This window comes from Hippea sp. KM1 (assembly GCF_000526195.1).
Lineage (GTDB): Bacteria > Campylobacterota_A > Desulfurellia > Desulfurellales > Hippeaceae > Hippea.
In genome coordinates this window covers 1,560,001-1,673,719 of sequence record NZ_JAFP01000001.1, presented here as the reverse complement: position 1 = coordinate 1,673,719, position 113,719 = coordinate 1,560,001, and the positions used below count along the sequence as shown (strand labels likewise).

Below are 113,719 nucleotides of genomic sequence, written 5' to 3'. Positions count from 1 at the left end.
TTAGACTGAAATAAAAAAGGGGGGCTTAGCCCCCTATCTATTCAATTGAATTTTCCCCCTAACAGAGCTATAATTAAGTATATTTTAGAAATCTAAGAAGGCGGTTATGGCTAAGGTTGATCCTGATAGGTTAGAATTTGATTTAGAATATGGCTTGAGCCAGCAGGAGGCCGAAAAGAGACTAAAACAATACGGCCCAAACGAGATAGAGGAGAAAGAAGAGTCTGCCATAAAGAGGATAACAAAGCGGTTTGTTGGCCCTATACCGTTTATGATAGAGGCTGCGGCTGCCCTGTCTTTGTCTGTTGGCAGGATGAGCGATTTTTTTATCATCATGACCATGCTGCTTGTTAATGCCTTTGTTGACTTCTATCAGGAATCCAAGGCCTTAAATGCCATAAAGGTGCTAAAACAGAAGCTTGCAAAGAAGGCGTTGGTTTTAAGGAATGGTGAGTGGATGAGCCTGGATGCCAAATATATAGTGATAGGCGATGTTGTGAAGCTAAAGATAGGCGATATTGTGCCTGCCGATGTAAAGCTTACAGGCGGTGGCGATTTTGTTGTTGTGGATCAATCGGCTTTGACGGGTGAGTCGTTGCCCGTTGAAAAGTCGGCAGGTGATGTTGTCTATTCTAATTCCATTATAAAACAGGGCGAGATGGTGGGAGTCGTTATAGCCACGGCCAAGGATACCTATTTTGGTAATACGGTCAGATTGGTTGCAAAGGCGCAGAAGGAGGAGAAGAGCCATTTCCAGAGGATGGTTATAAGGGTTGGCGATTTCTTGATAGCCCTTACCGTGGTTATGATAATTTTCATTCTGGCCGTTGGTGTTTTGAGGCATGAGTCGTTTGTGGATCTTTTGACCTTCTCTTTGATTCTGACCATATCGGCCATACCGGTTGCCATGCCGGCTGTGCTTACCGTAACGATGGCCATAGGGGCTGTCAGCCTGGCAAAAAGACAGGCCGTTGTAAGCAGGCTTGCGGCCATTGAGGAACTTGCCGGTATGGATGTTCTATGCGTGGACAAGACGGGGACGCTTACCAAAAACAGGATGACCATAGCCGATCCGTTTGTCGTTGATGGTTATTCTGTTGACGATTTGATGGTTTATGCCGCACTTGCAAGCAAGAAGGAGAATAACGACCCGATAGAGATCCCCATATTTGAGTACATAGAAAGCCATGGTTTGACGGATAGACTTAAAGGGTTTGCTTGTGTTGGCTTTAAGCCGTTTGACCCGGTGAGTAAGCGCACAGAGGCCGTGCTTAAGACCAAAAGGGGTGTTGTTGTGGTATCCAAGGGTGCCCCGCAGGTTATTGTATCACTCTCCAATCTCTCAAAGAGCGAGTTGGCAAGGATAGAGGGGGTTGTGGCGGATTTTGCATCCAAGGGCTTCAGAAGCTTGGGTGTTGCATACAAAAACGAGAATGATGATAGATTTAGGCTTGTTGGTATTATACCGTTGTATGATCCACCCAAAGAGGATGCAAAGCAGGCTATAGAGGAGGCCAAATCAAGGGGTGTTGATGTCAAGATGATAACCGGTGATAATAGGGCTATAGCCAAATACATAGCTTCTATTTTGGGTATAGGCGATAGGATTGAGGATATAAGGGAGCTTAAGGGTGAGGGTATTGAGGAGTATCTGCTGCTTGCCGAAATCATAACAAAGACACTTACAAAGAAACTCAAGCCGGATATTGATGAGTCTAAGATAAACGCTATAGCTGAGGATATAGTTTCAAAGGTCAAGGAGGAGCTTCTAAATAGCGAGCTTGCCAGGGGTGTGGTCAAAAGGCATGAGTCTGAGATTATAAGGATAATCGAGCAGGCAAACGGCTTTGCCGAGGTGTATCCTGAGGATAAATACTTTGTGATAGACGAGCTTCAGAAGGCCGACCATATTGTAGGTATGACAGGGGATGGTGTGAACGACGCCCCGGCGCTTAAAAAGGCCGATGTGGGCATCGCAGTTAGCAGGGCCACCGATGCGGCAAGGGCTGCTGCCGATATAGTGCTTTTGACAAGCGGCATAAGGGTTATTGTGGATGCAATCAACCAGGCAAGGGTGATCTTTGAGCGTATGAAGAGCTATGCCACATTCAGGATTGCAGAGACCATAAGGATTATCATCTTTATGACCCTCTCTATCGTGGTTTTTAACTTCTATCCGATTACGGCCATAATGATAGTTGTCCTGGCCCTGCTTAACGACATACCTATACTGACGATAGCTTACGATAATACAAAGATAAGCCAGACGCCGGTTAGGTGGGATATGAGGGAGGTTTTGGTTTTATCAAGCTGGCTCGGCCTTGCGGGCGTCCTTTCCTCCTTTGCCTTGTTTGTTTTTCTGATGAAGTATATGCACATGTCGATAGGATTTGTGCAATCCTTGTTTTTTGCCAAGCTTGTCATAGCGGGCCACGGCACGATCTATAATACACGCATAAACGATTGGTTTTTCAAGAAACCCTATCCCTCTTTGACCCTGTTTTTGGCAACATTCTCAAGCAGGGTTGCAGGCACGATTATAGCCGTTTACGGGTTTGGTCTTATGGAGCCTATAGGGTGGAGGTGGGCCATAGCCATGTGGGTTTATGCCCTTGTGTGGTTTGTTTTTAACGACGCTGTCAAGATGGCCGTTCTTAACTATTACAAAAGGCATCTGAAAAGCAGCTATGCTTGAGCTTGTAAATGTTTCCAATTTTATCCTTAACGGTATAAACCTGACCGTCAAAAGGGGTGAGTTGTTTGTTTTAATGGGGGCAAATGGGGCGGGTAAGACCACTCTCTTAAACGCCATTGCGGGTATTGTCCCCTATAGCGGCAGGATCCTTTTAGATGGATGTGATATAACAAAACACCCTCCAGAGATGCGCAATATCGGGTATGTGTTTCAGGATCTTCTGCTTTTTCCGCACATGAGTTGTTATGAGAATATCGTTTTTGGAGCCAAACTAAAGGGGGTTTTTGATAGGCAGAGGCTTGATGAGATAATAGAGGTGCTCAAGATAGGCCATCTATTGAAAAAAAAGCCAGGACAGCTAAGCGGTGGGGAGGCCCAAAGAATTGCCCTTGCGAGGGTGTTGCTCATTCGGCCACGACTGCTTTTGATGGATGAGCCGTTTAGTAAGCTGGATAGAAAGACCGCAGAGGATATGAGGCTTGAGCTTAAGAGGTTGCAGAAAGAGATCGGTATAACCACCGTCTTTGTTAGCCACAACCGCAGTGAGGCGGCGCTTTTGGCAGATAGGATCGGTTTTTTAGACAGGGGCGTCTTAAAATGGGTTAAGGATAGCGACAGGATTGAGTTGTCGGGCAATATCCAAAGGCAGGGGGGCGATGTTTTTCTCAATATCTGGGGCCTAAACCTTAGGCTTGACGGTTATAACAATTCAGGCAGTGTAAGGGTTGTTGTTGATGTATCTAAGCTTATACTTTCGCCAAAGTCGAACAGGAATTGCTTTGAGTGCACAATACGGAGGCTTGAATTTGTCGATGGCGGTGCTATGGTGTTGTTGGATTTTAAAAAGGGGGATAAGAGTATTGAGTTGAACCTAAGAAATGTCAATCTGAACTCAATAGCGTCGGGAAGAGCTTTTTTGTGTTTTCCTGAAGATTCTTTAAATGTAATTTTTCTAAATTAACTATCCAAGTTTATATAAAGATTTAATATTGACACTTAGATATGTTTGAGTATACAATTAGACGGCTGAAATTGAACCAAGAAACAAATTAACTTTTAGGAGGTAGAGTTATGTTAGCTAACGCCAAGATTAGTATTATAGGTGCAGGCCAGGTTGGTGGTACCACGATGCTGAGGATTGCTGAGAAGGAGCTTGCAAAAACAGTTGTATTGTTGGACATCGTTGAGGGTTTGCCCCAGGGTAAGGCATTGGATGAGATGGAAGCAGCACCAATTGAGGGTTTCGATACAGAGATCATAGGAACAAATGATTACAAGGATACAGAGAACTCAGACATCGTTATCATTACATCCGGTATGCCAAGAAAGCCCGGCATGAGCAGGGATGACCTTCTTACGACAAATGTTAAGATAATGAAAGAGGTTGCAGCTAATGTTGCAAAGTACTCTCCAGATGCCATCGTTATCGTTGTTGCCAATCCTCTTGATGCTATGGTTTATGCTGCTAAGAAGGTCGGCGGATTTGCAGACGATAAGTTGATGGGTCAGGCAGGTTGTCTGGATTCAACAAGGTTTGCAAGGTTCATCGCTTGGGAGGCCAAATGCTCCGTGAAGGCTGTTCAGGCTATGACATTGGGCGGACATGGCGACGATATGGTTCCTCTGACAAGGTACTCCACAGTAAGGGGTGTGCCTATAACTGAGATCTTTGATAAGGAGACAATCGACAGGCTTGTTGAGAGAACAAGAAAGGGTGGTGGCGAGATCGTATCACTCCTAAAGACCGGTTCTGCATTCTATGCAACGGCTTCTGCAGTTGTTCAGATGGTTGAGGCCATCGTAAAGGATACAAAGGATGTATTGCCATGCGCTGTAAAGACCCAGGGTAAATACGGTCTTGATCCTGATCTGTTTGTTGGCTTGCCAGCAAGATTGGGTCAGAACGGTGTTGAGGAGATCGTTGAGCTTAAACTCAACGATGAGGAGCTTGCAGCACTCAAGGCATCGGCTGACCATGTAAAAGAGCTCTGCAACAGGATCGAAGAGCTCAAACTCTTATAAAATAAAACCGAAAGGGAGCCAAAATGGCTGAAGTAAGAAATGTAAGCGTAAAGGATGTTGAAGAGGCCGTCTATAAGCTCGCCTTAGAGGCGGCCTATCATATACCTGAGGATGTTTTGGAGGCTGAGAAGAAGGCTTACGAGAAGGAAAAGTCCCCTGTGGCAAAACAGGTGCTTGAGACGATCTTTCAGAACATAGAGGTCTCCTCGAAGGAGGAGTTTCCGCTCTGTCAGGATACAGGCTTGGCTGTTATATTCTTAGAGGTTGGTCAGGATGTCCATTTTACAGACGGCTATGTTGTTGATGCCATAAACAAGGGTGTTGAAAGGGCTTATAAGGATGGATATTTGAGGAAGTCCACCTGCCATCCGCTCACCAGGGAGAATTACGGCAATAACCTGCCGGCTGTTATCCACACATTTGTTGTGCCTGGCAACAAGGTGAAGATCATCTTCGATGCCAAGGGTGGCGGCAGTGAGTCTATGAGTAAGGTTCAGATGCTAAAACCGGCCGACGGAAGGGATGGAATAATCCAGACCGTTGTCGATTGGGTTATACAGGCAGGGCCCAATCCATGCCCACCGGTTATAGTGGGTGTGGGTATAGGCGGTGATTTTGAAAGGGCTGCAGTAATGGCTAAGCATGCCACATTGAGAAAGGTGGGCAAGCCCAGCGATGATCCTGTATTGGCCGAGATGGAGCAGGAGATCTTGGAGAAGGTCAACAACTCCGGTATAGGTCCTGCCGGTCTTGGCGGTTTGACCACCTGTTTAGGTGTTCATATCGAAATGGAGCCTTGCCACATAGCCACGCTGCCTTTGGGTATCAACATAGCTTGCCATGTTAACAGGCACAAAGAAATAGAGCTTTAAAGGAGTCAGGTATGGCAGAGTATAGATTAAAGACACCTTTAACCGATGAGGATATAATCCAGTTAAAGGCCGGTGATAAGGTATACCTATCTGGTGTTTTGTATACGGCAAGGGATGCCGCCCACATGAGGATGGTTAAGGCTTTGGATGAGGGTAAAGAGCTGCCTTTTGATATAAAGGGCCAGGTGATTTACTATGTTGGGCCTTCTCCTGCAAGACCGGGTAAACCCATAGGTTCTGCCGGCCCAACGACCAGCTATAGGATGAATCCATTTGCACCAAGGCTCATCTCCTTGGGTCAGAAGGGCATGATCGGCAAGGGTAAGATGAGCGATGAGGTTAAGCAGGCCTGCATCCAGTATAAGGCTTGTTATTTTGTCTCTATAGGTGGTGCGGCAGCTGTTGTTGGAAGCGCTGTTAAGGAGGCAGAGATTATCGCATATCCTGAGCTTGGACCTGAGGCTGTAAGGAAGCTCGTTGTCGAGGATATGCCGCTGTTTGTCTGCTATGATGCACACGGCAACGACCTGTATGAGATGGCCAAGAAGGAGTGGGCAAATAAATATAGTGTGGGTTAATTAATTAAGCCATAAAGGGGCAGCTGGTGTTAATTTTTAGCAGCTGTCCCTTAATTTTACTAAGTCTTGACAAATAGTTAGGCTTGTGATATTTAGAGAAAAAATTTTTGGAAAGGAGGTCAGAGGTTGCACTAAGAGTGCAGCCGAGGAGGGCTATGGATTGGTATAGAGGTCGTCCACATCATATTTCTTATAAGTGGCATGAGGGTTTTGTGGCCTGGATTTTCCACAGGATTACCGGTCTTTTGTTGATCCTTTATCTGTTCTTGCATGAATGGGTAATCTCAACGCTTCAGAATCCTCAGGGTTTCACTAAGGCTATGGCAGCTTTGGAGAATCCTGTATTCAAACTGTTAGAGGTTGGTTTGTGGCTTGTTGCTTCGTATCATGCTATTAACGGTTTAAGGGTTGTGTTGGTTAACTTTGCTGGAGCTGCCGAGAGGGAGAATTACCAGGGTAATGTATGGATTTTCTGGGTAATCTTTGCCATCGTGTTTGTAGCTGGCGCTATTCCTATGCTTATGAAGCTGTAATTAAGGAGGTTTGATAAATGGAGTACATGAGAGGTTTCATAGATAGGTATCAAGGAAGCGGTAAGGGTGGCGATCTAAGCTGGTTGCTTCAGAGGGTATCTGGTGTCGCTTTGTTGGTTCTTTTGTTGGGACACTTCTTCATAGAGCACTTTGTTGGCGGTCCCATAGATTATCAGCATGTTGCTGCAAGACTTGCCTCTCCTTTGTGGAAGGTGTTTGATTTGACATTCGTTGTATTTGCCCTTTATCACGGAATCAACGGAATCTTCATGAATATTGAGGATTATGTTCACTCCGGTTGGAGGGTATTCTGGAAGGGCTTCTTCTGGGTAGTTGGCATACTCTATTTAGTTTTAGCTGCCATAACGATTTTGCCGTTTAAAGGATAAAAATAAGGAGGTTTTGGGTAATGGCTGATATTAAGTATAGATACGAAGTCTTTGATGTTGTCGTTGTTGGTGCTGGTGGTGCCGGTTTGGCTGCAGCTGTTCAGACAGGTCTGGCTAAACTTAAAACCGCTGTAATATCCGAGGTCTTCCCAACAAGGTCGCACACGGTTTCAGCCCAGGGTGGAATTGCTGCCGCTATTGCCAACATGGATGAGGATTACTGGATCTGGCACATGTATGATACGGTTAAGGGTTCTGACTATTTGGGCGATCAGGACGCTATAGAGGAGTTCGTTAAGAACGCTCCTTTGGCAATATACGAGCTTGAGCATTGGGGTGTTCCCTTCTCAAGGAACGAAGACGGAACGATTTACCAGAGGGCCTTTGGTGGTCAGACAAGGAACTTCGGTGAGTCGATAGCCCACAGAAGCTGCGCCATTGCAGATAGGTCCGGACATGCTATGTTGCATGCCCTCTTTGAGAGGACATTGAGGCCCGATATCGCTCCGTATGTGAGCTATTACTCTGAGTATCTTGCACTTGAGCTGTTTAGAAACCCAGAGACGGGTAAGGTTTTTGGTGTTCTGGCATGGGATATGGTTAACGGCCATCTCTATGCGTTCTTCGCAAAGGCCGTTATATTTGCCACAGGCGGAAGCTTGAGGAACTTCAGGACCAACACAAACGCTCACATCAATACCGGTGATGGTCTATATATGGCGCTTAAGGCCGGTATTCCGCTTGAGGATCCTGAGTTTATACAGTTCCACCCAACAGGCATCTATGGCGTTGGAAACCTGATTACAGAAGGTGTTAGGGGTGAGGGTGGATACCTGCTCAACTCAAACGGTGAAAGGTTCATGAAGAAATACGCCCCACATGTTCTGGATCTGGCATCCCGCGATGTCGTTTCCAGGGCTATGGCTATGGAGGTTAGAGAAGGCAGGGGCGTAGGTCCGAAGAAGGATCACATACTGCTTAAGCTTGACCATCTGGGTAAAGACTTTATTATGCAGAAATTGCCGGGAATCTGGGAGCTTGCATATAAATTCGTCGGTGTTGATTGTACAAAAGAGCCCATCCCTGTTGAGCCTACTGCTCACTATCAGATGGCAGGAATACCAACGAATATCAACGGTGAGGTTGTTATCTGGGATGGTGAGAAGGATGTTCCTGTACCTGGCTTCTATGCAGCTGGTGAGTGCGCTTGCCAGTCGTTGCACGGTGCAAACAGGCTTGGAACAAACTCGTTGATTGACCTTGTTGTTACAGGAAAACAGGCAGGTCAGTCAGCTGCAAGGTATATAATTGAGGAGAATGCACCTGCTCCATTGCCAGCAGAGGACTTCTGGGCAGAGAAGTTCGGTAAAGAGACGGTCGAGAAGATAAAAGAGCTCTTCGATAAAGACGGTGGCGATCTGAAGTATAAGGATATATTATATCCATTGAGGGATTCGATGCAGCACAACATGTCGGTCTTCAGGATTGAAGAGGGCATGAAGGAAGAGTTGAAGATACTTGATGAGCTGCAGGAGAAGTTCCAGAGGATGGGTGTAAAGGATAAGAGCCTCCACTTCAACAGTGAGCTGATCGAATACTTCGAGTTGCGCTCCCTGTTGACACTCTCTAAGATCGAGACAATGGCAGCATTGAACAGGACAGAGAGTAGGGGCGGACATTACAGAGAGGATTATCCTGAGAGGGATGATAAGAACTGGTTGAAACATACACTTGCCTACCTGGATGAGAACGGCGAAGTCAGATTCGATTATAAACCGGTTAGATTGAAGGGAAGGACAGCACCGACATTCGAACCCAAGAAGAGGGTTTACTAAAGGTAAGGAGGGTAAATAATGGCATTAAATGTTGGAGATAAAGTAATTTTCAAGATTTTTAGATATGACCCCGAGAAGGATAAAGCTCCTTACTATCAGGATTTCGAGGTTACCATCACCAGAAAGGGTATGATGGTGCTGGATGGCTTGAACCAGATCAAGTGGGAGCAGGATCCTACCTTGAGCTATAGAAGGAGCTGCCGTGAGGGTGTCTGCGGATCCGACGGTATGAACATAAACGGTATGAACACCGTATCCTGTATGGCCCATATAGAGGATTATAATTCCGATGTTTTGGTTATAAAACCGTTGCCCGGTTTTCCTGTTGTTAAGGATCTTGTTTGCGACTTCGATGACTTCTTCAATAAGTATTACGCTGTGAAGCCTTACCTGATTGAGAAGGTTCCACCTCCAGGAAGGGAGAGGCTGCAGAGCCCCGAGGATAGGGCTAAGCTGGATGGGCTCTATGAGTGTATTTTGTGCGGTTGTTGTTCAAGCTCCTGTCCGTCCTACTGGGCAGATCCAGACTATTTAGGACCTTCTGCATTGCTTAATGCTGCAAGGTTCGTTTTGGACAGCAGGGATGACGGCTCCGACGAGAGATTGGATATCGTAAACAACATCCACGGCGTTTGGAGATGTCATACAATCTTGAACTGTATCCACGCCTGTCCGAAGGAGCTCAACCCAACAAAGGCCATTGCAGCATTGCAGAAAGAGATCCTCAAGAGGAAATACTAATAGCTTTAATCGGGAGGGGTTGTCCCCTCCTTTTTTATTCAAAAAGCCTATCGATAGTTGATACTATCCTTCCCTTGCCAAGCAGGGTTGTAATCTGCTGCCCCTTTTTTATATCCTTGATTGATACTATGGGTTTGTTGTTTTGATCAAGCGTTGTAGAATACCCCCTTTTCAATATATTCAGGGGGCTTAGGTTTTTTAATTTTGATTCATAGAACTCAACGGAGTTTCTTTTGCGGTTTAGCAGCTGTTTATAGTGGTTGTTGGTTATCTGATAAAGGAAATTGACCCTTTGGTTTAAGAGGTTAACCCTTTCTTGTGGGTTGCGCTGGGCTATGAGTTTTGAATAGCTATTTAAGAGGTTTGTCTTTTTTTGAATCAATGCGCTTAGCCTTTGTGGAAGAACCGCCTTTAGGTGTTTTAGGTTCTGTTTTGCAAGCTTTACCTTTTCAGAGGGGCTGTTTTCTTTGATTGTTTCTTTAAAGAGCAAAAGCCTTTTTTCTTTGGTTTTTAAAAGACGGGTTAGATCCGAGGATATCCTCTCTGCAATCCTGTCTATGTGCATGGTGTGGTTGGCGATGAGTCCGTTAACCCTTAGATAGAAGCCCCTCGTGGAGAAGGTCTTTAGCTTTTCCCTCTTTGTCTTGATGGTATGGTGAATTGATGCATTGAGCATCTGTGTTAGGTTGCGGAGGTTTTCTTTGGCCTTAAACTGCCAGTTTGTTAAGACCTCGGCTGCAGCCGAGGGGGTTTCGACCCTCAAGTCTGCGACCATATCGCATAGGGTTATGTCTATCTGATGTCCTATGGCGCTTATTGTTGGAAACTTCGTATGAAACAGGTTTTCTGCTATCTCTTTATCGTTGAATACCCACAGGTCTTCTGAGGAGCCACCGCCCCTTGAGATAACAACGACATCAATGTTTTCTTCTATGGCGTTTATCTGCTTTATTGCCGAGAGAATGCTACTTTTTGCAGACTCACCCTGAACGGTTATGGGGTATATTAGAAGCTCTATATCAAAGCCCCTCCGCTTTATGATGTTTATGATGTCTCTTACCGCAGCACCCGTTGTGCTTGTCAGAAGAACCACCCTTTTGGGGTTGTATGGTATGGGTCTTTTCCTTGAGAAATAACCCTTGGCCTTTAGCTCTTCTTTTGCCTTCTGAAATTCTGCGTATTTATCGCCAATGCCGGCATCCTGGAAGTATTCCACGATTAGTCTGTACTCACCGCTTGGGGGATATATGCTCAGTGAGCCGAAGGCCTGAATCTTTGTGCCGTCTTTGGGTATGGTGTTGAGCTTTCTTAGTGTGCCTTTAAATAGAAGGCATTTTATGGAGGCCTTATCCCCTTCCTTGAGGTTGAAATATAGATGTCCGGTGCTGGAAAGCCGCGCCGAGTCAACCTCGCCTATCACCCATATATTGTAAAAGTTACCCTCAACGATCTCCTTTATGAGATTGGTGATTTGGCTTACCGTGTATTTTTTAGCCGACATGCTTTATGTGCTTTAGCGACTCCTTTATGAGTTCTTCTATGGTCATGTTTGCATTGCTTTTGTATATCTCGTTTACGGTTTTTGATGCCTCGGAGTAAGAAAAACCCAGACCCTGCAGGGTTGCTATGGCATCCTCAACAATGGGCGGGTTTTGTGTTTGGGGTATCTTTGATGATAGCTCAACGATGATGGATAGAGCCGTTTTCTTACCAACACCTGGTATCTTTGTAAGGAGTTCCTTGTTTTGTTCCTCGATGGCCTTGTAGAATTGGTCAATGGAGATGTTGGATAGGATGGATATGGCCGTTTGAGCACCTATCTTTGAGATTTTGCGGAGGCTGTTGAACAGTTCCTTCTCCTCTTTTGTTGCAAAACCGTATAGCTTGATGTTCTTTTCTCCTATTACAACTTCACAGAACAGCATGCATTCCCTGCCAACCTCGGGCAATTTATTGAAGGTGGAAAGCGGTATGGATATATCCAGCATCAGCCCGCCTACATCGACCACGGCCTTTAGGTTGGCCTTGTCGATTAAGGTTCCTCTAACCGCCTCAAGCATCAGACAATGTCCACCCTGATCTTATCCCAGCTTTTGCACTTTGGACACCTGAAAAACAACTTGCCGGCAGAATGCCCGCAGTTTGTGCAGGTGTATCTGATGGGGTATGTTATGTTTTGGGTTGTAAATATCTTTAAAAAACCGGGTGTTTTTTCTGTTTCTATCTCCGAAAGCCTCTTTAGTATGAACGGGCTTTTTATTCCCTTCTTGAGAAGCGCTTTATACAAAGACGACGCCTTCTTCTTTTGCTGAAGCTTTAGGAAGGATTCTGCTGCAAAGAAGAGTATGTAGGGATTGTCGGGGTAGTGCATCAAAAGATTTATCAGCTTTTCTGTTAAAACGGAATCGTCCTGTATCCTGTTTAGGGCCAGATTGCAGAACTGCGGTTGTATTAGACAGACCCTTTCCCATAACTGATAGGCCTTCTCGATCTTGCCGTATTGGAAGTATATATCGCCTAAATGCAACAGGGCATCTATGCAGTTTTTATACTCCTTCAACGCCCTTTCAAAGTTCTTCTTTGCTTCCTCGGTCTTGCCCTCCTTCAGGTTGTCCTTGCCCAATTCGGTGTATAAGTGGGCGACGGTGTGTTTGTCAACGCCATCAAACCTCTTGTGCCATATCAGGGCGTTTTCCCAGTCCTTTGAATCCTCGTATACCTCATAGAGCAGCCTCTTGGCCTGGTTGTTTTTGGGATCTATGGAGAGTGCGTCCTTGAAGTATTTTTTAGCCCTATCATACAGGCCGGCCTTTTTGTAATCTATGCCTATGTTCAGGTATATATCCATCTTCTTGTCCTTCTCTAAGTTGGCCCTGGCAAGGAGGCTTTTGTGTATTATCAAAGCCCTGTTTATCTCGCCCTTTTTCCTAAATAGGTTTCCTATGCTGAGATAGATGTCTATCATATCGGGGTCTAACTTGGCCGTGTCTGTAAGCTCCTTTATGGCCTTGTCTGTTTCGTCTTCTATGATGTAATTGATTCCCTTCATATAGCTTTCCAACTTCTTCTTGTCTATGTTTTCCTTTTTCTGTTTGCCTAACATCCATAGATAGGAAACCAATATGCCAAGCAGAAATACTATAAACAGTATGGCTATATCCTGACCCGTTATATTGGAAAGCAGGTTGCTTGCATTCATGGTTTTACTCTTTTGTTATGGTTAGCTGTCTTAGTTGGGCTATCTCTTCCTTGAGCGATTTTATCTCCTTCTCCCTTCTTTTGAGCTCCCTTTTTATGGATAGCTCATCGACAAACATAAAAAACCACCCTATGAGTATGCCTGTAAATACAGAGATAAACACAACCAGCCAGAGTGGCATGTTCTCGAATTTTATACCTAAATAGCTGACATTCACGCTTTGTGTATTGTAAACCACAAATAGACCTAAAACAACGAGAATCAGCACCGTCAGGATTATGCGCAGTATATTCATCTTATAACCTCTTTCAGTTTCTTGTATGTTTCCCTCAATGCCTCGGAAATTACCTTTGTGTCCGATACGGTTGACATGAAGTTTGTGTCGCCGTTCCATCTTGGGACTATGTGTATGTGTATATGATCATCTATTCCTGCACCGGCTGATTTGCCCAGGTTCATGCCCAGGTTGAATCCATCGGGGTTCATTATCCTGTTTATAGCCTCGATGCCCTTGTTTACAAGCTCAAACATCTCAGCCTGTTCCTGTTTTGTTAGCTTGAGTGGACTGTCTATGTGCCTGTTTGGCACAACCATTAGATGGCCTGCGTTGTATGGATAGAGGTTCATAATGATGAAGGAGAACTCTGCCCTGTAAAGAACCAGCCTCTCCTCATCGTTATTGGCCTTTAAGGCGTTGCAGAATACACACCCATCTTCCTTCTTATCGGAGAGGATATACCCAATCCTCCACGGAGCCCACAATCTTTCCATCGCATTACACCCTAAAATGTCCTTTTGTCTATGACCCTTTTGGCCTTACCCTCACTCCTTTGGATGGAGTTTGGCTCAACTAATTTTACCTCAACATCGAGGCCGAGCGTGGTTTTTAATTCCGCATTTATCCTATCCAATAGCTGTTTCTGCTTCTTCATCTCATCGAAGAACAGGTTTGCATTGGCCTCGACCATGACGGTTACCCTATCCAGAGCCCCAACCCTATCCACTATGATTTGATAGTGCGGTGATATGCCGTCTATGTTGAACAATACCTCTTCTATCTGGCTGGGGAAGACATTGACGCCCCTTATTATGAGCATGTCGTCCGTTCTGCCTATGGGTTTTTCCATTCTTGCAAAGCTCCTGCCGCAGGAGCAGGTGTCGGTTTTTACCTTTGTTATGTCCCTTGTCCTGTATCTAAAAACCGGGAGGGCTTCTTTTGTTAGTGTTGTTATGACAAGCTCACCGTATTCCCCCTCCTTTGCCGGTTCATTGGTTTCTGGATTGATGATCTCAACGATAAAATGGTCTTCTGCTATGTGCATACCGTCCTGAGCCTCGCACTCACCCGCCACACCTGGGCCTATTATCTCACTGAGTCCGTAATTATCATAGGCCTTTAGGTTTAGGGATTCCTCTATCTTGCTGCGCATCTTTTCACTCCACGGCTCTGCACCGAACATGCCGATTCTTAGCTTTAGATCCTCCTTTGGGTCAAGCCCCAGTTTTCTTGCTACCTCTCCTATGTATAGTGCATAACTCGGTGTGCAGACAAGCACCGTGGCCTCAAAATCCTTCATTATCATTACCTGGCGCTTGGTGTTTCCGCTTGAGGCAGGTATTATTGCAGCGCCCACCTTCTCAAGTCCATAATGAAGCCCGAATCCACCGGTAAAAAGACCGTAACCAAAGGCTATTTGAACCACATCCTCATCGTTTACGCCCGCTGCGGTTGCTATCCTTGCAACCAGATTGCTCCAGGTCTCTAAGTCCTTTTTTGTATATGCCACGACGGTGGGTTTGCCTGTTGTGCCGCTTGATGAGTGGATTCTTATGATCTCCTTCATGGGCCTTGCCAGCAGGCCAAAGGGATAGTTGTCTCTAAAGTCCGTTTTTGTTGTAAATGGCAGTTTCTGGATATCTTCAATGCTCTGTATAGATTCCTTTGTTATGCCGAATTCGTCGAATTTCTTGCGATAGAACGGCGAGTTTTTGTATGCATAGTCTATTTTTTCCCTTAATAGCTCTATTTGGAGTTGTTTTAGCTTGTCTCTATCCAGGGTTTCCCTATCCTTTTCCCAGAACATCACTCCCCCTAAATCTCCTTAAAGAATTGCTCGCTTAAGAGTTCAGCGCCCGCCTTGTGCAGGCTTTCTATGGCCTCATCTATATCCTCGAATCTAAACAGCATTACAGCCTTGTTCTCCAAAGCGTTTACGAATGTGTACATGTATTCAACATTTAGGTCTAAATCGCTTATGGTTTTTAACAATTCGCTTAACCCTCCGCATTCGTCCTTTATGGCTATGGCCATAACATCGTTTTTCTTTACTATAAAGTTTGCATCAACCAGAGCATCATAGGCTTTATCGGGTTTGTCAACAACAAACCTCAAGATACCAAAATCCATTGTATCGGCCAAGCTCATGGCCCTTATGTTTACACCTGCCTCCTTTAGGACTCGTGTTACGCTATAAAACCTGCCTTTTTTGTTTTCTATAAAGACGCTTATCTGAGGAATCTTGTATTTGGCTGTGTCCATCTCATCCCCCTCATAGTTAACTTCAATTAAGTATAACCATTAACCTTTATCTATTCAACGAAAAAAGCTTGTATAAAATGTAATTTTTGGTATCCTTCTGCCGTGAGCAGCGCTTTTGAGAGTTTCGATGATTACAAACACTACTTCCTATCCCTCATAGAGAGAGAAAGAAAGGCCGAAAAGGAGTTTCACCTAAACGAGATAAGGCATCTTACGGGCAAACAGAGACAGTCAAGGGGCAGGGCACTGCTTAACTGCAAGGGTAAGCTCTTGGGCAGGTTTTTGGATTTTCTTGTTTACAGGTTCTCTTTTGCCGAGGCCAAGGATCACCAGATAAAGGTGGGCGATATAGTGTTGGTGTCAAAGGGTGAACCGCTTAAGGCAGCTTTGGAGGCCACGGTTAGTGCAACAAGCAGGCACTATATCGAGGTTATGACAAAGGAGAGGTTGTTTAAGTCCAAACTCTACAGGATAGACCTGTTTGTTAGCGATATAACTTTCAAGCGTATGAAGCAGGCGATAGAGAACATAGAGAATTCGGAGTTTGACCCTGAGATTATTTTGGGCAAAAGGCAACCCGAGGTTGTCCACAGCAATGAGGAATCTGATAAACTCAATGAGAGCCAGAATGAGGCCTTGAGGTTTGCCCTAAATTCTGAGCTTTTCTTGATCCATGGGCCGCCCGGCACGGGAAAGACAACGACGCTTGCTGAAGTTGTAAGGAAGAACATAGGTAAGGGCAGGATTCTGGTTAGTGCAGACAGCAATGTTGCCATAGACAATATGCTTGAGAAGTTGAAGGATAGAAGGGTTGTAAGAATAGGCCACCCTGCAAAGATAGATGATGAATTATTGGGCTTTTCTATAGATACGCTGATTCGTGAGGACCCCCGATACTTAGAGGTTCAACGCATGATAGATAGGATTGATGAATTCAAGAGGGTCAGGGATAAGAACTATCAAAAACCGACACCGTCGCAGAGAAGGGGGCTTACCAACGATGAGATATTGACGCTTGCAGCCCAGGATAGGGGTAAACGGGGGCTTAAAAGCTCCAAAATCAAAAAGATGGCCGGCTGGATTGAGCTAAACAACAAGATAGTTATGCTCCATGAGCAGAAAGAGGCCATATTGAAAAAAATCGTCTATGAGAAACTTAAGGATGCCGAGGTTATCTTTACAACAAACTCCGGTGCCGGCAGCGAGTTTTTAGAGGATTTTAAGTTTGATATGTTGTTTTTGGATGAGGCGGCTCAATGTATTGAGCCCTCTGCCTTGATACCGATGGTTAAATCAAGGCGTGTTGTTATGGCCGGGGATCACAAACAGCTTCCCCCAACCATACTATCCGATGCAAAAAGGCTCTCTTACACGCTTTTTGAGAGATTTGAAAACCTGTTTAATGCAAGCTACACCCTGCGCATTCAATATCGCATGAACGATAAGATATGTAAGTTCTCAAGCTGTGAATTCTACGACTGCCTTGTCAGGTCCCACGAAAGCGTAAAGGATATAAAGCTATCCGATATAGCCGATATAAACGGGTTTGTGGGTTATGATACGCCTATAGTTTTCTTCGATACGCGGGGCAGGTTTTTAGAGGCCAATAAGAAGGGGAGCTATTCCAAATACAACCCGCTGGAGGCTGAGTTTGTAAAGAGGCTTGTTGATGAGCTTTTATCTTTGGGTGTCAAACATGAGGATATAGGCGTTATTACGCCGTATAAGGATCATGAGGAATACATGAAAAGGATGATCGACTCTATAGAGATAAAATCTATAGACGGCTTTCAGGGCAGGGAGAAAGAGGTGATTATTTTAAGCCTGGTTAGGGCAAATGACAACGAGGAGATAGGTTTTTTGAGGGATAAAAGAAGGCTCAATGTGGCCATAACCAGAGCAAAGAGGAAGCTTATAATAGTCGGCGATGCAAGAACGCTCACATCCCAGCGGATCTATGCTAAACTAATTGACTATATTGCACAAGAAGGCGATTTTAGAGAGATTACCCCGGATCTTATTTAGCCTGTATCAGGCATACGCACAATGGATACCCATAAGACTTGGATGATTTTTTTAAAAGCCCCAATGTTGCATCAAAAAACTCCTTGGATATAGAGCCTTTTTCTCCATAATAAATGAGCTTACACGATAGCGTACAATATCTTGTGCAATCCAACACCCAATCCTTAAGGATGAGGTTTTAAATGATAAAACTGAAAAGTATCCTGCCAGACCTCATAAAAGAGCTGATAACACAGACCCTATCGTCTATTATGTTAGCCGAAAGAGATGTGTTTGTTAAAGAACATGGCGGATAAGAATAGCAAAAGATTACACTCTGCTATTGGGTATAAGGCGCTTTTTGAGGTATACGGGTATATATCAGAAACAAAGAAAAACATAGTTACCTCAGAAGTATGTGTGGTAATCCTATTAACTGAGGGTTAAGGAGATAGGGAGAAGGGAAATGAGAAGAATTGACTTGACAAGCGGGGCGGTATAGCCTTAGTAAGTTATACCTTAATATCAATGTCAGGATTCAATGAAATTTCATTCTCCCTTGAATCATAATCCAAGATCTCGGCATACATACAAAAGTTCAAAATAGTCCTCAAAACCGTCAACGCTTTCTCTTCGGGTAAAAGCCCTTTCAAAAATGCCCTTGCTTCACCAAAACTAACCACACTATCGTTATCTTGTGTAAACCTCACGAACTCTTTTACAATAGGCAATTTCAGTAACTGAGCTCTAAATATCTCTTTTCTCAAATTGACATCAGCATCTAAGAATTTCCTCCCCATCTTTGTGAGTACAACCCACTTAAGAGGGGTCTCGACAAATCCCAAAAACTCTGCCGCTGTAGATATGAGCATTACGGAGGTAAATCTCCTATGGATCCTTTCTGAAAGTTCAAACATATCCATTCTACCATCATTATCATCCAATATTTCAAGCAAACCTATAACCTCGCTAACAGTGGTTGGTGGTAAGGGCAAAATCTGTTTGAATATTTTCTTCTGCGGTTCATCGGGAACTATGTGCCTTGTCAAATAACCCCTTATGGTCTCAACCACCTTTAAAAACTGTGGACTATTTTGAATTCTCGGATGGGGTAGGTTGTTATCGTAAACAAGCTCTATTTTGCCCGGTTTGGTTGACATTATAACGATTTTGTCGGCCATATAAACAGCTTCCGTAACATTATGTGTAATGATGATGATATTTTTCAAGGTGGTGTCGCCAGAGAACCAAAGATCCATTACCTCTTCCCTTAGGTTCTCTGCAGTCAAAACATCCAACGCACTAAAGGGTTCATCCATACACAATACCTCTGGGTCAGAAACCAACGCCCTCGCAATACCAACTCTCTGTTTCATCCCGCCCGACAGATTCTTAGGATAAACCTCTTCAAAACCTTCCAAGCCTACCATATCAATTACATGCTTTATTCTCTCTTCAATATTTGAGTCTGGATTTTTTACACCTATTTCAATATTTTCCCATACTGTTTTCCAAGGGAACAAAGCAAAATTTTGGAAAACCATAGCCATGTTATCGTTTACACCCACTTGCTTTTTGCCCTTATAGTAAATCTCTCCTTCAGTAGGCTTCAACAGCCCCGCAATAATTCTTAAAAGGGTTGATTTACCACATCCCGATGGGCCCAAAATTGACACTATCTCGCCCTCATCGACAGATAAATTTATATCCTCCAAGACCTTCAGTTCCTCAGCTTTTGACATAGAGAAAACCATACTGACATTCTTAACATCAATCAAAGCCATAACATCTACTCCAAAGAAAATCTTTCTGCCGCAAACCTTTGAAGGGGTCTCCACACAAGTCTATTTATCAATACAACGCTCAAGGACATAATAATAACGCTCACAGATAAAAGGTGCAACTTGCCCAAATCTGCAAAATTGTTAATCATAGCACCTAAACCAAAAGCCTCTATAATTCTACCCTTTATATTCATATACTCAGCCACAATACTCGCATTCCATGCTCCGCCTGCAGCCGTTATAATACCTGTTATCAAGTAAGGAAAAATAACGGGAACATAAAGAGTGAATAGCTTCTTCAGTCCTCTGACACCAAAAACTCTCGTAGCCTCTTCCAACTGCCTTGGAACAGTAGATGCACCAGCTATTACATTGAACAAGATATACCACTGTGTCCCAAGCATCATTAAAAGAACAGACGAATAATTTAAATTTGGAAAAAGCATAACAAACCAAGGGTACACTAAAGGGGCTGGAAACGAAGCCAGAACTTGAACAACAGGCTGAAGTTTTGATGAAAGCTTGGAACTTTTGCCTATCAGAATGCCAACAGGAACCGCCCAAGCAATAGACAACGCAACACTTAAATAAACCCTTAGACCAGTAACAGCATCGCCCAATAGTATTTTGTAAAAGTCTTCCAACCTCACATGCCTAACAAACACATAAACCTCATAAACAACAAGCACTAAAAGTGCGTAGATAAAAACAGTAAAGATGGTATCCTGAAAACCCCTCTTTTTTGTATCATGCAAACTTTGGGATTTCTTCGCTCTGGTTAAAATAATGCCTCTCATCCTATACAGCAAATATTCCCTAAAAAATCTCGTTACATGTGAATTTACAAGGATGTCTAAAACAATAGAGCCCTTTGTTGTATCATCTTCTTTTTCTGAAAATTTCCTCGCCCAAACATTTATTGGCCTCCAGAAAAATACATCTATTGCTACAATCATTACAACCATTGCCGCTATACCCAGAATTTCCCCTGGAAGATAACCTTTATCTATAGCTAAAGCCATATAAGACCCTATACCAGGAACTGAGTAAGATTTGTTGCCCAATGTAAAGGCCTCACAGACCGTTAGGAAAAACCAGCCGCCAGCCATTGACATCATACTATTCCAAACAAGACCAGGCATTGCATACGGTACTTCAACATTCCAAAAAACAGCCCATTTGGACAGTTTATAAACGCGAGCCGCTTCGATAAGTTCCCTTGGAATTGACTTTAGGGATTGATAGAAGCTAAAGGTCATATTCCACACCTGCCCCGTAAAAATCATAATTATAGAAACAAATTCAAGCCCGATCTCGGAGTGGGGAAAAAGGGATATCAATGCTAACATTAAACCAGGGAGAAAACCCAAAACAGGAACCGATTGAAGTATATCAAGTGTAGGTATGATGAGCTTCTCCAAATACCTGTTCTTTGCTGCAGCATAACCCACAACAAGGGTAAAAATTAGTGATAAAAAGTAAGCCATAAAACCCCTTGTCGCTGAATAAAGCGTATATTTAACAAGATTTATGGGGTTGAGGGAAATGTGGGCGTTAGGAACAAAAGGAGCTTCCCATCTTTTGGCCATCATTTCAATGGACAAAACAACAAAAATTAATAACCCAACAACAATTACATCGTATATAGTTAATTTTCCCTTGTTAACCTCATTCACATTTGAATATTACTACTCCAAAAGATCAAAGTCAATTTTGAAAATAATTTCATGACTTCAGAAACGCCCAACCCTTAGGTAATTGACCCATGCATGTTTACCGCCCACTTCACTTAATTCAAAACATATGTGATTTTTGTTAAAGCCTGCATCTTTTAAGATTTTTTTGGTGTTTCCGTAGCTGAAGTCGGGCATATCGAGTATTCTGTAATCGAGGTTGTAGAACAATTGAACGCCGTTGAGGTTTAGCTTTTTGAATTTAGAAAGGGCTTTTCTCCTTAAAAGAAGGTCCAGCTTATACAGCACGCCTTCCTTGTAAGCTTCGTCGAATACACTGGGTATAGAACAAAATCCAGCTTTTTGATAATTCCTGAGGAGCGCCTCTAAAGCCAGGAGTTCACCATTTTCTATACTGACAATGGGTTGGAACGCAAAATCAAGTATTTCAACGATGTTTTTCCATAAACCTATACTGTTTGAGTGCTTCGATGTTGGGGCGTTTGTTGTAAGCCTGTTTATATCGGCAGAAGCAGTTTGCATGCATTCACCTCCATAGTTTTTTTATGTTTGTATGGCTGGAGTGTTAAGCTTCTTTAAAGCTGCTGTTAAAAAGAGATTAATAGCGTCGTTAGCGGCGGAAAGAAGGCTATAATAAGCAGATTTAGTATCATTACTGCAAGGAACGGTAAAACCGCTTTGGAGACGCTGAGTATCCTGCTCTGGGCTATGGATGATGAGACAATTAGACAGATACCCAAAGGGGGTGTGAGCATGCCTATGGCTAAGTTTGTAACGATCATGACACCGGCCGTTATGGGGTGGAGGCCTGCCTGGTTTAATATGGGCGCAACCACAGGCACAAACAGTATTAGCGAGGCCGTTGTTTCAACAAATGTTCCCATGATGAGCAAAAACAGGTTGACAACCAATATCAATACAACCCTATCATGAGAGAAAGAGCTTAATAGGGCTTTTAATGCCTCCTGCACATTGTTCATAGAGAGATACCAGGAGAATACGCTGGCAACGGCAATAATGAACAGTATTACGGAGCTTGTTATTATGCTGTTTAAGGCCGCCTTGTATAGCTTTTTTATGTTCATCTCCCTATAGATAAAAAATCCCACAATCAGAGAGTATATAACGGCGCAGGCTGCCGACTCAGTGGCTGTGAATATGCCCCCCAATATGCCGCCTATGACTATAATCGGGGTGCCTAAGGCCCATATGGAGCCTCGAAGGGCCTCTATAAACTCTTTTTTATCGAATCTTTCCCTTGTTCTATAGCTATCCTTTGAGAATATATATGCTAAGACAGAAAGCGAGATGCCTATAAGTATGCCGGGCAGTATGCCCGCAATAAAGAGTTTTCCGATAGAGACGCTCGTTATGAATCCGTAAATAATCATGGGTATCGATGGTGGTATGATAACGCCAATGGAGCCGCCACTTGCCACAATACTTGCCGCAAAGTCTTCATCATACCCCTGCCTTTTCATCGATGGTATAAGGATGGAGCCTATGGCCGCTGTATCTGCCGCAGCAGAGCCGCTGACACCGGCAAACAGCATGCTCGATAGTATGGCCGATATGGCTAGGCCTCCCCGTAGGTGCCCCACCATGGATTCTGCAAGCCTGACTATCCTTCTGGATAGGCCCCCGCTGTCCATAAGGGCTCCAGCAAACATAAATAGCGGCACAGCAAGGAGCATGTATGAGTTGACTCCTGAAAACATCCTCTGGGCTATCATATAAAGCGGCAGGTGTGAGCTAATAAAGGCTATAACGGTGGACAGACCAATGGCTAAAGATATGGGAAACGACAGGGCTATCAATATAAATAGTATTACTATCAGCCAGACCATTGGGCTATTATTTCCATTATGCGGTTTATAATGTGGATGCTAAAGATAGAGCTGCTTATGGGTATGACTAAAAACACATAGGCATAGGGTATCTGCAGGGTTGCTGTTTTTTGAAGCCACATCATAGGCATAAACTTTAGGCTTACAGCAAATAGAAGGACTATAAACAAAAGAAAAGATAGCTCTATAAATAGCTCAACGGACTTTTTGGCCTTATGCGGCAGGTGTTCAACAAAAACATCCACTCCTATGTGGGCTTTGTGTTTATAGGCCACCGTTGAACCGAAGAATGTGATATAGACAAGCAAAAACCTGCAAAGCTCCGAAGAGTAATAGATGGAGTTGTTCAATACATACCTGTAAAATACGGAAAGCACCATGAAGAACGATAAAACGACAAGGAGCAGCACCACCAACGCCTCTGTTAATCTGTTGATGGTGTTGCTTATAAGATTACTGATTTTGGCTATCTTTCTCATAGTTTAAGATTTGCTCCAAATACCTTCTTGCCTTCCCGTGAAATTGCTCTTTGAGGGGCTCAACCCTCACCTTGAATGATTCTATATCCGGGTGTTCGTCAATTACCATCCCGTGTTTTTTTAGCTCTTTCAAAAAGAACGCCACCTTTTGCCTGTTGAGGTTTCTCTCGTATATCGAGGCCTCTTTGGTTGCTTTGAAGAGGAGTTTTTTGTAGTTTTCAGGCAGGCTGTCGTAAAACTTCTTGCTTCCCACAAACACCAAGGCGGAATAGACATGTCTTGTGAGCGTTAGATACTTCTGAACCTCATAGAGCTTGTATTGATAGATAACGGCCAGTGGGTTTTCCTGTCCATCTATTACATGCTGGGCAAGCTGTGTGTATATGGGCCACGGCATTGGGGTTGGATTGGCGCCCAATGCCCTCCAGATCTTAACATGGAACTGGCTGTTCATTACCCTTATTTTTAACCCCTTAAGGTCCTTTGCAGAATGCACCCTTATTACGGAGTTTGTCAGGTTTCTAAAGCCGTTTTCTAAGAAGTGATAGCCCACTAAATTGGCCTTTGGGAACTCATCGAGTATAGCCCTGCCTATTTTGCCGTCCAATATCTCGTCTGCCTGTTTATAGCTGTTGAATATAAAGGGAAACTCTATGGCCTTGATTGCAGGAACGAATTTGTCAATGGGGCCTGCCGTTATAACGCCCATCTGGAGGGCGCCCATCTGGAGTTGCTGCAGGATGTCGGTCTCGTTGCCGACAGAGCCTGAGTGGTGTATGATTACCTTGATCTGTCCGTTGCTCTCTCTTTCGACAATCTGTTTAAACTTCAGAGCCGCCTTGTAATGGAATGTCTTTGGTGTTGTGACGATTCCTAAGTTTATCGTATAGGTTTTTCCAAAGGCTTTTGGGAATGCAATAACCAAAAACAGCAATACCAACAATAACGATCTTCTCATACAGACCTCCCTAAAGAGTTTTGGAAAATATAGGCTAAGTTTCCTTCCCAGTCAATCTGTAAGTCTGTTTTATTGTTTTAACAATTGTGTTATTTTGTGTTGTTTTTTATGAATTGTTCAATAAGATGTGTATTAATACCTGAGTATTTCTTGCCCGATGGCAGGATTATGGTGGGTGTGTCTGTTATCCTTAAATCGTCCATTATCAGGTCATTGCTCCTTTTTATGTAATCTGAGCCCCTTTTGCATCTGTTGGTGTTGCCGAAGTTGTCTTTTAGATAGTCGCTGAATCCCTTTTTGTTGCAGACAAAGGAGGATATTTGATCCTCAGAGCCTTTGTATTTGCTTATAAAGATGAGTTTTGCCCCGATTTTGAGCCTATTGCATATCTTTTTGATGTCGTTTTTTATGTTGTTTGAATATGGGCATTGCGGGTCAACCACAAGATAGAAGAACCTGTTTCTTTTTGATGGTTGAGGAAAATAGTCTGCGGCCACGAGGCTATTTAGGTGCTTGCCGTATGTATCAAACCTCTTTTTGAATTGGTTGGACAGGTATGCGTTTACCTCTTTGTCGCTTATGGATTTACCATCTTTGAAGAGTGAGCCTATGATGGCTATTTTGCTGTTGGCGTATACGGGTATGATTTTGCCATTTACCGATATAAGCATATCGCATAGGTTTGCATCCCTAAGGAGTTTTTTGCTTATGATTCTGTAATCCGGTGGCATATAAGGCATGATTCTGCTTAGGCTGATATTATCACAGACATTTGAGGCATTAAGCCTTAAGGGCAAAATAAACAAGAACAACAAACAAGCCAGACCAACTCTCTTCATAGGCACCATTCTATCAATTTTTATCTATATAACAAGTCAACTTTCTATCAGGTCTATTATTGCCAGGGCCTCTTGATTGGTTGAGCAGTTGTTTATCATGTTATTGAAGCGTTTTATATTGGGATAACCCTTTAAATAGGCGTGAAAGAATTTTCTAAATTGCCTTATGGCCGTATCGCCCCAAAAATCTATCATGTATTGTAGGTGTTTTTTCATCACTGTTTTTACAAAACCTAAATCCCTTTTTGAATCTATGCCCTTGTTTAGATCCTCAAAGATAAACGGCCTTCCTATGGCCGCCTGGCCTATCATTAAATAGTCGCATCCTGTAATTCTTTTAACCTCCTGGGCCTTTTTGAATGAATCGATGCCGCCGTTAGCCACAACGGGTATGGATAAGATGCTGTTTATCTGACCTATATGGTTGTAATCCACCCCACCCTTGAAGTATTGGCTCTTTAGCCTACCGTGTATGGTGATGAAATCTATGCCTATCTGCTCAAGCTCCTTGTAAAGTTCAATTGGATTTGTTTTTTCATAACCCATACGCATCTTTATGCTTATGGGTTTCTTTATGTGTTTTTTTAGGGTTTGGGCTATCTTTATGAGCTGTTTTGGCTCTTTTAAAAGATAAGAGCCTGCCTTTGCCCGTATGACCTTGGGTGCGGGGCATCCTGCATTTATGTCTATACAGTCGCAAAACGGTTCAACAAACTCAGCAGCATAGAGGAATATCTTTTCATCTGCGCCAAACAACTGGATGCAGTAAGGCCTATCGATTATATCCCTCTCTATGAGTTTTAGGGTTTTTTTGTTTTTGTAATAGATGGCGTTGACGGATATAAGCTCGCTGAATGTTAAACCACACCCGAACTCCCTGCATAGCTTCCTAAACGGCTTATCGGTGTAGCCCGCCATGGGGGCCAAAAAGTAGTTTGATTTTATATCTAAAGGGAAGCTATCCACGGTTCATTGATTCTAAGAATTCCCTGTTTGATTTTGTCTTTGAGAGCTTGTCTAAGAGGAACAGCATGGCGTCTATGTCGTTCATCTCTATGAGTATCTTTCTTAGGATCCAAATTCTATTGAGCTGATCCCTTGGAACCAAAAGTTCCTCTTTCCTTGTGCCTGAGCGGGTTATGTCTATTGCCGGGAATATCCTTCTGTCTGATAATCCCCTGTCTAAGTGCAGCTCCATGTTGCCTGTGCCCTTGAACTCCTCAAATATAACATCGTCCATCCTTGAGCCTGTATCTATGAGGGCTGTTGCTATGATTGTCAGGCTGCCACCGTCTTCGACATTCCTTGCTGCACCAAAAAACCTTTTCGGTTTCTGGAGCGCGTTTGAATCAAGACCACCGGATAGAACCTTGCCGCTTGGCGGTATAACGGAGTTGTAAGCCCTTGCCAGCCTCGTTATGGAGTCAAGCAGGATCAATACATCGTATCCGTGCTCAACCAGCCTCTTTGCCCTTTCTAAAACGATCTCTGCCACCTGTATATGCCTTTCGGGTGATTCGTCAAAGGTGGAGCTTATAACCTCAGCCTTGACAGAGCGCTTCATATCGGTGACCTCTTCAGGTCTTTCATCTATCAGAAGCACTATGATCTTTATCTCCGGGTGGTTCTGTGTTATGCTGTTTGCTATATTCTGCAAGAGCATTGTCTTTCCCGTTCTTGGTGGTGCAACGATTAGACCCCTCTGGCCTTTACCTATAGGTGTTATTAGATCCATGACCCTCGATGACATGTTGTCTGGTGTGGTTTCAAGCTTGATCCTCTCCATTGGGTATAGGGGCGTCAAATCGTCGAAGTGCTTTCGCTTTAGGGCCTCATTGGGGTCTTTGTAATTGATCTGCTCTATCTTTAGTAGTGCATAGTACTTCTCATTCTCCTTTGGCGCCCTGACCTGGCCGTATATGTAATCACCCGTTTTTAGACCAAACTTCTTGATCTGGGAAGGTGATACATATATGTCGTTTGGCCCTGCCAAATAGTTGTTTTTGGATGAGCGAAGAAATCCAAAGTTATCCGGCAGTATCTCCAAAACGCCCTCACCCTTCATAAGGCTTTGGGGTTGGGACTCCTCTTTTTCCTGTCTCTTTTGTTGCTCCTTTGTGGTATCTTTCTCTTCTTTGGCTGTTGTTCTTTTTAGTATCTCCTCTATTAGGTCGTTTTTCCTTTTGATTGTTGTGGGTATACCCAGGCTCTTTCCGATCTCGACCAGCTCCACTAATTTCCTTTTATTTAACTCTTCCCTTGAATACATAAAAACCCCTCTATCATCCGTTTTTATTTTTTTAAAGATTATTCACTTATGGCACTTATATTTACAACCGAGGAGGATTCCCCGTTGGTAAGAACATCTATGGTAAACTCTTTTGAAAGCTCGATATAATTCTTCAGTTGAGAGTAATCCACAGAGAAAACCTCAGCTAACCTCTTATTCAGAAGTATCCTTTGAAACCCCTTCTCCCCCACACGGAATGAGGTTGCCCTAACGATACCTTTAAAAATAAGCTTGCTTACACCAAAACTGAAAAGAACCGTGTCGACCTTCTCTTTAAAGTGAGTGTCTAAGGGCGAATTATATCTGCTCATTATGCGCTTTGCAAGTTTTTTGTATGAGTTTTCGCACATAGCGTCGGCTAAACTCTCCAGATAAAGGTGTTTTATATTCGAGAGGTTCTTTGCCATTATGCCGTGTGCCACGCTATCTGCTGCAAGGTGGCTTAGATAGCCCAGTGCAAAGGCCTTCTGTTTATCTGTATCTGAGCTGTTCAGGATGGAGAAGCCTATCTTCCAGTTGTGCGAGTGTTTGTCCTTGTGGCTGAAACTCTTTCCCACGATGAAATCCGGAGCCAGGCAACCGTATAGATATTCATTGAGGTGGCTTGCAAGCAACAGCTTTAGGTAATTCGGCAGGCTTTCCATGCTTGCCAACGATATGCCTATATGCACCGAAGGTCCCCATGCGAAGCTGATTTTTGGTGCTGTCAGTATGGCGACAACGGTTGTAAATAAGATCAGGAAGAACCTTGACATCACCCTCATAATACAGCAAAAAAACCAAAAGTCAAATTTTTTAATACGCATTGCCAATATTCTGGATTTTGGGTGTTAAATGTGTATAGTGGTTTATGCAATGAGGGTGGCTGTTGCCCTTTCGGGCGGGGTGGATTCATCCATAGCTGCGTTTTTGCTAAAAGAGGAAGGATATGATGTGGTTGGCATTACGCTTAAGCTATACGATGATGAGTCGGACATAAAACAGGCCGAAAGAATAGCTGAGTTTTTGGGTATAGAGTGGCACTGCTTTGATTACTCCTCTGAATTTAGAAAGAGGGTGATTGACTATTTTTTTAAGACCTATTCTGAGGGCAAAACACCAAACCCCTGCGTGGTTTGCAACAGGGATGTTAAGTTTAATTATCTTATAGAGGCATCAGAGAGGTTGGGCTGCCAAAGGCTTGCAACCGGCCATTATGCAAGGGTTAGCTATAGATTCAACAGGCCCCTTATTGCAAAATCGGACTCAACGAAGGATCAATCCTATTTTTTGTGTTTTTTAAAAGAGAAACAGATAGAAAGGCTTATCTTTCCCCTATCCGAGATAGGTTCAAAGGATACAACCAGACAGATAGCAAAAAGGCTTGGCCTGGGATTGGCCCAAAAAAAGGATAGTTTTGATGTCTGTTTCATAGAAGGGGATTACAGGGATTTGTTAAAAAACAAACTTAAGGATAAGGCTGGATACTTTGTGCTAAATGGCAAAAAGATTAAGAGGCATCAGGGCATATTTGGCTATACGGTTGGCCAGAGAAGGGGTTTAGGGATTGCCTATAAGGAGCCTTTGTATGTCAAAAGAATAGACCCCCAAACAGGCGATATACAGCTATCGACAAAGAAGGAGCTTTACAAAAGAACAGTTAAAGCCTCGGTTGAGAATCTGCTGTATGCACCGGATAGGAGATTCAAGGCCACAGCCAAGCTCCGCTCAAAGATGGAAGAGGTGCCCTGCATAGTTGAGTTGAATGAAACATATTTCCTTTTAAAGTTTAATTCTTCTGTCTTTGCACCCACACCCGGCCAGGTTGCCTGTGTTTATCTTGATGGTGTTGTGGTTTTGGCCGGATTCATAGAAGAGGCATTTGATTAAATCAAACTTTTTTATATAATCGCTCCATGGATAAAAAAATCGGTTATCTATCGGCGGTTTTGGCTGCCCTGTTTATGGGGAGCCTGGGTCTGTTTGTAAAGACCGTCGATGTCAATGCCCTGGTATTGACGGCTTTCAGGCTTGGCATACCCGTTGTTGTGCTCTTTTTTATTTTGGTATTTAAAGGGGTCAAGCCAGGCTTACCATCAAAGGCGACAATAGCAAGCGGCGTCTTTTTGAGCCTCACGATTGTATTCTATATTCAATCGATAAAAACAACCTCTATGTCGCTATCCGTTTTGCTTTTATATTTAGGCCCACAGATAGCAGCTGTTGCGGGTGTTTTCTTTTTAAAGGAGAGGCTTTCTGGTTTTGATATATTGTGCTTAGGGCTTGCAATGGCCGGCCTTGTTATGACACTTGAGTTTAGATTTTCATTTAACCGCCTCTCTTCTTTTGTCTATGGCCTGTTATCTGGTCTTTCATACGGGCTTCTGATAGTTTCAAATAGGGCTATAAGGGATAGAGAAAGCCTGCTCAGTGTGAGCTTTTTTCAATTTGTCTTTGGTTTTTTAACGCTTATACCGTTTCTTGTTATCCTGAAACCCTCCTTTGATTTATCTATTAGGGATTTGGCTTTGGTTTTGGCTATGTCCCTGGTTTGCGGCCTTTTTGCCATAACGCTTATGATAAACGCCATAGGCCACCTGAGGGCTATAGAGTACGGTATATTGTCGTATTTAGAGATATTCTTTGCCGTAATGTTTGGATTTTTGTTCTTTAAAGAGGATTTGAACTTTTATAAAATAGCGGGCGGTTTGATGATAGTTGCAAGCGGTATCTTGCAGACGCTCAAATCACAACTAACCAAAGGGGTGGCCGATGAGTATAGTTGATGCGATAATATTGGGAATTGTTGAGGGTTTGACGGAGTTTTTGCCCATATCCTCAACGGGGCATTTGATCCTTGCAAGCACCCTGCTTGGCATAAAGCAGACCGATTTTGTTAAGACATTTGAGATTGTTATACAGCTTGGGGCCATCCTAAGCGTGGTGTTTTTGTATTTTGAAAGGCTAAAGAAGGATTTTGAGATGTGGAAGAGGGTGATCTTTGCCTTTATACCAACGGGAATTGTGGGTTTTGTGTTGTATAAAATCATAAAGCATTACTTCTTTAATCCCCATCTGGTTATCTATTCGCTCTTTGTGGGCGGTGTTTTGATTATAGCGCTTGAGGTTTACTTCAAAAGGAAAAAACCATCGGGCAGAATAGACCAGATGGGCTATAAGGGTGCGATTGTTGTGGGGCTGTTTCAATCGTTGGCCTCTATACCGGGCACATCACGCTCAGCCTCAAGTATTATCGGCGGTATGTTTGCAGGGCTTTCAAGGAAGGAGGCGGTGGAGTTTTCCTTCTTGCTCGCCATACCGACGATGTTTGCAGCCACCGGTTATGACATATACAAAAGCGGTTTACACATAACACCCTCTGAATGGCACCTGATTGCCATAGGATTTGTGGTTTCATTCTTTTCTGCCTTAATAGCCGTCAAGGGGTTTATAGGGTTTGTTAGCAGGTATACACTTATAAGCTTTGGTGTATATAGGATGATAATTGCTGTTTTATTTTTCTTAATCGTTTAGCAGGAGGAATGTATGAGGTTTGAGGAGTTTTTAGACAAGGAGAAAACCATAGCCGTTATTGGTCTTGGTTATGTGGGTATGCCCCTTTTGTATCACCTATCGAAGTATTTTAAGACGATCGGATTTGATGTAAAAAGGGAGAGGATTGAGGAGCTAAAAAGGGGTATAGATTCAACCGGAGAGCTTAAGGGTGTGGACTTTTTAAAAAACGGTATAGAGTTTAGCTGTGATGAGGGTGTTCTGGATAAGGCCGACCTGTTCATAGTTGCTGTGCCGACACCGATCGATAGCCATAAGCTTCCTGATTTAAGACCACTAAAGGGTGCAACGAATACCGTGGCCAGACACATCAAAAAGGGCAGTATAGTGGTTTACGAATCGACGGTTTATCCGTTTGCCACGCAGGAGGAGTGCGTGCCGATTCTTGAGGAGGTTTCGGGCTTGAAGTATTGCCAGGACTTCTTTGTTGGGTATTCTCCTGAGAGGATAAACCCTGGCGATAAGGTGCATACACCCGATAAGATAACCAAGATAGTCAGTGGATGCAATAAGGAGACGGCCGAGCTTTTGGCTAAGGTGTATGGAAGGATGAACAACGACAATATCTTTATCGCCGAGTCCATAGAGGTTGCAGAGGCTGCAAAGGTCATAGAGAATACGCAGAGGGATATAAACATAGCCCTGATGAATGAGCTTTCCAAGATCTTCAACATGATGGGTATAAACACATATGCTGTATTGGAGGCTGCTAAGACCAAGTGGAACTTCTTGCCCTTTGAGCCTGGACTTGTCGGCGGGCACTGCATAGGCGTTGACCCGTATTATCTGACATACAAGGCCCAGGAGATAGGCTATCACCCCGAGGTTATACTATCGGGCAGGCGTATAAACGATTCGATGGGTGAATATGTGGCAAAAGAGGCGGTTAAGAAGCTCATAAAAAGCGGCAGAACGGTTCTATCAAGCAGGGCACTTGTGTTGGGTATTACATTTAAGGAGAATGTGCCTGATATAAGAAACAGCAGGGTTATAGACATTATTAGGGAGTTGGAGGAGTTTGGCGTTGTGGTCGATGTATTTGACCCGCTTGCAGATGAAGACGAAGTAAAGGAGGAATACGGTATAGAATTAAGCCGGAAGAATCGGCTCAAAAGCAGCTATGACCTTGTGGTTCTGGCCGTTAAGCATAAGGTGTTGCTGGATGGGATAGACGAATGGATAGGCTTTGTGGATAGGGGTGGCGTTTTTGTTGACATAAAGGGGGTTGTTGATAAAAATAGGGTTAAAAACGCTATCTATTGGAGTTTGTGATGGAGAGCTTTGAGGAGGCATTGAATAGGCTTGAAGAGATTGCAAAGAGGCTTGAGAACGAGAACATTATGCTTGAGGAGGCCATAGGTCTATATGAGGAGGGGATGAAGCTTGTTGAGTTTTGCTCAAAGAAGCTTGAGGAGGCAGAAAACAGGATAAAGACCATAAGGTCTATAGAAAACGGCAAACTCAAGACAGAGGACTTTAACGATGAGTAAGCTGAGCCATTACAAAGAGCTGGTCGATAGCTTCATAGATGAGCTTGCAGAGGTTAAGAGATTCCCTAAGGTATTCCAGGAGGCTTTATTCTACACGCCAAAGAGCGGAGGGAAGAGAATAAGAGCTATGCTTGTTATGTGCGCTGCCTCCATGTTTGGTGCAGATGATGCAGAAAGCCTCCATATAGCAGCGGCTATTGAGCTTCTGCATGCGTATTCCTTGATACATGATGATTTGCCCGTTATGGATAATGATGATTTCAGGCGGGGCAAGCCAGCCAACCACAAGGTTTACGGTGAGGATTTGGCCCTCCTTGTCGGTGATGGCCTCAACACCTATACCTTCAGTGTTATAGCCGATGCCCCTATAGACGATACAAGAAAGGTCAAGATAATCCAGTGGCTTTCCAATAATGCCGGTATTGGTGGTATGGTTGTGGGTCAGGTGGTGGATGTGTTAAGCTCCAGGCAGAGGCTTGAGGGGTATTCTCCAAAGCGGCTTGTTAATTTTATCCACAAGCATAAGACCGCCAAGCTCATACAGGCCAGCGTTGTATGCGGTGCAATATGCGGCAATCCCGATGAAAAGCAGCTAAATAGGCTTGCAAAATACGGGCTCTATGCGGGCGTTGCCTTCCAGATAATAGACGATTACCTGGATGTTGTGGGGGATGAGAAGAAGTTGGGCAAGAAGAAGGTGGACGAGATCAACAACACCCTAACCTATCCAAGGGTTTATGGGCTGGAAAGGTCTTATGATATGGCCCAAAGGCTTAAGGAGATGGCTATTTCTCAGATTGAGGGCATTGAGGGGAGTAAGGATCTAATAGACATAGCCAGATTAATTGTTGAGAGGGATAGATGATAGAGTTAAAACGCAAAACAAAGGAGACCGACATTGTTGTCGGAATTGATATAGACGGCAAGGGCAATTTTGATATAGACACAGGTATAGGTTTTTTTGACCATATGCTTTCTGCCTTATCGAAGCATTCCGGAATCGACTTGATGGTAAAGGCAAAAGGGGACCTTGAGGTCGATTTCCACCACACCGTTGAGGATGTGGGTATCGTTTTAGGACAAGCTATAAAGAAATCCTTAGAAGGTAGGGGTTTTGCGAGGTTTGGATGGGCCATAATACCCATGGATGATGCCCTGGTTTTATCCAGTATCGATATCTGCAACAGGTTTTACTTGAATTTTGATGTCGGATTGAGGGGTAATATAGGCAATTTTGACTCCGAACTCATTGAGGAGTTTTTCAGGGCCTTTGCCTTTAACGGTGGTATGGTTCTGCATATAAAACAGCTAAGCGGCATGAATAAGCACCATATAGCAGAGGCCGTATTTAAATCCGTTGCCCACAGCTTAAAAGCCGCCATAAGGAGAACGGATCAGACACCGTCCACAAAAGGAACCCTATGAGAATAGCCATAAAGACATTGGGCTGTAAGCTCAACCAATACGAAACACAACTGATGATAGAGGATTTGACAAAGGAAGGTCATCAAATCGTTGATTTTGATGAGTCTGCCCATCTTTACATAGTGAACTCATGCGCCGTTACGGCCAAGGCCTCAAAGGAATCGAGGCTTTTAGCTAAATCGGCAGCCAAAAGGGGCAGGGTGGTCTATACCGGCTGTGACAGCTATTTGGAGGAAAAGTTAAAGGATAGATTTATTCTTGCCGGCAACTCCCATAAATACAGGATGGCAGAGTTTATCAAAAACCCTTCAAGCGATATATCCGATGCAACCAAGACCTATCCGATTAATAGAACCCTCTCTCAATATACACAAAAGAGCAGGGCGTTTGTTAAGATTCAGGAGGGGTGTGATAACCACTGCACCTATTGCATAATCCCGTTTTTGAGGGGCAGGCAGAGGGATAAGGATAGGGATGCGGTTCTATCTGAGATAAAGGGGCTTGTAAGGGCTGGTTTTTCTGAGATAGTCTTAACAGGGACAAATATAGGTTCATACAGGGATTTTAAGGGGCTTCTTAGGGATATAGATGCACTTGAGGGGGATTTTAGGGTCAGGATAAGCTCCATAGAGCCGATGTATGTGGATGAGGAGGTTGTAGGTATAGTTTCGAATGGGAGGTTTGCAAAGCATTTGCATATACCTTTGCAGTCGGGGAGTGATGCCATCTTAAGGCTCATGGGGAGGGATTATAAAAAGCAACAGTATGAAAAGATAGCCAACCAGTGCCATAGAATGGGTATTTTTTTGGGATGTGATATCATTGTTGGATTTTTTGGTGAGACCGATGAGCTGTTTGAGGAGACCTATGGGTTTGTTAAGGATCTCCCCTTAAGCTATGCCCATGTGTTTAGCTATTCAAAAAGGCCCAATACACCTGCATACAACCTAAGGCTTGAACTGCCCAGAGGGCCCGTTGTTAGGGAAAGGAACAGAAGGCTCAGGGAGCTATTTGAGAAGAAAAAGAAGGACTCTATAGAGCAGATGATAGGCAAAACGGTTGAGTTTGTTATAGAGACCACAAGGGTAAAGACGCAACACGGCGAGTTTTACAAGGGAATAACGAGCCAGTATTTCCCTGTGCTTGTGGATAAATACAGGGATGGACTCAAAAAGGGTATACTAAAGAAATTCGACGGCAGATTTGGATATGTGGAATGGGCAGAATAAATACGATCTCGAACAACCAGTTGATATTCTTAGGCACCGGCGGGGGCAGGTTCACCGTCTTTAATCAGATAAGGAAATCTGGGGGCATCTGGTTTAAGCTAAACGGTAAGCTGTTTGCAATAGATCCAGGTCCTGGTGCCCTAATTGAGGCGATAAAACACAAGCTTCATCCCAGCTCGTTGAGTTGTGTGTTTCTAAGCCACAGGCATCTGGACCATTCGGCCGATATAAACGCCGTTATAGAGTCGATGACCGAAGGGGGGCATAAGAAACGGGGGGTTGTGCTTGCTCCCTATGAGGCAACAGAAATCGATCCTGTGATCTTGCGCTATAACAGGAAGAATTTTCAGCTGATCAACCAGAGCGAGTTTTCCTCTTATGAGGTGGACGGCGTTAAGATTGAGGTTAAGGCAAAACATCTCCATACGACCGAGACCTATGGGGCTGTCTTTTCCTTTGGATCCCATAGCTTTGCATTTATCCCCGACACGCTTTACTTCGATGAACTGGCTGAGTTTTACAGGTCGGATATTGTGATTATGAATACGGTATTCTGCCACAGGCGCCCAGGTTTTAAACACCTATCATCCGATGATGTTTATAGGTTTTTGGAAAGGTATAGGCCAAAGAAGCTCATTATGACCCACTTTGGACTGGCGTTTTTGAAAGAGAAGCCGTGGGAGGTGGCAAAACGGATTGCATCAGAAACCGGCGTGGATGTGGTGGCAGCATACGACGGTATGGTGGTTGAGCTATGATAGCGATAATAGCGAATCCCAATGCGCACAACTTCTCATCCGTTCAACTAAAGAGGATCGTCTCTGAAATCGGTGGGGCGGATGTTTTCTTCACCCAGAGGGCAAAGGACGGGACGGCTATTGCAAATAGGATAGCATCAAGATACGATACAATTGCGGCATACGGAGGGGATGGTATTGTCAATGAGATAATAAATGCCAACCTGGGCAAAACCAGATTGGCCGTTTTGCCTGCCGGAACCACCAATGTTCTGGCCATAGAGCTATTTGGCAGCCCATCCATGGATAGGGGTGTTAGGGCCTTAAAGAGGGGCAGGTCAAAAAAGGCGTATACAGGCATGATAAACAAGCAACATTTTATGCTTATGGCAGGCCTGGGTTTTGATGCCGAGAGTGTGCATAGTGTAAGCCCAAAACTGAAGCGAATCTCGGGTAAATTTGCCTATTTTAGCGCAGGCGTTTCAGCCTATCTTAAGGGCCTATTGAAGAAGGGGTGTTTTGAGGTTGAATTAGAAGGCCATAAGGTATCGGCTCTGTGGGTAATCGTCAGTAAGATAAGAAAATACGCAGGCAATTTCACCATATCCGATAAGGTTAGCCCCTTTGTTTGCTTGTTTGATGTTGTGGTGTGTGAGTGCAAAAACAGGGCTGTATCCCTGCCGTATTACAATCTTGCCATATTCAGCGGCCTGCATAGGATAGAGCCGCCGTTTGTTAGGCACATTATAACTAAGGGGCCTATAGTGGTTAGGGGTGATTTTAAAGCCCAGATCGACGGGGATGAGTTCTTCTCAGACAGCGTTGTGATTAGTCCAGGAAAAGAGATCGAGCTTATAGTATGAAGAATATCAGGCTATTCGATTATATAAATTTGGGTTTCTATCTATTTATGCTTGTGTTGGTTGTGATCAACACAAGCAGCATCCCCCAGCCGTGGATTATAGTTTCCATGTATGTGGGTATCATATCCTTTAGCGTGTTCCTCATCTATAACGAAACACACAACCGCATTATAAGGCTGTTGAGGTATTTCTATCCATATATATTCATCGGCTTTGTATTTGAGTCTTTGGGGTTTATAGTGCCTTACATAAACCCGCATAACAAGGATTACATCTTGATAGAGCTTGATAGGCTTATTTTGGGTAAGGATGCAGCCTTGATATTCAATGTATTTAATGTTAAATGGATTGTGGATTACCTGCAGCTTTCGTATCTGTCTTACTATGTTTTGCCGTTTTTTGTTATCTATTATTTCTATTCAAAAAATAAGATAAAGCGGTTGAGTTATAGCCTGTTTGCCCTGTCTTTGGGTTATTATCTGTCTTATTTGGGATACATATTCTTACCGGCCATAGGCCCTCGATATTCGTTGGATTATTTGGCCAATATGCCGTTAAACGGTGGTGTTATCTTCAATGTGGTTCATCCTCTGCTCAATGCGCTTGAACACATAAAGCAGGACTGCTTCCCCAGTGGCCATACCGAGATATCTCTCCTTGTTGTGCTTCTGTTTTGGGATGAAAACAGAAAGATGGCCCTTATTATTCTGCCTGTGGTCCTATCGCTGATATTGGCGACATTGGTTTTGAGGTATCACTATTTTGCAGATGTGGTAAGCGGTGTTGTTGTGGCCTTTGTGGTCTATTTTGTGTCAAAGGCCATCTTCTATCCTAAAGGTTTAACCTAAAAACCGACAAGGCGTTGTTGTATGCTATGTCGGCTATCTCTTGTTGGTCTTTCTTTAGGATTTCGCTTAGTTTTTCTATTACAAACCTTATGTATAGCGGTTCGTTTCTTTTGCCCCTTTTTGGAACGGGCGCTAAATAGGGTGCGTCGGTTTCAAACACAATAAACTCAAGCGGTATATATTTAACAACATCCTTTAGAGTGGATTTCTTAAAGGTCAAGATGCCGCCTATGCCAAAATACAGGCCCATATCGAGCCCTGCTTTTAGGAGTTTGTCGTTGCCGCTGAAGCAGTGTATAACGCCCCTTAAACCCCTCTTTGATTTTATTATATCGATTAGGTCTTCTTCGGCCTCCCTGCAGTGGATGGAGACGGGCATGTCGTTTTCTATTGCAATATCCAAAAAGCTGTCAAATACCCTCTTTTGTATCTCTCTGGGTGAGTGTTCATAGTAATAATCGAGTCCAATCTCGCCAACACCGACACACTTATTTTTGCTCAGATATTCAATAGCCTTATCAAACGCATCCTGCGTGGCCTTTTTTGCCTCATGCGGATGTATGCCCACCATCTGATAGACGATATCGTATGCTTGGGTTAGCTCAAACTCCCTCTCAAAATCGTCAGGCTCAACAGCAGGAACCAGTATGGCATCCACACCACCTGCTTTGCTCTGCTTTATTAGCTCATCCCTGTCCTTGTTAAACTCCTCCATGTCTATGTGGCAGTGCGTGTCGATGATTCTATACATGTCTTAGCTCCCTGAAGCATCTATCCTTTATGGTTTTCACATCCTCAAACTCATAGATTAGCTTGCCGTTTCTTATCCTATAGGTGAGCAGGTCCTCCATAACCCCACCGCAGCTGCACTCAATTTGTGATGTTGTGTAGGGTGTGATGTTGCTTAAGAAGCATTTATTGCACCTTAGAAAGCTTTTTGAGCCCGACATCTTGCCCTTCTTTGCCACGGGTTTTCCCTCTATCTCGACTATATCCATAGAAAAGTCGATTGTTGGCGCATTGCTTATACTGGTGCCCACACCGAAACCGTCGGCCACATCGGCTATCTCTTTGATCTTTTCCTCATCCAGACCGCCGCTAACAAACAGTTGAACATGGCTAAAGCCCCTCAGGTTTAACTCCCACCTGAGCTCCTCCAATATCTTCCTCATATTGCCCCTTCTTGATGATGGGGTATCCAGTCTTATGCCGTTGAGCCTCTTGTTGAGTCTTTCTGCCACCCTGATCGATTCGAACTTCTCATCGCCGTATGTGTCTATCAAAACAACCCTGGGGACATTACTGCTTACCACCTCATCAAAATACTCTGCTGCCTTGAGTGTATCACCCACAAGGAGCATCAAGGAGTGTGGCATGGTGCCGGATGGGTTTATGCCGAGTATGTCTCCAGCCGCAACAGTTGAGAAACCGTCGCATCCGCCTATATATGCAGCTCTTTCTATGGCAGGTGCAACGGCTGGATGCATCCTCCTTGCCCCGAAGGATAGAACGGTTTTGCCGCCTGCAGCCTTCTTCATCCTTGCAGCCTTTGTTGCAACACCCGACTCCTCACACAAAAAACCCAGAATAGCCGTCTCATAAACGGCAAATTCCGAATATTTACCCTCTATCTCTATAACCGGTTGATTCTCCTTAAATACGGTGCCTTCGGGCACAGCCCTGAGGTTAACCTGTTTGCCCTCCAGTAGCTCCAACACCTCTTCAAGGCCACAAAATACGGCCCAATCATAACCCTCTGGCAACCCTTTCACCGTTATCTCGGCCTTTACCGTTTTATCAAGGCCCTTTGCGCCTATTACCTCAAGCGCCCTTTCAAAATAGACATCCGTAACCCTGCCGGATTTTATTGTTGATTCATCGGCTATATACATACCGCTTCTCCTTCTATGTTAATTTCACATTGAGAACATTTTTAAACTGTGCGATTGCACACTCCCTGGATGCATCGTCCAATGCGGAGACGCAATTTAGTGGTATTTCCACCTCATATCCCCTTAAAACGGCGCTGGATGCCGTATACATTATGCAGATGTTTATAACGCAGCCCGTAATGGTGAGCTTTTTGATGCCGAGTTGCTTTAAAAGACTGTCCAGCTCTGTGTTGTAAAAGCCGTCGTATGTGGTCTTCTCCACCACAAAATCGCCCTCTTGCGGTTTTAGTTCATCCACCACCTTAGCACCTTCTGTGCCTTTGACGCAGTGTTTGGGCCATATGTTGAACTCCTTATCGTCCTCTGTGTGTGCATCGCACACATAAATCACTGCTGCACCGTCTTTTCTTTTTTTGTCCAATAACTCTTTTATGTTGGGAATTATCCTGGCATTCTCTTCGACCTTTAAAGGGGCACCATCAAGGGTAAAATCGTTCAGCATATCCACAACCAATACGGCCTCTTCCATAATTCACCTCCAATCAGTGGCAAAGATACACTCAAATATGAACAAAATCAAGCCTTGCGGGGTCCGAATATAGCCGTGCCTATCCTTACGATATTTGCCCCTTCCTCTATTGCGATCTTGTATGTGTCTGTCATGCCCATAGATAGGTATTTCATGTTTACATTATCGATGCCCAATCGCTTAACCTCCTCAAAGATCTGCCTGGTTAGCCTAAAATAAATCCGTGCATCCTCGGGTGTTTCGGTGGCCTTTCCCATGGTCATAAGCCCTTCTATGCGTATGTAATCAAGACTGCTTATGCTTTTTATTAGCTCTATGGCATCATCGGGCATAACGCCGCTCTTCTGCGGCTCCTCGGCTGAGTTTATCTCAATCAAAACGGGCATGACCTTCGATATGGTCTTGCATCTTTTGTTCAGTTTCTCTGCATCGTCGAGGTTGTCTATTGTTTCGATCATGTCTATGATTTTTAGGTATTTCGCCCTGAATAATTCGTTCTTTTGGTTTCTTACAGAGCCTATAAAGTGCCATTTAACCCTTGCACCGATTTTGTCGTATACGGCTTTTAAATCCCTTATATAGTTCTGGCCGATTACCGTTATGCCCCCCTCTATTGCTTGCAGTATCTCCTCAGCCGTTCTTGTTTTAGCCGCAGCCTCCACTATTACGCCCTGCGGTATTTCTTTAAGGAGTGCCTCTGTTTTCTCTTTAATGGACATAAGTTCACCTCTTTTTGGCTAAGTATAGCACAAAAGCCCAACTTTTCAATTGGATGGCTTTGAGATTGTGAAGTAATCGCTGAATATCTCTATATCTTGATTGGTTTTGGTGAATATCACCACCCTTGCCTTGTCTTCTTTGTTGATACCGAAGTAGCTGACAAAGCCCCTGGGTATCTTCCAGATAAAGACACCCCTTTGTGCTGGGGTTTTGCAGTCATTTATTATGCCTTTATCCTTACCCCCAAGCAGGATCGCAATGCAAACATTGCCATGTTCTATGCCTTTCCATCGGATCTTATAGCTATAGGTTTCCATCCAGACAGCCCCGCTTTTGGGCGATATGACCATTGGGTGGTCTGTCTGTTTAGTTAGGTTTTTCGGACTGCACCCACTTATGATTAGAAGCATGAGCAGGGCCCACATATCTTGCCTCCTTTTTGGGTAATATTACACCCACAAAGCGGCGGGTGCAAGCGGTTGACTTTGGATAATTTTAGTGGTATTTGTTTTGTTCAATCAATTGGTGTGGAGGTTCTGGCGTGTTTGAGGTGAATAAGACCATAGAGGAGATTAACGAAAAGATAAAGAGGGGCGAGGCCGTTGTTGTAAATGCCGAGGAGATGATAGATATAGTTGAAAGGGAGGGCTTTGTTGGGGCCGCCAGGAAGGTTGATGTGGTGACCACAGGCACATTTGGAACCATGTGCTCAAGCGGTGCGCTTTTAAACTTCGGCCATACATCGCCCAAGATAAAGGCCTCGAAGGTTTGGCTAAACGATGTTGAGGCATATGGAGCAATTGCAGCGGTGGATTGTTATTTAGGTGCAACGGCTGTAAAGGAGGGAGACCCATTAAATGCTGTTCATCCGGGCAGGTTTGAATACGGCGGGGGGCATGTGATAGAGGATTTGATAGCCAGAAGGCCGATAAAACTTGTGGCAGAGGGATACACCACCGATTGTTATCCGGCAAAGCATATAGAGATGGAGATAACCATAGATGATTTGAGACAGGCAACGCTGATGAGTCCAAGAAACGCCTATCAGAACTATTCGGTTGCCGTAAACTCCACGGCTAAAACCGTCTATACCTATATGGGTGTGTTGAAGCCCAACTTTGCAAATGCCACATATTCGTCTGCGGGTCAGTTATCGCCGCTTTTGAATGATCCATTTTATCTGACAATAGGTATAGGCACGAGGATTTTTCTTGGTGGTGGCATAGGGTATGTGATCTATCACGGCACACAGCACAACCCGGATGAGGAAAGAAACAGAAGGGGTGTTCCAAAAACCGGCGCTGGGGCGATAGCAGTGATGGGTGATATGAAGGGGATGAGTCCTGAATTTGTCAGGGGGGCATCGATCTTGGGATACGGTGTCTCTTTGAGTATAGGCATAGGCATACCCATACCGATCCTGAATGAGGAGATGGCCTTCTTTACATCGGTTAGGGATGAGGAGATAGATGCCTATATCTTTGATTACGGCCACGATTATCCATTGAAGATAGACAACAATTACGGTTTAACGAACTACAAACAGCTCAAGAGCGGTTTTATTACGGTTAACGGAAAGAAGGTGCCGGCATCGCCACTGTCGAGCTATTCGGGTGCTATGAAGGTGGCAGAGACGCTGAAGCAGTGGATAATGGATAAACGGTTCTATCTGACAAAGCCGTCGGTGAATCTGCCCACATCTAAGGACTATGAGCCGCTGAAATACCTAAGGCAGTATGAGAAGGGTCTATAGGGAGCTATTCGACCTTGAGGGGTTTGAATCCTTTGAGGTGTCATACAAAAAGAGCGATCTCTTTATAAAATCGTGCTCAAATAATAGGTTTGATGTATTTTTGAAGCTTAAGGATGTTGTGAGCTCTCTTGAGGCCTATATAGAAAAAAGAGGGGAGTTTTTGACATCGCTGAAGCCCATAGGGGAAGATAAGAGTGCCCCGTATGTTGCAAAAAGGATGATACAGGCTGCAGCCGTTGCCGGTGTTGGTCCGATGGCTGCCGTTGCCGGTGCCGTGGCGGAGGCGATCGGAAGGTTTATTCTTAAAAGCTGCAGGGAGTGTGTGGTGGAAAACGGCGGTGATATCTTTTTGAAGCTCGATCGTGAAGCCAGGATAGGCGTCTATACATCCAACCCCCACTTTAAGGATAGGCTTGCTATCGGTATTAAGGATTGTAAAGACGGGCTGGGTGTCTGCTCATCCAGTGCAACCATAGGGCCGTCTTTGAGTTTGGGAAGGGCCGATCTGGCGATGGTTATAGATGGGGACTGTGCTATAGCCGATGCTTTAGCCACAGCCTCTGCCAATATGGTAAAAAGCGAGGGCGATATAGAGAAGGCGATGGAGTTTGTAAAGAGCAGGAATGCAAAAGGGTGTTTGTTTATAAAGGGTAAAAAGATGGGTATATGGGGCAACATCAAGCTTTTGTAAGGAGGTAAATGGATGATTTCTAAGAAGGTGGTTTTGAGATTCCCTAAGGATATAGCGGATAAGCCGCTTATCTCTGATATTTGCAAAAAATACGATCTGACCTTTAACATAATGAAGGCCAATATATTTCCCAGAAAGGAAGGTGTTTTGACGCTGGAGATTTCCGGAAACGATGAGTCGTTCTATAAGGGCATAGATTATCTAAAGGAAAACGGGGTTGAGCTGACATTTGTTGAGGAGAGCATAAAGAGGGATGAAGACAGCTGCTATCACTGCGGATTCTGTGTTGCCGTCTGTCCGACCCAGGCTTTAACCATTGAGGATAGAAAGACTATGAGGGTTGAGCTGTATAAAGATAGATGTATCGCATGCGGCTATTGCGTGAAGGTTTGCCCTGTTAAGGCCATGAGTCTGGATAGCGATATTTAATAGCTCCAATCTATAAAGTTGTACATTATGCCTGCCTTGGCCGGTTTTATCCCCTTGATATTGCGATTAACGGCCGTTATGGATGTTGGATAGTAAAGGAATATGTAAGGGAATTGATTGACTATGAGGTCGTTGATTTTTTTATAGATGCTTTTGCTTTTGTCTTTATCGAATGTGGTTCTTGCTTTTTCTATGAGTTTATCAACCTCTTTGTTGTGGAAGCCGACAAAATTAAACCCCCCTTTGAAGTCGCTTTTTGAATGCCAGAGTGAGTATTGATCCGGGTCTGCCCCCAGTTGCCATCCGAGTATTATGGCATCAAAATGCCTTTCGTTTACCATGTTTAAAAACGCCTGCCACTCCATTATCCTTATCTTCATGTCTATGCCTATCTTTCTTAGGTATTGCTGTATCATGATGGCTGCATACTTTCTTTGTGTATTGCCCTGGTTTGTGTATAGTGTAAATGTGAACTTGCGGCCGTTTTTGTATAAAAAGCCGTCTCTTTTTAAGATATACCCCGCCTCTTTTAGGAGCTTTTTTGCCATCTTGGGGTTGTAGTTGCAGATGAGCTTGTTGTTGAAGTAAGGCGAGTTTGCAGGATAGATGGAGTCTGCCACCCTTCCAAATCCAAACAGTATTGTTTTTCTTATCTGTTGCCTGTCTATTGCCATGCATATGGCCTTTCTTACCCTTATATCCTTAAACATGTCAAGCTTAAGGTTGAATCCCAAGAATGTGTATGATGAAGACGGCTCAAGGTATATCTTGTATCTCTTTTTCAGATCCGATGAGAATTCGTATTTGTATTGCAATGGGGTTAGCGATAGCATATCCAATTTGCCGTTTTTTAACTCAAGCAGAGCCGTTGTTTGGTCTGGTATGATTTTGTATATAACCCTGTCTATATTTGGCTTGTGCAAGAAGTATTTATCAAACGCCTTTAGCTTTACGAATTGTGCATTCTTCCATTGACTCAATATATAAGGCCCTGTGCCTATTGGTTTTCTATTAAACGGGTCTGTTGCTATGTTTTTGGTGTGTTTTAGTATGTGTTCGGGCACTATCCCCATCATCCATGAATACAGAGCTGGTTTAAAGGGGTATGGGTATTCAACGACGACCGTATAATTATCCGGGGCGTATATTTTCTTTATTATCTTGTATTTGCCTGCATACGGTGTCGGTGTTTTGGGGTCTGTGATGAGCTTGTATGTAAATATGACATCCCTGGATGTAAATTTTTTGCCGTCCTGCCAATAGATGTTTCTTCTTAGGTGAAAAACTATCCTTTTGCCGTTGTCTTCTATCTTGAAATCCCTTGCTAAATCACCCACTATGTCCATGTCTTTGTTGAGTTTTAACAATCCGTTGAATATGTAAGAGGAGATCTCACCGCTGGATGAATCGATGGCAAGAAACGGTATAAAGCGTTTGGGATTTGCCCCCAAAGAGAAATAGACAGTTGAGGCTTCCGCAAGATGGACTATGAAAAAGGGGAGTATGAGCAGCAGAAGCCTTTTCATTGCCTATTTTGTTATGGGTTTTGTCTTCGGGTTAGAAATGGGTGCAGGGCTTGTCTGTGTCGTTGGCATGTTAGATGTTATAGACGAGGTATTCGATTTATAGATGATGTATGATATGCCTATGGAGTTAAGCATAAACACAAATGCCAGACCCCATGTTATTTTGGCCAATAGGCTCATGGCACCCGTTGGGCCAAATAGTGTATCGGCAGCCCCCGTTCCAAAGGCCACGCCCATCTCTGCTCCTTTTCCTTTTTGCAGCAGTATGAGACCTACAAGCAACACTCCCAAAATTATCTGAAGTATTACCATCAATGTTAGCATCTAATCCTCCTTGGCTTTCTTGAATTCCTCAATTATTTTTTTAAAGCTATCCGTTTTTAAGCTGGCTGTTCCAACCAAAAATCCATTAACGCTGTTTATCGTTGCTAATTCGTAAGAGTTTTCTGGTTTTACACTGCCCCCGTATAGTATCGGAACATCGTCCAGCAGATTGGATACAAAGTTGTGCATCTCCTCCACCGTCTGCCTATCTGCTGCAACGCCTGTGCCTATGGCCCAGACAGGCTCGTATGCGACTATTACCTTGCTTAAATCCACACCGTCTAAGGCCGATACTATCTGCCTTTCGACAACATCAAAGGCCTTGTTCTCCTTTCTCTGTTTAAGCGTCTCTCCTATGCACAGGATGGGTTTTAGGTTGTATTCCAAGGCCTTCCTTACCTTTTTCTGGATGTCTATGTCTTTTTCTGAAAATATGTGCCTTCTTTCCGAATGGCCTATTATCACATACTCACAACCCACGCTTTTTAGCATACCTGCCGATACCTCACCGGTAAAGGCGCCTTTATCCTCAAAGTATAGGTTTTGCCCTCCTAATTTTATGTTGCTGCTTCTCAATATGCTGCTTAATGGATGAAGGAACACAAAGCTGGGGCATACGATCAGCTCAACATCGTTAAAGCCGTTTAACTCCTCTTTCATCTGAAGGGCCGTCTGAATAGCGGTGTCTAAATCGAAGTGCATCTTCCAGTTGGCTGCAATGATATTTCTCATCATGATTTACTCTCCAATACCTCTATAGCGGGCAATGTTTTGCCCTCTAACAGTTTTAGTGAAGCACCCCCGCCGGTCGAGATATAGCTCATGTTATGGCTCTCGCCGGCCTTTTCCACAGCCTCTGCCGTATCTCCACCCCCTACCACGCTTAGTGCGTTCAATTTGCCTATTGCCTTTGCTATCTCGTTTGTCCCTTTAGCAAACGCATTGACCTCAAAGACGCCCATCGGGCCGTTCCAGACAACAACCCTGGCATCCTGCAGGGCCTCTTTGAATAGTTCTACAGAAGCAGGGCCTATGTCAAGCCCCATTAAATCAGTCGGGATCTCCTGATAGGTAAAGACCCCTTTAGGGGTTTTATCCTCGATTGATGAAGAGCAGACAAAGTCCACCGGTAAATAGAATCTAACACCCCTCTCTTTTGCCTTTTCCATGATCCTTTTAGCCTCGTCTATCAGATCATCCTCCACAAGGCTTTTGCCTGTTTCATAGCCCAGCGCCTTTAGGAATGTGAACGCCTGAGCCCCGCCGATTATAAGCTTGTCGGCTTTGTCGATCAGGTTGATTAGGCAGTCAAGCTTGCCTGAGACCTTTGCACCACCTATGACGGCCACAAAGGGTTTATCCTTAATGGTGAATATCTTGTCGAAGTAATCCAATTCCTTCTTTAGGAGGAATCCGCCCACGGTTATTGGGGCAAGCTTAGGCAATGCATAAACCGAGGCGTGTTTTCTGTGGCATACACCAAAGGCGTCGTTTACATAGACATCAAACAACTCAAGGAGCTCTTTGGCGAATGCCTCTGAGTTTTCCTCCTCACCCGGATGGAACCTTAAGTTCTCAAGGAGGGCAACATCACCGTTGTTTAGCTTTTCTATTAGATCCTTCTGCTGCTTAAAGTCCTCGATGAATACTACATCCTTATCGAGCAGCGTTGATAGCCTTTTGGCTACAGCCTTTAGCGAGTATTTCGGGTTGGGCTTACCCTTTGGCCTTCCAAGATGGCTTGCCAGTATAACCTTGGCCTTGTTGTCTATGGCGTACTGTATCGTGGGAAGGGCTGCCCTGATCCTGTTGTCATCTGTAATGTTGCCGTTCTCGTCCATCGGGACATTGAAATCACACCGTATAAAGACCCTTTTGCCCTTTATATCGATGTCGTTTATAAACCTCATCACATTCCCTCTTCTGCTATCCTCAATATTAGATCCCTAAGCCTTGAAGAATAGCCCCATTCGTTATCATACCAGGATAGAACCTTTACAAGTTTTTTGTCTATTACCATTGTCTCTAAGCTGTCGAACATGCTTGAATGCGGGTTGCCATTCAGATCCGTTGATACCACGGGTTCATCAAGATACTGCATAATGCCCTTCATGTGGGTTTCGCTGGCCTCTTTTACCGCCTTGTTGACGGTTTCTATATCGACCTCCTTTTCAACCTCAACGACCAGATCGACCAATGATACATTGGGGGTTGGCACCCTTATGGATATACCATCCAGCTTACCCTTTAGTGATGGTATAACAAGACCAACAGCAATAGCCGCACCTGTTGTTGTGGGTATAATGTTGGCAGCAGCGGCCCTGGCCCTTCTTAGGTCCTTATGGGGCAGATCGAGTATCCTTTGGTCGTTGGTGTATGAGTGAACCGTTGTCATGAAGCCGTGTATGATGGTGAAGTTGTCGTGGAGTATCTTTGCAAGCGGAGCCACGCAGTTTGTGGTGCACGATGCGTTGGATATGATGGCGTTGTTTTTGAAGTCAAAGCCTTTATCGTTTACACCCAGGACAACTGTAGGCACATCCCCGCCCTTTGCCGGTGCGCTGATAATGACCTTTTTGACACCCGCTTCCAGATGGGCTTTTGCTTTATCTCTGCTTCTGAAAACCCCTGTTGATTCCACGACTATATCTATGCCTAAATCACCCCAGGGCAACTGTTTTGGGTCTTTTTCTGCAAATATCTTTATCTCTTTGTTGTCAAACAGTATGGCGTCTTCCTTGCTTTCTATTTTGTGGTCGTATAAAGCGCCGTGCACAGAGTCATATTTCAACAGATGAGCCAGTGTTTTTGAGTCTGTTAAATCGTTTATGGCCACTATATCTATCTGGTCATACCCTATACAGGTTCTAAAAAAAGCCCTACCTATCCTTCCAAAACCGTTTATTGCAACCTTTATAGACATAGCATTACCTCCGAAAAATTTTGGCTACAGTATACATAAAAATCCTATTTTTTCAAGCATTTGCACCCTGCAGGAGAGAAGAAAATAAAAAAATGGTAGCCCCAAGGGGAATCGAACCCCTGTTTTCGGCGTGAGAGGCCGACGTCCTAACCGCTAGACGATGGGGCCACAATCAATAATGGCTGGGATGCAGGGATTCGAACCCCGACTCGCGGATCCAGAGTCCGCTGTCCTACCGTTAGACGACATCCCAAACCTGGTGGGATTTTACAGTTTTAAAGTTAAAAGTCAAGATTTTTATCCAGGCTTTTGTCATATTTTTTTATTGAATTCTGTCGGCTTTTGTGATAATAAATTGCGCAGTCGGGGTGTAGCGCAGTTTGGTTAGCGCACCTGCCTTGGGAGCAGGGGGTCGGTGGTTCAAGTCCACTCACCCCGACCATTGGTTGCGCGCCCGTAGCTCAGCTGGATAGAGCAACGGACTTCTAATCCGTGGGCCAGAGGTTCGAATCCTCTCGGGCGCGCCATTTTTTGCTGGGAACTTCATGTCTTTTTTAATTCATTAAAAGGCCTCTTGATGATAGAAAAGAAGCTCAGCATAAACGAGAGATATTTCTATGTGTCTGTTATAGTTGTAATTGGAGCTATCTTTTTCTTTATGAGAAGCTGGGATCCGTATTTGAGCGGCGATTCGCTTAAACATGCAGCAGTGGCAAAGGGGCTTCTATTTGGCGATAATTGGTTTAATCTGTATCTTGCAGGTGAACCTTATCTAAAAAAACCTCCTCTATATTTTTGGCTCATAGCTTTTTCATACAAAATCTTTGGTATTTCGGCTTTTGCTGCCAGGTTTTTCCCTGCATTGTTTGCCATTTTTGATGGTATAATGGTTTTTTATTTATCAAAAACCGTTTTTGATGATGATAGGGATGCATTTCTGGCATCAATGTTTTTTATAGTTAATTTTCATGTAATAAGGCTTAGCAGTATTGTTAGAATGGAAAGTATTGTTACCTTTTTCATATTGCTAAATCTTTATTTGTTGATAAAGGGCAGATATATATTGTCGGGAGTTCCATTGGGTCTTGGTATATTAACCAAAGGGCCTATAGGCTTGATAGGTATATCTGTTTTTGTTATCTGGAAACTCTTAAAAAGGGATTTCTCGTTTTTGAGTATCCGCTTTTTTATTGGAATAATCCTGGCTTTTGTTATGGCTTTTCCCTGGTATGCTTATCAATTTTTTGAGAATAAGGCTTTTTATAAGGAATTTGTTGGTAATCAGATATTGGCAAGAATCACAGGGACTCTATCTGAGGGTGATAAAAGGGATTATCTGTTTTATTTTGGAAGGTTGCTTTCTCGGTTTTGGCCCGGTTTGCCGTTTTTTATTTTAGGTTTGGTTTATTATTTTAAAGATGGAGTTTATAAAAAGGAACTTTGGTATTTGTTTGGCGTTTATATCTTTTTTGTGTTTGTGCTGATAAATGTGCCGCATGAGAAATTTACAAGGTATCTTTATTACCTGTATCCTATAGCAGCGATTTTTTGCGTTATAGGGCTAAAAAGACTTAATATAGATAAATACGCTGTTGAGTTCTTTTTGGTGGTGGGTGTCCTATTTCTTATTGGCGGTATTGTTTACAAAAAACCCTTTCACCATCCCTTTAGAGAGGGCTTTTCTCCTTCGGTGTATGAAAGTTATTGTAAGAAGGTTAAAAGTATAGGTAATGTAAGAATGGTTAATTTAGGAGATCTCCAGAGGGCATACTTCTATTTTTATTGTATCGATAAACCGTATCTTAAGCCCCGATTTGACCTTATTCTTAGAAACAATACTTTGATGATAAAATCTATACACTAAGCCCTTAAGTCTATGTGCCCTTCCTTTTTCTGCTGCGCCCTCTTCTTTTCTTGGTGTTTATCTTTCTCGATGGTGTTGGAGGTGGAGTTTTCCGTCTCTTCCACTTTTGTTGTTTTTTCCTCTTTTTCCTTTGTTTCTATGATGCCCTTGAAGGATTCGGCGGCCGCAGCCTGGGAGAGCGGGTTTTGATTTAGCTGGCTCTGGGCAGTTGCGTTCAATATGACATTCTGAATGTCAATTGGTCCAACCATGATTACTCCTTAAACAACATCCTCCTTATAAACTCATGCCCGTTTTCGATAAATAGCCCGTTTTTACAAGACGCCTCTGTATATGAATCGGCTCTTTTGGGGTTTTTTGAATCCCATACGGCAAACGGGACAGCCTCGGCCGAGTGTGTTTTTATCTTTATGGGTGTTGGATGGTCCGGCAAAACGGCTATTCTTAGTTCATCGTTCAAGCTGTCCGATCTTTTTATAGCCTCACCTACTATCTTTTTGTCGAACAACTCTATAGCTTCTATCTTTTTCTCAACATCCCCCATGTGCCCTGCCTCATCCGTTGCCTCAACATGGAGATAGACAAAATCGCCCCCGTTTTGCAAGAACTCAAAGGTTGCATCTATCTTGCCCTCAAAGTTCGTATCCAAAAAGCCGGTCAGGCCCTCTATCTGTGGTATAAACATGCCTGTTAGTTTGCCTATGCCCACCATCAGATCGACGGCGCTGATCATGCAACCGTCCTTGCCAAACTCATCCTTAAATAGCGGCATAGACGGTTTTTTACCCTCACCCCACAGCCATATCGCATTGGCCTTTGGGTGGATGGTGTTGTTTTTTAGGATTTCTTTGGCTTTGTCCATTATGGATATGAGTTTTTCTTTTGCCTCTCCTTTGGGTAGGTGCTTGTCTATGTTTTGGTCGGATATATCATGAGGCGGTGTCGTTATATCGGTTTTTCCTCCTCGCCAGATCATGAGGTTTCTGTAGCTTACACCTGCATAGAACTCTATGCCGTCCTCCTTTAGCTGCTCGTTTAGGAGTTCTATGAGTTTACTTGATTTATCCGTCGGTATATGGCCGGCTGAAAAATCCTTCATTATGCCGTCTTCTATGAATACAAAGTTGCATCTGTATGCCACATCGTCTTTATCCATCTCTATATCCTTGCTGATGGCCTCAAGCGGAGCCCTTCCTGTGTAATACAGCTTTGGGTCATAACCCAACACGCTCATATTTGCCACATCGCTGCCCGGATGCATCCCCTCAGGCACGGTCTTTAGCCTACCCTTTATGCCCGATGCTATTATGTCCATATTGGGTGTGTTTGCATACTCCAACGGTGTTTTGCCGCCCAACTCCTCAATAGGCCAATCAGCCATGCCGTCGCCTAACAGTATCATGTATTTCATTCAATCACCCCTCTATGATTTTTATATAGAATTCCCTGTTTCTTGGTCCGTCGAATTCCATAAAGAATATACCCTGCCATCTGCCTAAGACGAGTTTGCCGTTTTCGATTATTACACTAACGCTGTTGCCGATTAATGAGGCCTGGATATGGGCATCGGCGTTGCCCTCTAAGTGTTTGTAATTGCTTGAATAAGGTATTAGCCTTACTAACTCATCAAGCATATCCTCACACACGGCAGGGTCGTAGGCTTCGTTTATCGTTATGCCCGCCGTTGTATGTGGAACAAATACCGTTGCTATACCGTTTTTTACCTTCTCTGCGTGCTTTTGTATAATGCTGGTTATCTCTATGGCCTCCTTTTTGGTGTGTGTCCTGATCCTTTCTACTATCACGGTTGCCCTCCTAAAAAGAGTTTACTCTGCGCAATCTAAAAGTCAAACACCCATGCCTTGATATTACACCAAACATCTTGAATTATAGCAAATTATATGGTATTTAACCAGGCAATGGGTAAAGTTGCGATTAAGGGAAAAAATTTCTTAGGCTTTGAGATAGAGATAGACGAAACGGACAAAGAGAGGGCGTTTAATGAGCTTGAGAGCCTTTTGGTTGTATCAAGCCAATATATGAGGAACGCCATCGTTACCTTACGGCTCAACCCCTCAAATAAATCCTTAGCCGGTGATTTTGTTGAGTTTTTGAAAGAAAAAGGAATACTTCTGAGTGCTATAGTGGTTGAGGATAAGGAGGGCCTTAATATAGAGTTGCCCATTATAGAGCTTAAGCATGTGCATCTTGTAAACGAGACCAACGAGAGGGAGGTTTCGACATTTAGGGGTAATCTAAGGAGTGGCCAATCCATAAAAGCAAACGGCGATCTGGTTGTCGTGGGCAATGTTAACTCAAATTCATACATCTATGCCACAGGCAATATATTTGTGCTGGGCAAGCTTTACGGTGTGCCCCATGCCGGCTATGGCGGCAACGATGATGCCGTTATCTTTGCCTTTGATTTAAATCCACCTCAGATAAGGATAGGCAACTATATAACGAGATCGCCTGAGGAGAATGTGCTTTTGAAGAAGAGGGATAATGTTGTTCCTGAGGTTGCCTATGTTGATGAGGATGGTATAGTAATAATGCCTTATAGTGAGTGGTTAAATACGAAATAGGAGTAGGCTATGTCTGGTAAGGTTTTGACGATAACATCCGGTAAAGGTGGCGTTGGTAAGTCGACCACAACGGCCAATCTATCTCTGGGGTTAGCTTTGGCCGGAAAGAAGGTTGTGACGATCGATTTGGATATCGGTCTTAGGAATTTAGATATGATTCTGGGCCTGGAGAACCGTATTGTTTACGATGTTGTCAATGTCGTGGAGAAGGTTTGCAAGATAAAGCAGGCCCTGATAAAGGATAAAAGAACCGATAATCTATATTTAATAGCCGCAGCCCAGACCAGGGATAAATCGGCCGTTAAGCCTGAGCAGGTTATAGAGCTAACCAATGAACTTAAAAAAGAGTTTGATTATATTATCCTGGATTCGCCTGCCGGCATAGAGGGGGGCTTTAGAAACGCCATGCTGCCTGCAGATGAGGTTATAATCGTTACAACCCCTGAGATATCCGCCGTCAGGGATGCAGATAGGGTTATAGGTATCTTAGAGGCCAACAACAAGAAGGAGATGAGCCTGATAATAAACCGCATAAACCCCTCTCTTGTAAAGAGGGGGGATATGATGAGCAAGGACGATGTTCTGCAGGTTTTGAGCATACCGTTGATCGGTGTTGTGCCGGAGGATGAGAACATCGTTAGCTATACCAATGTCGGTGAACCCTCTATATTGCATCCCGATTCGCCATCCGGTAAGGCTTATAAGAACATAACCCAGAGGATTTTGGGTAAGGATGTGCCGTTTATGGAGATAGTGGAGAAGAAAAAGGGAATATTAGAGACGATAATAAGCTTTTTTAAGGAATAGTGGCTATGCTGTTGGATTTTTTTAGGAAAAACAAAAAGAAGTCGGCTCAAAAGGCCAAAGAGAGGCTGCAAATCATACTGGCACACGAAAGGGTATCAAACAGGGCGCCCTTCTTGGATGATCTGAGGAACGATTTGATTAAGGTTATAAGCAAGTATGTGGATATAGACCCGGATGATGTTGAGGTATCCCTTCAGAGGGATAACTCCATGGAGGTTTTAGAGATAAACATCCCCATCAAGTAGGCTTTTTTGCAAGCTGAAGCCCTATGCCTGCCATTATCAGAAACAGGGCAGCGATGGAATAGGGCTCTATCCTTTCTTTTAATATTAGCGATATAAATATCAACGAGAATAGCGGTGTCAGGTATACAAGATTTGAGACTAAGGCGGTTTTTGCCTTTTTTAAGGCATAAAACCAGAAGATGTAAGATACGCCGTTGATGATGGCGCCGTTGATAAAAAGCCAGAAGAGCGTGTTTGTGTCTATGAGCCTTATCCGGAAGTATTTGACCGTTGCAAGGCTAAAGATTGAGGCCGACAAGAAATACACAAATACAGCAGTTTTCTGTTCGTATTTGACCTTTTTTCCCAATACGGAAAATAGCGCAAAGCATGTGGCAGCAAGAAGCGCCAGCATGTCCGCATAGAGATTGGTTAGTTTTAATGTTGATAGGTTGCCCTTTGTGGCTATCACGATTACTCCCAGAAAGCTTATCGTTATGGCCAATAGGCTTATAAGCGTGGCCCTTTCTTTAAGTATAAAAAAGCCAAACACCGTTATCAGGATGGGCCATGTGTAGTTTATTATAAATACCTCCTGGGCGCTTGCTAAGGAGAACGCCTTATAAAGAAATACATAAAACAGAAAGCTCCCCAGAAAACCCAAAAAGGACATGATGAAATAGTCCTTGGCGGAGTATTTTTTTAATGCCCCTATGCCGTTTTGGGCAAATAAATAAACACCCAATACTAAAGCCGATATGATATTGGAGAAAAACAGCATGGCATAGTTGTTCATACCCCTTAGGATCTCCTTTGAGGCTATCGGTATAAATGCCCACGATATTATGCATATAAAGACGGCGGCTAAAGCCTTAATCATTTAGCGGTTTTGCCTCATCAACAATCAAGATGGGTATGTCGTCCTCTATGGGGTATTTTATCTTGCACCTTTCGCATATCAGGAAATTACCGTCTTCGCTTAACTTCAAATCACCCTTACATTTTGGGCATGCTATAATCCTTAACAACTCCTCAGAAATCATGATGCCTCCTTTATGGCTTTGTTTAATTTATCTATCATGGTTGAGTTAAATATATCCTGCGGCGATACCTTTATGAGCTTTATCTTTGTGTGTTTAAGAACCGGCTCAATGGTCTCAAGGGACTGCATCTTGGATTTGTTGTCCGGGTTTGTTATGAATATTGCCGCTATCGGGTGCAATTGTGGTGTTCTTACAATGAGAAAATCCACAAACTTCATCTGTATCCTTAGATAGGCGTTTCTGTTCTCCTTCGGTGTCCATACAAAATCGGTTAGCCTCATTTTGGGAAAAACATCGAGGTTTAGGTGGTTTTTATCCAAGTAGCTTTTTATCTTATCAAATGCAACCTTCTCTGTTTTGGTCAGTAAGAAATCCTTGCATTTATAGACATCGGTATCGTCCTTTTCCTTGAACTTTGAGCTTTTTACAAAGAAATAGTAAACTATAACCAGCAAGACCAAAGAGGCTATTACGATCATCCACATGTCCAAATCTTATCCTAAAAATCGTCAATTATCAAGAAAGCTTGAAAAAGTTGCAAAAAGGAGTAAATTACTCACTGCCAAAAGGGGACGCATTCTGGGTTCGACAGGGTGTTTTAGCAGCCGAGGGTCATGCCGAGCTCCTGCTTGCTCGTAAAACCGGCAGGGAAAAAGAAACGCAGACACTGAGTACGCTTTAGCTGCCTAATTACAGGCGGCAGGCCTTTTACGCCCTTTGGCGCTTTGGGGTGTAAATAGGCCTTTAGAGTTCAAAGCGCCGAAGGCTATCGTTTGCCCGAAGGCGATAGCTGGATTATTTACTTCGGGTGCGAGCCACCAATGGGTTTGGCTTCCTTTTTCCCGGTGGTTTCGCTAACTAAAAAGGAGGCTAAGCATGTAAAAGCCCTCGACTGTGACGCACGCCTGGACGCGGGTTCGACTCCCGCCGTCTCCACCAAAAAATTAATTCATCCAGGCCATATTAAGGGCTAAATTAAGTGATTTTTAGTTTTTGGCTTTTTGAAGCCATTTTTCTTGACTTAGAGAAAAAAAGGAGTATATTCGGAAACCGATGAGTGAAAAGAGACCTGTTTTAAAACCCAAGACGAATGTTGCAGCACTGATCTTCATTGTGCTGTTTGCATTGGCTTTTATCTTCGGTATAGCGCTGCTTGTATTTGGCAAAACCCCCCAGCAGGGTAATGGTATAATCCTCTATACGGTAAAAAACACCAGACAGTTGGAAGAGAGACTCTCCCTTTACAGCCCCCTCAATAGTTATTCCTTTGTTGTTGAGCCTTATCTGTTAAAGAGCCTGCCAAAGGATTTCTCCAGGCTCCCGGCCAAAAAGAGGAAGAGGCTTTTCATAAGGGTTATGTTGCCCATTGCCTTTACCGTTAAAGCCCAGTTTGATAGGGAGCATGAGCTGTTTTTAAAGATAAAGGAAAAGCTGGATAGTAATATGCAACTGTCTGAGTCGGATAAGCGGCTTCTGGAGTATGGTTTTAAGAAATTCAGGTGCCATACGGTTGAGGAGCTTGTAAAAAAGAGCGGCAGCATTCCGGTTAGCCTGTTGATTGCCCAGGCAGGCATAGAATCCGGTTGGGGCAAATCCAGATTTGCTATAAATTACAACAATGTATATGGTATCCACAAGAAACACCCCAAACCCGGCGATATTGTAAGGCGGTTTTCAAGTCTTTATGAGGCCACTGTATGCTATATGTTGAACCTGGATAGATCGAGGGCGTATAGGATGTTCAGGGAAGCAAGATACAGAATGGGTAAGTATCAGAATCCTTATAAGCTGGCCGAGTATTTGACCCACTATTCGACCAAAAGGAGCGCCTATGTTAGGCTGGTTCAGCGTGTGATACTCTCAAATGAACTGGCCCGTTTTGATAAGCTCTATCCCACCACATTTGTGGCCGAGATTCCAAAAACATTTGCTTTAGAGTAATAAAGCTTGACAATAGGTGCGTTTTTAAGTATAAAAAGCTTTGCTTTTGGAATTTGACTTTTTGAAGGAGAGGGACGATGCAGAAGACATTTATGGCCAAGTTTGAGCCGGACAAAAGAAAATGGTATTTGATAGATGCTAAGGGTAAAACGCTGGGCAGGATTGCAACACAAATTGCCAATATATTGAGGGGTAAGAATAAGCCCACATTCACACCCCATGTGGATACAGGCGATTTTGTTGTTGTGATTAATGCCAAGTATGTGAAGCTTACCGGTAAGAAGCTGGATCAGAAATACTACTACAGACATAGCGGTTATATCGGTGGCCTTAAGGCTATCAAGGCAAGGGATATGCTTCAGAAGTTTCCCGAGAGGGTAATTGTTCATGCCGTAAAGGGTATGCTCCCTAAAAACAGGCTGTCCAATAGGCTGATAACGAAGCTGAAGGTATATGCCGAGGGTGAGCATCCCCATAAGGCTCAAAATCCAGTGAAAATAGAAGTTTAAGAGGTGTTAGATGGAAAAATATTACGCAACCGGAAAGAGGAAAACCGCTGTAGCAAGGGTTTGGGTTTGGCAGGGCAAGGGCAATATAGTGGTCAACAAGAAGAGCTTAGACGAGTATTTTGGTGGTCTGGATGAGGCAAAGCTTAAGATACTCTATCCGCTGAATCTGGTTGGTTTAACCGAGAAGGTGGATATATATGCCACCATAAGGGGTGGCGGTATAATGGCCCAGGCTGAGGCCTTAAGGCATGGAATCTCGAAGGCTTTGGTTGAATACGATCCTAATTTGAGGACCACATTGAAACCGATGGGCCTGCTCTCCAGGGATGCCCGTGTAAAAGAGAGAAAGAAATACGGAAGGAAGAAGGCAAGAAAATCCTTCCAGTGGTCCAAGAGATAACACCCCCGCCCCACGCCAGTGGGGTTTTTTATTTTTGTCTATGTTAAAAGTAGGAATAGTTGGCATAACGGGCTTTACAGGCCTTGAATTATTGAAACTCCTTCTGAACCATAGGTATGTAGAAGTCGATTACATAGCCTCAAGAAGTCAGGTAGGCAAGAGGGTTTGCGATGTATATCCGCTTTTTGAGGGCATATACAACAAAACGATCGAGCCTATAGACATTGATAGGATATCGTCGCTGGATGCTGTGTTTTTGGCCTTACCCCATACAGTTTCTGCTTCTTTGGTTAAAGATATATATGGCAAGGTCAGGATAATAGACCTAAGCGCCGATTTTAGGCTCTTGAGTGCAGGCGAGTATGAGAGGTGGTATAGGGTCAAGCATCCTGCAGAGCATCTGCTTAAGAGGTCCGTATACGGTCTTGTGGAGATAAACAGGGGTTCAATAAGGGATGCTGAGCTTGTGGCCAATCCCGGCTGCTATGCGACCAGTGTGATTTTGCCCGTTGCGCCGATATGTGAGTATATAGACGGTGTCGTTATTGCCGACTCCAAATCGGGTGTTAGCGGTGCTGGCAGGGCTGCCAAGGAGGGGTTGCAGTTTTGCGAGGTCAATGAGAATTTCAAGGCCTATTCTGTATACGGCCACAGGCATATACCCGAGATGGAGGAGCAGCTAAAGAGATTTAATAATGATATAAAGATAGAGTTTATACCCCACCTTTTGCCGCTTCAGAGGGGTATACTTTCAACCATCTATGCTTCGCTTAAAGAGGATGTGGATGTAAACGGTCTATATAGGGAGTTTTTTAAGGATAGTTATTTTGTAAGGGTTGCGGATAACCCTCCAGGCTTAAACGATGTTAAAGGGAGTAATTTCTGTAATATATTTGCCCGTTACGATGAAAGGACCGGCAAAGTGGTTATAATAAGTGTTATTGATAACCTGATCAAGGGCGCATCGGGTCAGGCTGTGCAGAATTTGAATGTCATGTTTAACCTTGATGAAAAAGAGGGCTTGATGCCCTACCCCTATTATCCATGAAGGTAAAAGAGATAAGCGGGTCTATTTGTGTGGTTCCATCCATAGAGGCCTCGGCTGTATATGCCGGCCTGACAAAAAAGAAATTGGATGTGGGCCTTATATACTCCAAAAGACCAACGGTTTCGGCAGCCGTTTTTACACAGAATGCCATTAAGGCCGCACCGGTTATTTACGATATATCGCTTATGAAGAGTATGCCGGATATAAGGGCAGTGATAGTAAACAGCGGCAACGCCAACGCCTGTAATGCCAACGGGGAAGAGGCCGTTGATGTGATTGTTTCAAGGGTTGCCCAGAAGTTGGGCATTCTCAAGAATCAGGTCTTTATAGCATCAACGGGTGTTATAGGTGAGGATCTGCCGTATGATAAGGTGGTCTCATCCCTGGATAATCTGGTTTTAACACTATCGAGCAATGCCTCAGGGTTTGCTGAGGCTATCATGACCACCGACACATTCAAGAAAGAGTATGCACTGGATTGCAGCTTCTATGGTAAGCAGTTCCATATAGGCGGTGTGGCAAAGGGCGCAGGAATGATACACCCCAATATGGCCACCATGCTTGCCTTCATAACCACAGATATAAACATAACCCATGAGATGCTGGATAAGGCTCTAAGGGAGGCCGTTGATAAGTCGTTTAATAGAATCAGCGTTGACGGGGACACATCGACAAACGATACGGTCTTTATCATGTCAACAAACGAGGCCCCCAATGAGAGAATTGAGAGTGAGAATGAGATATACAGGTTCTTTACCGATCAGTTAACGCAGCTATGCACCAAGCTTGCCAAGATGATTGTGAAGGACGGCGAGGGTGCGACCAAGGTCGCAGAGGTTGTTGTTGTTGGGGCATTTTCAAAGAAGGATGCCCAGCTCATTGCAAGGAGCGTTGCGAACTCCCTTTTGGTAAAAACGGCGATATTTGGCGAGGATCCCAATTGGGGAAGGATTATCGATGCCGTTGGCTATTCAACGGCCTATTTTTCAATCAATAGATTAAAGGTTTTTATAGGCGATACGCTTGTGTTTGCATACGGCAGGCGTGTTGATTTTGATAAGGCGGCCATTGATTCGTATATGAAAAACAGTGAAATCAAGATCCTCATTGATCTGGGTATAGGTATCTGCACATACAACATGTGGTTTAGTGATTTGAGCTATGATTATGTTAAAATCAATGCAGAATACCACACCTAAATATCATCAAGGCTGACCGGCTTGTTGTCCTCTGGCTCATGATGGAGAAGCTTCAGGATTTCGCCCTCCTCTTCAGGTTTTACAGATACATACTTACCCTCTGAAACAACCAAAACATCACCCTTGTTGTTTTTTAGGATTCCCCTTGCAAAGTGCAGGTTGTGTTTTGTTGTTGTGTATTCAGCCTCGACGGTTAGGGATGTATCTGGCGGAATCGGTTTTTTGTATTTTACCTTCAACTCAGCTGTAAAGAAGAGCCTTTTTGTTTTAATGCTACATGCCCACCCCATGGCCTCATCCAGTATAGATGCGGCTATGCCTCCGTGGATCCTGTCCTGATAACCTATGTAATTGGAGCCCAACTTTATGGTTGCATACACCCTTTCGTTGTCGGTTTTGAAGGTTATGTTTAGGCCTATGGGGTTTTCTTTGCCGCAAATAAAACACTTCTTGTATCTTGGCAGGTTTCTCATACTGCTATTTTTCCATAGCTTGGCTGTTTTTTCAAGGGTTTATCTGATATAATGAAAAGGGTTTAAAACCCTTGAATTAAATATTTTTAAAGATTATAATCAGGCTTAGAGTTATGAAAAAGGAGCACTTCCATGCTTGCAAAGAGAATTATACCGTGTCTGGATGTGGACAAAGGCAGGGTTGTTAAGGGCGTTAACTTTGTTGAGTTGATAGATGCCGGTGACCCTGTGGAGCAGGCCGTAATTTACGATAAACAAGGCGCCGATGAATTGGTTTTTTTGGATATAACGGCCAGCTATGAGGAGAGGAAAACGATTATTGATGTGGTGGAAAGGACAGCACAAAAGGTCTTTATGCCCTTGACGGTGGGTGGTGGCATAAGAAGCATTGAGGATATTAGGGCGTTGCTTAGGGCTGGCGCAGATAAGGTTTCTATAAATTCTGCTGCCGTTAAGAACCCAGACCTGATAAATCAGGCAAGCAGGATATTCGGCAGCCAATGCATAACGGTTGCCATAGATGCAAAAAGAACGCAAAACGGCTATGAGGTTTTTATTAAGGGTGGCAGGGAGCCCACCGGTTTGGATGCGATTAAGTGGGCGATTGAGGTGCAAAAGAGGGGTGCCGGTGAGATACTCCTAACCAGTATAGATGCAGACGGAACGAAGGATGGATATGATATAGAGTTGACCAAAATGGTCAGTGAGGCTGTAGATATACCGGTTATAGCAAGCGGTGGAGCGGGTGAGCTGAAACACTTTCAAGAGGTATTTGAAAAGACCCAGGCCGAGGCGGCTTTAGCAGCCAGTGTGTTCCATTTTGGGATTTACGCCATTGCCGATGTAAAAAAATTCCTAAGGGGTATGGGTATAAATGTCAGGTTATAGATTTGCCCTTCTGATTCTGAGCGATTCTAAATCTAAGAACCCGCAGGATGATAGGGTAAAGCCGATAGTTGATGAGATATTGACATCTAATGGCTTTGTTCTGTCTAAGTATTACATAATCCCCGATGAGCGGTTGATTTTGAAGGATAAGCTGTTGGAGCTATCTCGGGATGACGGTATAGATGCCATTATAACATCCGGTGGCACAGGGCTGTTTGAGAGGGATATTACGCCGGATGTTACCAAAGAGGTGCTGGATTATGAGATACCCGCCATACCGCAGGCCATACTGTTTAATGCCTTGAAAAAGACAAAAAGGGCGATGCTGTCAAGGATGGTTGCAGGTGTGAAAAACAACAAACTCATCATAAATCTGCCCGGTTCTCCAAAAGCGGTTAGGGAGGATTTGGAATATATAGTTGATGTGTTGGAGCATGCGTTGGATAAGCTTAAGGGCGATACGACGCCGTGTGGTGAAAATTAATTAAGGGGGTATATATGGATCTAACAAGGGGCAATTACTTAAAGATTATCAAGTCCTTAAAGAGGGATTTGGTCAAGGAAGGGCTTGATGAGAACCTTGTTGAGGTGTTTGTTGATTCTTCTTTGAAGTATTCAAAGATAGAGAGTTTCTCAGAAAAGTTTCCGTTTAGCTATTTACATAGGGTTATCAAAGACAGTATAGAGTTTCTCCTGCTCAAAGACGGCGATGTAAAGCTTGAGCTTGAGGATGTTCATATAGAGGAGAAAAAATATACCCAGATAAAACTGTTAACCGACAACAACCCGTTTATTGTTGATAGCATTACATCTATAATAAACAATCTCAATGAATTTTTTATAGACTTTAGCATCCAGCCCATATTTGTCATTGAAAGGGATAACAAGGGTAAGCTTACCAGGATAGAATCACCCCATGAGAGCGGCAATAAGGAGCTATACCTTTTGTTTTTGCTTGATGCCATAAGCGATATACAGAAGGATAAACTTAAGGCCGACATAATAAACTCCATAGAGGAGAGCCGTCTGGCTGTCTCGGATTTTAAGAACATGGAAAAGAGGGTCAAGGACATTGCACGAAAGCTCAACGACCCTATATACCTGAAAAAGATCAGCGAAAAGGACACAGAGGATATAAAAGAGTTCCTCATGTGGCTTTTGGATGAGAACTTTATCTTCCTGGGCATAAGAACCTATAAGCTGGATTATGAGGATGACGATATATTCATCCAGATGGATAAGCAGAGCTGTCTGGGTATATTGAGAAAGACCGAACGGTCGATGTTTAAGGATAGAATATCCATAAAGGAGCTGCCCGAAAGCGCCTTGGATACGGTAAAAGCCGGCAATGTTTTGGTTATAGATAAGACAAACTCAAAGAGCAATGTCTATGATACACGAAGGATGGACTATATAGCCATCTCTGAGTTTGATAAGGATTTAAGGGTAATAAAGAGGCACATCATACTCGGTCTGTTTACATCCAAGGCCTTAAAGGAACAGGCATCCAACATACCGTTTTTGAAGTCCAAGCTGGATAGGATACTGTTTGAGGAGAATGTTGTTGAGGATTCGTTTGAGTATAAACACATGATCGACATATTCAATACGCTACCCAAGGATGACCTGTTCATCTCAAGCACAGATAATTTGAAGATACTGCTTGAGGAGCTTCTGACCTGCGAGACCGAGGAGAGGATAAAGATACTGACAAGGCAGGCCAACCTGGTTCACGGCGTCTATCTGATAGCCGTGCTGCCCGTTAAGTTTTACTCTCAAAAGAACATAGAGAAGTTTACGGAGTTTCTAAGCGATACGCTGAAAACAGAGGATATTGAATACAAGATAATAACCCAGAGCCCCAGGATCATAAGGATTCATTACTATTTGATATTCGATAAATACAGAAAGCCCAAGATAGATCTGGAGATGGTGGAGGAGCGACTAAAGGAGATCGTATCCAGCTGGAAGGACAACTTCAAGGCCGCACTAACAGACAGGTTTGGAAGCGGTAAGGCCTCTTATTTCATCAACAGGTATCTGAATAGCTTTGACGATGAATACATCTCCAAAACATCCCCCGATGAGGCCATATTCGATATAGAACACTTTGAAAAGCTGTTGTCTTCGCAGGAGGTTGAATCGGACATTTACACGCAGGCAGAAAGCATATTCTTCAACATTTACTCCCTTAACAAGCTGCCTTTGTATGAGATACTGCCAAAGCTTAACAATATGGGTTTGAATGTCTTGTATGAGGATTTTGTTAGCGTAAACATAGATAAAAAGACCCTGTATATCCAGAGGTTCTCTATAGATCCGGCCAAACTGAATCTAAGCGATAGGGAGAAGTTGTTCAGCACCATAAACCAAAACTTCAAGGCGATCTGGAGGGGCATTGTTGAGGATGATGGCTTAAACGAGCTCACCACGAAGGCCGTTATGAATTACACCTACATCGATGTGCTGAGAACCTTAAGCAATTACCTTATGCAGATAAACTTCCAGATAAAGAAGGCCTCGATAATAGGTGTTCTGGTTAAATACCCGCACCTTGCGAGCATGCTTATTGAGTATTTTGAGGTTAAATTCTCGCCGGAGTTATCCAATAAGGAGGACCTTGAGAGGGTCTATAATGCCACAAAGGATAAACTTGAGCAGATAAACGATATACACGAATACCGAATAATGCATTCACTATTCAATATCATAGAGAGCACCGTAAGGACAAACTTTTATAAGAAGGGCAAGAAGTATCATTACATATCATTGAAGATAGACTCATCCAAGATCCTGACCATGCCGCTGCCAAGACCCATGTTTGAGGTGTATGTTCATTCGGCGTTCATGGAGGGGTGTCATCTAAGGGGTGGCAAGGTTGCCCGTGGTGGCATACGCTGGAGCGACAGGAAGGACGATTTCAGGCTTGAGATACTGGGCTTGATGAAGACCCAGATGGTCAAAAACGCCGTTATAGTGCCTGTGGGCTCCAAGGGTGGTTTTATAGTAAAGGCAACGGCAAAGGATAGGGATGAATGGATCGAGTTGGGCAAGAAGGCATACAGAACCCTTATGAGGGGCATGCTCGATTTAACGGATAACATAGATGAAAACAACAACGAGATAAGACCCAAGGATGTTGTCTGCTATGACGATTTTGACCCGTATTTGGTTGTTGCGGCGGATAAGGGAACGGCAACCTTCTCCGACATTGCCAACGAGATCAGCGAAAAGGAGTATAACTTCTGGCTGAAGGATGCCTTTGCAAGCGGCGGTAAGCACGGCTATGACCATAAGAAGATCGGTATTACGGCAAGGGGAGCCTGGCAGTGTGTCGAAAGACACTTCAGGGAGATGGGCAAGAATGTGTTTAGGGATACCTTTACCGTTGTGGGCATTGGCGATATGAGCGGTGATGTGTTTGGAAACGGCATGCTCTATACCGACAAGATTATACTGAAGGGTGCCTTTAACCATATAGAGATATTTATAGACCCCAATCCGGATCCAGAGGCATCGTATAAGGAGAGAAAGAGGCTATTTGAGAAGGGGCTGACCTGGAAGCATTACGATAAAAAGGTGCTCTCTAAGGGTGGATTTGTCGTGGATAGAAACGCCAAATCCATCAAGTTAACCAAAGAGGCTAAGGAGTTTTTGCAGACCGATAAGAATGAGGTCAGCGGAGAAGAACTAATTAGATTGATACTCCAGGCGGATGTTGATCTGCTGTGGAACGGCGGAATAGGCACCTATGTAAAGGCCACAGACGAGACAAACGAGGATGTGGGGGATCGTCTAAACGATGCTGTTAGGATAAACGCCAGCCAGCTCCGCGCCAAGATAGTGGGAGAGGGTGGAAACCTCGGTCTAACTCAGAGAGCAAGGATTGAATACGCCTTGCTGGGCGGAAGGTTGAATACCGATGCTTTGGATAACTCAGCCGGCGTTGATATGTCGGACCATGAGGTTAACCTCAAGATACTCCTAAGTCAACTGATGAAGGACGGCGTTCTTAAGGGTTTAGAGGATAGGAACAGGATGCTTGAGGATCTGACAGAGGAGGTTACACAGAGGGTTCTAACGCACAACTATATGCAGAGCTTTGCTGTCAGTTTGGATGAGTTAAGGTCAAAACAGGAGCCCGATATATTCTTTGAGCTGAACAACTTTTTAAAGAACAAGGGCGTTTTGCATAAGGAGGATTACCCCTTCCCTGACAGGAAAGAGCTTTCCTTGAGGGTGTCTAAGGGTATAGGCTATACCAGACCGGAATTATCGGTTATGCTTGCCCTGAATAAGATGTTTATATACGATGAGTTGCTCAAAAGCAGGGTCTTCAGCGAGGATACGATTGACCAGTATGCCATCATGTATTTCCCACCGACAATCAGGGCTAAGTATAAGGATTATATCATCAAGCACCGCCTGAAAAATGAGATAGCCTTCACCTTTATGGTCAACCTGATCATCAACAATAACGGCGCCACCAGTCTGTTGAAGATCCACATGATGACCGATCAGAACTTCCCGCAGATCATGAAGTCGATGATCTTCTCCTATGATGTTTTAGATATACTGAATCTAAGGAACGAGCTGTTTGAGTATGAGAACAAGATTCCACAACAGGAGATTTACAGGATCTCGCTGGATATGTTTGATGCCGTTAATGCCTTTACAATAAACGAGATTTACATGTTCAGGGACGGTGTCTCTCTGGATACAAAGAAGGAGGAGGAGATCAGAAGCTGGTTGGGTGAGTATTACCAAAACTGCGTGGAGAAGGGTCTGTATAGTGAGGAATATCAGAAGAAGGTGGATGAGCTTGGCGGTATAATCGATAAGAAGCTGGCTAAAAAGATTGCAAGGCTGTATTTCATAGATCCGTTTATACCCGCATACCACATAGCAAAGCTTTTGGGTAAGGATATTAAATCAACGGTTGAGGCCTTAAGTGTAATAGATAAGTCATTCGGGTTTAAGGAACTGAAGGAGTATATAAACTCTATACACATTGCAAACGAGTGGGATAGGATGGCGCAGTTCTCGGTAATCAGGAACTATACGCTGGCAGAAATAACCATGGTTATAAGGCTTATCAAGGAGTTTGGCGGCGATATAGGCGCCATGATAGAGGCCAAAAGGGGTGTTTATGAGGAGTATAAGACCGATCTTGATACGATTATGGGTATCAAGTCGATAAATCTCCATCCAGCCATGCTGCTGTATGACAAGCTGCAGAAACTCCTCCATTAAAAAAATAAACCCCCTTGCGAGAAGTCTCGCAAGGGGGTTGTTGCTTTTTTTGTTGTTGTGCTTACTCTGTGAAGCTGATCTCTTTGAAGCTCTTGCCTGCGAAGTCCTTGGCAAGTCTCATCTTACCGCCTGCAAGGATGGTCTTTCTCTCCCTTTCTGTTAGGTGATACTCAAGCGGGATGTCGATGCCCTTTGTGATGTTCTTCAAAACAACCTCGCCTGTTCCGTCGATGAGGGCTTTCCTTATGCCTTCAATCTTGATCTCATCGCCCTGATCTATCTTCTCGTAATCATCAGGATTCTTGAATGTTAGAGGGATGATACCGAAGTTGATGAGGTTTGCCCTGTGGATCCTCTCGATAGCCTTAGCGATAACGGCCTTTACGCCTAAATACATCGGACAAAGAGCTGCATGCTCCCTGGATGAACCCTGACCGTAGTTATCACCACCGACTATTATGTTCCATATTCCCTTCTTCTTGTTCTCAAGACACCTGCTTGAGAAGGTTGGATCCCTCTTTACAAACACATACTCGGCATATTTTGGCACATTGGATCTGTATTTGAGCAGATCGCCAGCAGGCATAATGTCGTCTGTTGTTATCTTGTCGCCGAACTTGCCTGCAACCTGACCCTCTAAATCCTTTGGCATAGGATCGCCCAATGGCGGATCAACGATATTTGGACCCTTGTAAAGCTGTATCTCTTTAGCCTTCTCAGGTGGAGCAGGTGGCAGCAATAGGCTGTCATCTATTGTGAATTTCTCTGGTATGTCAACATGCGGATACTTAATGCCGAACTTGCTCTCCAGATCCCTCGGGTCGGTTATAACACCGGTTAATGCACAGGCTGCTGCCGTCTCTGGGCTTACCAGATAGATCTTGGCTGTGACCGTTCCGCTCCTTCCATAGAAGTTCCTGTTGTTTGTTCTTATGGATATAGCGTTGTTCCTTGGTGCCTGTCCTGCACCGATACAGAATCCACAGGCGCTCTCTAAGATCCTAAAGCCGGCTGCTATGATGTGGGAGAGCTCGCCCTCATCGGCCAGCATCCTCAAGACCTGCTTGGAGCCTGGTGCATAACCGCAGCTTACATTTGGATGAACGGTTCTTCCCTTAACGATTTCAGCAACGGTTTTACCGTCTTTATATGAGGAGTTTGTACAGCTTCCGATCATAACCTGATCAACGGGTGTGCCTTCAACCTCTCTAACCGTAACGACATTGTCTGGGTTGTGTGGCTGAGCTATCATAGGCTCAAGCTCACTTAGATTGATCTCTATGATCCTGTCGTAGTTTGCGTCTGGGTCTGCCTCAAGCGGTATCCACTGATCGCCCCTGCCCTGGGCCTCTAAGAACCTCTTTGTTTCCTCATCGGATGGGAATACGCTTGTTGTGACGCCCAACTCTGCGCCCATGTTTGTTATTGTTCCCCTCTCGGGAACGGTCAGGGTCTTTACGCCTTCACCGAAATACTCAACTATCCAGCCCACATTGCCCTTTGTGGAGAGTATCTGCAATAGCTTCAATATAACATCCTTTGCAGAAACCCACGGATTGAGCCTGCCTGTTAGGTGAACACCGAGTATCTTTGGCCTTGGCAGATAGAATGGCATGCCTGCCATGGCGCTTGCGACATCCAGACCACCAGCACCGATGGCTATCATTCCGATACCACCGCCGGTTGGCGTATGGGAATCAGAACCCAAAAGCGTTTTGCCCGGTGCGCCTATCCTTTCAATGTGAACCTGATGGCAGATACCGTTTCCTGCCTTGGAGAGGTATAAGCCGTATTTTGCTGCAAATGTCTGCAGATAGGTGTGGTCGTCTGCATCCTCGAATCCCATCTGGATGGTTTTGTGGTCGATATAGCTTACCGATACCTCTGTTTTTACCCTATCTACACCCATCTGCTCAAACTGAAGATCTGCCATTGTTCCTGTGGCATCCTGGGTTAGGGTCTGGTCTATCTTTATACCAATCTCATCGCCGGAGAACAGATCCCCATCCACAAGATGCTCCTTCAAGATCTTCTGAGCAACTGTTAAACCCATATTCAACCTCCTTAAGTTGTAATTTTTATTTGCTTTTTTGCCGTAAAGCTTATATCATTTTTGTCGATAAAAAGCAAAGTTTTTTAAGGTTTTTTGGAGGTAGCATGGAGGAGAAAGTAAGGGTTTTGGTGGTTGATGACTCTCTGATTTCACGGAAATACCTTACGAGGATTTTAGAGGAATCGGGCAAGATAGAGGTCATCGATACAGCTAAAGATGGCCAGGAGGCAATAGATAAGATAAAGTCATTGAAACCGGATGTCGTTACACTTGATATAGAGATGCCAAAGTTGAACGGGCTTGAGGCGCTCAAGATAATCATGAAGGAGTGCCCAACCCCGGTTGTTATGGTTAGCTCACTTACCAAAGACGGCGCTGAGGAGACTCTTCAGGCCTTAAGATACGGTGCCGTTGATTATATATCCAAAAACGAGGTGCTTTCCTTCAAAACGGCTGCAAAAGAGGCCAGGCAGCTGCTGGTTGAAAAGATACTCTCTGCCAAAAACTCAAGGATCAGGGGAAGGATATTAAGGCCCAGGGCCCAGGCAGAAAGGGAAGAACCCAAAGAGGAAGCAGCACCAAAGCCAAAGAGGAAGCTTCAGAAGGCGGACATAAAGGTGGTGGCTATAGCAGCCTCAACCGGTGGACCGGTTGCCCTTGAGAAGGTCTTTTCAGAACTGCCCCTTTTGAATGTGCCTATACTGATTGTTCAGCATATGCCCAAGACATTTACCGGCGTGTTTGCCAACTCCTTGAGCAAGGTTTCAAGGATAAAGGTTAAAGAGGCTGAGGATGGTGAGGATATGAGGGCGAATCAGGGCTATCTTGCCCCGGGCGGTATGCAGATGACAGCCTCAAAGAGCGGTTCGAGGTATGTGGTCAGGGTTAGCAGCGAACCCAAAACCATATATACGCCCAATGCCGATGTTATGTTTAAGTCGGTTGCAGAGACATTTGGTGATAAGGCCCTGTGCGTGATAATGACAGGCATGGGCGATGACGGATTCAGGGGGCTGCAGGAGGTTTCAAAGGCCGGCGGCATAATTATAGCCCAGGATAAGGATAGCTGCGTTGTCTGGGGTATGCCCAGAAAACCCACACAGACCGGTCTTGCCGATTTTGTTGTGCCTTTGGATAAGATAGCCTCAACCATATCCAAGATAGTATTGGGCAGGTGATAGAGTATGCCTGAGATTCTGTCTCAGGAAGAGATAGATGCCCTTTTAAATAACTTAGACAAAGAAGAGATAGTCGAAGAAGTTGAAGAAGAGCCAATAGAGGAGCTTGTTGAGCCCAAAAAGGTCTCTATCTATGACTTCAAGCGCCCCGACAAGGTATCCAAGGAACAGATAAGGGCCATCAAGAACCTCCACGATAAGTTCTCAAGGAACTTCTCCTCCAAGCTTTCGGCCTTCTTGCGTTCAATAGTGGAGATAGAGGTTGTTAGTGTTGATCAGATGACCTATGCGGAGTTTGTACTTTCCCTTTCCAACAATGTCAGCTTCAATGTGGTTAGCCTATCACCCCTTGATGGTAATGCCGTTTTTTCGCTTGAGCCGGATATAGGCTTTGCTCTGGTTGATAGGCTATTGGGCGGTATAGGGGAGTCATCAAATATAAACAGGCCGTTTACCGATATAGAGCAAAGCATTCTTTTGGATGTGGTCAAGCAGGCGATGGAGGAGATGCGCTCCTCCTGGGAGCCGATTATGGATATCAGCTTTGAGATTGTTGGGCAGGAGTCAAGCCCCAATGTTGTTCAGATTGTTGCCCCCTCCGAGATTGTTGTTTTGGTTGTGTTTGAGGTTAAGCTGGGTGAGACGACCGGCATTATCAATTGGTGTTTGCCCGTCATAGTCTTAGAGCCCGTCTTGAATAAGATAGGAACCCACGATATACTGGCCCGTTCGAAGAAGGCCACAGAGGATAGAACAGAGGACATAGCCCGCACATTGAAGGAGGTTTTGGTCTATTTAGAATTCAGGTTGGGGACTCAAAGGATGAAGGTTAGGGACTTTTTGGCCTTAAAAGAGGGCGATCTGATTGTGCTGAACAGAAAGGTCGATGAGGAGTTGCCGGTTTTTCTAAACGGCGTTAATAAATACATGGTCAGGTTGGGCAAGAGGGGTTTCAATAAGGCTGTGAAAATTACCAGAATTATTACCTAAGGTGGAATGTTATGGTTGCTGAAGAGCTTTCCCAGGATGAGATCGATAGCCTGTTAGGCGGAGCAGATGATAGCGCAGAAGAAGACAATTCCAGCAATCAAGAGGTAAATGGCGATGTAAAGACGCTGTTTGACCTTTTGAATGCCTCCATAGAGGAGGTTATGAAGACGGCCTTTTCTTTGGAGGTTGTTTCCAAGTTTATCGACTTAAGTATAGTGGGCAAGGACGATATAAGCCTTGATGATAAGGTTCTTGTTGAGGTTGATGTATCAAATGAGGGTGGTGGTGCGACCCTGTTTTTACTTCTGAATAAGAAATTTGCTTCTATCCTTTCCGATTTGATGCTTATGGGCCCGGGTCAGGCAAAGGACGACCTTGAGCCTGAGGATCTTGATGCATTAAAGGAATTGTTCTCTCAGGTTTTTGGTCAACTATCAACGCAGGTGAAGGAATCCCTATCCCCTCTGATTTCCTTTGATGTTAAGCAGGCAACCAAGGAGGTTGTTCAATTAGAGGGTGATAGTTTCTATAAAACCCAATATGACATTGCCATTCCCAATGTGGAAAACGATATTGTTGAGGTTGTATCGCCAAAGGATGCTTTGGAGGGTGTGTTTGCCCAGCACGAAGAGGAAACACCAGAGCAAGAGCCTGTCGAGATACCGTTTAAGGATGTGGAGGAGGAGCCTTTAAGGCCTTCAGGTGGCCATGCGGGTGTTTCTTCAGCCGAGGCGCCGAAAAACTTAGACCTGATTATGGATATAGACTTAGATGTCAAGATCAGAATAGGCCAGAAGAATATGCTCATTAAGGACATACTCGATCTAAAGGATGGCTCAATTATAGAGCTTGATAAGAACATAGAAGAACCCATGGATATACTGGTTAACGGCAAGGTTGTGGCTCAGGGGATTGTGGTTGTTGTTGGTGGTAAGTTTGGTGTGAAGATAACGCATATAGAGACAAGGGAAGAAAGGATAAAGTCTTTGGGTGAGTAATTATGGAGATACCAAAACCCGATGTATGCAGGGTTGGCTTTGGTCAGCCGACGGAAGAGGAAGAAAGAAAGATCAAAGAGATTCTAAGGATGAAGACCATAGCCGTTGTGGGCATAAGCCCTAAGGATACAAGGCCAAGCAACGATGTTGCTCGGTATATGTTAAACCATGGATACGACATTATACCCATAAGGCCTGCGATTACTCAGATATTGGGTCTTAAGTGCTATAAAGATTTGGAGAGTATAGATAGACCTGTGGATGTGGTTGATGTGTTTAGAAAATCGGAATACTGCCCAGAGATAGCAAGAAAAGCCGTAAAGATAGGGGCAAAGGCCTTGTGGTTGCAGGAGGGGATTGTATCTGAGGAGGCTAAAAGAATAGCAGAGGAAGCCGGCCTTTTGGTTGTTATGGATTATTGCCTGAAAAAGGCGCATCAAAAATACGCTGAGGAGCTATAGTGGATAAGTTTGTTATAGAAGGACCGACTAAACTAAAAGGGGAGGCCTATATAAGCGGTTCAAAGAACGCCTCGCTCCCCATGATGGCTGCGGCCATCCTAACATCTGAACCTGTGGTTTTGAGCAATGTTCCAAGATTAAAAGACATAGACACCATGTGCAAGCTCTTGGTTAGACTCAACTGCAGGTGCGAGCGCAAGGAAAACAACGATCTTGTTATAGATTGCTCCTCTATAAACTCGGATTTTGCTCCGTATGAGCTTGTGAAGACCATGAGGGCATCTATTCTGGTCTTTGGCCCGCTCCTTGCCCGCTTAAGGAGCGCCCATGTATCGCTGCCTGGAGGTTGTGCTATAGGTGTAAGGCCTGTAAATCTCCACATAGCGGCCATGAAGAACATGGGGGCATCTGTGGAGATAGAGGAGGGCTATATAGTCGCAAGGAGCGATGATGGCTTAAAGGGTGAGAAGATCTATTTTGATATACCCACAGTAACAGGCACGGAGAATGTTTTGATGGCTGCATCCTTAGCCAGGGGCAGAACCGTTATTAAGAATGCAGCAAAGGAGCCTGAGGTTGTGGATTTAGCAAGGATGTTAAAGGCCATGGGTGCTAAAATTACAGGTGAAGGCGAAAGCACCATAGAGGTGGAGGGTGTCGATAGGCTGAAGGGTGTGAATTATAGGGTGATGAACGACAGGATAGAGGCTGGCACATTCATGTGTGCTGCACTGATTACCGGTTCTGCCATAGAACTTGTGAATGCTCCTTTGTATGCCATGGATGCTATCGTGGATAAGTTTGTTGAGGTTGGCGGTGTTATAAGGAATATCGATGATAACAGGATCGAGGTAAAAGGAAATGCTTTAAACCCAATCTCCATAAAGACAGCGGTCTATCCCGGCTTTCCAACGGATATGCAGGCTCAGTTTATGGCCGTTTTGACGCTTGCCAATGGCACAAGCATCATTGAGGAGACCATCTTTGAGAATAGGTTTATGCATGTTGCAGAGCTGATCAGGCTCGGTGCGAATATAATTATATCCGGCAATAGGGCTGTTATTGAGGGGGTTGATAGGCTGATAGGTGCAACGGTGATGGCAACCGATTTGAGGGCCAGCGCCAGTTTGGTGTTGGCTGGATTGGCAGCCGAGGGCAGGACAGAGGTGTTGAGGATTTACCATCTGGATAGGGGGTATGAATCGTTGGAGAAGAAACTATCGTCCCTTGGGGCGAACATAGAGAGGCTAAAGCAGTGATTACCATAGCACTTCCTAAAGGGAGGCTGATGGAGGAATCCATAGAGATATTGAAAAACTCCGGTATAGAGGTTGAGACCCCCACATCGAGGAGGCTGTTTTTCTTTGATAAGGGCAATAGGTATAGATTTTTGATTGTCAGAGCCCAGGATGTGGCCACCTATGTTGAGCATAATGCCGCAGATTTGGGCATAGTGGGCAAGGATGTATTGAATGAATCGAAACCGGATGTTTTTGAGCTGTTGGATCTTGGTATTGGCTATTGCAGGATGGTTGTGGCAGGGAGGGATAATGAATGTCTGCATAAGAAGAACTCCTCTGTTAGGGTTGCAACCAAGTTTGTCAACATAGCCAAGGAGCACTTCCTTAAGAAGGGGATAAATGCAGAGATAATAAAGCTGTATGGCTCCATAGAGCTTGCCCCCATCTTAGGTATTGCCGATTGCATTGTGGATATAGTCTCAACCGGTAAAACGCTTAAGGAAAATGGCCTGTCTATTATAGAGGAGATATTTGAGTCCACAGCGATTCTGGTTTCAAACAGGATCAGCTATTACACCAAGAATCCAAAAATAAGGGAATTTTTAGAGCACATAAGATGAAATCCCTTATCGATATAATCAACTTTTATAAGGATATAGGTGTTGAATATATGAAACCCTTAAAAATAAGTTCAAAGGAAGAGGAATTTGAAAAGCTCAAAGAGAAGGCCCTTAACTGTAGGGGGTGTGAGCTTTATAAAACAAGAACCAATGTGGTTTTTGGTGAGGGCAATATAAACGCCTCTTTGATGTTTGTAGGTGAGGCACCTGGAAGGGATGAGGATCTAAAGGGCAGGCCGTTTGTGGGCAGGGCGGGGAGGCTTTTGAGGGATATACTCAAGGATGTCGGTATAGATGCATCCGATATATATATAGCCAACTGCCTGAAATGCAGGCCACCCAACAACAGGGACCCTCAGGCGGATGAATTGATAGCCTGTTTTGGGTTCTTAAAGGAACAGATCCGCCTGATATCGCCAAAGGTGATTGCCACCCTGGGCAGGTATTCCACATATGAGCTAACAAATCAGAAAGGAGCTATGGGGACATTGAGGGGCAGGGTGTTTAGCTATGGAGCGATAAAGGTGGTGCCGCTCTATCATCCGGCCTATCTTTTAAGGAACCCCAATGCGGTCGATGTGTTCATAGAAGATTTAAGGATGGTTAAGCGGTTATTGGAACAATGAGGGGATTTGTATTCTCTCTTTTGTTTTTGTTTCTTCTTCATAGTGTATCGTTTGCTATAGATATCGTGTTTGTTGCCCCTATGAAGGGTGAGTTTTCTTCGTATTCAAGGCAGATGTATAACGGCCTTAAGCTGTCGCTACCTGCCGGTATTTCTATCTCTGAGATAGACGAGCTTAATGAGGATTTTGTTGATGCGGTTGCAGCAAAAAATCCGAAGGTCATAATAGGGCCATTCTTTAAGGGCGATGTGGACAACCTGACAGAGACCTTTTGTTCCAAACCGGTTTTGGTTTTGTTGCCGTTTGCCAAGCAGGATACCCCCTGCCCCAATGTGTTCCATTACGGTTTTGATCCGCTATCTGCAGCATCTCAGCTTGCCCAGCAGGTCTGCAGCCTGCCCATAGGCAGTGTGATTTCCTTCTATGGTATGGATAGGTTGAGCCAAAAGGAGCATGATGTTTTTATAGATAGCCTGAATAGGTGCGGCGGCGTTGATGTTGAAAGCTACGGTTTACCTTCTTTTGTAAATCTTCTGGGGAGTGTTATCAAGGAGGCCTTTGATATTAGGAAGATAAATAGAATCGGTGGCCTGACAGAGAAGAAGATCTTTCAGCAGGAGGTTGAACCAGATAGGGTTGTTATTTTTGCGCCGCCTAAGGTTATGGTTAATTTTTTGAGCATGGTGGATTATTACGATGTCAAAAGCGGTGGTATTTTGGGGCTTACAACCCAGATGACGCCTGGCTTTGCAAGGCTAAACGCAACGGCAACAAGGGGTGTTAGGTTGATGTTTCCTTATTTTCTCTGCAATAAGGATGACTTGAACAAGGGGTTTGTGGATCAATACAGAAAGATGTTCTTTGAAGACCCCACTCAATTCTCGGCGTTGGGTTTTGATATAGGCAATATACTGCTGCAGCTGTTTGCCGGAAAGAACATAAAGGAGCTTGCCGATCAGAAGCTCGTTATGGGCAAGCTGCTCTTCTTTAGTGATGATAATAACGGTGTGATTGACTATCCAATATTCGATGCAAATGAGGTGAGGTTGTGTGCAAAACAGACATCAAACAGATAGATGTAAAGACGCAGAGTCCCTATGCCGTTTATGTTGGGGATGGAATCAAAGGCTTTGTAAAGGAGAAGCTTTTAGATAGGGTAAACTTTGTGATTACAGATAGCAATGTATTTTCTCATCATAAGGATTACATAGAGGATTTGGCTAAGGATGTTTTTGTTCTGCCTGCAGGTGAGAAGAGCAAGAACTATAATGAGTTGTTGAGGATCTATGATTTTCTGATTGAAAAAGGGGCGGATAGGTATTCCCGGCTGATCTGTGTTGGCGGGGGCGTGGTTGGTGATATAGGCGGGTTTGCCTCAAGCACATACATGAGGGGTATCGGTCTTGTTCATCTGCCCACATCACTGCTTGCCATGGTTGATAGCTCCATAGGCGGAAAGACTGCTATTAATTATAAGAATTACAAGAACATCATTGGCAGCTTCTATCAGCCCGAGGGGGTGTTTGTGGATATAGACTTTTTAAAGACGCTGCCGGAAAGGGAATATATATCGGCTTTTGCTGAGGTGATAAAATACGGCATTATCAGGGATAGGGAGTTGTTTGAGTTTCTTTGTGCCAATGTGGATGCGATTAAATCCAAGGATAAGAGGGTTTTGAGGCTGGTTATTGAAAAAAGCATAAAGAACAAGGTGGAGATAGTTGAGGAGGACGAGAAGGAAAAGGGGGTTAGGGCCATTTTGAATTTTGGGCACACCTTTGCCCACGCCATAGAGGGCATAACCGATTATGGTGTCTATCTCCACGGTGAGGCTGTGGCTATAGGTATGGTTATGGCATTGGGCCTATCCAGAAGATTGGATCTGATAGATGAGGAGGTCGTTGAAGGGCTAAAGCAACTCCTTCTAAGGATCGGTTTGCCATACAGGCTGGATATAGATGTTGACCCTGAGGCTATGTATGAAATTATGCTTAAGGATAAGAAAAATAAGGAATCCGCCCTGCGTTTTGTCTTGACAAGGGGGGTGGGTAATTCTATAATCAGCAGCGGTATTGCTAAGGAAGTAATTATGGATGCTATAAATGAAGGCAGGTAAGAGGTTGCTGTCCAAACTCCAATCTTACTATAGCAAGAGGAGGCAGAGAAGCCTTTATTTTTATCCCATTGCGCTTTTGTATCACTGTAACAGGGAGAAGGATAAGGCTTACCAGACATTGATTGACGGTCTTCAGTTCTATCCACGATACGCTTTAGCCTTAACAAAGGTGGGCGAGATTCTTTATGAGGACGGCAGTTATGAGTCTGCGCTTGCCTATCTTGAGACGGCCGTGAACATACAAAAGACAAACATAAAGGCCTTGAGGCTTTTAGCAGAGACATACGAGAAGCTATCGAGGTTTGATGAGGCATTGCAAACATATGAGAAGTTGTCTATGCTTCAGCCGGACGATTGGGTCAAGGGTAAGCTTTTAGAACTTGCAGCCAAGGTTAAGCCTGGTGAGGATAAGCTTGAGGAGATTGTGGAGGAGTTGGAAGACGACAGCCAAAAGATCCCGACGATAGAGCTTGATGAGGATACACCTGAGCCGGAGGAGGTTTTAGTTGTCGAGGATGCCCTTAAGGACGAGGAATCCGAGGATGAAGAAGAAGAGGAAGAGGCGACAATCACAATGGCTAAGCTCTATGAGAAGCAGGGGTATATCGACGATGCTATCAAGATTTACAAGAAGATAATAGAGAAGGAGCCGGATAATGTTGAGGCCAAGGAGGCCCTGGAGGGGCTTTTGTCCAAGAGTGGTTTAAAGAATGAAGGTGGCAGTGATGCGTAAATTGTTTTTGTTTGTCTTTTTGGTTGTGGTTTTGAGTTCATGCTCACTCCTTAAAGGGATTGGTTTTAGAAGCTATGAGAATGACTATACCAAGCTATTGAAAAAAAAGACGAGGGATTTTGTTTTATATAGGGATTTTTCCACTATAGCCAGGCTTAAGGTAACCCATTTTGATAAAACCCTGTTTACCTATTACATAAAAGCCATATCGTATAACCCATCGGATGAGAGGTTTTTGCCGTATCTAAATGAGTTTAATCAATACGATATATACTATGTGGCCTTCTATACGCCCGATTTGGACATAAACAACCTTGCTGATAAGGATTCATTTTGGAATGTTTATCTGTCTGCATGTGGCGATGTGCTTAGGCCTGTATCTATATCCAGCATAGATTCGAACGATTGGCGCAGTAATTGGTTGACCTCTGTGAATATGGAAAGATGGGCCAAGGAGTATGTGATAAAGTTTAAGAGGGTTTCATGTAATAGGAAGGTACTTGCATTTTCCTCGTTTTTAGGCACCGCCTCTGTAATATTCGAAGGCGATGTGAACAAAAATAAATAGAGTTGGTAGGAGGTTTTGATGGCAAGGATTCTTAAGAAAGAGCAGTGGAGCGATACGATTTTCTCCATGCTTATCGAAGCCAAGGATGTTGCTAAAGCATCCAAGGCTGGTCAGTTTATAATCCTGATACCGAAGGAGCATGGAGAGAGGGTTCCCTTGACGATTGCAGATTCCTCAAAAGATGAGGGATGGGTTCAGATTGTTTTCCAGGTTGTGGGTAAGAGCACATTGGAGCTTTCAAAGATGAGCGAGGGTGAAGAGCTATACTCCTTTGTTGGTCCTTTGGGTATGCCTTCTGAGGTTGAAAAGTTCCCTGGCAAGGTTGTTATGATCGGCGGTGGTATAGGAATAGCACCAATTCATCCTATAGCCAAGACGCTTAAGGAGATGGGTAACCATGTTATCTCCATCATAGGCGCCAGAACGGCCGATCTATTGATCATGGAAGATAAGATGAAAGAGGCATCAACGGAGCTTATCATTGCAACGGATGACGGCAGTAAGGGTAAGAAGGGATTTGTTAACATGGTGCTTGAAGAGCTGTTGGCCACAGAGGCAGACAGTGTGGACAGGATTTGGGCAATAGGCCCCCCAATCATGATGAAGGCCTGTGTTGAGTCTGCCAAGAAGTTCAACAAGCCCATAATCGTTTCATTAAACCCAATAATGGTTGACGGAACGGGAATGTGCGGTGCATGTAGGGTTACCGTTGGTGGTGAAACCAAGTTTGCCTGCGTTGATGGGCCTGAGTTTGACGGGGCTTTGGTTGATTTCGATGAGCTTATGGCAAGACAGAGACAGTACAAGGAAGAGGAGCAGAAGGCTTTAGAGCTTTATAAAGCAAAGGAGGGTATAGCATAATGGCTGAGAGGATAAAACCTGCTGAGAAGTTTAAGAGGGATAGGGTTCCCATGAGGGAACAGGATCCAAAGGAGAGGATCAAGAATTTCAATGAGGTTCCTTACGGATATAGCTTGGAAGAGGCCATAAAGGAGGCCCAGAGGTGTTTACAGTGTAAGCCCGCAGCATGTGTTGAGGGTTGTCCTGCAGATGTTCATATACCCCAGTTTATCGATAAGATAATCGATGAGGATATAGAGGGGGCATTCAAGGAGATCAAGATAACAAACGCATTGCCTGCTGTATGTGGAAGGGTTTGTCCGCAGGAGGAGCAGTGCGAGGGTGCCTGTGTAATGAATAAGAAGGGCAAGCCCATCGCTATCGGAAGGCTCGAGAGATTCGTTGCCGATTGGGCAAGGGAGCACGGTATCGTTGATGAGGATATAGATGAGTCCCAGAAGAAGTCCAAGAAGGTTGCGATAGTGGGTTCTGGCCCTGCAGGCTTGGCTTGCGCGGCCGATTTGGCCAAGCTGGGATACGATGTTACGGTATTTGAGGCTCTCCATAAGCCCGGTGGCGTTTTGATTTACGGAATTCCAGAGTTCAGGCTGCCTAAATCCATCGTTAATTACGAGGTTGAGCAGATCAAGAAGATGGGTGTTAAGATATACACAGATTATGTTATCGGCTATATCAAGACGGTGGATGAGCTTGTTGAGGAGTACGATGCTGTGTTTTTGGCAAACGGCGCTGGTGCTCCATCGTTCTTGGGCATACCTGGTGAGAACCTAAACGGTGTTTACTCTGCAAGTGAGTTTTTGACCAGGTCCAACCTCATGAGGGCTTTTGACTTCCCTGAGTATGATACACCCATCAAGGTGGGCAAGAGGGTCGTTGTAATCGGCGGTGGAAATGTTGCTATGGATGCTGTAAGAACGGCAAAGAGGTTGGGTGCAGAAGAGGCCATAATTGTTTACAGAAGGAGCAGGGCAGAGATGCCTGCAAGGGCTGAGGAGATAGAGCATGCAGAGGCCGAGGGCATCAGATTTGAGCTTTTGACCAACCCTGTTAGGGTTGTAGGTGATGAGAACGGCAATGTTAAGGGTCTTGAGTGCGTCAGGATGGAGCTTGGTGAACCGGATGAGTCCGGCAGAAGGAGACCTGTTCCTATAGAGGGCTCTAACTTCATCATGGATGTGGATAATGTGATAATAGCCATCGGACAGAATGCAAACCCGATCGTTGCAAGGAGTGCAACAGGCGTTGAGACAAACAAGTGGGGCTATTTTATTGCCGATAAGGAGACGGGTAAGACAACACATCCAAAGGTATGGGCTGGTGGCGATATAGTCACCGGTGCTGCTACGGTTATTTTGGCTGTTGGAGCCGGCAAGAAGGCAGCAAAGTCTATACACGAGACGCTCTCGGCTCAATAGTTTAGAGGTTTAGAAAATCAAGGGGGTGTTAGACTATATTTAGTCTGACACCCTTTAGTTGTATATGAGTTAATTAGGTTTTTAATTAGGGCTTAGTTCTATATATTTTTTGTGATTGACATGGTTTTTGTTTGGTGTAAAATTCAAACTGGCCTTATGGAAAATAATGGAAAGGGGGTCGGAGTATGACTCAATGGCTTATAGCATTTATCTCGATTATCTTGCTATTTGTGATCTTTGGCGCAATGTTGGCCATTTCTAAGTATCTCGCCCCCAAGGAATACTACCCTGAAAAGTTTGACCTCTATGAGTGCGGTTATCCGATGCTCAGCGAGATGAGACACCTCAATATTCGCTTCTATATCATAGCTATCATGTTTACGCTGTTTGATATAGAAGCGGTCTTTATGTACCCATGGGCGGTCGACTTTAAGGGTTTAGGTATTCTTGGGGTCATCGAGATGGGTTTGTTTGTCGTAATGGTGTTTGTTGGTTGGATTTACGCTTATAAGAAAGGAGCGTTAGAATGGGAGTAGAGAATCCTTGGATAACCACGAAACTGGACAAGCTTGTTAGTTGGGCCAGGTATTCATCGCTATGGCCAATGACATTCGGTCTTGCCTGCTGTGCTATCGAGATGATGGCAACAGGTGCATCTCGTTTTGATCTCGACAGATTTGGCGTTGTCTTCAGGGCATCACCAAGGCACGCCGACATCATGATAATAGCTGGAACCTTGACCAAGAAGATGGCCATAGCTGCAAGGAAGGTTTACGATCAGATGCCTCATCCCAAGTGGGTTATATCCATGGGTTCATGCGCAAACACGGGTGGAATGTTTGACACCTATAGCGTTGTGCAGGGTGTCGATACGATCATGCCTGTGGATGTGTATGTGCCTGGATGTCCTCCAAGACCAGAGGGGTTGCTCTATGGCATTATGAAGTTGCAGGAGAAAATAAGAAGAGAAGGCTCAATGAAAGCTTAAGAAAAGGAGAGTCTTATGACTAACGAGGAGTTGTTTGAGAGGATACAGTCGAAGTTTGGTGAATACATCATTGAGCATGATACATTCAGGGATGAGCTATCGGTTACAATAAAGAAGGAAAAGCTCCATGAGCTTATGCAGTTTTTACACGATGATAGCGAGCTAAGGTTTGATTATTTGGTTATGATGACTGCTGTGGATTTTCCAGAAAGGGAAGAGAGGTTTGATTTGGTCTATGAGCTTAGATCCATTCCCTATAAGATGATAATGAGGGTAAAGACCAGAACAAAAGAGGATGAACCGGTTGACAGCGTTTGTGATATCTGGCATTCGGCCAACTGGGATGAGAGGGAAACATACGATATGTTCGGCATTAAGTTCAACAACCATCCAGATTTGAGAAGGATCTTGATGCCGGAGGATTGGGAGGGTTATCCTTTGAGGAAGGATTATCCTTTGAAGGGTAAACCAGAAGACGATATATGGCTGGATAAGCACCTCCCTGAAGGACAGATTAAAAAGCCCAGACACACAAGGATGCCTTAATAAGGAGTATAGAACATGAATGAAACTTATCAGGTGAAGAATGAGAGAGAGGTTATAATCAATGTTGGTCCTCAGCATCCGGCCACCCACGGTGTTTTGAGGTATGTGGTTAAGCTGGATGGTGAGAGGATCGTTGACTCCGACCCCCAGGTAGGTTTTTTGCATAGGGGTATTGAGAAGCTTGCAGAAAACATGACCTATCAGCAGTTCAACCCCTATACGGATAGGCTTGACTATCTTGCAGCCATGAACAACAACTTGGCTTATGTTATGGCCGTTGAGAAGCTCCTTGGGATCGATAAGGAGATCCCTGAAAGGGCTCAATACATCAGGGTCATAATGGCCGAGTTGGGCAGGATTGCTTCCCATCTTGTTTGGCTTGCAACGCACGCCTTGGATATTGGCGCCATGACGGTGTTCTTATACTGCTTCAGGGAGAGGGAGTATATCCTTGATATGTATGAGATGGCCTGCGGAAACAGGCTGACTTACAACTACATAAGGATAGGCGGTGTTGCAAGGGATCTGCCCAATGGGTTCATGGATAGGTTGAAAGAGTTTGTTAAGCTCTTCCCCAAGAAGGTTAAGGAGTACCATACGCTTTTGAGCAAAAACAGGATATGGCTAAAAAGGACAAAGGATGTCGGTTATATCTCAAAGGAGGATGCCATAAATTACGGCATAGCCGGTCCTTGCACAAGGGGAAGTGGAGTTGATTGGGATCTAAGAAGGGATGTGCCCTATGCTGTATATCCGGAGCTGAACTTTGAGGTGCCGGTATACGATGAGGGTGATGTGTATGCACGATACCTTGTCAGAATGGATGAGATGGTCCAATCCAACAAGATACTTGAGCAGTGCATTGAGAAGATGCCATCTGGTCCGGCTATGATAGATAAGCCTGAGTATGTATGGGAGCCTAAAGAGAGGCTTATGATGCACAACTATGCCTTGATGAAACACTTTGTCAAGGTGGTCAAGGGCATTAAGGCTCCTGCCGGTGAGGTTTACTTTGGCGCAGAAAACCCCAAGGGTGAGCTTGGCTTCTATATCTATTCAACGGGAGAGGGTAAGCCTTACAGGCTCAAAATCCGCTCACCGTCGTTTATCAACATCAGTGCAATGCCGAAGATGGTTCAGGGTGGCCTAATTGCGGATATTATTTCGGTAATCGGTAGTTTAGACTTCGTGTTCGGCGAATGCGATAGATAAGGGGTGTAGGAATGGCTGATACTGTAAAAATAAAAATAAACGGTAAGGAATACGAAGCGACCAAGGATGAATCCATATTGCAGGTGGCAAGGAGAAACGGCATCTATATACCGGCCATCTGCTATTCAGATAGGTTTGGCGCCATTGGTGCCTGTAGGGTCTGTGCCGTTGAGATAGTTGGCATGAAAAAGCCCATGCTCTCCTGCGCCGTTAAGGTAAAGGACGGCATGGAGGTATTGACCGATTCGGATAAGGTTAAGGAGTTTAGGGAAGGTATAGTTCAAGAGTGGGATAAGTTCCATCCTCTGCAATGCGGTGTCTGCGACAAGAGTGGTGAATGCGACCTGCAGGATGTAAACTATTACTTGAATATCACCAGTAACCCAAAAGAGGAAGAGGCCGATCCTTTAAGTGTGCCGAACAAGTCCATACACTATGAGTGGAGAATAATCCATCACGATGCCAACCTCTGTATAGCCTGCCGCCGCTGTGTTACCATCTGTGATAAGGTGGTTAACTTTGGCATCCTGGCTATGGTTAAAAAGGAATGGGGCGGCAGAGAGGTCGACACAAAGGACGGCAAGCCGCTTGAGTGTGAATTCTGCGGTCAGTGCGTAAGCATCTGTCCAACGGGCGCTATGAGTAGCAAGTTGTTTAAGTACAAGGCACGCCCGTGGGAGATGGAAAAGGTCAGGACCACCTGTCAGTTCTGCGCATCCGGCTGTCAGATGGATTTGAATGTTAAGGACAATAAAGTATTGAGGGTGACAAGCGAGGATGATACACCCAACATGGCCAACCTCTGTAATTTAGGAAGGTTTAACTATTCGGTTGTTGAACAGAAGAACCTTGTTTTCGATGCCTATGTAAAGGGTAGAAAGACCTCATACGATAGTGCTGTTGCAGAGGCTGTAAGGGTTTTGAAATCTGCAGATAACGATAAGGTGGCTGCTATCTGCGGAAGCAGGGGCACAGTTGAGGATGAGTATGCTGTTAAGATATTTATGAACAACGCCGTAAAGAACAACAACATCGATGCGGCAGCATCAACCCACCTGACAAAGCTTTATAGGTATTTACCGAAGGGTGTGGCGCCGTTTAACAATGTAAGGGATATGGAAGAGTGTGATGTGATCTTTGCCTTCGGCGGTGATGTCGCAAATGAGATGCCACGCCTGGATTGGCAGATTACAAGGAATGTTAAGCTATTGAAGAAGTCCAAGCTTGTGAGCGCCTATTGGAGGGATACCAAGATTGATACCCTGGGCAGCATAGCCTTAAGGTATGAGGCAGGCGATGAGGTTAAGTTCCTTTTGAGCCTGTTTGGCGCTTTATCGCAGGCATTAGGCGTTAATGCCGATATTTCAGATGGCAGCTATGAGATAGCAGAGGATGCTGTTAAGGCTTTGGCAGAGGCCAATAAGATTGCCTTTGTTGTGGGTCAGGAGGCTTTGGAGAGGCCGTTTGAAGAGGATGTAGCCAAAGCTTTGGCCAACCTGATGTTGCTGTTTGGTGAGAAGGTTAAACTCTATGTATCGAGCAAGTACAACAACGCATACGGCTCTTTGTATGCCGGTGTTGCAAGCGGCTTTGATGTTTATGGTAAAAGGTCAGAGGGTGATTTCTCCATCTATAATCTCAAAAATCTAATACAGGAAGGCAAGATAAAGACCCTCCTGCTTATGAATGCCGACCTGTTTGAGTTGATGAGCGATGAGGATGCCGCATTTGTATTTGAGAATACCAGTGTTGTATCCATTCAGACATACATGTCTGAGACGGCAAAGCGTGCCGATGTTGTCTTGCCTGCTGCAACATTTGCCGGTGTTGATGGACACTTTGTAAACATAGAGGGCAAGCTCAACAAGGTAAAGAAGGCCTTATCAGAAGCCAACAAGCCGGCATGGAGGGTATTGGCCGATGTATCCTCCCATTACGGTTATAACTTGCCTTCCGGCATGATAGAGGATTTGATAAACAAGGGTTCATTTGAGCTTGAAGGGGAGCTTGCCGGCTTTGTAAAGGTTGATGCAAATAGCACTTCCTTTGGCGATGGGCTTAAGGGTGTTCTGGTTTACTCCAAGTTTAGATCGGGAATCTTCTCATCTTTCGGAGAGGGAGCCTATATCGCATCGCCTGAGGCTGTTGCGGAGTTGAACCCTGAGGATGCAGAGGGCTTAGGGGTTGCAGACGGCGATGCAGTCAAGATAGAGGGCATCGGTGGTGTGTCGTTGAAGGTCAGGATAGATGAGAAGATGCCAAAGGGCGTTGTGAGTGTTCCGCTATGGTATGAGGGCGTAAACGGTTATAATTTGAGTGGTTCGTTTAATAACCTATTTAGCGCAAAAATTACGAAGGGTGAGTAGCCATGGAAGTATTGATAGCAATAGTAAAACTGGTTGTGGTTGTTACTGTTTTGAGTGTCTATGTTATGTATGCAACCTGGTATGAGAGGAAGGTTATAGGACACATGCAGCAGAGGATAGGGCCCAAGAGGGTTGGTCCTTATGGACTCTTGCAGCCTATAGCAGACACCATTAAGAGCTTCTGGAAAGAGGATGTTATACCGGATAGGGCGGATAAGCCGCTATTCTGGGTAGCTCCTATGATTGCTGCATCCTTGCCATTTGCTGCTGCGGTTGCCATTCCGTTTGGACCACCAATTCATCTGGCAAACGGTAAGGTGTTTTACTTAAGCGTGTTCCATTCCAAGATAGACATACTTTACATATTAGCTATGTTGGGATTGGCATCCTTTGGTGTTCTAACCGCAGGTATCGCATCCGGTGGTTCAAAATACTCCATGGTTGGATCCCAGAGGGAGGCTGCTCAGGTTGTAAGCTATGAGGCTATATTGGCGTTGGCTCTATTAAACCCCATATTGATGGCTCACTCATTGGATCTAACAGAGATAGTTGAGGCGCAGAAGCACCTTTGGTTTGTTTTCTATCAGCCATTTGCCTTTGTGGCCTTTGTTATAGCCATGATTGCTGCAACAGCGAGGGTTCCGTTCGATTTGCCTGAGGCAGAGCCTGAGCTTGTTGCTGGTCATATGACGGAGTTTTCCGGTCTTAAGATGGGTATGTTCTTCTTCGGGCAGTATGTTACGATCTTTGTCGTTTCTGCTTTAGCTTCGATAGTATTTTTGGGTGGCTGGAGCGGTCCTGTATTGCCCGGTTTTGTCTGGTATTGGATTAAGATCTTGGCATTCATCTTTATGTTTACATGGTTCTGGGGTACCTTCCCAAGGTACAGATACGATCAGTTGATGGATATAGCTTGGAAAGCTCTATTGCCTTTGATGGTATTGAATATACTCTGGACAGGCTTTGCATTGGCAATAGGTCTACCCGTTTATTAGGAGGAAGGTGCAATGTTATTTAACGATTTACGAAAGGGTTTGGCGGTTACCATAAAGTATCTGTTTACAAAACCGGTTACATGCCAGTATCCGAACGAGAGGCTTGAGGTTCCAGAGAGGGGCAGATGGTTGCACGCCTTAGAGACATTCGAGGATAGTGGCAAGATCAAGTGTATAGATTGCGGCTTATGCGAGAGGGTTTGTCCGTCTAAGTGCATAAAGATTACACCTGTGGAGAACGAGGATCACACCAAGAACGCCGCTGAATACGAGATCGATCTGGGCAGGTGTCTCTTCTGCGGTCTGTGCGTGGAGGTGTGTCCTGAGCTGGCATTAAGCATGACGGACAAATACGAGCTTGCGGAGTATGACAGGGAGAAGTTTATTTACACAAAAGAACAACTGTTAAACTCAAAAAGTAAAGAAGGGTGATAGAAATGGAAGCGATCGTATTTTACATTATAGCGATTATAACCGTAGGCGGTGCCCTGGGTGTGTTGTTGAGCAAAAACCCATACAGGGCAGCACTGTTTATGGTTCTTACCTTCTTTGGAATAGCTGGCCTGTTTGTAATGCTGCATGCCCAGTTTAACGCCATGTTGCAGCTGATAGTCTATGCTGGTGCTATAGCTGTTATGATTACCCTGACCATGATGGTTATGAACAGGCGCACGCTGGAGGGTCTTAAGAGGTTTAATCCGCAGTGGTATTGGCCTGCGCTGATCGGTGCTGGTCTTGTTGCGGATTTGGGTTTGCTTGCCTATAAGTTCAGGATCGATTTAAGCAATGCAGGGAAGAACCTCGCCATGGACGGTAGCAATACCAAGCTCATCGGTGAGGTGTTGTTTAAACAGTATCTGTTGCCGTTTGAGGTAACCGCTATCATCCTGCTGGTTGCTCTTCTGGGTGCGGTTGTGCTTACAAAGAGGGATATAAAGTAAGGGGGTATCTATGTTAACTCAATACATGATTGTATCTGCATTGCTGATTGCCATAGGCGCAACAGGCGTTATGATTAGAAGGAATTTTATGATCGTGCTTATGTCGCTTGAGGTTATGATAAATGGAGCGGGTCTGTTGCTCATTGCCATGTCTTACTATATTGGCAATGTTTCAGGCCAGGTGATGTTTCTATTTGTGGCGGCTGTGGCTGCTTCTGAGACGGCTGTGGGGTTGGCTATTGCTGTTATGATGTATAAGAAAAAGAAGAGTGTTGATATCAACGACTTCTCAATCTTAAGAAAGTGAGAGGGGAAGAGAAATGAAAGTGATATTGCTGTTCGTTGTATTGACGCCTCTTATAGGTTTTCTTATCAACGGTATCTTTGGTAAGTGGACAAAACCTATTGCAGGCGTTATAGCTGCTACGGCTTTAGGAATCTCGTTTATATTGGGTCTGTTCCCAATAATCTCCGTCTTGAAGGGGCACATAGTTGAGTACACATACTTCACATGGCTGCCCTTCAAAGGGGTTACGGTTCCGTTTGGATTGAGGGTTGATTATGTCTCTGCAGTGATGCTCTTTGTCGTTACCTTTGTTTCGTGGATGATTCACATCTATTCAAACGGCTATATGAAGGGCGACAGGGGCTATGCACGCTATTTTGCCTATCTCAACCTGTTCGTCACAGCAATGCTCATCCTTATTCTGGGCAACAACTATCTGTTGATGTTTGTGGGTTGGGAAGGCGTCGGTTTGGCATCCTATCTGTTGATTGGTTTCTGGTATGAGAAGGATACGGCTGCAGATGCAGGTGAGAAGGCCTTTGTTGTAAACAGGATAGGTGATGCTGGATTCATTATCGGCGTTCTGTTCTTGATTCATTACTTTGGCAGTGTTACCTATACGGATGTGTTTCCAAGGGCTGAGGAGGTTTTGGGTTTTGGCTCAACTGCAGCAACGATAATCGGTTTGGCACTCTTTTTAGGTGCTGTTGGTAAATCTGCTCAGTTCCCGCTGTATATATGGTTGACCGATGCTATGGAGGGTCCGACACCTGTTTCATCCTTGATTCACGCAGCAACAATGGTTACAGCCGGTGTCTATATGGTTGCAAGGTCAAACGCCATTTTCTCCTTAACCCCCGTGGCTCAAGAGGTTGTTGCAAGCGTTGGCGCCTTTACAGCGTTCTATGCAGCCACAATGGCTTTGACGCATAAGGATATTAAAAGGATTCTTGCATACTCGACACTATCCCAGCTGGGATACATGTTTATAGGTGTTGGTGTTGGTGCTTACTGGACCGGTATGTTCCACCTGATGACCCATGCGTTCTTTAAAGGTCTCCTCTTCTTGGGAGCCGGTGCTGTTATGCACTCCATGAGGGGTCTGCTTTCCATAGACCTTATGGGTAACTTGAAAAAATACATGCCACAAACGGCTATCTTGATGGTTATAGCATCACTGGCTATATCGGGTATTCCCCCGTTTGCCGGTTTCTTCTCAAAAGACGCCATATTGGCAAGTGCCCTTGAGATGGGGCATCCGTTCATCTGGATAGTGGGTGAGATTACAGCATTCATGACGGCATTCTATATGTTTAGGTTTGTCTTTAGCGTGTTCTATGGTGAGGAGAAGGTTGAGGGATTGTATCACGATTTACATACGCATGAGGCACCCCCTGTAATGACCATACCTATGTGGGTTTTGGGTCTCCTTTCAATTGTTGGTGGTTGGGTAGGTCTTCATATAGGTGGTCATATACCGTTTGAGTGGTTTGTCACCCATACTGCTCCAACTACTGAGGTTGCCCACGAGGCCCATTATTCAGAGGTCCTCCTGATGGGTATATCCGTCACTATGGGTCTTGCAGGTATCTTTACAGCCTGGGCTATATACATCAAAAAGATCATTACAGCAGAGAAGATTGCAAGCATGTTCAAGCCCATCTATACGCTCCTTGCTAACACATACTATGTCGATGAGTTCGTGTATTGCTGCATAGTAAAGCCGTTCTGGTGGGTATCCACTAACTTCCTGTGGAAGATTGTGGATGTCATTATGATAGATAAAGGAATGGTCGATGGAGCAGGCTGGATTGCAGGTAGGGTTGGAAAGGGCTTAAGACTGCTCCAGACGGGGTTTGTGAATAACTATGCTTACTGGATTAGTCTGGGAATCATTGTGTTAAGCGGTTGGTATCTTGTTAAAATTATTTAGTTAAGGAGTTGGGCTATGGATATGAATCAACTGCATTTTCCGATATTAACAACGATAACCTTTCTTCCGCTTGTAGGTGCGTTTATAGTTGCACTAATTAGCGAGAAGAATGAGAACCTCATAAAGTATGTTACCTTCGGTTTCCTGGTGCTGGATTTTATTATCTCTCTGCCGCTGTTCTTCTATTTTGATCCGACAACCTATCACATGCAGTTTGTGGAGAGGGTTCCGTGGATTAAATCATTGGGCTTTCAGTATTATGTGGGCGTTGACGGTATAAGCCTGTTTTTGGTATTGCTGACCACATTCCTAACGCCCATTGCCCAGCTGTCCACCTGGAAGGCTATCGATAAGAAGGTTAAGCTGTTCAATATTGTTATACTCTTGATGCAGACCGGTATGCTCGGCGTGTTTATCTCCTTGGATGTCTTCCTGTTCTATGTTTTCTGGGAGCTTCAGCTCATACCTATGTATCTAATGATAGGAATCTGGGGTGGTCCAAACAGGGTTTTTGCAACAATGAAGTTCTTCCTCTATACCTTTGCTGGTAGTGTGTTTATGCTTGTGGCTATCATGGCTCTGTATTTCTTGCACCACAAATACACAGGCACATACACCATGGATATGGTTAAGCTCATGCAGCAGCCATTGCCACACCATCTGCAGTTGTGGCTGTTCTTGGCGTTCTTTATAGCGTTTGCCATCAAGGTTCCTATGTGGCCGTTCCACACATGGCTTCCATGGGCACATGTCGAGGCTCCAACAGCCGGTTCGGTCATCCTGGCAGGCGTATTGCTTAAGATGGGAACATACGGATTCCTAAGGTTCAACCTCCCGATGTTCCCCGACATGACACACGCCTTTGCAGTGCTTGTAATAGTTCTTTCCATAATAGGCATATTCTATGGTGCCTTCGTGGCTATGGTTCAGCCCGACATCAAAAAGCTTGTTGCTTACTCCTCTGTCTCCCACCTGGGTTATTCGATGTTGGGTATGTTTGCCTTAACGCAAACCGGCGTTGAGGGTTCTATACTTCAGATGATCAACCACGGTATTTCAACAGGCGCCTTGTTCCTTGTTGTGGGTATAGTTTATGAGAGAAGACACACAAGGCTCATTGCAGAATACGGCGGTTTGGCATACCTTGTGCCTGTGTTTGCGACCTTCTTTATGATATTCACACTTTCATCTATAGCAGTGCCCGGCACCAACGGTTTTGTGGGTGAGTTCATGATCCTGTTGGGTGCCTTCATGAGCAAACCTGTTTATGGTATTATCGTGGCCTTTGGCGGTCTCTTCTCGGCTGTCTATATGCTAACGATGTATAAGAGGGTATTCTTCAACAAGGTCACAAACCCCAAGAATTTAGGTCTTACGGATATGAATATAAGGGAGTGGCTCTATCTCATACCGTTGCTTGTATTTGTCTTCTGGATCGGTATATATCCGCAGACATTCCTTTCTAAAATGAGGGTATCGGTTGATCACTTACTTAAACAGGTAAACAGAACCACCGCAGAGGCTAATGTAAATACGACACAGATTAGCCTGACAAAGACGGTGGTGGTTAAAAAAGGCTAAAGGGGAGTGGCTATGAGTATAAGTATGGTTTACTCGTTGAAGGACTTAACAGCTATTATTCCTGAGTTGATTCTTACGGGTTTTGCCTTTGCTATCCTGTTGATAGACCTGTGGCTCCCTAAGAAGCTTAAAGCGGTAAACGGCTTGCTTGCACTGTTTGGTGTTGTTTTTGCCTTTGCTGCTGTTGTTGTTATGTATAACACAAACATGACGGCCTTTAACAATATGGTCGTGATGGATAAGGCCAGCAACTTTGCCAGCATCATCATGCTCATTACGGCGTTTGTGGCCATCATTATGAGCTTTGATTTTCTTAAAAGGGAAGATATAAACTTAGGCGAGTATTATGAGGTTTTGTTGTTCTCCCTGGTTGCGATGCAGCTTTTGGCATCCACTTATAACCTCATCGTCATGTTTATAGCCGTTGAGACGCTATCCATCGGTATGTATATCTTGACAGGATTTTTAAGAAACAAGGAAGAGAGCATCGAAGGGGCTATGAAGTATTTTATCCTGGGTTCGTTTGCATCCACCTTACTTGTATTGGGCATCGGCCTGTTTTACGGACTGTTTGGTAGTGTTGATTTAAACACAATAAAAGCCTCTTTGGCTAATGCTGATAGCTTCCATAAATGGATCTCCATCCTGGCGTTTCTGTTCGTGTTTGTGGGATTTGGTTTCAAGATCGCAGCATTCCCATTCCACTCCTGGACGCCGGATGTCTATGCATCGGCTCCAACCCCTATGAGCGCCTTTATGTCTGTGGCACCAAAAGCGGCAAGCTTTTTGGCCTTGCTGAGGTTTGTGGCTGTTGGCATGGGCCCAATAGAGGCCAACTGGACAAAGGTGTTGTGGGTTGTGGCTGTTCTTACCATGACCTTCGGTAATACGGTAGCCCTGTGGCAGAAGGATCTAAAGAGGCTTTTGGGTTATTCCTCCATTGCTCATGCAGGCTATATGCTCGTTGGAATAGTTGCAGCCAATTCCTTGGGTTACGGTGCTGTTATGTTCTATCTGTTCTCCTATGTTTTCTTAAACCTCGGTGCATTCTCCGTTGCGGAGCTTATCAGCAGGAAGGAGGACAGGGGAACCGAGATTGAAAACCTAAGGGGATTTGGGTATAAGCACCCATTGATAGCGGCATCGATGCTTATCTTTATGTTCGGTTTGGCAGGTGTTCCACCCACAGTGGGATTTGTCGGTAAATACTATCTGTTCTCTGCAGCCGTTAAGTCCCATCTGTATTGGCTGGCCATTATCGGTGTTGTGAATAGTGCCATTTCTGCTTACTTCTATTTAAACATCATCGTCACCATGTATATGAGGGGTGAAAGCGAGAGCAAGCTTGAGTTGTTCAATAGCGTTCCGGTTAAAGCGGTTGTGCTTTTGGCAGCTATTTGTGTTCTATACATTGGAATATTCCCAAGCTCCTTCTTGGATATTGCACTTGGTTCCATAGGATTCTAATGGGGATAGGGAGTCTCTCCCTTCCTCTTTTTCTTGACAAAGAAACCCCATTGTTATTATATAAGAGCAAGGAGATAAAAGGTGGAGGATATCTTTTTCAAAAGCGACAGATACATTATAGGAAACTATAAGAGGTTCAAGGTTGCCTTTGAGAGGGGAGAAGGGGTATATCTGTATGATTATAACGGCAGGGCTTATTTAGATTTTCTTGCAGGGATCGCCGTTAATGTTTTGGGTCATTCCCACAGGGTCGTTGTTGACGCCATAAAGAAGCAGGCAGAGAAGCTAATCCATGTTTCCAATCTTTACTATATAAAAGAGCAGGCAGACCTTGCTGAGTTGTTGGTTAAAAACTCCTGCTGCCATAAGGTCTTTTTCTGCAACAGTGGCGCAGAGGCCAACGAGGCTGCCATAAAGCTTGCAAGGCTTTTTGATGAGGGCCGCTATAAGATAGTATCTATGGAGAATTCCTTTCATGGAAGGACCTTGGCTGCGTTGGCTGCGACGGGCCAGACCAAGTATCAAAAGGGTTTTGATCCCCTGCCGGAGGGGTTTGTCTATGCCAGATTCAATGATTACAGCGATTTTCTTAAAAAGGTAGATAGCAAGACAGCTGCTGTGTTTGTTGAGTTTATTCAGGGTGAAGGCGGCATAAATGTGGCAGATAAGGGATACATAAAGAATGTGTTTGAGTATTGTAAGGACAATAACATACTCTTCATAGCCGATGAGATACAAACAGGCATAGGAAGAACGGGTAAGTTGTTTGCCTATGAACATTACGGCATAGAACCTGATATAATTACGCTTGCCAAGGGGCTTGGAGGGGGACTGCCCATAGGTGCGCTCCTTGCAAAGGAGGATGTGGCCGATAGGTTTGGATACGGAACACACGGCTCAACATTTGGAGGCAATCCACTTGTAAGCTATGTATCGAAATCGGTGGTATCCTTTGTGATTGAAAATGGGTTGATTGATAGGGCAAGGCGGTTAGGTAATTATATGATGGAGAGGCTTGATGAGGTATTGCAAAACAATCCGCAATATAGGGGTGTTAATGGTTTGGGTTTGATGGTTGGTGTGGTCTTTGGTGAGTCTGACTATGCCGACAGCGTGGTAAGAAGGGCTTTAGAAAACGGCATATTGATTGGCAAGGCGGGCGAAAGAACCGTTAGGCTTGAACCTCCATTGATAGTAAAAGAGGAGCACATAGATGCCGTTGTGGATTTTTTTGGACGATTGAATGAAGATTAATGAGGATACAATCCAGAGGTTCTCAGAGCATATAAGCACCGTATTTGGTATAGGATACACAGCATACGCCCCGGGCACGATGGGGAGCCTGTTTGGGCTTTTGGTTTATATGTTTTTGAAGGATGTAGGCATCTATCTGTATGCCATCTTTGTGGTTTTGCTGTTTATTGTTGGTGTTTGGGTAAGCGATGTAATGGAGAATGTTTACGGTATAAAGGATCCGTCGTTTGTTATTATCGATGAGGTTGTGGGCATGCTAATATCGCTTATGGCCGTTCCTTACCATCCATTGGTTGCCATTGTGGGGTTTATACTGTTTAGGGCGGTTGATATATCCAAGGTTCCACCGCTTAATATGTTAGAGAAGATAGGCGGTGGCTTTGGCATAATGATAGACGATGCCGTGGGTGGTCTCATGGTGAATATAATCTTGCAGGTGATAGTCAGATGAGCAGAAAGACGACGGCTATAGTGTATGTCGGTTTTGGGGCCGATAGTGGATTGACGGATGAGTTTTTTTACAGATACGGTGTTGATATAGGTTGCAGATGCACCATCTATTCCCCATCTCAACTTAGAAAGGTCGTGCCGATGGCTTTTGAGGCCAACGACGGTATGGTTTTTGTGTATAGAAAAGAGACCTGGTCTGATTTGCAGAAGTTGATGCTTGCTGAGTTTGAAAGGAGCAGTGTTTTTGTTGAGGATAAGGTCCCTTATGTTCTAGCCAAGGGCTTTAAGGGATTTGGTGAAGGGTTGTTTTTTGATTATGTCTATGATAAGCCTGTAGCATTTATCCCTTACGATTTGAAAGAGGATGTTGATGCTTCTGTTGTTCTTGGGCATTTTGCCTCAAACATGAGTATAGTTAGGGTGTTCAAATACAGCGGCAAGGGGGATGAAAACCTTGTTTATAGGGATGAGGTTGAAGGTGTTTTTTGCATAAAGGGTGAGGATGTTGAAAGGTATAAAAGCCTCAGGGGTTGCTATACAACAAGCGGCCAGAGCCATGAAGAGGCCCTGTTTGAGGTTTTAAAGGACAGGAATGTAAAAATAGCAACGGCAGAATCGTGCACCTGCGGTTTAATTGCCGCCAAGATTGCCAATGTTGCCGGTGTTTCTGCATATTTAGAGGGTGGCGCCATTACATATTCAAACAAGCTAAAGACCAATATATTGAAGGTATCACCCAATGTTTTATACAGCGTTGGGGCTGTCAGTCAGCAGACGGCTCAGGGCATGGCTATTGGTGCCATAAATCTTACCAATGCTGATTACAGTGTTATTACAACGGGTATTGCAGGCCCTTCCGGGGCAACAAAGGAGAAACCGGTTGGTTTGGTTTATATAGGCGTAGGCTCTAAAAAGGGCGGTGTGGTGGTTGAGAAGGTTGTTTTTGGTGGCAATAGGAGATTGGTTAGGGAAAAATCCGCTCGATACGCTATACTGCTTTTGAGGGACATTATTTTAAGCGGATGAGACTGTTTATAGCCTTTGATATACCTGACGATATAAAAGAGGAAATATGGCATTTAGAGGGTAGCCTTAAAACCAGAAGCAGGGGAATTCGCATAACGCCCAAGGAGAACATGCACATAACGGTGAAGTTTATGGGGGAGCAGCCCGATTTTGCCATTGCAAGGATCAAGGAGTTAATGGAGGGCTTCTCGGAACGGCAAATCCCCTTTGACATACATCTAAACAAGGCGGGTGTGTTTAAGAGCCTGAGGAATCCAACCGTTTTGTGGCTTGGCCAGAGGAACGAGGCCTTTGAGGATTTTTCAGAGACGGTTAACGATATGCTGGATGTTTTTCGAAGGGCTGATAATAAACCCTTTTGTCATTTAACCGTTGGCAGGATGAGGGGTGTTAAAGCGGATGAGGCGGTTGAGCTGATTAAGATTTGCGATGAATTTTTGACCAAAAGACAACCGCGTTTTAGGGTAGGCAGTGTATCGTTGTACGAAAGCAAGCTCTATAGAAAAGGGGCTGTTTATAACAAGATTGCAGAATTTAATTTAAAAGGGGTGTAAGATGGATGAAAAGAAGATTCAATCGTTGAATATGGCCATATCCAAGATAGAGAAGACATTCGGCAAGGGCGCATTAATGAAGTTAGGCGATGTTAAGGCCGTTGATGTCAATGTTATACCCACCGGTATATTGTCTTTGGATTATGCTTTGGGCGTTTGCGGTATACCAAGGGGCAGGATTATAGAGATTTACGGCCAGGAGTCCAGTGGTAAGACGACTATAGCATTACACTGCATAGCCTCTGCGCAGAAAGAGGGAGGGATAGCTGCTTTTGTCGATGCGGAGCATGCCCTGGATGTGTATTATGCCGAGAAGTTAGGCGTCGATGTGGATAACCTGTTGGTTAGCCAGCCGGATTCCGGGGAACAGGCGCTTGAGATTATAGATACATTGGTAAGGAGCAATGCCGTTGACCTTATAGTGGTGGATTCTGTGGCTGCGCTGGTGCCCCAGGCCGAGATAGAGGGTGATATGGGTGATGCCCATGTGGGCTTGCAGGCAAGGCTTATGAGTCAGGCATTGAGAAAGCTTACCGGCGCCATAAGTAAATCCAACACATCCATTATATTCTTGAATCAGATAAGGATGAAGATAGGTGTGATGTTTGGAAATCCAGAAACGACAACAGGTGGCAACGCCTTGAAGTTTTACTCATCCATAAGGATGGAGATTAGAAAGAGCGGATCCCCAATAAAGCAGGGGAACGAGGCCGTTGGCAATAGAGTTAAGATAAAGGTGGTAAAGAATAAGGTCGCCCCACCCTTCAAAGAGGCCGAGTTTGACATACTCTATGGGGTGGGCGTAGATAGGATTGGGGATATACTGGACCTTGCGGTGGCGCACGATATCGTTGAAAAGAGTGGATCGTGGTTTTCCTATAACAACGAGAGGCTCGGTCAGGGCAGGGATAATGTCAGGGAGTTTTTAAGGGAAAGGGAAGATCTGCTTAATGAGATAGAGTTGAAGTTAAGGGAGAAACTCAATTGCAATCCAAAAGGAGACGACGGTGAGGGTTGATGAGATATTGACAAGGGTAAGGGATAGAAAGGCCAGTGATATACACCTTAAGGTGGGATCCAAGCCCTTTTTTAGAATAAACGGTGAGATGATCAGGGATGAGGATGATGAGCCGTTGAGCCTTGAGGATTTTGAGGAGTTTCTAAAAAGCGACAAGATAGACGACTTCCTGGTGGAAAAGTTCAGAAAAGAAAGGCAGGTGGACATAGGTTATGGATTGAGCGGTGTTGGCCGCTTCAGGGTAAATCTGTTTTACCAAAGGGGGACACCGGCGGCTATATTTAGGTTTATACCGTTTGATATTCCACCCCTTGAGAGCCTTAATCTGCCTAAGGTTATAGAGACCATAGCCTTAAAACCCAGAGGGCTTGTGCTGGTGACGGGCGTTACCGGCAGCGGCAAATCCACCACACTGGCCTGCATGGTGGACATAATCAACAGAAACAGAAAAAAACACATTATAACCATCGAGGATCCTATTGAATACCTGCATAAGGATATAAATTCATCGATAGTCCAGAGGCAGGTAGGATACGATGTGCTTTCGTTTGCCGATGGGTTAAGGGGTGCTCTGAGGGAGGACCCCGATGTGATTCTTGTTGGTGAGATGAGGGATAGGGAGACCATATCCACAGCACTTGAGGCTGTTGAAACAGGGCATCTTGTTATGTCCACGCTCCACACAAAGGATGCGGTTGAGACGATAAATAGGATCATTGCAGCATTCCCGTTGAATGAGCAAAGACAGATTAGATTGCAGCTTTCTGCAACCATTGAGGCCGTCATCTCCCAAAGGCTTTTGAAGCGTAAAGACGGCAAGGGTATGGTTCCTGCCGTTGAGGTTATGATAACCAGCGAGCTGGTGAGGGATGCTATACTGGATGCTGAAAAGATCCATAATATAAAGAGATCCATAGAGATAAACAGGGAGACATACGGTACGCAGAGCTTTGATCAATCGCTGCTTGAGCTTTATCAAAAGGGTCTTGTTTCGTTTGAAGAGGCCAAGGAGCATGCAACCAATCCAAACGACTTTGCATTAAAAGCAAGGGGCATAGTTTAGTTTTGGATTACAAAGAGGCCTTAAAATACTCACTGGGTTTATTGGGCAAAAGGGACTATTCTAAAAAGGAGATTCAGGAGAGATTAAAAAAGAGGGGTGTCTCTGAGGTCGACATAGAGCGGGTTGTTGAGAAATTAGAGGATAGCGGCTTTTTGGATGATAGGCGCTATGCCGAAAACTATGTCTTTTTTAGGCTGAAAAGGGGTTATGGGAAGTTAAGAATAAGGCATGAGCTTATCTTGAAGGGGATTGATGAGTCTATTGTTGATGGGGCTTTATCTGAACAGACAGAGGAAGCAGAGGAGGTATTCCTTAAGAGGTTAAGGATTTTGAAGGATAAGCCGAATGCAAGAAAAAGGTTGTTTGATTTTATGTATCGACGGGGGTTTGATAAGCATACAATAATCGAGCTTTTGAATAAATACGATGTAAGGGAGAAGGAAAATGAAATCATCTGATTTGAGAAGGGCTTTTTTGGAATACTTTAAGGAGAATGGTCATGCAATAGTCAAAAGCGCACCGCTTGTTCCTAAAAACGACCCGACGCTTCTGTTTGTAAATGCCGGAATGGTGCAATTTAAGAATGTATTTTTGGGTAAAGAAAAGAGGGATTACACAAAGGCAACGAGTTGTCAGAAGTGTGTTAGGGCCGGTGGAAAGCATAACGATTTGGAGAATGTGGGATATACGGCACGCCACCATACATTCTTTGAGATGCTGGGTAATTTCTCATTTGGTGATTACTTCAAGAAAGAGGCAATACACTTTGGATGGGATTTTGTTACCCGCATCCTGGGTATAGATAAAGACAAGCTCTGGATAACGATCTTTAGGGAAGACGATGAGGCTTTTGAGATATGGAATAAGCAGGAAGGTGTGCCATCCTCAAGGATAGTCAGGATGGATGAGCACGACAACTTCTGGGCGATGGGGGATACGGGCCCGTGCGGACCGTGCTCTGAGATTCACATCGATCAAGGCCCGGGCATTGGCTGTGGAAGACCCGATTGTTCTGTGGCCTGTGACTGTGATAGGTATTTGGAGTTGTGGAATTTGGTTTTTATGCAGTACAACAGGGACGAAAGCGGCAACCTGACACCCCTTCCAAAACCGAGTATAGACACAGGCATGGGGCTTGAGAGGGTTAGCGCCATACTGCAGGGGGTTCATAGCAACTTCGATATAGATATATTCAAGCATATCATAGGCCATATAAGCAATTTCTTTGGTATGGATTATGGAAGGGATGAGGCCCGTGATGTGGGCGTTAGGGTTATTGCCGACCATTTGAGGGCTATGGACTTTCTAATAGCCGACGGCGTATTTCCCGATAAAGAGGGAAGGGGTTATGTTTTAAGAAGGATTATGCGCAGGGCTATGAGGTTTGGCAAGAAATTGGGTGCTAATGAACCGTTCTTGTATAGGTTTATCGATACGGTCAATGAGGTTATGGGCGATGTGTATCCTGAGCTTTTACAGAATAAGGAGATGGTGGTAAATGTCGTTAAGGCTGAGGAGGAGCAGTTCTTTGAAACACTCGATAGCGGCCTTAGGATATTGAACGATATATTTGCTAAGGCTACAAAGAAGGTCGTTGATGCAGAAAGCGCCTTTAAGCTGTATGATACATATGGATTCCCCATAGATCTAACCGTCGATATAGCTAAGGAAAACGGTTTTGATGTGGATATTAGGGGCTTCAATGAGCTATTGGAGAAGCAGAGGGAAGCCTCAAGAAAGTCGTGGAAGGGCACGGGCGATGAATTTGTATGGGACGCCTTTGGCGAAATATACAAGCAGAAGGGCGGCAGCGAGTTTGTGGGTTATGATGAGTTTGAAACCAAGGGAAGGCTTTTGGGTATTGTTGGGGATGATAGGCAGATTAAGGATAGGGCGCAGAAGGGTGTGTATTATTTTATCTTTGATAAAACGCCGTTTTATGCAGAAAGCGGCGGTCAGGTTGCAGATACGGGGTTTATCCTAAAAAACGGGGCAAAGGCTTTTGTAAGCGATGTTAAGAAGTATTTTGATGGTAATCTGTTTGTCCATAGGGTTGAGGTTTTGGAGGGCACATTTGAGCTAAACGATGAGTGCGATCTGCGGATAAATGTGGCAAGGAGGAAGAATATAGCACGCCACCATACGGCAACACATCTGTTGGATGCTGCGCTTATAAAGATTCTGGGTAAGCATGTAAGGCAGGCCGGTTCTTTGGTTGAGGATAACAGGTTGAGGTTTGACTTTACCCACTTCTCTAAGCTAAACGAGGAGCAGATATGCAGGATAGAGGAGCTTATAAACAGCTGGATTGTTGAGAATTACCCTGTTAAGGTTGAGATTATGGGCCTGCAGGAGGCTATAGATAGCGGTGCCATAGCGCTGTTTGATGAGAAGTATGCCGACAGGGTTAGGGTTGTTTCTGTTGGCGATGTGAGCAAGGAGCTTTGCGGCGGAACACATGTTAGAGCATCGGGCGAGATAGGCTTCTTTAAGATAGTCCATGAATCGGCTGTGGCAAAGGGTATAAGAAGAATAGAGGCAAAGGTCGGCGTTGAGGCTTATGAATATGTTAGGGATATTGAAAGGTTGTTAAAGGATGCGGCGTCGAAGCTGGGCGTTTCCCTCTTGGATGTGCCATCCAAGATAGAGGAGCTTAAAAAGAAAAAGACGCTCAAAAGCCAGCCAAAATTTGATCCCTCAAGGGTTGTAAAGGCTAACGGCATAGATGTGTATGTGGATCTGTTTGAGAATGAAGATATATCCGAGCTTAGGCATCTGGGTGATACGGTTAAGTCCAAGCTGAAGAGTTGCGTTGTTGTGTTGTTTGACAAAAAGGACGATAGGGTTAATGTAATAGTGATGGTGACGAAGGATTTAACGGATAAGATCAAGGCAAGGGATCTTGTGGGCAAGATTTCAAAGGCCTTGGGCGGAAAAGGCGGTGGAAAAGATGAATTTGCCCAGGGCGGCGGAAGGAATTTGAATGAACTGAACAAGGTTGTTGAGAATATAGGCAGTTTTTTGTAAGGAGGCCTAAATATGCTGCGGGAGTTTCTATACTTAGCCGTTGGGGCCACAAAGAGATTGGATAGGATGGTCGAGGGCATAATAGAAGAAGGCAAAAGGGAGATGGAGGATAAGGGCCTGATAGAGATCTCTAAGGAGCATCTAAACAAGAGGAAGGAGCAGTTAAGAAGTGTCATTGGGGAAGATATAAAAAAGCTGGCCGATGAGTTTGGTTTTGCAACAAAGGAAGATATAGAGGAGCTAAAAAGACTCATCAAAACACAGAAATAGAGAGGATTGAAATGCAGATAAGAAAACCTGCTGTAGCGGATCTGTTTTACCCTGCATCGCCTGAAGAGCTCCATGCCTATCTAAATAGCGTGATGTTTGAGCCCGAAAAGAAGATAAAGCCCAAGGCCTTGATAGTGCCACATGCCGGTTATGTCTATTCTGGAGAAGTTGCAGCCAAGGCCTATAGCCTCATAGATAGCTTTGATACATACATTGTTATGGGGCCGAACCATACAGGGTTGGGTGCAGAAATATCGATATTTGACGGTATTTATCAGATGCCATTTGGCGATGTTGAGCCCGATATTGAGTTAATCGAGGCCATAGCAAAGAACGAGTATGCTCAAATAGATTACTATGCCCATCTGCAGGAGCACAGCATAGAGGTTCAGCTGCCGTTTATCAATTACATCAGTAAAAAACCCTACAAGATAGTGCCTATAGTCGTTGGCACACACAATGTTGCAAAGCTGTATTCAATGGCAGAGACGATCGCTGAGATTGTCAGGAACGCCAATAAGGACATATTAATGGTTGTAAGCACAGACATGAACCACTATGAGGATCAGACTATTACACTTATGAAGGACAAAGACGCCATCGGTATGTTAAAGCAGCTCGATGAAAACGGGCTTATGAGGATTACCCAGCTTAAGGGTATAACAATGTGCGGTGTGTCTGCTGCCTATATAGCCATAGCGGCTGCCAAGATGTTGAATGCCAAATCGTGCCAGATAGTGGAACACAAGACAAGCGGCGATGTCAGCGGTGATTACACCAAGGTCGTGGGGTATCTTTCTGCCTATATTGAATGAGCGGGTTTTTAAAAGATAAGCTCTATTCCTATCCCTTTGCGTTTGTTTTTCTGCTTTTGGCTTCTGTCAGTGCGGCTATGCTCTTTAGCCGTGCCTTTTTTCTTTCTTCTATATTTATCCTTGCAATTATGGCTTTTGATAGGAGGGTGTTTTTTATAGGTATTCTTCTTGTTGTTGTTATGCTGCTTCTGGTAAGGTCTCAAGGGAATTGCAAGGGGCCGTTTTCTGGGGTTGTTAAGGATGTTAGGCTATCCAAAGGGATCTCTGTGCTGATAAAAAACGACTCCTGCGGTTTTTATCTGTTCTGTTTGCCTGTGTATGACAACATAAATATAGCCGACAGGGTTGGATTTAAGGCCAACCTAAAGCCCATAGACAGGCTTAGACCCTCCTTTAGGAGGTATTTGGATTCGATTGGTGTTGATTATGTTGGTTTTGCATATTACATCCAGAAGGTTGGTCATACCCCTCTTTCTGTTTTTGTCAAGATCAGGAATGTGATCGAAAGGGAGTTTCACTATTTTCTATCATCCAGGGTTGAATACTTCCTGGATAGCTCATTTTTGGGCGACAATAGGTTTAAGGGCAGGATAAAGAGGGATTTTATAAAGACTCAAACATCACACCTGCTTGTTGTATCAGGGCTCCATATGGGTTTTGTCTTTGGTCTGTTTTATCTTTTGTTTTACCGTCTGCTTTCCTTTGTATTTTATGTTTACAGTAGATTCAATCTAAAGGTTCTATCGTCCCTTCTATCCCTGCCGTTTGTTGTGCTGTATTTCTTCATTGCGGGTTTTCATATACCGGCAATGCGCTCCTTTTTGATGACGCTTATCTTTATTGTTAGCATCGTTTTTTCCTTACGGTCAGCATCTTATAATGCCCTATTTATGATAGCCTCTCTGTTTCTGGCGTTTAATTACAAGATCCTTTTGAATCCGTCGTTTGTGTTGTCCTTTTTTATGACATTTGTTGCCCTATTTTTGTATAGGCTTAAGATGCTATCACAAATACACAAATACCCCGCATTTATTTTGTTTACGCTTCTTATGTCCCTGTTTGGCATGCCTATTGTGGGTTATTACTTTTCAAGCTTCACGCCCCTTTCGATTTTAAGCAATACCGTGCTTATACCGCTGTTTGGCTTTGTTGTTGTGCCTGTGGCCTTTATTGCTTCTTTAGCTTCATTTTTGCCTTACGGTTTTGTAAAACTATCTCTGTTTGGTTTTATAGATTGGATTGTCAACACCTTCTTGAGGTTTGAGACCCTCTTTGCAAGCTATTCAAAACCGATGACGGTTAGCATCAGCTTTTATGAGTTGGTTATTATCTATGCGGCTTTGTTTTTATCGGTTGCTGTTATAGATAGACTTCTACATCGTCAAGATAGTCCACGCCAAACTCTTCAGCAAAGTTCTTTTTGAAGTATGCAAACTCTAAAAATCCTGACGAATTGATAAGTGCCTTGTATGAACTTGTTGGGGAGTGGTATGTTTTCTCTAAGTGTCTGAATATTATGTTTTTGAGCACGATCTTCTCAAATCCATCGCTTATTAGGTCGCTATTAATGTTTGAGATGCAGTTGCCGAAGTTATCTATATAGATGATCTTGCCCTTTACCTTGTTTTTACTTATCTTCGGTTTCAGGCTGTGTTCAAGTGAGCTCTTCTCTTCTCCCAAGCTATCTATGCCGTTTGATTTTAGCATATAGGCCGCCTTTACCATAATATCCCGTGCTTCAAAGGTTGAAGAACTGTTGGGGTTTACCCTGTTTTTGTCTATCCTTATGATTTTTGATGGTTCTATCAGGCTTAAGGCTTCATTGTCTGGTGATATAATATAGCGGTTGTTGTATTCTATCGCCACTATGTCCCTGTCTGTGCCAACACCGGGATCCACAACGACTATGTGTATAGAGCCTTCCTCAAAAGACGGTATGGTTGTTCGTGTGGTGTATGCTGCCTCCAATGCCCTAAAGGGTGTTATGGTATGGGTTATGTCTATTATGGTAATATCCTCTCCAAAGAGCCTTATTATTTCGGCCTTTAGTTGGGCGACAAACCCCCCTTTGTCGGAAAAGTCAGTTGTCAGTGTTATTATCATTTTTGATCTCCTCCAACAGTTTTATCTTTTTTAAGGCGCAAGGTGAGGATGCATCCTTTATCTTCTCTAACTCCATCATGGCCTCATCGTAATTGTGAAGCCTTATGAAACAGGTGGCTTTGGTTATTATGGTATAGCAGCTTTCGCCTAAGTGGTTTTCCATATCCAATAGGCTCTCGAGTGCCTTTATGTATTCCTTGTTTGCCATTTGCAAGGATATAAGGCTTTGATAATACATCCTGTTTGAATAGTTGGAAAAGATTATGGCGCTTTTTAGGTCATCTTCTGCGGCTTTTATGTTGTTAAGTTTTAAGTAAACCCTCGATCTGTTGAAAAAGGCCACATCTGCGCCGGGGTATAGGGGGTTGTTTATCAATTTTGTAAAGGTTTCTATAGCCTTTTTGTAATCCCCCTTTTCATAATAGTAGATCCCCAATCCGTTGTAGGCGTCGAAGAAGTTTGGGTTTATCTTTATGGATTTGAGCAGGTATTCCTCGTATTTCTTTAGGTTGCCACGCATTTTGTATGCTATTGCCAGCATGTAATATACCCGTGGATCCTTCTTTAGCACCTCCTTTGCCTTATTTAGATAGGCAAATGCCTGGGCAAGGTTTTTATAGTCTTTATGGAGAATGATATTCCTTGCCATTTCGTATTCGATTAATGCCAGCTTTATCCTTTTGCTCTGATCCGTTTGTTTCCTTATGTTGGATCTATTCTGTGTGCATGAAGATAGGCTTATTAGCGTGATTAGCATGATAAGGACAAACAGGGATCTTCTCATAGCAGACTCCTTTTGTACTTGACTTTCTTCAACGCCAGGGGGGTTGCGACCCTGCCCTTTGGCGTTCTCTTTAGGTATCCTATTTGTAGCAAATACGGTTCCACCACATCCTCTATTGTGCCCTTATCCTCGCCTATGCTTGCAGATATGGTATCCAGGCCCACAGGTCCACCGTTGAATTTATCTATCAATGTTAGGATGTATTTTTTGTCTAAATAGTCCAACCCGTTTTCGTCTATTTCTAACATCTCCAGCGCCCTTTTTGCTAACTGTTCATCTATTACATCTGTCTCCTCTATTTGGGATAGATCCCTTACCCTCCTTAGAAGCTTATTGGCAATTCTTGGTGTTCCTCTGCTCCTTTTTGCTATCACTTCGGCCGCTTCGTTGGTGATTCTGACATTTAAGATGGAGGCCGATCTCTTTATAATACTTGAGAGTTCCTCTTCTGTGTAAAAGTCCAACCTCAATATTATGCCGAATCTATCCCTTAGTGGTGATGTTAGAAGCCCTATGCGTGTGGTTGCACCGATTAGGGTAAAATGTGGAAGGTCTAACCTTATTGTCCTTGCTCCAGGTCCTTGACCGACTATTATGTCCAGTTTGAAGTCCTCCAAAGCCGCATACAGCGTCTCCTCAACGGATCTATTTAATCTATGGATCTCATCGATGAATAGAACATCCCTTTCGTTGAGGTTGGTTAGAATGGCCGCTATATCCCCCACCTTTTCTATGGTTGGACCGCTTGTTGTTATTATATTGGCGCCCATCTCCTTGGCCACTATGTTTGCCAGCGTTGTTTTACCAAGACCGGGCGGTCCGTAAAACAGGCAGTGCTCCAGTGCCTCATTTCTTTTCTTGGCGGCCTCTATAGCTAAAGAGAGGTTTCTAACTATGTTTTTCTGTCCGATATAATCCTTTAAGCTTAACGGCCTTAGATTTTGGCCGTTTGGTCTGTTTTCCATCAATTGAGCCTCTGTCCATTTGTGAGTTTTCTAATGGAGGATAGCTCTTCTTGTGTGAGTTTTCTATAGCTGCCCTTTTTGAGGTTTCCTAATTCTATATTACCTATGGCTATACGCTTTAGCTTTTCTATCTTTATGTCAAACCTCTTTAGGAATCTCCTGATTATCCTGTTTCTTCCTGTATTTATCGAAATCAATATCCATCTGTCGTTGTTTGTTCTTTGAACCTTTAAGGGTTTAAAGAAACCATCCTCAAGTGTTGCCCCTCTTCTTAGATTTTCTAACTCCTCTTCGCTTAACCTCCGGGCGGTCTTTATCAGGTATGTCTTTTTTATCTTAAATCTTGGATGCATTAGCATATTTGCAAAATCGCCGTCGTTGGTTACTATAAGCAGGCCCTCTGACAGATAGTCCAATCTTCCAACACAGATAAGTTTTTTGTCTATACCCTCAAAGAAATCGCATACGGTTTTTCTGTTTTCCTCATCGCTTGTTGAGCTTATAACGAAGGGGGGTTTGTTGAAGGCGAAATAGAGCCTTTCTTTGTCTAACGATAAAACCTCACCGTCAACCTCGATTACATCGGTCTCTTTTACATCGATGAAGCCATTTATTGTTTTGCCGTTTACCTTAACCCTTCGGTTTTTTACATACTCATCTGCCTTCCTGCGGGAGATTTTTAAGGCTTCAGCTAAGTACTTATTGATCCTCATTCCACAAAACTCGCAAGAACCCTGCTCCTTTTAGGGTGTCTCAATTTTCTTAATGCCTTGGCCTCAATCTGCCTTACCCTCTCCCTGGTCACACCAAGCACCTTACCAACCTCTTCAAGTGTGTGGTCAAATCCGTCACCAATGCCATACCTCATCATCAAGACCTTTCTCTCCCTTTCGGTCAGGGTTGAGAGAACCTCCTCGACCTTCTCTTTGAGGTTTGATTTTATTACATAATCAAGCGGGGATTCCGATTTTGTATCCTCTATGAAGTCCTCAAGATGGGTATCGTTGTCATCACCTATAGGCGTTTCTAATGATATGGGCTCTTTGGCTATCTTTATTATGCTTTTGATCTTTTCCTCGTCCATGCCTAAGTATTCGGCAAGCTCCTGAGCAGTGGGTTCCTTGCCGTTTTCCTGTATCAGAAGCTTTGAGGCCCTAACGATTTTGTTTATTGTCTCTATCATGTGAACCGGTATTCTTATGGTTCTTGCCTGATCGGCAATGGCCCTCGATATAGATTGCCTGATCCACCAGGTTGCGTATGTGGAGAATTTAAAACCCTTCTTGTAATCGAATTTATCCACCGACTTCATTAGGCCTATGTTGCCCTCCTGGATCAAATCCAAAAAGGACAATCCCCTGTTTAGGTGTTTCTTTGCTATAGAGACCACAAGCCTTAGATTGGCCTTTATCATCCTCTGTTTGACTTCTTCAACCTCTCTCCTTTCCCTCTCGATGTCGTTTAGCATATCTATCAACTCTTCCCTGTTCGGCAGATTCTTGTCTGACTTGATCTTCTCTATGAAGCCTTGAGTCATCTTTTGTATGTACTTATCGCTTAGGGCTATCTCTGTAAAATGGTTGAAGATGTCTTTTTTTATGGCGTCTATCTGGTTTTCGTCTTTGCTTTGCGATAGCTGTTCGTATTTTTCTATGATGCTATCGAGTATCCTTAGGAGCGTTTCCTTTGATGTGTGATCCTCTTCTGATTCATCATCCTCGAATTTATAGCTCAAGTCCAGGGCGTTGGATATGTTTTTTACCTTCTCTTCCCCACTGATGATCTTCTCTTTCAGCTCCTTAATGGCCTCGCATGTAAAGGGCATCTCGATGAGTTTTTTCGTCAGGTTGTTCTTGTGCTCCTCTATCTTTTTGGCTATCTCTATCTCCTCCTCCCTGCTTAGAAGCGGTATGTTTCCCATCTCGCGCAGATACATCCTTATGGCGCTTCCGACCTCTTCGTCCTCTTCTAACTCAAACTCTTCTATGTTTTGGGATTCTGAACTGACCTTGTCTGTATCGACTATGTCGATGTCCAAGTCGTCGCACTGTTTTATGATGTCGTCTATCTCGTCTACGCTGATACCCTCAGGGAGTATGTCGTTGATTTCGTCATAGGTGACATACCCCTTCTTCTTGCCTTCATTGAGAATTCTCCTTAAAGCATCATCGTTTATGTTTTTATCCATTTCCACCACCCTTTCTATGGTTTTGTGATAGATTCAAACCCGTTAAGAGGTGTCATCATTAAAATATAATTTGGTCTCAATTCCCAAAATGTCAAGCTCAAGTGCAACTTTTGCAACGGCTAATTATAGGAAATGGCCGCACTTTTTCAAGTTAAAATTTGAAAAATCGTTGGTAGTGTAAAATTACTTGTGTCACCCTTTGAAGGGAGAGGGGTTATATGTTATAACCCCTCTTTGACACTAACCCTTCAAAGGAGGAAAAACACATGTATGATTTGATTTTTACACAATTGAAGGAAGAATTCAAGTCAATGATTGAAAGGATCATGAAAGAGGAAAGAGACAGGTACTTAGAAGAGAACAAATCAACAAGGGCAAATGGATATTACACAAGGTCACCAAAAACAATATTAGGTCAGATGGAGCTTTCCATCCCCAGAACAAGGGACGGCAAGTTCAAAAGCGATGTATTGCCTGAGAGAAAGAGGGTGATGTTTCTCCTTGATGACATAATAAGGGCAATGTTCGTGTCTGGAGTCTCATCAAGGAAGGCAGGCAAGGTTTTAGAAAATCTCATTGGATGTTCCATATCATCCCAGTTTGCAAGCTATATTTCCGACATACCAAAAGAGGTCATAGAGGAGTTCAAAAACAGAAGGTTGGATGATGAGTATCCAGTCCTATACATAGATGCAACATACCTGCCTCTGAAGAGGGACAGTGTAGAAAAAGAAGCAGTTTATGCTGTTCTGGGATTGAGATACGACGGCAGAAGAAACATACTTGCATACTTCCTACCTGGAGGCAATGAGAATACACAGATGTGGAGAGAGATATTTGAGGACCTAAAATCAAGGGGACTAAAGAATGTCAGAATGATAATCAGCGATGATCTAAAAGGGCTCTCAAGATCAATAGAGGAGGCATTCCCCAAAGCAAAGCATCAGCTATGCTGGTTTCATCTGAAGAAGAACATAAAAAGCAAGGTGAGAAAGAGACACTGGGATGAGATGCTGAAAGAGCTAAACCAGATAATGGAGGCTAAGACCCAAGAGGAGGCAGAACTCTTGATGAATGAGTTCATCGACAAATGGAGTAGGCTCTATAAATCCCTAAACAGCCTAAAAAGTAAAGTCAAGAACTATACACACTTCTCAAACCTCAATGAAAAGATAAAGGTATACTTTTCAACAACAAACTGGATGGAGAGGTGTTTCAAGGAATTAAAGGATTCTTTAAGAATTAGGGGTTATCTCCATTCTGAGGACAGTGCTGAAAAGTTCCTTTACCTTTTCTTCAAAGATAAGGATGAGAAGTATTCATCAAGAAAGCTCAGATACTCTGAATACCTGATGGAGGCTTTTGGATAGATGGGGAAACTAAGTGAACCAAACAGGAAGAGGGGTGACACAAAAAAGTTGACATTGCCAAATCGTTCTACTTTTTGTAAAAAAAGGCATGTTTTTTGTCTTTTCTAAGTTGTTTACCTATATATTTTTGCCACCTGGCATCTGCATCTTAATGTTGATAATAGCATCCTTTCTCATCAGGCGGTTTAGGTCGGTTTTCTTGTTGTTCGCCTTGTCTTTGTGGTTTATCTCGACCACGCCCGGAAAGGATCTTATGCTGTCGTATTTGGAAGATATAAAGACAAACAACTCAAAAGCCGAGGCTGTGGTTGTTCTGGCTGGAGGCTCCAACCCATCCGATGTAATAAAGACCTATCCAGACGCCTTCAAAAGGCTGATATACGGTATAATGCTTGCAAAAAGATACAACATACCCCTAATTTTTTCAGGCGGGGGTTTGAAATACTCAGAATCGGAGCAGGCAAAAAGGGACATAGAGAACATAACCAATACATGTGGCTGCCACATCAAGGTGTATTTTGAGGCTAAATCCCTGGATACTTACCAGAACGCAAAATACACGGCCAAGCTCTTTGATAGACTTGGACTGAAAAAGGAGATTTTTCTTATAACCAGCGCCTATCATCAAAAGAGGGCCGATATTCTGTTTAGGTATTTTGGCTTTGTGGTTCACCCCATGCCTGTTGGTTTTTTTAAAGAGGATACGGGATATATTGTTTGGGATTTCTTTCCCCAGATGGGTAATTTTTACAAAAGCTATAAGGCTATTCACGAATATGTTGGGATTTTTAGTCTTTATTTAAGGGGTATCCCTGCTTTTTCCTTATCAGAACAACAATAACAAAAAATCAATAAAATGTTGATTTAAGGCTTGACTTTTCCCCCAAAGTGTATTATATTCTCATTCCGTCGCTTGGAAGCGACACGGTCTTTTAAAAGCCAAGATGGAAAGATAGCCCTGGTTGATATAGAGTTTTAGCCAGATAAGATAATCTTTCTTTTCATGTTTTAACATGAGAGTTTGATCCTGGCTCAGAACGAACGCTGGCGGCGTGCCTAACACATGCAAGTCGTGGGAGAAAGTCTCCTTCGGGAGACGAGTAAACCGGCGCACGGGTGAGTAACACGTGGGTAACCTGCCCTGAAGTCCGGGATAACCCACCGAAAGGTGGGCTAATACCGGATAGTTCCCTGCCTCACAAGAGGCAGGGGGAAAGGTGGCCTCTGCTTGCAAGCTATCGCTTCAGGATGGGCCCGCGGCCTATCAGGTAGTTGGTGGGGTAACGGCCTACCAAGCCTACGACGGGTAGCTGGTCTGAGAGGATGGTCAGCCACACTGGCACTGAGACACGGGCCAGACTCCTACGGGAGGCAGCAGTGGGGAATATTGGGCAATGGGCGAAAGCCTGACCCAGCGACGCCGCGTGGAGGATGAAGGCCTTCGGGTCGTAAACTCCTGTCAGAGGGGAAGAAAGTGCGAGGGCTAATACCCCTTTGCACTTGACGGTACCCTCAGAGGAAGCACCGGCTAACTACGTGCCAGCAGCCGCGGTAATACGTAGGGTGCAAGCGTTGTTCGGAATCACTGGGCGTAAAGCGTGCGTAGGCGGGCCTGTAAGTCCAACGTGAAAGCCTTGGGCTCAACCCAAGAACTGCGTTGGATACTGCAGGTCTTAGAGTGCGGGAGAGGTGAGCGGAATTCCCGGTGTAGGGGTGAAATCCGTAGATATCGGGAAGAACACCGGTGGCGAAGGCGGCTCACTGGAACGCAACTGACGCTGAGGCACGAAAGCGTGGGGAGCAAACAGGATTAGATACCCTGGTAGTCCACGCCCTAAACGATGGACGCTGGGTGTCGGGAGGTACTCTTCCCGGTGCCGTAAGCTAACGCGTTAAGCGTCCCGCCTGGGGAGTACGGCCGCAAGGCTAAAACTCAAAGGAATTGACGGGGGCCCGCACAAGCGGTGGAGCATGTGGTTTAATTCGATGATACGCGAAGAACCTTACCTGGGCTTGACATGCTGGTGGTAGTGAACCGAAAGGGGAACGACCCTGCACCCATTTGATTGTATGGACTTAAGTTCATCTTAAAGATTTATCTGTCGTGATGAACAGGGATAGGGAACATGAAGTCTGTGCAATGAAATGGGTGCAGGGAGCCAGCACAGGTGCTGCATGGCTGTCGTCAGCTCGTGTCGTGAGATGTTGGGTTAAGTCCCGCAACGAGCGCAACCCTCGCCCTTAGTTGCTAACGGTTCGGCCGAGCACTCTAAGGGGACCGCCAGGGACAACCTGGAGGAAGGTGGGGATGACGTCAAGTCATCACGGCCCTTATGCCCAGGGCTACACACGTGCTACAATGGGGTGGACAAAGGGCTGCGAACCCGCGAGGGGGAGCTAATCCCAAAAACCACCCCCCAGTTCGGATTGCAGTCTGCAACTCGACTGCATGAAGCCGGAATCGCTAGTAATCGCAGGTCAGCTACACTGCGGTGAATACGTTCCCGGGCCTTGTACACACCGCCCGTCACACCATGGGAGTCGATTCTACCGGAAGACGGTGGGCTAACCCCTTTTGGGGAGGCAGCCGTCCATGGTAGGGTCGGCGACTGGGGTGAAGTCGTAACAAGGTAGCCGTAGGAGAACCTGCGGCTGGATCACCTCCTTTCTAAGGTGTGATTTATTAAAACCTTATCACCGGTGGCTATCTTCCATCTTGGCTATTACTGTGTATAGACCACAGAGCCAAGGGATTGAGGGCCTGTAGCTCAGCCGGTTAGAGCACTGTGCTGATAACGCAGGGGTCAGTGGTTCGAGCCCACTCAGGCCCACCAGTGGGGGCTTAGCTCAGCTGGGAGAGCGTCTGCCTTGCACGCAGAAGGTCAGCGGTTCGATCCCGCTAGCCTCCACCAGTAAAAAATCCTTTAGCCCTGTGGCCAGCACAGGCGATCTTTTAAAAAGCAATGAGGAAGAAAGAGAAAACAAGCCGCAAATAAATAGGGGAAAATAAGTACCTAAGCATTAAAGAACATGGTATGAGCCTAAGCTACTAAGGGCATGCGGTGGATGCCTTGGCGATGGCAGGCGATGAAGGACGTGGTAGGCTGCGATAAGCCTCGGGGAGCTGCCAAACAAGCTATGATCCGGGGATCTCCGAATGGGGCAACCCGCCATGGTAAACCCATGGCACCGCGCCCTCACTTTGGACTCTGGAGGGGGTTAGATGTACTATGTCTATTTGCTGGTTTCTGAAGACGGCAAAACCTACATAGGCTACACTTCAGATTTAAGGAGAAGGCTTAGAGAGCATAATAAGGGTTACAACAAGTCAACAAGGGGAAAGAAGTGGAAGTTGATCTACTATGAAGCTTTTCTTTCAGAGGAAGATGCAAAAGATAGAGAAAGAAAGCTTAAGCAAAGAGGTAGTGCTAAGTACAAGCTGTTAAAGAGGCTATCTAACTCCTTAAAACAGGGTAGATAAGGAGTCCAAAGTGAGGGCGCGGGGCGAACCCGGCGAACTGAAACATCTCAGTAGCCGGAGGAAAAGAAATCAACCGAGATTCCGAAAGTAGCGGCGAGCGAAATCGGAACAGCCCAAACCCTATACGTGTTAAAGGGCGCACCCGTTGCGTATAGGGGGTAGCGGGACAGACGGTAGGCCTGGTGCGCACAGGCCGGAGTCTTTAGCTATTCTTAGTCGAAGTGGTTGGGATACCACGCCATAGAGGGTGAAAGCCCCGTAGGCGAAAAGAATAGCTTAGACTCCCCCGTCTGCTCCCAAGTAGGTCGGGACACGGGGAACCCTGACCGAATCTGGGGGGACCACCCTCCAAGGCTAAATACTCGCCATCGACCGATAGTGCACAAGTACCGTGAGGGAAAGGTGAAAAGAACCCCGGTCGAGGGGAGTGAAATAGAACCTGAAACCGCATGCCTACAATCAGTTCGAGGGCTATGTGCTTTGCACAGCCTGAGAGCATGCCTTTTGCATAATGAGCCGGCGAGTTGCTCTACAAGGCGAGGATAAGGGGTCTTAAGCCCCGCATCCGTAGCGAAAGCGAGTCCGAATAGGGCGTTTAGTCTTGTGGAGCAGACCCGAAACCAGGTGATCTATCCATGGCCAGGGTGAAGGTGGGATAAAACCCACTGGAGGCCCGAACCGGTGTAGGTTGAAAACTGCTCGGATGAGCTGTG

Annotated in this window: 115 protein-coding genes, 6 tRNA genes, 2 rRNA genes and 1 other RNA gene (2 of these 124 running past the window's edge); 82 read left to right on the top strand and 42 right to left on the bottom strand. The window is 44.4% G+C overall.

Features of this window, described 5'->3' with window-relative positions; genetic code table 11:
- From D891_RS0108630 to D891_RS0108585, 10 genes are all read left to right on the top strand, one after another.
- Positions 1-14, top strand: partial view of a pyruvate carboxylase gene (locus tag D891_RS0108630; protein ID WP_025270708.1) — the 3' end only. It extends 3,418 nt beyond the left edge of the window; 14 of the gene's 3,432 nt are visible here — the last part of the coding sequence; the start codon falls outside the window, past its left edge; its stop codon occupies positions 12-14.
- 92 nt (positions 15-106) lie between these two features.
- Positions 107-2,695: a plasma-membrane proton-efflux P-type ATPase gene (locus D891_RS0108625; RefSeq protein ID WP_025270707.1), complete on the top strand. Its 2,589-nt coding sequence runs from the start codon at positions 107-109 to the stop codon at positions 2,693-2,695.
- Positions 2,688-3,656 carry an ABC transporter ATP-binding protein gene (locus D891_RS09630; protein ID WP_025270706.1) on the top strand — a complete coding sequence of 323 codons (969 nt, stop codon included), beginning with the start codon at positions 2,688-2,690 and terminating at the stop codon, positions 3,654-3,656. The genes D891_RS0108625 and D891_RS09630 overlap by 8 nt, the downstream gene beginning before the upstream one ends.
- Before the next feature lie 110 nt (positions 3,657-3,766).
- On the top strand, positions 3,767-4,717 hold the full coding sequence (gene mdh, locus D891_RS0108615) for a malate dehydrogenase (protein WP_025270705.1): 951 nt from the start codon (positions 3,767-3,769) through the stop codon (positions 4,715-4,717).
- A 23-nt stretch (positions 4,718-4,740) separates the two neighbouring features.
- Positions 4,741-5,589 (top strand): fumarate hydratase, encoded by an 849-nt coding sequence (locus D891_RS0108610; RefSeq protein ID WP_025270704.1) that lies wholly within the window; start codon positions 4,741-4,743, stop codon positions 5,587-5,589.
- Positions 5,590-5,600: 11 nt separating this feature from the next.
- Complete coding sequence (locus D891_RS0108605; RefSeq protein WP_025270703.1) at positions 5,601-6,167, top strand: Fe-S-containing hydro-lyase; 567 nt, start codon at positions 5,601-5,603, stop codon at positions 6,165-6,167.
- Positions 6,168-6,322: 155 nt separating this feature from the next.
- Positions 6,323-6,700: a succinate dehydrogenase, cytochrome b556 subunit gene (sdhC, locus tag D891_RS09625; protein WP_025270702.1), complete on the top strand. Its 378-nt coding sequence runs from the start codon at positions 6,323-6,325 to the stop codon at positions 6,698-6,700.
- A 17-nt stretch (positions 6,701-6,717) separates the two neighbouring features.
- Positions 6,718-7,089: a succinate dehydrogenase, hydrophobic membrane anchor protein gene (gene sdhD, locus D891_RS0108595; RefSeq protein ID WP_025270701.1), complete on the top strand. Its 372-nt coding sequence runs from the start codon at positions 6,718-6,720 to the stop codon at positions 7,087-7,089.
- A gap of 20 nt (positions 7,090-7,109) precedes the next feature.
- Positions 7,110-8,924: a succinate dehydrogenase flavoprotein subunit gene (gene sdhA, locus D891_RS0108590; protein ID WP_025270700.1), complete on the top strand. Its 1,815-nt coding sequence runs from the start codon at positions 7,110-7,112 to the stop codon at positions 8,922-8,924.
- 18 nt (positions 8,925-8,942) lie between these two features.
- Positions 8,943-9,665, top strand: coding sequence for a succinate dehydrogenase iron-sulfur subunit (locus D891_RS0108585; protein WP_025270699.1), 723 nt, complete (start codon positions 8,943-8,945; stop codon positions 9,663-9,665).
- 34 nt (positions 9,666-9,699) lie between these two features.
- On the opposite strand, the gene xseA is transcribed toward D891_RS0108585, so the two are convergent.
- The 7 genes from xseA to D891_RS0108550 are packed head-to-tail and all read right to left on the bottom strand — an operon-like array spanning position 9,700 to position 15,403.
- A complete protein-coding gene (xseA, locus tag D891_RS0108580) occupies positions 9,700-11,166 on the bottom strand; it encodes an exodeoxyribonuclease VII large subunit (RefSeq protein ID WP_025270698.1) in 1,467 nt (488 codons plus the stop codon).
- A complete protein-coding gene (ruvA, locus tag D891_RS0108575) occupies positions 11,156-11,725 on the bottom strand; it encodes a Holliday junction branch migration protein RuvA (RefSeq protein ID WP_025270697.1) in 570 nt (189 codons plus the stop codon). The genes xseA and ruvA overlap by 11 nt, the downstream gene beginning before the upstream one ends.
- On the bottom strand, positions 11,725-12,864 hold the full coding sequence (locus D891_RS0108570; RefSeq protein ID WP_025270696.1) for a tetratricopeptide repeat protein: 1,140 nt from the start codon (positions 12,862-12,864) through the stop codon (positions 11,725-11,727). Before D891_RS0108570 ends, ruvA begins: the two co-directional genes overlap by 1 nt.
- A 4-nt stretch (positions 12,865-12,868) precedes the next feature.
- Positions 12,869-13,159, bottom strand: a complete 291-nt coding sequence (locus D891_RS0108565; RefSeq protein ID WP_025270695.1) for a LapA family protein — start codon at positions 13,157-13,159, stop codon at positions 12,869-12,871.
- The gene (locus D891_RS0108560) at positions 13,156-13,635 is read right to left on the bottom strand and encodes an HIT family protein (RefSeq protein WP_025270694.1); all 480 of its coding nucleotides are present in this window, start codon (positions 13,633-13,635) and stop codon (positions 13,156-13,158) included. The genes D891_RS0108565 and D891_RS0108560 overlap by 4 nt, the downstream gene beginning before the upstream one ends.
- 11 nt (positions 13,636-13,646) lie before the next feature.
- Positions 13,647-14,948: a phenylacetate--CoA ligase family protein gene (locus tag D891_RS0108555; RefSeq protein WP_029952185.1), complete on the bottom strand. Its 1,302-nt coding sequence runs from the start codon at positions 14,946-14,948 to the stop codon at positions 13,647-13,649.
- 8 nt (positions 14,949-14,956) lie between these two features.
- Positions 14,957-15,403, bottom strand: a complete 447-nt coding sequence (locus D891_RS0108550) for an amino acid-binding protein (RefSeq protein WP_025270692.1) — start codon at positions 15,401-15,403, stop codon at positions 14,957-14,959.
- A 102-nt stretch (positions 15,404-15,505) separates the two neighbouring features.
- Here D891_RS0108550 and D891_RS0108545 point away from each other — a divergent pair, with 102 nt between their 5' ends.
- Positions 15,506-17,428, top strand: a complete 1,923-nt coding sequence (locus D891_RS0108545; RefSeq protein ID WP_025270691.1) for an IGHMBP2 family helicase — start codon at positions 15,506-15,508, stop codon at positions 17,426-17,428.
- Positions 17,429-17,919: 491 nt separating this feature from the next.
- Here the strand turns inward: D891_RS0108545 and D891_RS0108535 are convergent, their stop codons facing one another.
- The 10 genes from D891_RS0108535 to D891_RS09620 all read right to left on the bottom strand — a co-directional run bounded on the left by D891_RS0108535 (position 17,920) and on the right by D891_RS09620 (position 28,053).
- Complete coding sequence (locus D891_RS0108535) at positions 17,920-19,191, bottom strand: ABC transporter ATP-binding protein (RefSeq protein ID WP_025270690.1); 1,272 nt, start codon at positions 19,189-19,191, stop codon at positions 17,920-17,922.
- A gap of 5 nt (positions 19,192-19,196) precedes the next feature.
- A complete protein-coding gene (locus tag D891_RS0108530) occupies positions 19,197-20,867 on the bottom strand; it encodes an ABC transporter permease (protein ID WP_025270689.1) in 1,671 nt (556 codons plus the stop codon).
- 57 nt (positions 20,868-20,924) lie between these two features.
- Positions 20,925-21,407 (bottom strand): EAL domain-containing protein, encoded by a 483-nt coding sequence (locus D891_RS0108525; protein ID WP_025270688.1) that lies wholly within the window; start codon positions 21,405-21,407, stop codon positions 20,925-20,927.
- A 65-nt stretch (positions 21,408-21,472) separates the two neighbouring features.
- Positions 21,473-22,732 (bottom strand): TRAP transporter large permease, encoded by a 1,260-nt coding sequence (locus tag D891_RS0108520; RefSeq protein WP_025270687.1) that lies wholly within the window; start codon positions 22,730-22,732, stop codon positions 21,473-21,475.
- Entirely contained in the window at positions 22,720-23,211 is a 492-nt protein-coding gene (locus tag D891_RS0108515) for a TRAP transporter small permease (protein WP_025270686.1), read from the bottom strand. Before D891_RS0108515 ends, D891_RS0108520 begins: the two co-directional genes overlap by 13 nt.
- Complete coding sequence (locus D891_RS0108510; RefSeq protein WP_025270685.1) at positions 23,186-24,169, bottom strand: TRAP transporter substrate-binding protein; 984 nt, start codon at positions 24,167-24,169, stop codon at positions 23,186-23,188. Before D891_RS0108510 ends, D891_RS0108515 begins: the two co-directional genes overlap by 26 nt.
- Positions 24,170-24,258: 89 nt before the next feature.
- Positions 24,259-25,008: a thioredoxin fold domain-containing protein gene (locus tag D891_RS0108505; RefSeq protein WP_025270684.1), complete on the bottom strand. Its 750-nt coding sequence runs from the start codon at positions 25,006-25,008 to the stop codon at positions 24,259-24,261.
- A gap of 36 nt (positions 25,009-25,044) precedes the next feature.
- The gene (locus tag D891_RS0108500) at positions 25,045-25,926 is read right to left on the bottom strand and encodes a tRNA dihydrouridine synthase (RefSeq protein ID WP_156919083.1); all 882 of its coding nucleotides are present in this window, start codon (positions 25,924-25,926) and stop codon (positions 25,045-25,047) included.
- A 40-nt stretch (positions 25,927-25,966) separates the two neighbouring features.
- Positions 25,967-27,277 carry a transcription termination factor Rho gene (rho, locus tag D891_RS0108495; RefSeq protein WP_025270682.1) on the bottom strand — a complete coding sequence of 437 codons (1,311 nt, stop codon included), beginning with the start codon at positions 27,275-27,277 and terminating at the stop codon, positions 25,967-25,969.
- A 38-nt stretch (positions 27,278-27,315) separates the two neighbouring features.
- Entirely contained in the window at positions 27,316-28,053 is a 738-nt protein-coding gene (locus D891_RS09620) for a zinc dependent phospholipase C family protein (protein ID WP_025270681.1), read from the bottom strand.
- A 79-nt stretch (positions 28,054-28,132) separates the two neighbouring features.
- On the opposite strand from D891_RS09620, the gene mnmA reads away from it, so the two are divergent.
- Genes mnmA through D891_RS0108435 form a run of 11 tightly spaced genes read left to right on the top strand, consistent with a single transcriptional unit; the run spans position 28,133 to position 37,442 of the window.
- A complete protein-coding gene (mnmA, locus tag D891_RS0108485; protein WP_198014816.1) occupies positions 28,133-29,167 on the top strand; it encodes a tRNA 2-thiouridine(34) synthase MnmA in 1,035 nt (344 codons plus the stop codon).
- 26 nt (positions 29,168-29,193) lie between these two features.
- Positions 29,194-30,063: a DMT family transporter gene (locus tag D891_RS0108480; RefSeq protein ID WP_025270679.1), complete on the top strand. Its 870-nt coding sequence runs from the start codon at positions 29,194-29,196 to the stop codon at positions 30,061-30,063.
- Positions 30,050-30,811, top strand: coding sequence for an undecaprenyl-diphosphate phosphatase (locus D891_RS0108475; RefSeq protein WP_025270678.1), 762 nt, complete (start codon positions 30,050-30,052; stop codon positions 30,809-30,811). The genes D891_RS0108480 and D891_RS0108475 overlap by 14 nt, the downstream gene beginning before the upstream one ends.
- A gap of 12 nt (positions 30,812-30,823) precedes the next feature.
- On the top strand, positions 30,824-32,122 hold the full coding sequence (locus D891_RS0108470) for a nucleotide sugar dehydrogenase (protein WP_025270677.1): 1,299 nt from the start codon (positions 30,824-30,826) through the stop codon (positions 32,120-32,122).
- The gene (gene xseB, locus D891_RS0108465) at positions 32,122-32,340 is read left to right on the top strand and encodes an exodeoxyribonuclease VII small subunit (protein ID WP_025270676.1); all 219 of its coding nucleotides are present in this window, start codon (positions 32,122-32,124) and stop codon (positions 32,338-32,340) included. The genes D891_RS0108470 and xseB overlap by 1 nt, the downstream gene beginning before the upstream one ends.
- Entirely contained in the window at positions 32,333-33,205 is an 873-nt protein-coding gene (locus D891_RS0108460; RefSeq protein WP_025270675.1) for a polyprenyl synthetase family protein, read from the top strand. The genes xseB and D891_RS0108460 overlap by 8 nt, the downstream gene beginning before the upstream one ends.
- Positions 33,202-33,765 (top strand): imidazoleglycerol-phosphate dehydratase HisB, encoded by a 564-nt coding sequence (hisB, locus tag D891_RS0108455; RefSeq protein WP_025270674.1) that lies wholly within the window; start codon positions 33,202-33,204, stop codon positions 33,763-33,765. Before D891_RS0108460 ends, hisB begins: the two co-directional genes overlap by 4 nt.
- Positions 33,762-34,994 carry a tRNA (N(6)-L-threonylcarbamoyladenosine(37)-C(2))-methylthiotransferase MtaB gene (gene mtaB, locus D891_RS0108450; protein WP_025270673.1) on the top strand — a complete coding sequence of 411 codons (1,233 nt, stop codon included), beginning with the start codon at positions 33,762-33,764 and terminating at the stop codon, positions 34,992-34,994. The genes hisB and mtaB overlap by 4 nt, the downstream gene beginning before the upstream one ends.
- Positions 34,982-35,752 carry an MBL fold metallo-hydrolase gene (locus tag D891_RS0108445; RefSeq protein WP_051453581.1) on the top strand — a complete coding sequence of 257 codons (771 nt, stop codon included), beginning with the start codon at positions 34,982-34,984 and terminating at the stop codon, positions 35,750-35,752. Before mtaB ends, D891_RS0108445 begins: the two co-directional genes overlap by 13 nt.
- Entirely contained in the window at positions 35,749-36,594 is an 846-nt protein-coding gene (locus D891_RS09615; RefSeq protein WP_025270671.1) for a diacylglycerol/lipid kinase family protein, read from the top strand. The genes D891_RS0108445 and D891_RS09615 overlap by 4 nt, the downstream gene beginning before the upstream one ends.
- The gene (locus tag D891_RS0108435) at positions 36,591-37,442 is read left to right on the top strand and encodes a phosphatase PAP2 family protein (protein ID WP_025270670.1); all 852 of its coding nucleotides are present in this window, start codon (positions 36,591-36,593) and stop codon (positions 37,440-37,442) included. Before D891_RS09615 ends, D891_RS0108435 begins: the two co-directional genes overlap by 4 nt.
- On the opposite strand, the gene D891_RS0108430 is transcribed toward D891_RS0108435, so the two are convergent.
- From D891_RS0108430 to D891_RS0108410, 5 genes are read right to left on the bottom strand one after another with little or no spacing between them, the layout of a single operon-like run.
- A complete protein-coding gene (locus tag D891_RS0108430; RefSeq protein WP_025270669.1) occupies positions 37,426-38,193 on the bottom strand; it encodes a TatD family hydrolase in 768 nt (255 codons plus the stop codon). The genes D891_RS0108435 and D891_RS0108430 overlap by 17 nt on opposite strands.
- Positions 38,186-39,334, bottom strand: a complete 1,149-nt coding sequence (locus tag D891_RS0108425) for a nicotinate phosphoribosyltransferase (protein ID WP_025270668.1) — start codon at positions 39,332-39,334, stop codon at positions 38,186-38,188. Before D891_RS0108425 ends, D891_RS0108430 begins: the two co-directional genes overlap by 8 nt.
- 13 nt (positions 39,335-39,347) lie before the next feature.
- Positions 39,348-39,863, bottom strand: a complete 516-nt coding sequence (locus D891_RS0108420; protein ID WP_025270667.1) for a cysteine hydrolase family protein — start codon at positions 39,861-39,863, stop codon at positions 39,348-39,350.
- Between the two features lie 47 nt (positions 39,864-39,910).
- A complete protein-coding gene (locus D891_RS0108415) occupies positions 39,911-40,582 on the bottom strand; it encodes a YggS family pyridoxal phosphate-dependent enzyme (protein ID WP_025270666.1) in 672 nt (223 codons plus the stop codon).
- A gap of 45 nt (positions 40,583-40,627) precedes the next feature.
- The gene (locus D891_RS0108410) at positions 40,628-41,008 is read right to left on the bottom strand and encodes a hypothetical protein (RefSeq protein WP_025270665.1); all 381 of its coding nucleotides are present in this window, start codon (positions 41,006-41,008) and stop codon (positions 40,628-40,630) included.
- 116 nt (positions 41,009-41,124) lie between these two features.
- On the opposite strand from D891_RS0108410, the gene D891_RS0108405 reads away from it, so the two are divergent.
- The 3 genes from D891_RS0108405 to D891_RS0108395 are packed head-to-tail and all read left to right on the top strand — an operon-like array spanning position 41,125 to position 43,456.
- Positions 41,125-42,336, top strand: a complete 1,212-nt coding sequence (locus tag D891_RS0108405; protein ID WP_025270664.1) for a homocysteine biosynthesis protein — start codon at positions 41,125-41,127, stop codon at positions 42,334-42,336.
- On the top strand, positions 42,320-43,027 hold the full coding sequence (locus D891_RS0108400) for a UPF0280 family protein (protein WP_025270663.1): 708 nt from the start codon (positions 42,320-42,322) through the stop codon (positions 43,025-43,027). Before D891_RS0108405 ends, D891_RS0108400 begins: the two co-directional genes overlap by 17 nt.
- 12 nt (positions 43,028-43,039) lie before the next feature.
- On the top strand, positions 43,040-43,456 hold the full coding sequence (locus D891_RS0108395; protein ID WP_025270662.1) for an NIL domain-containing protein: 417 nt from the start codon (positions 43,040-43,042) through the stop codon (positions 43,454-43,456).
- Here the strand turns inward: D891_RS0108395 and D891_RS0108390 are convergent.
- From D891_RS0108390 to D891_RS0108360, 7 genes are all read right to left on the bottom strand, one after another.
- The gene (locus D891_RS0108390) at positions 43,453-44,982 is read right to left on the bottom strand and encodes a peptide-binding protein (protein ID WP_025270661.1); all 1,530 of its coding nucleotides are present in this window, start codon (positions 44,980-44,982) and stop codon (positions 43,453-43,455) included. The genes D891_RS0108395 and D891_RS0108390 overlap by 4 nt on opposite strands.
- Positions 44,983-44,985: 3 nt before the next feature.
- Complete coding sequence (gene secG, locus D891_RS0108385) at positions 44,986-45,306, bottom strand: preprotein translocase subunit SecG (protein WP_025270660.1); 321 nt, start codon at positions 45,304-45,306, stop codon at positions 44,986-44,988.
- The gene (gene tpiA, locus D891_RS0108380; RefSeq protein WP_025270659.1) at positions 45,307-46,041 is read right to left on the bottom strand and encodes a triose-phosphate isomerase; all 735 of its coding nucleotides are present in this window, start codon (positions 46,039-46,041) and stop codon (positions 45,307-45,309) included.
- Positions 46,038-47,216: a phosphoglycerate kinase gene (locus D891_RS0108375; RefSeq protein WP_029952179.1), complete on the bottom strand. Its 1,179-nt coding sequence runs from the start codon at positions 47,214-47,216 to the stop codon at positions 46,038-46,040. Before D891_RS0108375 ends, tpiA begins: the two co-directional genes overlap by 4 nt.
- On the bottom strand, positions 47,216-48,229 hold the full coding sequence (gene gap / locus D891_RS0108370; protein WP_025270657.1) for a type I glyceraldehyde-3-phosphate dehydrogenase: 1,014 nt from the start codon (positions 48,227-48,229) through the stop codon (positions 47,216-47,218). Before gap ends, D891_RS0108375 begins: the two co-directional genes overlap by 1 nt.
- Positions 48,230-48,322: 93 nt before the next feature.
- Positions 48,323-48,397 (bottom strand) — tRNA-Glu (locus D891_RS0108365).
- An 11-nt stretch (positions 48,398-48,408) separates the two neighbouring features.
- Positions 48,409-48,482 (bottom strand) — tRNA-Gln (locus tag D891_RS0108360).
- Positions 48,483-48,593: 111 nt separating this feature from the next.
- Here D891_RS0108360 and D891_RS0108355 point away from each other — a divergent pair.
- From D891_RS0108355 to D891_RS0108345, 3 genes are all read left to right on the top strand, one after another.
- Positions 48,594-48,671 (top strand) — tRNA-Pro (locus D891_RS0108355).
- Between the two features lie 8 nt (positions 48,672-48,679).
- A tRNA-Arg gene (locus D891_RS0108350) sits at positions 48,680-48,756 on the top strand.
- Between the two features lie 50 nt (positions 48,757-48,806).
- Positions 48,807-50,093, top strand: a complete 1,287-nt coding sequence (locus D891_RS0108345) for an ArnT family glycosyltransferase (protein WP_025270656.1) — start codon at positions 48,807-48,809, stop codon at positions 50,091-50,093.
- Here the strand turns inward: D891_RS0108345 and D891_RS0108340 are convergent.
- From D891_RS0108340 to D891_RS0108330, 3 genes are read right to left on the bottom strand one after another with little or no spacing between them, the layout of a single operon-like run.
- On the bottom strand, positions 50,090-50,344 hold the full coding sequence (locus tag D891_RS0108340; protein WP_025270655.1) for a hypothetical protein: 255 nt from the start codon (positions 50,342-50,344) through the stop codon (positions 50,090-50,092). The genes D891_RS0108345 and D891_RS0108340 overlap by 4 nt on opposite strands.
- 2 nt (positions 50,345-50,346) lie before the next feature.
- Complete coding sequence (locus tag D891_RS0108335; protein ID WP_025270654.1) at positions 50,347-51,504, bottom strand: cofactor-independent phosphoglycerate mutase; 1,158 nt, start codon at positions 51,502-51,504, stop codon at positions 50,347-50,349.
- A 4-nt stretch (positions 51,505-51,508) separates the two neighbouring features.
- Positions 51,509-51,898 carry a secondary thiamine-phosphate synthase enzyme YjbQ gene (locus tag D891_RS0108330; RefSeq protein ID WP_025270653.1) on the bottom strand — a complete coding sequence of 130 codons (390 nt, stop codon included), beginning with the start codon at positions 51,896-51,898 and terminating at the stop codon, positions 51,509-51,511.
- Between the two features lie 114 nt (positions 51,899-52,012).
- Between D891_RS0108330 and D891_RS09610 the strand changes: the two genes are divergently transcribed.
- From D891_RS09610 to minE, 3 genes are read left to right on the top strand one after another with little or no spacing between them, the layout of a single operon-like run.
- Positions 52,013-52,678: a septum site-determining protein MinC gene (locus D891_RS09610; protein WP_051453580.1), complete on the top strand. Its 666-nt coding sequence runs from the start codon at positions 52,013-52,015 to the stop codon at positions 52,676-52,678.
- Between the two features lie 9 nt (positions 52,679-52,687).
- On the top strand, positions 52,688-53,485 hold the full coding sequence (minD, locus tag D891_RS0108320) for a septum site-determining protein MinD (RefSeq protein WP_025270651.1): 798 nt from the start codon (positions 52,688-52,690) through the stop codon (positions 53,483-53,485).
- Positions 53,486-53,490: 5 nt separating this feature from the next.
- On the top strand, positions 53,491-53,730 hold the full coding sequence (minE, locus tag D891_RS0108315) for a cell division topological specificity factor MinE (protein WP_025270650.1): 240 nt from the start codon (positions 53,491-53,493) through the stop codon (positions 53,728-53,730).
- Here the strand turns inward: minE and D891_RS09755 are convergent.
- The 3 genes from D891_RS09755 to D891_RS0108300 are packed head-to-tail and all read right to left on the bottom strand — an operon-like array spanning position 53,723 to position 55,237.
- Entirely contained in the window at positions 53,723-54,589 is an 867-nt protein-coding gene (locus D891_RS09755; RefSeq protein WP_025270649.1) for a DMT family transporter, read from the bottom strand. The genes minE and D891_RS09755 overlap by 8 nt on opposite strands.
- A complete protein-coding gene (locus D891_RS09750) occupies positions 54,582-54,752 on the bottom strand; it encodes a Trm112 family protein (RefSeq protein WP_084042349.1) in 171 nt (56 codons plus the stop codon). Before D891_RS09750 ends, D891_RS09755 begins: the two co-directional genes overlap by 8 nt.
- Positions 54,749-55,237: a DUF2726 domain-containing protein gene (locus D891_RS0108300; protein WP_084042348.1), complete on the bottom strand. Its 489-nt coding sequence runs from the start codon at positions 55,235-55,237 to the stop codon at positions 54,749-54,751. Before D891_RS0108300 ends, D891_RS09750 begins: the two co-directional genes overlap by 4 nt.
- An 83-nt stretch (positions 55,238-55,320) precedes the next feature.
- Here D891_RS0108300 and ssrA point away from each other — a divergent pair.
- The 6 genes from ssrA (at position 55,321) to argJ (ending at position 59,849) form a co-directional block, all read left to right on the top strand.
- Positions 55,321-55,691, top strand: a transfer-messenger RNA (tmRNA) gene (gene ssrA, locus D891_RS09745).
- Between the two features lie 114 nt (positions 55,692-55,805).
- Positions 55,806-56,693, top strand: a complete 888-nt coding sequence (locus D891_RS0108290) for a glucosaminidase domain-containing protein (protein ID WP_025270646.1) — start codon at positions 55,806-55,808, stop codon at positions 56,691-56,693.
- A 77-nt stretch (positions 56,694-56,770) separates the two neighbouring features.
- Positions 56,771-57,202: a 50S ribosomal protein L13 gene (gene rplM, locus D891_RS0108285; protein WP_025270645.1), complete on the top strand. Its 432-nt coding sequence runs from the start codon at positions 56,771-56,773 to the stop codon at positions 57,200-57,202.
- A 10-nt stretch (positions 57,203-57,212) separates the two neighbouring features.
- Positions 57,213-57,602 carry a 30S ribosomal protein S9 gene (rpsI, locus tag D891_RS0108280; protein WP_025270644.1) on the top strand — a complete coding sequence of 130 codons (390 nt, stop codon included), beginning with the start codon at positions 57,213-57,215 and terminating at the stop codon, positions 57,600-57,602.
- A gap of 40 nt (positions 57,603-57,642) precedes the next feature.
- A complete protein-coding gene (gene argC, locus D891_RS0108275) occupies positions 57,643-58,650 on the top strand; it encodes an N-acetyl-gamma-glutamyl-phosphate reductase (RefSeq protein ID WP_025270643.1) in 1,008 nt (335 codons plus the stop codon).
- Positions 58,647-59,849: a bifunctional glutamate N-acetyltransferase/amino-acid acetyltransferase ArgJ gene (argJ, locus tag D891_RS0108270; protein WP_025270642.1), complete on the top strand. Its 1,203-nt coding sequence runs from the start codon at positions 58,647-58,649 to the stop codon at positions 59,847-59,849. Before argC ends, argJ begins: the two co-directional genes overlap by 4 nt.
- On the opposite strand, the gene D891_RS09605 is transcribed toward argJ, so the two are convergent.
- Positions 59,846-60,322 (bottom strand): PaaI family thioesterase, encoded by a 477-nt coding sequence (locus D891_RS09605; protein ID WP_025270641.1) that lies wholly within the window; start codon positions 60,320-60,322, stop codon positions 59,846-59,848. The two genes, argJ and D891_RS09605, sit on opposite strands and share 4 nt — an antisense overlap.
- 132 nt (positions 60,323-60,454) lie before the next feature.
- Between D891_RS09605 and hisF the strand changes: the two genes are divergently transcribed.
- The 3 genes from hisF to D891_RS0108250 are packed head-to-tail and all read left to right on the top strand — an operon-like array spanning position 60,455 to position 66,463.
- A complete protein-coding gene (gene hisF, locus D891_RS0108260; RefSeq protein WP_025270640.1) occupies positions 60,455-61,210 on the top strand; it encodes an imidazole glycerol phosphate synthase subunit HisF in 756 nt (251 codons plus the stop codon).
- Complete coding sequence (locus D891_RS0108255) at positions 61,197-61,694, top strand: MogA/MoaB family molybdenum cofactor biosynthesis protein (RefSeq protein ID WP_025270639.1); 498 nt, start codon at positions 61,197-61,199, stop codon at positions 61,692-61,694. The genes hisF and D891_RS0108255 overlap by 14 nt, the downstream gene beginning before the upstream one ends.
- A 14-nt stretch (positions 61,695-61,708) precedes the next feature.
- Entirely contained in the window at positions 61,709-66,463 is a 4,755-nt protein-coding gene (locus tag D891_RS0108250) for an NAD-glutamate dehydrogenase (protein ID WP_025270638.1), read from the top strand.
- A gap of 61 nt (positions 66,464-66,524) precedes the next feature.
- On the opposite strand, the gene D891_RS0108245 is transcribed toward D891_RS0108250, so the two are convergent.
- On the bottom strand, positions 66,525-68,516 hold the full coding sequence (locus tag D891_RS0108245; RefSeq protein ID WP_025270637.1) for an aconitate hydratase: 1,992 nt from the start codon (positions 68,514-68,516) through the stop codon (positions 66,525-66,527).
- A 104-nt stretch (positions 68,517-68,620) separates the two neighbouring features.
- Here D891_RS0108245 and D891_RS0108240 point away from each other — a divergent pair, with 104 nt between their 5' ends.
- The 36 genes from D891_RS0108240 (at position 68,621) to D891_RS0108065 (ending at position 103,539) form a co-directional block, all read left to right on the top strand.
- Positions 68,621-69,694: a protein-glutamate methylesterase/protein-glutamine glutaminase gene (locus D891_RS0108240; protein WP_025270636.1), complete on the top strand. Its 1,074-nt coding sequence runs from the start codon at positions 68,621-68,623 to the stop codon at positions 69,692-69,694.
- A 6-nt stretch (positions 69,695-69,700) separates the two neighbouring features.
- Positions 69,701-70,684: a flagellar motor switch protein FliM gene (gene fliM, locus D891_RS0108235; protein WP_029952169.1), complete on the top strand. Its 984-nt coding sequence runs from the start codon at positions 69,701-69,703 to the stop codon at positions 70,682-70,684.
- An 11-nt stretch (positions 70,685-70,695) separates the two neighbouring features.
- Positions 70,696-71,682, top strand: a complete 987-nt coding sequence (fliN, locus tag D891_RS0108230; RefSeq protein WP_029952168.1) for a flagellar motor switch protein FliN — start codon at positions 70,696-70,698, stop codon at positions 71,680-71,682.
- Positions 71,683-71,684: 2 nt separating this feature from the next.
- Positions 71,685-72,143: a CoA-binding protein gene (locus tag D891_RS0108225; RefSeq protein ID WP_025270635.1), complete on the top strand. Its 459-nt coding sequence runs from the start codon at positions 71,685-71,687 to the stop codon at positions 72,141-72,143.
- Positions 72,143-73,402, top strand: coding sequence for a UDP-N-acetylglucosamine 1-carboxyvinyltransferase (gene murA / locus D891_RS0108220; RefSeq protein ID WP_025270634.1), 1,260 nt, complete (start codon positions 72,143-72,145; stop codon positions 73,400-73,402). The genes D891_RS0108225 and murA overlap by 1 nt, the downstream gene beginning before the upstream one ends.
- Complete coding sequence (gene hisG, locus D891_RS0108215) at positions 73,399-74,004, top strand: ATP phosphoribosyltransferase (protein ID WP_025270633.1); 606 nt, start codon at positions 73,399-73,401, stop codon at positions 74,002-74,004. Before murA ends, hisG begins: the two co-directional genes overlap by 4 nt.
- Positions 74,001-74,630 carry a uracil-DNA glycosylase gene (locus D891_RS0108210; protein ID WP_025270632.1) on the top strand — a complete coding sequence of 210 codons (630 nt, stop codon included), beginning with the start codon at positions 74,001-74,003 and terminating at the stop codon, positions 74,628-74,630. The genes hisG and D891_RS0108210 overlap by 4 nt, the downstream gene beginning before the upstream one ends.
- Complete coding sequence (locus D891_RS0108205; RefSeq protein ID WP_025270631.1) at positions 74,627-75,706, top strand: hypothetical protein; 1,080 nt, start codon at positions 74,627-74,629, stop codon at positions 75,704-75,706. Before D891_RS0108210 ends, D891_RS0108205 begins: the two co-directional genes overlap by 4 nt.
- Entirely contained in the window at positions 75,679-76,746 is a 1,068-nt protein-coding gene (gene aroB, locus D891_RS0108200) for a 3-dehydroquinate synthase (RefSeq protein WP_035556548.1), read from the top strand. Before D891_RS0108205 ends, aroB begins: the two co-directional genes overlap by 28 nt.
- Positions 76,733-77,479, top strand: a complete 747-nt coding sequence (locus D891_RS0108195) for a tetratricopeptide repeat protein (RefSeq protein ID WP_025270629.1) — start codon at positions 76,733-76,735, stop codon at positions 77,477-77,479. The genes aroB and D891_RS0108195 overlap by 14 nt, the downstream gene beginning before the upstream one ends.
- On the top strand, positions 77,472-78,047 hold the full coding sequence (locus tag D891_RS0108190) for a hypothetical protein (protein WP_025270628.1): 576 nt from the start codon (positions 77,472-77,474) through the stop codon (positions 78,045-78,047). Before D891_RS0108195 ends, D891_RS0108190 begins: the two co-directional genes overlap by 8 nt.
- Before the next feature lie 18 nt (positions 78,048-78,065).
- The gene (locus tag D891_RS0108185; protein WP_025270627.1) at positions 78,066-78,908 is read left to right on the top strand and encodes a sulfide/dihydroorotate dehydrogenase-like FAD/NAD-binding protein; all 843 of its coding nucleotides are present in this window, start codon (positions 78,066-78,068) and stop codon (positions 78,906-78,908) included.
- Positions 78,908-80,323, top strand: a complete 1,416-nt coding sequence (gltA, locus tag D891_RS0108180; RefSeq protein ID WP_025270626.1) for an NADPH-dependent glutamate synthase — start codon at positions 78,908-78,910, stop codon at positions 80,321-80,323. Before D891_RS0108185 ends, gltA begins: the two co-directional genes overlap by 1 nt.
- Positions 80,324-80,508: 185 nt before the next feature.
- Positions 80,509-80,859 carry an NADH-quinone oxidoreductase subunit A gene (locus D891_RS0108175; RefSeq protein WP_025270625.1) on the top strand — a complete coding sequence of 117 codons (351 nt, stop codon included), beginning with the start codon at positions 80,509-80,511 and terminating at the stop codon, positions 80,857-80,859.
- Positions 80,850-81,311: an NADH-quinone oxidoreductase subunit B gene (locus D891_RS0108170; RefSeq protein WP_025270624.1), complete on the top strand. Its 462-nt coding sequence runs from the start codon at positions 80,850-80,852 to the stop codon at positions 81,309-81,311. Before D891_RS0108175 ends, D891_RS0108170 begins: the two co-directional genes overlap by 10 nt.
- 15 nt (positions 81,312-81,326) lie before the next feature.
- Positions 81,327-81,857 carry an NADH-quinone oxidoreductase subunit C gene (locus D891_RS0108165; protein ID WP_025270623.1) on the top strand — a complete coding sequence of 177 codons (531 nt, stop codon included), beginning with the start codon at positions 81,327-81,329 and terminating at the stop codon, positions 81,855-81,857.
- Positions 81,858-81,872: 15 nt separating this feature from the next.
- Positions 81,873-83,069, top strand: coding sequence for an NADH dehydrogenase (quinone) subunit D (nuoD, locus tag D891_RS0108160; RefSeq protein WP_025270622.1), 1,197 nt, complete (start codon positions 81,873-81,875; stop codon positions 83,067-83,069).
- Between the two features lie 11 nt (positions 83,070-83,080).
- Positions 83,081-85,435: a molybdopterin-dependent oxidoreductase gene (locus tag D891_RS0108155; protein ID WP_025270621.1), complete on the top strand. Its 2,355-nt coding sequence runs from the start codon at positions 83,081-83,083 to the stop codon at positions 85,433-85,435.
- 2 nt (positions 85,436-85,437) lie between these two features.
- Positions 85,438-86,430 carry an NADH-quinone oxidoreductase subunit NuoH gene (gene nuoH / locus D891_RS0108150; RefSeq protein WP_025270620.1) on the top strand — a complete coding sequence of 331 codons (993 nt, stop codon included), beginning with the start codon at positions 85,438-85,440 and terminating at the stop codon, positions 86,428-86,430.
- Positions 86,431-86,442: 12 nt separating this feature from the next.
- The gene (locus D891_RS0108145) at positions 86,443-86,862 is read left to right on the top strand and encodes a NuoI/complex I 23 kDa subunit family protein (RefSeq protein ID WP_025270619.1); all 420 of its coding nucleotides are present in this window, start codon (positions 86,443-86,445) and stop codon (positions 86,860-86,862) included.
- A 5-nt stretch (positions 86,863-86,867) separates the two neighbouring features.
- On the top strand, positions 86,868-87,371 hold the full coding sequence (locus D891_RS0108140) for an NADH-quinone oxidoreductase subunit J family protein (RefSeq protein ID WP_025270618.1): 504 nt from the start codon (positions 86,868-86,870) through the stop codon (positions 87,369-87,371).
- 10 nt (positions 87,372-87,381) lie between these two features.
- A complete protein-coding gene (gene nuoK, locus D891_RS0108135) occupies positions 87,382-87,678 on the top strand; it encodes an NADH-quinone oxidoreductase subunit NuoK (RefSeq protein ID WP_025270617.1) in 297 nt (98 codons plus the stop codon).
- Between the two features lie 13 nt (positions 87,679-87,691).
- Complete coding sequence (nuoL, locus tag D891_RS0108130; protein ID WP_025270616.1) at positions 87,692-89,590, top strand: NADH-quinone oxidoreductase subunit L; 1,899 nt, start codon at positions 87,692-87,694, stop codon at positions 89,588-89,590.
- Positions 89,591-89,605: 15 nt separating this feature from the next.
- Positions 89,606-91,171, top strand: a complete 1,566-nt coding sequence (locus D891_RS0108125; protein ID WP_029952164.1) for an NADH-quinone oxidoreductase subunit M — start codon at positions 89,606-89,608, stop codon at positions 91,169-91,171.
- A 12-nt stretch (positions 91,172-91,183) separates the two neighbouring features.
- The gene (locus tag D891_RS0108120) at positions 91,184-92,638 is read left to right on the top strand and encodes an NADH-quinone oxidoreductase subunit N (RefSeq protein ID WP_025270614.1); all 1,455 of its coding nucleotides are present in this window, start codon (positions 91,184-91,186) and stop codon (positions 92,636-92,638) included.
- Between the two features lie 81 nt (positions 92,639-92,719).
- A complete protein-coding gene (locus D891_RS0108115; RefSeq protein WP_025270613.1) occupies positions 92,720-93,892 on the top strand; it encodes an aspartate aminotransferase family protein in 1,173 nt (390 codons plus the stop codon).
- Positions 93,882-94,343 carry a phosphatidylglycerophosphatase A family protein gene (locus tag D891_RS0108110; protein ID WP_025270612.1) on the top strand — a complete coding sequence of 154 codons (462 nt, stop codon included), beginning with the start codon at positions 93,882-93,884 and terminating at the stop codon, positions 94,341-94,343. Before D891_RS0108115 ends, D891_RS0108110 begins: the two co-directional genes overlap by 11 nt.
- Positions 94,340-95,368, top strand: coding sequence for a CinA family protein (locus D891_RS09930; protein WP_025270611.1), 1,029 nt, complete (start codon positions 94,340-94,342; stop codon positions 95,366-95,368). The genes D891_RS0108110 and D891_RS09930 overlap by 4 nt, the downstream gene beginning before the upstream one ends.
- Entirely contained in the window at positions 95,365-95,922 is a 558-nt protein-coding gene (gene thpR / locus D891_RS0108100) for an RNA 2',3'-cyclic phosphodiesterase (RefSeq protein ID WP_025270610.1), read from the top strand. Before D891_RS09930 ends, thpR begins: the two co-directional genes overlap by 4 nt.
- 1 nt (position 95,923) lies before the next feature.
- Entirely contained in the window at positions 95,924-96,940 is a 1,017-nt protein-coding gene (gene recA, locus D891_RS0108095) for a recombinase RecA (RefSeq protein WP_025270609.1), read from the top strand.
- Positions 96,930-98,003 carry a type IV pilus twitching motility protein PilT gene (locus D891_RS0108090; protein ID WP_025270608.1) on the top strand — a complete coding sequence of 358 codons (1,074 nt, stop codon included), beginning with the start codon at positions 96,930-96,932 and terminating at the stop codon, positions 98,001-98,003. The genes recA and D891_RS0108090 overlap by 11 nt, the downstream gene beginning before the upstream one ends.
- A 2-nt stretch (positions 98,004-98,005) precedes the next feature.
- On the top strand, positions 98,006-98,461 hold the full coding sequence (locus tag D891_RS09600) for a regulatory protein RecX (RefSeq protein WP_025270607.1): 456 nt from the start codon (positions 98,006-98,008) through the stop codon (positions 98,459-98,461).
- On the top strand, positions 98,448-101,030 hold the full coding sequence (gene alaS, locus D891_RS0108080) for an alanine--tRNA ligase (RefSeq protein ID WP_025270606.1): 2,583 nt from the start codon (positions 98,448-98,450) through the stop codon (positions 101,028-101,030). The genes D891_RS09600 and alaS overlap by 14 nt, the downstream gene beginning before the upstream one ends.
- 12 nt (positions 101,031-101,042) lie before the next feature.
- Positions 101,043-101,300 carry a hypothetical protein gene (locus D891_RS0108075; protein ID WP_025270605.1) on the top strand — a complete coding sequence of 86 codons (258 nt, stop codon included), beginning with the start codon at positions 101,043-101,045 and terminating at the stop codon, positions 101,298-101,300.
- A gap of 11 nt (positions 101,301-101,311) precedes the next feature.
- Positions 101,312-102,115, top strand: coding sequence for an AmmeMemoRadiSam system protein B (gene amrB / locus D891_RS0108070; protein ID WP_025270604.1), 804 nt, complete (start codon positions 101,312-101,314; stop codon positions 102,113-102,115).
- Positions 102,112-103,539: a ComEC/Rec2 family competence protein gene (locus D891_RS0108065; protein ID WP_025270603.1), complete on the top strand. Its 1,428-nt coding sequence runs from the start codon at positions 102,112-102,114 to the stop codon at positions 103,537-103,539. Before amrB ends, D891_RS0108065 begins: the two co-directional genes overlap by 4 nt.
- Here the strand turns inward: D891_RS0108065 and D891_RS0108060 are convergent.
- From D891_RS0108060 to rpoD, 5 genes are read right to left on the bottom strand one after another with little or no spacing between them, the layout of a single operon-like run.
- Entirely contained in the window at positions 103,475-104,218 is a 744-nt protein-coding gene (locus tag D891_RS0108060) for an SAM hydrolase/SAM-dependent halogenase family protein (RefSeq protein ID WP_025270602.1), read from the bottom strand. The genes D891_RS0108065 and D891_RS0108060 overlap by 65 nt on opposite strands.
- Complete coding sequence (locus D891_RS0108055) at positions 104,196-105,002, bottom strand: tetratricopeptide repeat protein (protein WP_025270601.1); 807 nt, start codon at positions 105,000-105,002, stop codon at positions 104,196-104,198. The genes D891_RS0108060 and D891_RS0108055 overlap by 23 nt, the downstream gene beginning before the upstream one ends.
- Positions 104,999-105,967, bottom strand: coding sequence for a Holliday junction branch migration DNA helicase RuvB (ruvB, locus tag D891_RS0108050; protein ID WP_025270600.1), 969 nt, complete (start codon positions 105,965-105,967; stop codon positions 104,999-105,001). Before ruvB ends, D891_RS0108055 begins: the two co-directional genes overlap by 4 nt.
- A complete protein-coding gene (locus tag D891_RS0108045; RefSeq protein ID WP_025270599.1) occupies positions 105,967-106,680 on the bottom strand; it encodes a pseudouridine synthase in 714 nt (237 codons plus the stop codon). The genes ruvB and D891_RS0108045 overlap by 1 nt, the downstream gene beginning before the upstream one ends.
- Positions 106,677-108,155 (bottom strand): RNA polymerase sigma factor RpoD, encoded by a 1,479-nt coding sequence (gene rpoD, locus D891_RS10070; protein WP_025270598.1) that lies wholly within the window; start codon positions 108,153-108,155, stop codon positions 106,677-106,679. Before rpoD ends, D891_RS0108045 begins: the two co-directional genes overlap by 4 nt.
- 266 nt (positions 108,156-108,421) lie before the next feature.
- On the opposite strand from rpoD, the gene D891_RS0108035 reads away from it, so the two are divergent.
- The 6 genes from D891_RS0108035 to D891_RS0108010 form a co-directional block, all read left to right on the top strand.
- Entirely contained in the window at positions 108,422-109,525 is a 1,104-nt protein-coding gene (locus tag D891_RS0108035) for an IS256 family transposase (RefSeq protein WP_025209016.1), read from the top strand.
- An 88-nt stretch (positions 109,526-109,613) separates the two neighbouring features.
- Positions 109,614-110,366: a YdcF family protein gene (locus tag D891_RS0108030; RefSeq protein WP_025270597.1), complete on the top strand. Its 753-nt coding sequence runs from the start codon at positions 109,614-109,616 to the stop codon at positions 110,364-110,366.
- A 168-nt stretch (positions 110,367-110,534) separates the two neighbouring features.
- Positions 110,535-112,193: ribosomal RNA gene (locus D891_RS0108025) — 16S ribosomal RNA — on the top strand.
- Positions 112,194-112,282: 89 nt separating this feature from the next.
- A tRNA-Ile gene (locus tag D891_RS0108020) sits at positions 112,283-112,359 on the top strand.
- Positions 112,360-112,361: 2 nt separating this feature from the next.
- Positions 112,362-112,437: transfer RNA gene (locus D891_RS0108015), tRNA-Ala, on the top strand.
- A 127-nt stretch (positions 112,438-112,564) separates the two neighbouring features.
- Positions 112,565-113,719, top strand: a 23S ribosomal RNA gene (locus tag D891_RS0108010) (it continues 2,152 nt past the right edge of the window).
- Together the 16S and 23S rRNA genes with 2 tRNA genes alongside form the textbook arrangement of a ribosomal RNA operon.

What these genes read in the sequence shown, in the direction of transcription:
- D891_RS0108625 (WP_025270707.1), top strand. Translation starts at nt 107, where the DNA reads ATGGCTAAGGTTGATCCTGATAGGTTAGAATTTGATTTAGAATATGGC.
- D891_RS09630 (WP_025270706.1), top strand. Translation starts at nt 2,688, where the DNA reads ATGCTTGAGCTTGTAAATGTTTCCAATTTTATCCTTAACGGTATAAAC.
- mdh (WP_025270705.1), top strand. Translation starts at nt 3,767, where the DNA reads ATGTTAGCTAACGCCAAGATTAGTATTATAGGTGCAGGCCAGGTTGGT.
- D891_RS0108610 (WP_025270704.1), top strand. Translation starts at nt 4,741, where the DNA reads ATGGCTGAAGTAAGAAATGTAAGCGTAAAGGATGTTGAAGAGGCCGTC.
- D891_RS0108605 (WP_025270703.1), top strand. Translation starts at nt 5,601, where the DNA reads ATGGCAGAGTATAGATTAAAGACACCTTTAACCGATGAGGATATAATC.
- sdhC (WP_025270702.1), top strand. Translation starts at nt 6,323, where the DNA reads ATGGATTGGTATAGAGGTCGTCCACATCATATTTCTTATAAGTGGCAT.
- sdhD (WP_025270701.1), top strand. Translation starts at nt 6,718, where the DNA reads ATGGAGTACATGAGAGGTTTCATAGATAGGTATCAAGGAAGCGGTAAG.
- sdhA (WP_025270700.1), top strand. Translation starts at nt 7,110, where the DNA reads ATGGCTGATATTAAGTATAGATACGAAGTCTTTGATGTTGTCGTTGTT.
- D891_RS0108585 (WP_025270699.1), top strand. Translation starts at nt 8,943, where the DNA reads ATGGCATTAAATGTTGGAGATAAAGTAATTTTCAAGATTTTTAGATAT.
- xseA (WP_025270698.1), bottom strand. Translation starts at nt 11,166, where the DNA reads ATGTCGGCTAAAAAATACACGGTAAGCCAAATCACCAATCTCATAAAG.
- ruvA (WP_025270697.1), bottom strand. Translation starts at nt 11,725, where the DNA reads ATGCTTGAGGCGGTTAGAGGAACCTTAATCGACAAGGCCAACCTAAAG.
- D891_RS0108570 (WP_025270696.1), bottom strand. Translation starts at nt 12,864, where the DNA reads ATGAATGCAAGCAACCTGCTTTCCAATATAACGGGTCAGGATATAGCC.
- D891_RS0108565 (WP_025270695.1), bottom strand. Translation starts at nt 13,159, where the DNA reads ATGAATATACTGCGCATAATCCTGACGGTGCTGATTCTCGTTGTTTTA.
- D891_RS0108560 (WP_025270694.1), bottom strand. Translation starts at nt 13,635, where the DNA reads ATGGAAAGATTGTGGGCTCCGTGGAGGATTGGGTATATCCTCTCCGAT.
- D891_RS0108555 (WP_029952185.1), bottom strand. Translation starts at nt 14,948, where the DNA reads ATGTTCTGGGAAAAGGATAGGGAAACCCTGGATAGAGACAAGCTAAAA.
- D891_RS0108550 (WP_025270692.1), bottom strand. Translation starts at nt 15,403, where the DNA reads ATGGACACAGCCAAATACAAGATTCCTCAGATAAGCGTCTTTATAGAA.
- D891_RS0108535 (WP_025270690.1), bottom strand. Translation starts at nt 19,191, where the DNA reads ATGGCTTTGATTGATGTTAAGAATGTCAGTATGGTTTTCTCTATGTCA.
- D891_RS0108525 (WP_025270688.1), bottom strand. Translation starts at nt 21,407, where the DNA reads ATGCAAACTGCTTCTGCCGATATAAACAGGCTTACAACAAACGCCCCA.
- D891_RS0108520 (WP_025270687.1), bottom strand. Translation starts at nt 22,732, where the DNA reads ATGGTCTGGCTGATAGTAATACTATTTATATTGATAGCCCTGTCGTTT.
- D891_RS0108515 (WP_025270686.1), bottom strand. Translation starts at nt 23,211, where the DNA reads ATGAGAAAGATAGCCAAAATCAGTAATCTTATAAGCAACACCATCAAC.
- D891_RS0108510 (WP_025270685.1), bottom strand. Translation starts at nt 24,169, where the DNA reads ATGAGAAGATCGTTATTGTTGGTATTGCTGTTTTTGGTTATTGCATTC.
- D891_RS0108505 (WP_025270684.1), bottom strand. Translation starts at nt 25,008, where the DNA reads ATGAAGAGAGTTGGTCTGGCTTGTTTGTTGTTCTTGTTTATTTTGCCC.
- D891_RS0108500 (WP_156919083.1), bottom strand. Translation starts at nt 25,926, where the DNA reads ATGGCGGGCTACACCGATAAGCCGTTTAGGAAGCTATGCAGGGAGTTC.
- rho (WP_025270682.1), bottom strand. Translation starts at nt 27,277, where the DNA reads ATGTATTCAAGGGAAGAGTTAAATAAAAGGAAATTAGTGGAGCTGGTC.
- D891_RS09620 (WP_025270681.1), bottom strand. Translation starts at nt 28,053, where the DNA reads ATGTCAAGGTTCTTCCTGATCTTATTTACAACCGTTGTCGCCATACTG.
- mnmA (WP_198014816.1), top strand. Translation starts at nt 28,133, where the DNA reads ATGTGTATAGTGGTTTATGCAATGAGGGTGGCTGTTGCCCTTTCGGGC.
- D891_RS0108480 (WP_025270679.1), top strand. Translation starts at nt 29,194, where the DNA reads ATGGATAAAAAAATCGGTTATCTATCGGCGGTTTTGGCTGCCCTGTTT.
- D891_RS0108475 (WP_025270678.1), top strand. Translation starts at nt 30,050, where the DNA reads ATGAGTATAGTTGATGCGATAATATTGGGAATTGTTGAGGGTTTGACG.
- D891_RS0108470 (WP_025270677.1), top strand. Translation starts at nt 30,824, where the DNA reads ATGAGGTTTGAGGAGTTTTTAGACAAGGAGAAAACCATAGCCGTTATT.
- xseB (WP_025270676.1), top strand. Translation starts at nt 32,122, where the DNA reads ATGGAGAGCTTTGAGGAGGCATTGAATAGGCTTGAAGAGATTGCAAAG.
- D891_RS0108460 (WP_025270675.1), top strand. Translation starts at nt 32,333, where the DNA reads ATGAGTAAGCTGAGCCATTACAAAGAGCTGGTCGATAGCTTCATAGAT.
- hisB (WP_025270674.1), top strand. Translation starts at nt 33,202, where the DNA reads ATGATAGAGTTAAAACGCAAAACAAAGGAGACCGACATTGTTGTCGGA.
- mtaB (WP_025270673.1), top strand. Translation starts at nt 33,762, where the DNA reads ATGAGAATAGCCATAAAGACATTGGGCTGTAAGCTCAACCAATACGAA.
- D891_RS0108445 (WP_051453581.1), top strand. Translation starts at nt 34,982, where the DNA reads ATGGGCAGAATAAATACGATCTCGAACAACCAGTTGATATTCTTAGGC.
- D891_RS09615 (WP_025270671.1), top strand. Translation starts at nt 35,749, where the DNA reads ATGATAGCGATAATAGCGAATCCCAATGCGCACAACTTCTCATCCGTT.
- D891_RS0108435 (WP_025270670.1), top strand. Translation starts at nt 36,591, where the DNA reads ATGAAGAATATCAGGCTATTCGATTATATAAATTTGGGTTTCTATCTA.
- D891_RS0108430 (WP_025270669.1), bottom strand. Translation starts at nt 38,193, where the DNA reads ATGTATAGAATCATCGACACGCACTGCCACATAGACATGGAGGAGTTT.
- D891_RS0108425 (WP_025270668.1), bottom strand. Translation starts at nt 39,334, where the DNA reads ATGTATATAGCCGATGAATCAACAATAAAATCCGGCAGGGTTACGGAT.
- D891_RS0108420 (WP_025270667.1), bottom strand. Translation starts at nt 39,863, where the DNA reads ATGGAAGAGGCCGTATTGGTTGTGGATATGCTGAACGATTTTACCCTT.
- D891_RS0108415 (WP_025270666.1), bottom strand. Translation starts at nt 40,582, where the DNA reads ATGTCCATTAAAGAGAAAACAGAGGCACTCCTTAAAGAAATACCGCAG.
- D891_RS0108410 (WP_025270665.1), bottom strand. Translation starts at nt 41,008, where the DNA reads ATGTGGGCCCTGCTCATGCTTCTAATCATAAGTGGGTGCAGTCCGAAA.
- D891_RS0108400 (WP_025270663.1), top strand. Translation starts at nt 42,320, where the DNA reads ATGAGAAGGGTCTATAGGGAGCTATTCGACCTTGAGGGGTTTGAATCC.
- D891_RS0108395 (WP_025270662.1), top strand. Translation starts at nt 43,040, where the DNA reads ATGATTTCTAAGAAGGTGGTTTTGAGATTCCCTAAGGATATAGCGGAT.
- D891_RS0108390 (WP_025270661.1), bottom strand. Translation starts at nt 44,982, where the DNA reads ATGAAAAGGCTTCTGCTGCTCATACTCCCCTTTTTCATAGTCCATCTT.
- secG (WP_025270660.1), bottom strand. Translation starts at nt 45,306, where the DNA reads ATGCTAACATTGATGGTAATACTTCAGATAATTTTGGGAGTGTTGCTT.
- tpiA (WP_025270659.1), bottom strand. Translation starts at nt 46,041, where the DNA reads ATGATGAGAAATATCATTGCAGCCAACTGGAAGATGCACTTCGATTTA.
- D891_RS0108375 (WP_029952179.1), bottom strand. Translation starts at nt 47,216, where the DNA reads ATGAGGTTTATAAACGACATCGATATAAAGGGCAAAAGGGTCTTTATA.
- gap (WP_025270657.1), bottom strand. Translation starts at nt 48,229, where the DNA reads ATGTCTATAAAGGTTGCAATAAACGGTTTTGGAAGGATAGGTAGGGCT.
- D891_RS0108345 (WP_025270656.1), top strand. Translation starts at nt 48,807, where the DNA reads ATGATAGAAAAGAAGCTCAGCATAAACGAGAGATATTTCTATGTGTCT.
- D891_RS0108340 (WP_025270655.1), bottom strand. Translation starts at nt 50,344, where the DNA reads ATGGTTGGACCAATTGACATTCAGAATGTCATATTGAACGCAACTGCC.
- D891_RS0108335 (WP_025270654.1), bottom strand. Translation starts at nt 51,504, where the DNA reads ATGAAATACATGATACTGTTAGGCGACGGCATGGCTGATTGGCCTATT.
- D891_RS09610 (WP_051453580.1), top strand. Translation starts at nt 52,013, where the DNA reads ATGGGTAAAGTTGCGATTAAGGGAAAAAATTTCTTAGGCTTTGAGATA.
- minD (WP_025270651.1), top strand. Translation starts at nt 52,688, where the DNA reads ATGTCTGGTAAGGTTTTGACGATAACATCCGGTAAAGGTGGCGTTGGT.
- minE (WP_025270650.1), top strand. Translation starts at nt 53,491, where the DNA reads ATGCTGTTGGATTTTTTTAGGAAAAACAAAAAGAAGTCGGCTCAAAAG.
- D891_RS09755 (WP_025270649.1), bottom strand. Translation starts at nt 54,589, where the DNA reads ATGATTAAGGCTTTAGCCGCCGTCTTTATATGCATAATATCGTGGGCA.
- D891_RS09750 (WP_084042349.1), bottom strand. Translation starts at nt 54,752, where the DNA reads ATGATTTCTGAGGAGTTGTTAAGGATTATAGCATGCCCAAAATGTAAG.
- D891_RS0108300 (WP_084042348.1), bottom strand. Translation starts at nt 55,237, where the DNA reads ATGTGGATGATCGTAATAGCCTCTTTGGTCTTGCTGGTTATAGTTTAC.
- D891_RS0108290 (WP_025270646.1), top strand. Translation starts at nt 55,806, where the DNA reads ATGAGTGAAAAGAGACCTGTTTTAAAACCCAAGACGAATGTTGCAGCA.
- rplM (WP_025270645.1), top strand. Translation starts at nt 56,771, where the DNA reads ATGCAGAAGACATTTATGGCCAAGTTTGAGCCGGACAAAAGAAAATGG.
- rpsI (WP_025270644.1), top strand. Translation starts at nt 57,213, where the DNA reads ATGGAAAAATATTACGCAACCGGAAAGAGGAAAACCGCTGTAGCAAGG.
- argC (WP_025270643.1), top strand. Translation starts at nt 57,643, where the DNA reads ATGTTAAAAGTAGGAATAGTTGGCATAACGGGCTTTACAGGCCTTGAA.
- argJ (WP_025270642.1), top strand. Translation starts at nt 58,647, where the DNA reads ATGAAGGTAAAAGAGATAAGCGGGTCTATTTGTGTGGTTCCATCCATA.
- D891_RS09605 (WP_025270641.1), bottom strand. Translation starts at nt 60,322, where the DNA reads ATGAGAAACCTGCCAAGATACAAGAAGTGTTTTATTTGCGGCAAAGAA.
- hisF (WP_025270640.1), top strand. Translation starts at nt 60,455, where the DNA reads ATGCTTGCAAAGAGAATTATACCGTGTCTGGATGTGGACAAAGGCAGG.
- D891_RS0108255 (WP_025270639.1), top strand. Translation starts at nt 61,197, where the DNA reads ATGTCAGGTTATAGATTTGCCCTTCTGATTCTGAGCGATTCTAAATCT.
- D891_RS0108250 (WP_025270638.1), top strand. Translation starts at nt 61,709, where the DNA reads ATGGATCTAACAAGGGGCAATTACTTAAAGATTATCAAGTCCTTAAAG.
- D891_RS0108245 (WP_025270637.1), bottom strand. Translation starts at nt 68,516, where the DNA reads ATGGGTTTAACAGTTGCTCAGAAGATCTTGAAGGAGCATCTTGTGGAT.
- D891_RS0108240 (WP_025270636.1), top strand. Translation starts at nt 68,621, where the DNA reads ATGGAGGAGAAAGTAAGGGTTTTGGTGGTTGATGACTCTCTGATTTCA.
- fliM (WP_029952169.1), top strand. Translation starts at nt 69,701, where the DNA reads ATGCCTGAGATTCTGTCTCAGGAAGAGATAGATGCCCTTTTAAATAAC.
- fliN (WP_029952168.1), top strand. Translation starts at nt 70,696, where the DNA reads ATGGTTGCTGAAGAGCTTTCCCAGGATGAGATCGATAGCCTGTTAGGC.
- D891_RS0108225 (WP_025270635.1), top strand. Translation starts at nt 71,685, where the DNA reads ATGGAGATACCAAAACCCGATGTATGCAGGGTTGGCTTTGGTCAGCCG.
- D891_RS0108210 (WP_025270632.1), top strand. Translation starts at nt 74,001, where the DNA reads ATGAAATCCCTTATCGATATAATCAACTTTTATAAGGATATAGGTGTT.
- D891_RS0108205 (WP_025270631.1), top strand. Translation starts at nt 74,627, where the DNA reads ATGAGGGGATTTGTATTCTCTCTTTTGTTTTTGTTTCTTCTTCATAGT.
- D891_RS0108195 (WP_025270629.1), top strand. Translation starts at nt 76,733, where the DNA reads ATGAAGGCAGGTAAGAGGTTGCTGTCCAAACTCCAATCTTACTATAGC.
- D891_RS0108190 (WP_025270628.1), top strand. Translation starts at nt 77,472, where the DNA reads ATGCGTAAATTGTTTTTGTTTGTCTTTTTGGTTGTGGTTTTGAGTTCA.
- D891_RS0108185 (WP_025270627.1), top strand. Translation starts at nt 78,066, where the DNA reads ATGGCAAGGATTCTTAAGAAAGAGCAGTGGAGCGATACGATTTTCTCC.
- gltA (WP_025270626.1), top strand. Translation starts at nt 78,908, where the DNA reads ATGGCTGAGAGGATAAAACCTGCTGAGAAGTTTAAGAGGGATAGGGTT.
- D891_RS0108175 (WP_025270625.1), top strand. Translation starts at nt 80,509, where the DNA reads ATGACTCAATGGCTTATAGCATTTATCTCGATTATCTTGCTATTTGTG.
- D891_RS0108170 (WP_025270624.1), top strand. Translation starts at nt 80,850, where the DNA reads ATGGGAGTAGAGAATCCTTGGATAACCACGAAACTGGACAAGCTTGTT.
- D891_RS0108165 (WP_025270623.1), top strand. Translation starts at nt 81,327, where the DNA reads ATGACTAACGAGGAGTTGTTTGAGAGGATACAGTCGAAGTTTGGTGAA.
- nuoD (WP_025270622.1), top strand. Translation starts at nt 81,873, where the DNA reads ATGAATGAAACTTATCAGGTGAAGAATGAGAGAGAGGTTATAATCAAT.
- D891_RS0108155 (WP_025270621.1), top strand. Translation starts at nt 83,081, where the DNA reads ATGGCTGATACTGTAAAAATAAAAATAAACGGTAAGGAATACGAAGCG.
- nuoH (WP_025270620.1), top strand. Translation starts at nt 85,438, where the DNA reads ATGGAAGTATTGATAGCAATAGTAAAACTGGTTGTGGTTGTTACTGTT.
- D891_RS0108145 (WP_025270619.1), top strand. Translation starts at nt 86,443, where the DNA reads ATGTTATTTAACGATTTACGAAAGGGTTTGGCGGTTACCATAAAGTAT.
- D891_RS0108140 (WP_025270618.1), top strand. Translation starts at nt 86,868, where the DNA reads ATGGAAGCGATCGTATTTTACATTATAGCGATTATAACCGTAGGCGGT.
- nuoK (WP_025270617.1), top strand. Translation starts at nt 87,382, where the DNA reads ATGTTAACTCAATACATGATTGTATCTGCATTGCTGATTGCCATAGGC.
- nuoL (WP_025270616.1), top strand. Translation starts at nt 87,692, where the DNA reads ATGAAAGTGATATTGCTGTTCGTTGTATTGACGCCTCTTATAGGTTTT.
- D891_RS0108125 (WP_029952164.1), top strand. Translation starts at nt 89,606, where the DNA reads ATGGATATGAATCAACTGCATTTTCCGATATTAACAACGATAACCTTT.
- D891_RS0108120 (WP_025270614.1), top strand. Translation starts at nt 91,184, where the DNA reads ATGAGTATAAGTATGGTTTACTCGTTGAAGGACTTAACAGCTATTATT.
- D891_RS0108110 (WP_025270612.1), top strand. Translation starts at nt 93,882, where the DNA reads ATGAAGATTAATGAGGATACAATCCAGAGGTTCTCAGAGCATATAAGC.
- D891_RS09930 (WP_025270611.1), top strand. Translation starts at nt 94,340, where the DNA reads ATGAGCAGAAAGACGACGGCTATAGTGTATGTCGGTTTTGGGGCCGAT.
- thpR (WP_025270610.1), top strand. Translation starts at nt 95,365, where the DNA reads ATGAGACTGTTTATAGCCTTTGATATACCTGACGATATAAAAGAGGAA.
- recA (WP_025270609.1), top strand. Translation starts at nt 95,924, where the DNA reads ATGGATGAAAAGAAGATTCAATCGTTGAATATGGCCATATCCAAGATA.
- alaS (WP_025270606.1), top strand. Translation starts at nt 98,448, where the DNA reads ATGAAATCATCTGATTTGAGAAGGGCTTTTTTGGAATACTTTAAGGAG.
- D891_RS0108075 (WP_025270605.1), top strand. Translation starts at nt 101,043, where the DNA reads ATGCTGCGGGAGTTTCTATACTTAGCCGTTGGGGCCACAAAGAGATTG.
- amrB (WP_025270604.1), top strand. Translation starts at nt 101,312, where the DNA reads ATGCAGATAAGAAAACCTGCTGTAGCGGATCTGTTTTACCCTGCATCG.
- D891_RS0108065 (WP_025270603.1), top strand. Translation starts at nt 102,112, where the DNA reads ATGAGCGGGTTTTTAAAAGATAAGCTCTATTCCTATCCCTTTGCGTTT.
- D891_RS0108060 (WP_025270602.1), bottom strand. Translation starts at nt 104,218, where the DNA reads ATGATAATAACACTGACAACTGACTTTTCCGACAAAGGGGGGTTTGTC.
- D891_RS0108055 (WP_025270601.1), bottom strand. Translation starts at nt 105,002, where the DNA reads ATGAGAAGATCCCTGTTTGTCCTTATCATGCTAATCACGCTAATAAGC.
- ruvB (WP_025270600.1), bottom strand. Translation starts at nt 105,967, where the DNA reads ATGGAAAACAGACCAAACGGCCAAAATCTAAGGCCGTTAAGCTTAAAG.
- D891_RS0108045 (WP_025270599.1), bottom strand. Translation starts at nt 106,680, where the DNA reads ATGAGGATCAATAAGTACTTAGCTGAAGCCTTAAAAATCTCCCGCAGG.
- rpoD (WP_025270598.1), bottom strand. Translation starts at nt 108,155, where the DNA reads ATGGATAAAAACATAAACGATGATGCTTTAAGGAGAATTCTCAATGAA.
- D891_RS0108035 (WP_025209016.1), top strand. Translation starts at nt 108,422, where the DNA reads ATGTATGATTTGATTTTTACACAATTGAAGGAAGAATTCAAGTCAATG.
- D891_RS0108030 (WP_025270597.1), top strand. Translation starts at nt 109,614, where the DNA reads ATGTTTTTTGTCTTTTCTAAGTTGTTTACCTATATATTTTTGCCACCT.